103 protein-coding genes and 5 tRNA genes are annotated in these 106,875 nt (G+C 60.3%); 36 read left to right on the forward strand and 72 right to left on the reverse strand.

The window, feature by feature from the left end:
- The first annotated feature begins 101 nt into the window (after positions 1-101).
- The 4 genes from PMX70_RS06940 (at position 102) to PMX70_RS06955 (ending at position 3,148) form a co-directional block, all read left to right on the forward strand.
- On the forward strand, positions 102-890 hold the full coding sequence (locus PMX70_RS06940) for a DUF3825 domain-containing protein (protein WP_070097101.1): 789 nt from the start codon (positions 102-104) through the stop codon (positions 888-890).
- 138 nt (positions 891-1,028) lie between these two features.
- Positions 1,029-1,103: transfer RNA gene (locus tag PMX70_RS06945), tRNA-Val, on the forward strand.
- A gap of 447 nt (positions 1,104-1,550) precedes the next feature.
- Complete coding sequence (locus PMX70_RS06950; RefSeq protein WP_117564779.1) at positions 1,551-2,708, forward strand: hypothetical protein; 1,158 nt, start codon at positions 1,551-1,553, stop codon at positions 2,706-2,708.
- 367 nt (positions 2,709-3,075) lie between these two features.
- Positions 3,076-3,148 (forward strand) — tRNA-Ala (locus tag PMX70_RS06955).
- A gap of 209 nt (positions 3,149-3,357) precedes the next feature.
- Here the strand turns inward: PMX70_RS06955 and PMX70_RS06960 are convergent.
- A tRNA-Ile gene (locus PMX70_RS06960) sits at positions 3,358-3,433 on the reverse strand.
- Between the two features lie 552 nt (positions 3,434-3,985).
- Between PMX70_RS06960 and PMX70_RS06965 the strand changes: the two genes are divergently transcribed.
- From PMX70_RS06965 to PMX70_RS07060, 20 genes are all read left to right on the forward strand, one after another.
- A tRNA-Ala gene (locus tag PMX70_RS06965) sits at positions 3,986-4,058 on the forward strand.
- Positions 4,059-4,133: 75 nt separating this feature from the next.
- Positions 4,134-6,167 carry an ABC-F family ATP-binding cassette domain-containing protein gene (locus PMX70_RS06970; RefSeq protein ID WP_117564780.1) on the forward strand — a complete coding sequence of 678 codons (2,034 nt, stop codon included), beginning with the start codon at positions 4,134-4,136 and terminating at the stop codon, positions 6,165-6,167.
- Positions 6,154-6,450 carry a hypothetical protein gene (locus PMX70_RS06975; RefSeq protein WP_164473297.1) on the forward strand — a complete coding sequence of 99 codons (297 nt, stop codon included), beginning with the start codon at positions 6,154-6,156 and terminating at the stop codon, positions 6,448-6,450. The genes PMX70_RS06970 and PMX70_RS06975 overlap by 14 nt, the downstream gene beginning before the upstream one ends.
- 9 nt (positions 6,451-6,459) lie before the next feature.
- Positions 6,460-7,143: a site-2 protease family protein gene (locus PMX70_RS06980; protein ID WP_117564781.1), complete on the forward strand. Its 684-nt coding sequence runs from the start codon at positions 6,460-6,462 to the stop codon at positions 7,141-7,143.
- 84 nt (positions 7,144-7,227) lie between these two features.
- The gene (locus PMX70_RS06985; protein ID WP_117564782.1) at positions 7,228-8,037 is read left to right on the forward strand and encodes a segregation and condensation protein A; all 810 of its coding nucleotides are present in this window, start codon (positions 7,228-7,230) and stop codon (positions 8,035-8,037) included.
- Between the two features lie 11 nt (positions 8,038-8,048).
- The gene (gene scpB, locus PMX70_RS06990) at positions 8,049-8,777 is read left to right on the forward strand and encodes an SMC-Scp complex subunit ScpB (RefSeq protein WP_117564783.1); all 729 of its coding nucleotides are present in this window, start codon (positions 8,049-8,051) and stop codon (positions 8,775-8,777) included.
- Complete coding sequence (locus PMX70_RS06995) at positions 8,764-9,726, forward strand: pseudouridine synthase (RefSeq protein ID WP_370448072.1); 963 nt, start codon at positions 8,764-8,766, stop codon at positions 9,724-9,726. The genes scpB and PMX70_RS06995 overlap by 14 nt, the downstream gene beginning before the upstream one ends.
- 65 nt (positions 9,727-9,791) lie before the next feature.
- On the forward strand, positions 9,792-10,478 hold the full coding sequence (gene cmk, locus PMX70_RS07000; RefSeq protein WP_117840618.1) for a (d)CMP kinase: 687 nt from the start codon (positions 9,792-9,794) through the stop codon (positions 10,476-10,478).
- Positions 10,479-10,481: 3 nt separating this feature from the next.
- The gene (locus PMX70_RS07005) at positions 10,482-11,210 is read left to right on the forward strand and encodes a lysophospholipid acyltransferase family protein (protein ID WP_117840616.1); all 729 of its coding nucleotides are present in this window, start codon (positions 10,482-10,484) and stop codon (positions 11,208-11,210) included.
- Positions 11,211-11,212: 2 nt separating this feature from the next.
- The gene (locus PMX70_RS07010) at positions 11,213-12,112 is read left to right on the forward strand and encodes a 4-hydroxy-3-methylbut-2-enyl diphosphate reductase (protein ID WP_233505669.1); all 900 of its coding nucleotides are present in this window, start codon (positions 11,213-11,215) and stop codon (positions 12,110-12,112) included.
- Positions 12,113-12,114: 2 nt separating this feature from the next.
- A complete protein-coding gene (locus PMX70_RS07015; protein ID WP_271743220.1) occupies positions 12,115-13,557 on the forward strand; it encodes a DUF512 domain-containing protein in 1,443 nt (480 codons plus the stop codon).
- Positions 13,558-13,567: 10 nt separating this feature from the next.
- Complete coding sequence (gene der / locus PMX70_RS07020; RefSeq protein ID WP_271743221.1) at positions 13,568-14,902, forward strand: ribosome biogenesis GTPase Der; 1,335 nt, start codon at positions 13,568-13,570, stop codon at positions 14,900-14,902.
- Complete coding sequence (gene plsY, locus PMX70_RS07025) at positions 14,895-15,578, forward strand: glycerol-3-phosphate 1-O-acyltransferase PlsY (RefSeq protein WP_117803193.1); 684 nt, start codon at positions 14,895-14,897, stop codon at positions 15,576-15,578. The genes der and plsY overlap by 8 nt, the downstream gene beginning before the upstream one ends.
- A gap of 9 nt (positions 15,579-15,587) precedes the next feature.
- Positions 15,588-16,595, forward strand: a complete 1,008-nt coding sequence (locus PMX70_RS07030) for an NAD(P)H-dependent glycerol-3-phosphate dehydrogenase (RefSeq protein ID WP_055250142.1) — start codon at positions 15,588-15,590, stop codon at positions 16,593-16,595.
- 18 nt (positions 16,596-16,613) lie between these two features.
- Positions 16,614-17,285: a ribulose-phosphate 3-epimerase gene (rpe, locus tag PMX70_RS07035; RefSeq protein ID WP_055250140.1), complete on the forward strand. Its 672-nt coding sequence runs from the start codon at positions 16,614-16,616 to the stop codon at positions 17,283-17,285.
- A 6-nt stretch (positions 17,286-17,291) separates the two neighbouring features.
- Complete coding sequence (locus tag PMX70_RS07040) at positions 17,292-18,470, forward strand: cysteine desulfurase family protein (protein WP_055250138.1); 1,179 nt, start codon at positions 17,292-17,294, stop codon at positions 18,468-18,470.
- Complete coding sequence (locus tag PMX70_RS07045) at positions 18,467-19,276, forward strand: Nif3-like dinuclear metal center hexameric protein (RefSeq protein ID WP_055250137.1); 810 nt, start codon at positions 18,467-18,469, stop codon at positions 19,274-19,276. The genes PMX70_RS07040 and PMX70_RS07045 overlap by 4 nt, the downstream gene beginning before the upstream one ends.
- On the forward strand, positions 19,273-19,992 hold the full coding sequence (locus PMX70_RS07050; RefSeq protein WP_055250135.1) for a zinc ribbon domain-containing protein: 720 nt from the start codon (positions 19,273-19,275) through the stop codon (positions 19,990-19,992). The genes PMX70_RS07045 and PMX70_RS07050 overlap by 4 nt, the downstream gene beginning before the upstream one ends.
- 2 nt (positions 19,993-19,994) lie before the next feature.
- On the forward strand, positions 19,995-21,209 hold the full coding sequence (coaBC, locus tag PMX70_RS07055; protein ID WP_240139041.1) for a bifunctional phosphopantothenoylcysteine decarboxylase/phosphopantothenate--cysteine ligase CoaBC: 1,215 nt from the start codon (positions 19,995-19,997) through the stop codon (positions 21,207-21,209).
- 80 nt (positions 21,210-21,289) lie between these two features.
- A tRNA-Pro gene (locus tag PMX70_RS07060) sits at positions 21,290-21,366 on the forward strand.
- Between the two features lie 607 nt (positions 21,367-21,973).
- Here PMX70_RS07060 and PMX70_RS07065 read toward each other — a convergent pair.
- The 6 genes from PMX70_RS07065 to PMX70_RS07090 all read right to left on the reverse strand — a co-directional run bounded on the left by PMX70_RS07065 (position 21,974) and on the right by PMX70_RS07090 (position 26,595).
- Positions 21,974-23,281 carry a sensor histidine kinase gene (locus PMX70_RS07065; RefSeq protein ID WP_271743222.1) on the reverse strand — a complete coding sequence of 436 codons (1,308 nt, stop codon included), beginning with the start codon at positions 23,279-23,281 and terminating at the stop codon, positions 21,974-21,976.
- A gap of 114 nt (positions 23,282-23,395) precedes the next feature.
- Positions 23,396-24,058 carry a response regulator transcription factor gene (locus tag PMX70_RS07070; protein WP_055250129.1) on the reverse strand — a complete coding sequence of 221 codons (663 nt, stop codon included), beginning with the start codon at positions 24,056-24,058 and terminating at the stop codon, positions 23,396-23,398.
- Positions 24,059-24,103: 45 nt separating this feature from the next.
- Entirely contained in the window at positions 24,104-24,268 is a 165-nt protein-coding gene (locus PMX70_RS07075; RefSeq protein ID WP_271743223.1) for a hypothetical protein, read from the reverse strand.
- 16 nt (positions 24,269-24,284) lie between these two features.
- A complete protein-coding gene (locus PMX70_RS07080; protein ID WP_271743224.1) occupies positions 24,285-25,100 on the reverse strand; it encodes an ABC-2 family transporter permease in 816 nt (271 codons plus the stop codon).
- Complete coding sequence (locus PMX70_RS07085) at positions 25,100-25,870, reverse strand: ABC-2 family transporter permease (protein WP_271743225.1); 771 nt, start codon at positions 25,868-25,870, stop codon at positions 25,100-25,102. Before PMX70_RS07085 ends, PMX70_RS07080 begins: the two co-directional genes overlap by 1 nt.
- Positions 25,867-26,595, reverse strand: coding sequence for a lantibiotic protection ABC transporter ATP-binding protein (locus tag PMX70_RS07090; protein ID WP_055250122.1), 729 nt, complete (start codon positions 26,593-26,595; stop codon positions 25,867-25,869). Before PMX70_RS07090 ends, PMX70_RS07085 begins: the two co-directional genes overlap by 4 nt.
- Positions 26,596-26,991: 396 nt before the next feature.
- Between PMX70_RS07090 and PMX70_RS07095 the strand changes: the two genes are divergently transcribed.
- The 6 genes from PMX70_RS07095 to PMX70_RS07120 all read left to right on the forward strand — a co-directional run bounded on the left by PMX70_RS07095 (position 26,992) and on the right by PMX70_RS07120 (position 31,827).
- Positions 26,992-27,696 carry a CDP-alcohol phosphatidyltransferase family protein gene (locus tag PMX70_RS07095; RefSeq protein WP_089573364.1) on the forward strand — a complete coding sequence of 235 codons (705 nt, stop codon included), beginning with the start codon at positions 26,992-26,994 and terminating at the stop codon, positions 27,694-27,696.
- Between the two features lie 66 nt (positions 27,697-27,762).
- On the forward strand, positions 27,763-28,197 hold the full coding sequence (locus PMX70_RS07100) for an FHA domain-containing protein (protein WP_006236002.1): 435 nt from the start codon (positions 27,763-27,765) through the stop codon (positions 28,195-28,197).
- Between the two features lie 3 nt (positions 28,198-28,200).
- Positions 28,201-29,079, forward strand: coding sequence for a transcriptional regulator FtsR (ftsR, locus tag PMX70_RS07105; RefSeq protein ID WP_117790394.1), 879 nt, complete (start codon positions 28,201-28,203; stop codon positions 29,077-29,079).
- 40 nt (positions 29,080-29,119) lie between these two features.
- The gene (locus PMX70_RS07110; RefSeq protein WP_117790395.1) at positions 29,120-29,650 is read left to right on the forward strand and encodes an adenine phosphoribosyltransferase; all 531 of its coding nucleotides are present in this window, start codon (positions 29,120-29,122) and stop codon (positions 29,648-29,650) included.
- Between the two features lie 32 nt (positions 29,651-29,682).
- Entirely contained in the window at positions 29,683-30,795 is a 1,113-nt protein-coding gene (locus tag PMX70_RS07115) for a C40 family peptidase (RefSeq protein ID WP_199577032.1), read from the forward strand.
- Positions 30,796-30,960: 165 nt separating this feature from the next.
- On the forward strand, positions 30,961-31,827 hold the full coding sequence (locus tag PMX70_RS07120) for a DegV family protein (protein ID WP_117790396.1): 867 nt from the start codon (positions 30,961-30,963) through the stop codon (positions 31,825-31,827).
- 73 nt (positions 31,828-31,900) lie between these two features.
- On the opposite strand, the gene PMX70_RS07125 is transcribed toward PMX70_RS07120, so the two are convergent.
- Together PMX70_RS07125 and PMX70_RS07130 are read right to left on the reverse strand one after the other, a co-directional pair.
- Positions 31,901-32,512 (reverse strand): DUF1836 domain-containing protein, encoded by a 612-nt coding sequence (locus PMX70_RS07125; RefSeq protein ID WP_199577033.1) that lies wholly within the window; start codon positions 32,510-32,512, stop codon positions 31,901-31,903.
- Positions 32,513-32,666: 154 nt separating this feature from the next.
- Complete coding sequence (locus PMX70_RS07130; protein ID WP_271743226.1) at positions 32,667-33,605, reverse strand: NAD(P)/FAD-dependent oxidoreductase; 939 nt, start codon at positions 33,603-33,605, stop codon at positions 32,667-32,669.
- Positions 33,606-33,723: 118 nt separating this feature from the next.
- On the opposite strand from PMX70_RS07130, the gene PMX70_RS07135 reads away from it, so the two are divergent.
- Complete coding sequence (locus PMX70_RS07135) at positions 33,724-35,025, forward strand: MGDG synthase family glycosyltransferase (protein WP_117637272.1); 1,302 nt, start codon at positions 33,724-33,726, stop codon at positions 35,023-35,025.
- Between the two features lie 393 nt (positions 35,026-35,418).
- On the opposite strand, the gene dut is transcribed toward PMX70_RS07135, so the two are convergent.
- The 3 genes from dut to PMX70_RS07150 are packed head-to-tail and all read right to left on the reverse strand — an operon-like array spanning position 35,419 to position 36,811.
- The gene (dut, locus tag PMX70_RS07140; RefSeq protein WP_271739214.1) at positions 35,419-35,862 is read right to left on the reverse strand and encodes a dUTP diphosphatase; all 444 of its coding nucleotides are present in this window, start codon (positions 35,860-35,862) and stop codon (positions 35,419-35,421) included.
- A gap of 4 nt (positions 35,863-35,866) precedes the next feature.
- Positions 35,867-36,310, reverse strand: a complete 444-nt coding sequence (gene nrdR, locus PMX70_RS07145; RefSeq protein WP_022093781.1) for a transcriptional regulator NrdR — start codon at positions 36,308-36,310, stop codon at positions 35,867-35,869.
- Positions 36,311-36,361: 51 nt separating this feature from the next.
- On the reverse strand, positions 36,362-36,811 hold the full coding sequence (locus PMX70_RS07150) for a LysM peptidoglycan-binding domain-containing protein (RefSeq protein ID WP_271743227.1): 450 nt from the start codon (positions 36,809-36,811) through the stop codon (positions 36,362-36,364).
- 163 nt (positions 36,812-36,974) lie between these two features.
- Between PMX70_RS07150 and lexA the strand changes: the two genes are divergently transcribed.
- Positions 36,975-37,619 (forward strand): transcriptional repressor LexA, encoded by a 645-nt coding sequence (lexA, locus tag PMX70_RS07155; protein ID WP_040359862.1) that lies wholly within the window; start codon positions 36,975-36,977, stop codon positions 37,617-37,619.
- The gene (locus PMX70_RS07160) at positions 37,619-38,323 is read left to right on the forward strand and encodes a heparan-alpha-glucosaminide N-acetyltransferase (protein ID WP_271739217.1); all 705 of its coding nucleotides are present in this window, start codon (positions 37,619-37,621) and stop codon (positions 38,321-38,323) included. The genes lexA and PMX70_RS07160 overlap by 1 nt, the downstream gene beginning before the upstream one ends.
- Here the strand turns inward: PMX70_RS07160 and hflX are convergent.
- From hflX to pyrR, 42 genes are all read right to left on the reverse strand, one after another.
- Positions 38,308-39,597 carry a GTPase HflX gene (gene hflX, locus PMX70_RS07165; protein WP_195535605.1) on the reverse strand — a complete coding sequence of 430 codons (1,290 nt, stop codon included), beginning with the start codon at positions 39,595-39,597 and terminating at the stop codon, positions 38,308-38,310. The two genes, PMX70_RS07160 and hflX, sit on opposite strands and share 16 nt — an antisense overlap.
- Positions 39,597-40,535, reverse strand: coding sequence for a tRNA (adenosine(37)-N6)-dimethylallyltransferase MiaA (miaA, locus tag PMX70_RS07170; protein ID WP_271743228.1), 939 nt, complete (start codon positions 40,533-40,535; stop codon positions 39,597-39,599). Before miaA ends, hflX begins: the two co-directional genes overlap by 1 nt.
- Complete coding sequence (gene miaB / locus PMX70_RS07175; protein ID WP_271743229.1) at positions 40,535-41,905, reverse strand: tRNA (N6-isopentenyl adenosine(37)-C2)-methylthiotransferase MiaB; 1,371 nt, start codon at positions 41,903-41,905, stop codon at positions 40,535-40,537. The genes miaA and miaB overlap by 1 nt, the downstream gene beginning before the upstream one ends.
- 45 nt (positions 41,906-41,950) lie before the next feature.
- Complete coding sequence (locus PMX70_RS07180) at positions 41,951-42,268, reverse strand: stage V sporulation protein S (protein WP_006235982.1); 318 nt, start codon at positions 42,266-42,268, stop codon at positions 41,951-41,953.
- A gap of 74 nt (positions 42,269-42,342) precedes the next feature.
- Complete coding sequence (locus PMX70_RS07185) at positions 42,343-43,428, reverse strand: ATP-binding protein (protein WP_195535608.1); 1,086 nt, start codon at positions 43,426-43,428, stop codon at positions 42,343-42,345.
- 1 nt (position 43,429) lies between these two features.
- Positions 43,430-44,980 carry a ribonuclease Y gene (rny, locus tag PMX70_RS07190; protein ID WP_089573375.1) on the reverse strand — a complete coding sequence of 517 codons (1,551 nt, stop codon included), beginning with the start codon at positions 44,978-44,980 and terminating at the stop codon, positions 43,430-43,432.
- A gap of 257 nt (positions 44,981-45,237) precedes the next feature.
- A complete protein-coding gene (locus PMX70_RS07195; RefSeq protein ID WP_117773512.1) occupies positions 45,238-45,930 on the reverse strand; it encodes a regulatory protein RecX in 693 nt (230 codons plus the stop codon).
- Between the two features lie 11 nt (positions 45,931-45,941).
- A complete protein-coding gene (gene recA / locus PMX70_RS07200) occupies positions 45,942-47,090 on the reverse strand; it encodes a recombinase RecA (RefSeq protein WP_022094695.1) in 1,149 nt (382 codons plus the stop codon).
- 257 nt (positions 47,091-47,347) lie between these two features.
- Complete coding sequence (locus PMX70_RS07205; RefSeq protein ID WP_117773513.1) at positions 47,348-47,878, reverse strand: CinA family protein; 531 nt, start codon at positions 47,876-47,878, stop codon at positions 47,348-47,350.
- 12 nt (positions 47,879-47,890) lie between these two features.
- Complete coding sequence (pgsA, locus tag PMX70_RS07210; protein ID WP_231500751.1) at positions 47,891-48,439, reverse strand: CDP-diacylglycerol--glycerol-3-phosphate 3-phosphatidyltransferase; 549 nt, start codon at positions 48,437-48,439, stop codon at positions 47,891-47,893.
- Positions 48,440-48,538: 99 nt separating this feature from the next.
- Entirely contained in the window at positions 48,539-49,888 is a 1,350-nt protein-coding gene (rimO, locus tag PMX70_RS07215) for a 30S ribosomal protein S12 methylthiotransferase RimO (RefSeq protein ID WP_117773514.1), read from the reverse strand.
- Positions 49,889-49,915: 27 nt separating this feature from the next.
- On the reverse strand, positions 49,916-50,413 hold the full coding sequence (locus PMX70_RS07220; RefSeq protein WP_117758513.1) for a YajQ family cyclic di-GMP-binding protein: 498 nt from the start codon (positions 50,411-50,413) through the stop codon (positions 49,916-49,918).
- Between the two features lie 26 nt (positions 50,414-50,439).
- Positions 50,440-51,951, reverse strand: a complete 1,512-nt coding sequence (locus PMX70_RS07225) for a helix-turn-helix domain-containing protein (protein WP_117773515.1) — start codon at positions 51,949-51,951, stop codon at positions 50,440-50,442.
- A complete protein-coding gene (locus tag PMX70_RS07230; RefSeq protein WP_231501558.1) occupies positions 51,951-54,728 on the reverse strand; it encodes an FtsK/SpoIIIE family DNA translocase in 2,778 nt (925 codons plus the stop codon). The genes PMX70_RS07225 and PMX70_RS07230 overlap by 1 nt, the downstream gene beginning before the upstream one ends.
- A gap of 1 nt (position 54,729) precedes the next feature.
- Positions 54,730-56,400: a ribonuclease J gene (locus PMX70_RS07235; protein ID WP_117654800.1), complete on the reverse strand. Its 1,671-nt coding sequence runs from the start codon at positions 56,398-56,400 to the stop codon at positions 54,730-54,732.
- 640 nt (positions 56,401-57,040) lie between these two features.
- Positions 57,041-59,287 carry a polyribonucleotide nucleotidyltransferase gene (locus PMX70_RS07240; RefSeq protein WP_117773517.1) on the reverse strand — a complete coding sequence of 749 codons (2,247 nt, stop codon included), beginning with the start codon at positions 59,285-59,287 and terminating at the stop codon, positions 57,041-57,043.
- A 150-nt stretch (positions 59,288-59,437) separates the two neighbouring features.
- On the reverse strand, positions 59,438-59,716 hold the full coding sequence (gene rpsO, locus PMX70_RS07245; protein ID WP_035138510.1) for a 30S ribosomal protein S15: 279 nt from the start codon (positions 59,714-59,716) through the stop codon (positions 59,438-59,440).
- A gap of 138 nt (positions 59,717-59,854) precedes the next feature.
- Positions 59,855-60,604, reverse strand: coding sequence for a DNA repair protein RecO (gene recO / locus PMX70_RS07250; RefSeq protein ID WP_117839853.1), 750 nt, complete (start codon positions 60,602-60,604; stop codon positions 59,855-59,857).
- A gap of 15 nt (positions 60,605-60,619) precedes the next feature.
- Positions 60,620-61,687 carry a GTPase Era gene (gene era, locus PMX70_RS07255; protein WP_197032771.1) on the reverse strand — a complete coding sequence of 356 codons (1,068 nt, stop codon included), beginning with the start codon at positions 61,685-61,687 and terminating at the stop codon, positions 60,620-60,622.
- Between the two features lie 12 nt (positions 61,688-61,699).
- Positions 61,700-62,077, reverse strand: coding sequence for a diacylglycerol kinase family protein (locus tag PMX70_RS07260; protein WP_117639888.1), 378 nt, complete (start codon positions 62,075-62,077; stop codon positions 61,700-61,702).
- A 9-nt stretch (positions 62,078-62,086) separates the two neighbouring features.
- Positions 62,087-62,596 (reverse strand): rRNA maturation RNase YbeY, encoded by a 510-nt coding sequence (gene ybeY / locus PMX70_RS07265; RefSeq protein WP_271743230.1) that lies wholly within the window; start codon positions 62,594-62,596, stop codon positions 62,087-62,089.
- Positions 62,593-63,579: a PhoH family protein gene (locus PMX70_RS07270; RefSeq protein ID WP_117773519.1), complete on the reverse strand. Its 987-nt coding sequence runs from the start codon at positions 63,577-63,579 to the stop codon at positions 62,593-62,595. Before PMX70_RS07270 ends, ybeY begins: the two co-directional genes overlap by 4 nt.
- A complete protein-coding gene (locus tag PMX70_RS07275) occupies positions 63,560-64,852 on the reverse strand; it encodes a MiaB/RimO family radical SAM methylthiotransferase (protein ID WP_117773520.1) in 1,293 nt (430 codons plus the stop codon). The genes PMX70_RS07270 and PMX70_RS07275 overlap by 20 nt, the downstream gene beginning before the upstream one ends.
- A 9-nt stretch (positions 64,853-64,861) precedes the next feature.
- On the reverse strand, positions 64,862-66,010 hold the full coding sequence (gene dnaJ, locus PMX70_RS07280; protein WP_117773521.1) for a molecular chaperone DnaJ: 1,149 nt from the start codon (positions 66,008-66,010) through the stop codon (positions 64,862-64,864).
- A gap of 81 nt (positions 66,011-66,091) precedes the next feature.
- A complete protein-coding gene (locus PMX70_RS07285) occupies positions 66,092-67,195 on the reverse strand; it encodes a DnaJ domain-containing protein (protein WP_187362361.1) in 1,104 nt (367 codons plus the stop codon).
- 58 nt (positions 67,196-67,253) lie between these two features.
- A complete protein-coding gene (hemW, locus tag PMX70_RS07290; RefSeq protein WP_271743231.1) occupies positions 67,254-68,486 on the reverse strand; it encodes a radical SAM family heme chaperone HemW in 1,233 nt (410 codons plus the stop codon).
- 2 nt (positions 68,487-68,488) lie between these two features.
- Complete coding sequence (dusB, locus tag PMX70_RS07295) at positions 68,489-69,532, reverse strand: tRNA dihydrouridine synthase DusB (RefSeq protein WP_271743232.1); 1,044 nt, start codon at positions 69,530-69,532, stop codon at positions 68,489-68,491.
- 4 nt (positions 69,533-69,536) lie between these two features.
- On the reverse strand, positions 69,537-71,348 hold the full coding sequence (lepA, locus tag PMX70_RS07300; protein WP_117776228.1) for a translation elongation factor 4: 1,812 nt from the start codon (positions 71,346-71,348) through the stop codon (positions 69,537-69,539).
- Between the two features lie 96 nt (positions 71,349-71,444).
- Positions 71,445-71,711, reverse strand: coding sequence for a 30S ribosomal protein S20 (gene rpsT, locus PMX70_RS07305; RefSeq protein WP_022094714.1), 267 nt, complete (start codon positions 71,709-71,711; stop codon positions 71,445-71,447).
- A 133-nt stretch (positions 71,712-71,844) separates the two neighbouring features.
- Positions 71,845-72,807, reverse strand: a complete 963-nt coding sequence (gene holA / locus PMX70_RS07310) for a DNA polymerase III subunit delta (RefSeq protein ID WP_271743233.1) — start codon at positions 72,805-72,807, stop codon at positions 71,845-71,847.
- 78 nt (positions 72,808-72,885) lie between these two features.
- Positions 72,886-75,189, reverse strand: coding sequence for a DNA internalization-related competence protein ComEC/Rec2 (locus PMX70_RS07315; protein WP_271743234.1), 2,304 nt, complete (start codon positions 75,187-75,189; stop codon positions 72,886-72,888).
- On the reverse strand, positions 75,186-75,899 hold the full coding sequence (locus PMX70_RS07320) for a ComEA family DNA-binding protein (protein WP_117564273.1): 714 nt from the start codon (positions 75,897-75,899) through the stop codon (positions 75,186-75,188). Before PMX70_RS07320 ends, PMX70_RS07315 begins: the two co-directional genes overlap by 4 nt.
- A 213-nt stretch (positions 75,900-76,112) precedes the next feature.
- Entirely contained in the window at positions 76,113-77,357 is a 1,245-nt protein-coding gene (thiI, locus tag PMX70_RS07325) for a tRNA uracil 4-sulfurtransferase ThiI (RefSeq protein WP_271743235.1), read from the reverse strand.
- Entirely contained in the window at positions 77,358-77,639 is a 282-nt protein-coding gene (locus tag PMX70_RS07330) for a DNA-directed RNA polymerase subunit omega (protein ID WP_035138532.1), read from the reverse strand.
- Between the two features lie 5 nt (positions 77,640-77,644).
- Positions 77,645-78,214, reverse strand: a complete 570-nt coding sequence (gene gmk, locus PMX70_RS07335) for a guanylate kinase (protein ID WP_099431806.1) — start codon at positions 78,212-78,214, stop codon at positions 77,645-77,647.
- Positions 78,215-78,523: an integration host factor, actinobacterial type gene (gene mihF / locus PMX70_RS07340; protein ID WP_006236130.1), complete on the reverse strand. Its 309-nt coding sequence runs from the start codon at positions 78,521-78,523 to the stop codon at positions 78,215-78,217.
- A 239-nt stretch (positions 78,524-78,762) separates the two neighbouring features.
- Positions 78,763-79,479: an orotidine-5'-phosphate decarboxylase gene (gene pyrF, locus PMX70_RS07345; protein ID WP_117564271.1), complete on the reverse strand. Its 717-nt coding sequence runs from the start codon at positions 79,477-79,479 to the stop codon at positions 78,763-78,765.
- On the reverse strand, positions 79,473-80,381 hold the full coding sequence (locus PMX70_RS07350; protein WP_006236128.1) for a dihydroorotate dehydrogenase: 909 nt from the start codon (positions 80,379-80,381) through the stop codon (positions 79,473-79,475). The genes pyrF and PMX70_RS07350 overlap by 7 nt, the downstream gene beginning before the upstream one ends.
- Before the next feature lie 14 nt (positions 80,382-80,395).
- The gene (locus PMX70_RS07355; RefSeq protein ID WP_117854723.1) at positions 80,396-81,163 is read right to left on the reverse strand and encodes a dihydroorotate dehydrogenase electron transfer subunit; all 768 of its coding nucleotides are present in this window, start codon (positions 81,161-81,163) and stop codon (positions 80,396-80,398) included.
- A gap of 116 nt (positions 81,164-81,279) precedes the next feature.
- Positions 81,280-82,569, reverse strand: coding sequence for a dihydroorotase (locus tag PMX70_RS07360; RefSeq protein WP_117564269.1), 1,290 nt, complete (start codon positions 82,567-82,569; stop codon positions 81,280-81,282).
- On the reverse strand, positions 82,553-83,497 hold the full coding sequence (locus PMX70_RS07365; RefSeq protein ID WP_035138537.1) for an aspartate carbamoyltransferase catalytic subunit: 945 nt from the start codon (positions 83,495-83,497) through the stop codon (positions 82,553-82,555). The genes PMX70_RS07360 and PMX70_RS07365 overlap by 17 nt, the downstream gene beginning before the upstream one ends.
- 4 nt (positions 83,498-83,501) lie before the next feature.
- On the reverse strand, positions 83,502-84,086 hold the full coding sequence (gene pyrR / locus PMX70_RS07370; RefSeq protein ID WP_006236123.1) for a bifunctional pyr operon transcriptional regulator/uracil phosphoribosyltransferase PyrR: 585 nt from the start codon (positions 84,084-84,086) through the stop codon (positions 83,502-83,504).
- A gap of 451 nt (positions 84,087-84,537) precedes the next feature.
- Here pyrR and rpmB point away from each other — a divergent pair, with 451 nt between their 5' ends.
- Positions 84,538-84,726 (forward strand): 50S ribosomal protein L28, encoded by a 189-nt coding sequence (gene rpmB, locus PMX70_RS07375; RefSeq protein WP_022094725.1) that lies wholly within the window; start codon positions 84,538-84,540, stop codon positions 84,724-84,726.
- A gap of 186 nt (positions 84,727-84,912) precedes the next feature.
- On the opposite strand, the gene PMX70_RS07380 is transcribed toward rpmB, so the two are convergent.
- A complete protein-coding gene (locus PMX70_RS07380) occupies positions 84,913-85,689 on the reverse strand; it encodes a transposase (RefSeq protein WP_117637246.1) in 777 nt (258 codons plus the stop codon).
- Between the two features lie 332 nt (positions 85,690-86,021).
- On the opposite strand from PMX70_RS07380, the gene adhE reads away from it, so the two are divergent.
- Positions 86,022-88,670, forward strand: a complete 2,649-nt coding sequence (adhE, locus tag PMX70_RS07385; RefSeq protein WP_055250041.1) for a bifunctional acetaldehyde-CoA/alcohol dehydrogenase — start codon at positions 86,022-86,024, stop codon at positions 88,668-88,670.
- Between the two features lie 88 nt (positions 88,671-88,758).
- Positions 88,759-89,523 carry an aminoglycoside phosphotransferase family protein gene (locus tag PMX70_RS07390; RefSeq protein ID WP_006236119.1) on the forward strand — a complete coding sequence of 255 codons (765 nt, stop codon included), beginning with the start codon at positions 88,759-88,761 and terminating at the stop codon, positions 89,521-89,523.
- 176 nt (positions 89,524-89,699) lie between these two features.
- Here PMX70_RS07390 and PMX70_RS07395 read toward each other — a convergent pair whose 3' ends face one another.
- From PMX70_RS07395 to rplS, 17 genes are all read right to left on the reverse strand, one after another.
- The gene (locus PMX70_RS07395) at positions 89,700-91,421 is read right to left on the reverse strand and encodes a proline--tRNA ligase (RefSeq protein WP_271743236.1); all 1,722 of its coding nucleotides are present in this window, start codon (positions 91,419-91,421) and stop codon (positions 89,700-89,702) included.
- Entirely contained in the window at positions 91,422-92,504 is a 1,083-nt protein-coding gene (gene ispG / locus PMX70_RS07400; RefSeq protein ID WP_271743237.1) for a flavodoxin-dependent (E)-4-hydroxy-3-methylbut-2-enyl-diphosphate synthase, read from the reverse strand.
- Positions 92,505-92,517: 13 nt separating this feature from the next.
- The gene (locus tag PMX70_RS07405; protein ID WP_117786051.1) at positions 92,518-93,879 is read right to left on the reverse strand and encodes a M50 family metallopeptidase; all 1,362 of its coding nucleotides are present in this window, start codon (positions 93,877-93,879) and stop codon (positions 92,518-92,520) included.
- A 25-nt stretch (positions 93,880-93,904) separates the two neighbouring features.
- A complete protein-coding gene (dxr, locus tag PMX70_RS07410; protein ID WP_271743238.1) occupies positions 93,905-95,092 on the reverse strand; it encodes a 1-deoxy-D-xylulose-5-phosphate reductoisomerase in 1,188 nt (395 codons plus the stop codon).
- On the reverse strand, positions 95,092-95,991 hold the full coding sequence (locus PMX70_RS07415; RefSeq protein ID WP_271743239.1) for a phosphatidate cytidylyltransferase: 900 nt from the start codon (positions 95,989-95,991) through the stop codon (positions 95,092-95,094). The genes dxr and PMX70_RS07415 overlap by 1 nt, the downstream gene beginning before the upstream one ends.
- A gap of 2 nt (positions 95,992-95,993) precedes the next feature.
- Positions 95,994-96,788: an isoprenyl transferase gene (locus PMX70_RS07420; RefSeq protein WP_117735162.1), complete on the reverse strand. Its 795-nt coding sequence runs from the start codon at positions 96,786-96,788 to the stop codon at positions 95,994-95,996.
- A gap of 1 nt (position 96,789) precedes the next feature.
- Positions 96,790-97,326, reverse strand: coding sequence for a ribosome recycling factor (gene frr, locus PMX70_RS07425; RefSeq protein WP_006236112.1), 537 nt, complete (start codon positions 97,324-97,326; stop codon positions 96,790-96,792).
- 2 nt (positions 97,327-97,328) lie between these two features.
- Positions 97,329-98,051 (reverse strand): UMP kinase, encoded by a 723-nt coding sequence (pyrH, locus tag PMX70_RS07430; protein ID WP_040359955.1) that lies wholly within the window; start codon positions 98,049-98,051, stop codon positions 97,329-97,331.
- 117 nt (positions 98,052-98,168) lie between these two features.
- Positions 98,169-99,038, reverse strand: coding sequence for a translation elongation factor Ts (tsf, locus tag PMX70_RS07435; protein ID WP_022094736.1), 870 nt, complete (start codon positions 99,036-99,038; stop codon positions 98,169-98,171).
- Between the two features lie 45 nt (positions 99,039-99,083).
- Positions 99,084-99,812 (reverse strand): 30S ribosomal protein S2, encoded by a 729-nt coding sequence (gene rpsB, locus PMX70_RS07440; protein WP_006236109.1) that lies wholly within the window; start codon positions 99,810-99,812, stop codon positions 99,084-99,086.
- A gap of 219 nt (positions 99,813-100,031) precedes the next feature.
- The gene (locus PMX70_RS07445) at positions 100,032-100,958 is read right to left on the reverse strand and encodes a tyrosine recombinase (RefSeq protein WP_271743243.1); all 927 of its coding nucleotides are present in this window, start codon (positions 100,956-100,958) and stop codon (positions 100,032-100,034) included.
- Positions 100,949-102,286 (reverse strand): methylenetetrahydrofolate--tRNA-(uracil(54)-C(5))-methyltransferase (FADH(2)-oxidizing) TrmFO, encoded by a 1,338-nt coding sequence (gene trmFO, locus PMX70_RS07450; protein WP_271743240.1) that lies wholly within the window; start codon positions 102,284-102,286, stop codon positions 100,949-100,951. Before trmFO ends, PMX70_RS07445 begins: the two co-directional genes overlap by 10 nt.
- 14 nt (positions 102,287-102,300) lie before the next feature.
- The gene (locus PMX70_RS07455; protein ID WP_117637281.1) at positions 102,301-103,233 is read right to left on the reverse strand and encodes a DNA-processing protein DprA; all 933 of its coding nucleotides are present in this window, start codon (positions 103,231-103,233) and stop codon (positions 102,301-102,303) included.
- On the reverse strand, positions 103,233-104,756 hold the full coding sequence (locus tag PMX70_RS07460) for a YifB family Mg chelatase-like AAA ATPase (protein WP_271743241.1): 1,524 nt from the start codon (positions 104,754-104,756) through the stop codon (positions 103,233-103,235). The genes PMX70_RS07455 and PMX70_RS07460 overlap by 1 nt, the downstream gene beginning before the upstream one ends.
- Positions 104,756-105,241, reverse strand: a complete 486-nt coding sequence (locus tag PMX70_RS07465; RefSeq protein WP_271743242.1) for a YraN family protein — start codon at positions 105,239-105,241, stop codon at positions 104,756-104,758. The genes PMX70_RS07460 and PMX70_RS07465 overlap by 1 nt, the downstream gene beginning before the upstream one ends.
- A 189-nt stretch (positions 105,242-105,430) precedes the next feature.
- Positions 105,431-106,219 carry a ribonuclease HII gene (locus tag PMX70_RS07470; RefSeq protein WP_089573411.1) on the reverse strand — a complete coding sequence of 263 codons (789 nt, stop codon included), beginning with the start codon at positions 106,217-106,219 and terminating at the stop codon, positions 105,431-105,433.
- Positions 106,220-106,312: 93 nt separating this feature from the next.
- Entirely contained in the window at positions 106,313-106,654 is a 342-nt protein-coding gene (gene rplS / locus PMX70_RS07475; protein WP_006236098.1) for a 50S ribosomal protein L19, read from the reverse strand.
- Positions 106,655-106,875: the final 221 nt, after the last annotated feature.

Raw genomic sequence — 106,875 nt, forward strand, 5'->3', positions numbered from 1 at the left:
GCTAGAAATCATATGACGGGGCGCGGGCCGTGTTCCGCTATGCGGTTGTCAATTTGCGAAAGAAATTATGCGTCACCGCTATGAAATGGAATGGACGCCACATGGAAATCCCCAGCACCCTGTGCAGCAATGTGTACGACTTCGCGTTTTGCCCCGAGCCCTGCTACGAACGCCTGGCCGACCTCGCCGACCCCGAGGACTGGGGTCCCGGCAACCGCATCCTCAAAAACTACCTGTCGTTTTCGTTTAGCCGTGCGGTGTTCCTGACCGAGCGCGACGTGGACCAGACCGCGCCGTCCAACCTGCCTTTGGTGTTCGACAACGACCAATGCCTGTTCAACACCGGCCTGTACACGCGTCGCTACGAGACCATCTACGGCCTGTTTGAGCCCAACACCAAGCCCGACGCGCGCCAGCGCTGGTTTTTGAAGGGCTTCTTTAAGGAGAGCGACCCCATGCTGGTCTCGTTTGAGTACCTGCCGTGCCGCGTGCGCTTTGCCGAGGACCCCTCCGAGCTGGTCTTTGACTACCGCTTGCCCATCCGCTCCAACATCGACCACATTCTGGGCGATGAGGAGAACCTTACGCGTATTCCCGCTAGCCTGATGGGGGAGGGCAACTCGCTGCTGCTGCGCCGTGCCTTTGAGGGCGCCGTCGTCGAGGCCGCCCGCCGCGCCGCCGCCAACTACACGCTCGCCGTGCCGCAGTTCTACGGCGGTCGGATCCAACTGCTGCTGCCGCTGTGCCTAACCGGCGACAAGCCCGAACTGGCGCTGACCATCCAGCGCGAGGACGGTTTCTACGCCGCGCGCACCTGCCTCACGCTCGACATGGCATACAACAATGCGCGACTAATCTGTCGCCCCGAGACCTCGTGGATAAAGCGGTAAATGGTGGTTAAGCTGCTGTTTTACCTATTGCTTTGGTTGCTTTGGCTTAGCTAGCATCCACGAATTTAAAATCGGGGGCAAAAAGTTCTTGGTAAACCAGGCGCGGCTATGATAGTATCTCTTTTGCCGAAAGGCGACGGGCGATTGGCTCAGGGGTAGAGCATATCCTTCACACGGATGGGGTCACAAGTTCGAATCTTGTATCGCCCACCATCAAAAGCGCAGGTCAGAGGTGTTAAGCCTCTGGCCTTTTTCTATTTGATACCAAGGGTGACACCAAAAGTGACACCAAATTTTCGATTTTTATTAGCATGGGGTCCTATTTTTTATTGATCGCAAACCCTTCATAGTTCCTACATATTGAATATTATTTTCGTTCGTTGACCAACTATAGAGTGACGTCGTCGAACATTTTGAAAATAGTTCACGCGATCTTTCAATGAATTCTTTGCATGATTCATACGCAATTGTGGAGAAAAAGACCACTGGCTCACAGCTCGTACCAGCACATTCACGCCTCGTGACAACCTTTCAACACATCCCATCCATTTTTTGGTCAGCGTTTGGTCAGCTTCCGGTACTTACCCGCATGATGCCCCAGTAGATAATCGTCCACGACCACAACCGCATGGCCTACGGCCGATACCAAGGGAGGCGCAAATGGACGAAATCGTCTGCGCAAACACCGCATTCCGCTATTGGCGCTGCCCACCGCAGGTGCGCGACCTCTACCCGCGCCTACCCAACTCCGAAGAAGGCTGGCGAGCTCTATCCCAAGCCCCATTCGTAACCGACGTCCTCAAGACCCCGATTATCGCTGTTGCTTCGCCAGGTTATTGCAATCACCATTCGGGATTGCGCTCCACTATTCGCTGGGAAGGGACATCGGATGTCAGCACAACAATCGACACTAATTTAGGCTTTAGTGTTACCAATCCGCTTAACACATTATTTACTATGACACGCTTTGTGTCCCAAATAGATCTCGTACTGGCTATGTACGAACTTTGCGGTTGCTTTTCCGTTTTCGAGCTTGCTCCCGCTGCCGAAATGCAGTTAAAAATGGCGGTAGAGGAGAATCGCAATTCCAGCACGCAGGATCTGTTCGAACTTGGAGAAGGCGAAGACGAGGTTCCTTGGAAACGAGTTTACGCCCGCGCAACCGTAAAGGCCACAGATAAAGAAGGCCAAACGAACAAGCGTGAGGATGGAAGAGAGGTTACGAAACTCAAAGGCACTTCTCTTTGGATGAGAAAGCCGCTCATCGAGCTAAGCGATCTACATCGATTCGCCGACAAGGTCAAAAGTCAAATGTGGGGAAAGCAGTTTTATGATGCCGCTCAGCAGGTTATCGGCATTGCTGCGTCTCCGCTCGAGGTCGCGGGGGTACTGCTTCTAAGTCGTTCTCGACGTCTAGGTGGTTCAGGATTCAGATACGTGTACCTCAACGATTTAACCCCTCTATCCGTGGCAGCCCAAAGCATCGCAGGCCAAAAGGTCTGCTACGGCGACATCGTGATCGTAAACCCAATCCTAATGAAGGCAGTTATTATCGAGATCCAAGGTGAGGTCATTCATGGCTCAGGTGCAATACTTGACCACGATGCGGAGCGCATGACTGCGTTGCAGAGCATGGGATTCGATGTATTCCTGGTGACTCACGATATGCTCAACGATTCAAAGCTGCTAGACACCATAGTCAGAAGTGTCTGCGACCGTTTAGGGATTCGCTATAAAGCCAAAACTGAGGCAATGAAGTGCGCCGAGACGAGACTGCGAGCAAATGTTTTGTGCAACTGGTTGGAAATCGGAAATTAGTCGGCGACAAGGCGCTAGAACTACCTAGTTTGCCTGTTAGTGAAATAATGTCATTTCAAAACTATGCCGGATTACGGGGCTGGACCCGGACTGGCCGTCCATACCCTGCATTTCACGGAATACGCAAGCCGTCTACCTGCGGTTTTGATTTTACCGATTACGGCATGCTCGGGGGTTCCCGGCCTGGCCCCGTAAACCGGCATAGTTTTGAAATCGCCGGGTCGGCGGGAGCGCGATTGGCCCCGGTAATGGGCCTGGCGCCGGCAAGACGGCCGTTGGGCGGATGGCGGCCCGCGCCGCGACTGCGAAATTTTCCAAAAATGTCCTTGCATCGCCGTCCGAGTTCCCGTATAGTACTTTTTCGCACGGGGGCGTAGCTCAGCTGGGAGAGCGCTTGACTGGCAGTCAAGAGGTCAGGGGTTCGATCCCCCTCGTCTCCACCCGAGCATTGAATGAGGCTCCAACGCAAGTTGGGGTCTTTTTTCTTATCTAACGATTGAAGCCATGTGTTGGTTGGGTAGCATCTTGGCGACATTCCCATTGTTAATTACGAATATGAATGTTAATAACTTTACGTCTCTGGATGGCAAAGCTAGTTTGCAGCGCTAACAACAAAGAGGCCGGGCGTAATGCCCGGCCTAAAATACTCTGGTGGGCCCTCCGGGATTCGAACCCAGAACCCAGGGATTATGAGTCCCCTGCGCTAACCGTTGCGCCAAGAGCCCTTATGAACGGTGAATGCAATTCTAATAAAGGCATCTAAGGCCTAATTTCTTCGCTTCACGTCGTGAAATACTACCATGCACGAGCAAGTCGCACAACGCAAGATCAAGTCCAATGCTAAACAACAACCAATCTAGGCGCGTCGCAGAAAAGACGTGTTTTAGAAAAAGTTAAGGCCATTAATTCAGGGCTCAAACACATTTAACCGCGAAATCAAGCTGATGCCATTTCAAAACACCGCCAGTTTACTACGACTGATCGGCGACTCCCGAGCACCGCGTGTTCCCCGTTTGCAAAACCGCAGGTAGGGAGCCCGACGGTTGCGTGAAAAGGCGTGCGTGGTCGAACATTCCTGATTCATCGTAGTAAACCGGCATAGTTCTGAGGCGCAGAGGAGGGGCGGTTCGCAATCGGGTCCGATAATGGGACTGGCGGAGCACGGGAAACCCGGTTGAGCGGGCGGGTCGTGTTTCGCCCGTGCCGGCACGGGCGAAAGTTTTTCCAAAATTGCCCTTGCATCGCCGTCGGAGTTCCCGTATAGTACTTCTTCGCACGGGGGCGTAGCTCAGCTGGGAGAGCGCTTGACTGGCAGTCAAGAGGTCAGGGGTTCGATCCCCCTCGTCTCCACCCGAGCATTGAATGAGGCTCCAACGCAAGTTGGGGCCTTTTTTCATATTGGCACACAAGGTCAAAGGCGGCACCATGATCCTCCTGGTCGACAAGATCGAAAAAAGCTTCGGCGCACGCGTCCTCTTTAGCGGCGCGTCCTTCCAGATCAACCCCGGCGAGCGCTTCGCGCTCGTGGGCCCCAACGGCGCTGGCAAAACCACCATGCTCAAAATCATCATGGGCATCGACAGTCCCGACTCCGGCCAGGTCCAGTACGCAAAGGACTGCCAGGTGGGCTACCTAGAGCAGGAAACTAATCTGGAACAAAAGGACACCACCATCCTCGCCGAGGTCATGGCCGCCGCCAAGGAAATCCGCCGCATGGGCGAGCGCGCTAACGAGCTGCAGGCCCAAATCACCGAGCTCTCCGAGCAGGGCAAGGACGTCGACGCACTCCTCAACGAGTACGGCCAGGTCCAGGACCGCTTTGAGCACCTGGGCGGCTACGAGCTCGAGAGCAACGCCCGCAAGATCCTGTCCGGCCTGGGCTTTAAGGTCACCGACTTTGAGCGCCCGTGCTCCGAGTTCTCGGGCGGCTGGCAGATGCGCATCGCGCTCGCCAAGCTCTTCCTGCGCCATCCCGACCTGCTGCTTCTGGACGAGCCCACCAACCACCTGGACCTCGAAAGCGTCCAGTGGCTGCGTGGCTTTATCGCCAACTACGACGGCGCCGTCCTCATCGTCAGCCACGACCGCGCCTTTATGGACGCCTGCGTCGACCACGTCGCCGCGCTCGAAAACCGTCGCGTGACCACTTACACCGGCAACTACAGCAGCTACCTCAAGCAGCGCGAGGACAACCTTGAGCAGATGCGCGCCAAGCGCGCCGCCCAGGAGCGCGACATCGCCCACATGCAGGTCTTCGTCGACAAGTTCCGCTACAAGCCCACCAAGGCCGCCCAGGCCCAGGAGCGCATCCGCAAGATCGAGCAGATCAAAAAGGAGCTTGTCATCCTACCCGAGGGCCACAAGCACATCGACTTTAAGTTCCCCGACCCGCCGCGCTCCGGCGACATGGTCGTGGGCCTGGAGGGCGTCTCCAAGTCCTACGGCAACAAGCACATCTACAGCGACATCGACCTCAAGCTCTACCGCGGCGAGCACGTGGCGCTCGTCGGCCCCAACGGCGCCGGCAAGTCCACGCTCATGAAGATCATCGCCGGACTGGAGCCGCCCACCACCGGCACCCGCGACCTGGGCACCAACGTGGGCGTGGCCTATTACGCCCAGCACGCGCTCGAGGGCATGACCGAGTCCAACACCGTCCTGCAAGAGATCGACACCGTCACGCCCAAGTGGACCGTGCCGCAGCAGCGCAGCCTACTGGGCGCCTTCCTGTTTAGCGACAACGATTCCATCGAAAAGCAGGTGCGCGTCCTTTCCGGCGGTGAAAAGGCGCGCTTGGCCCTGGCTAAGATGCTCGTGGCCCCCGAGGCACTTCTGTGCCTGGACGAGCCCACCAACCACCTAGACATCGACTCGGTGGACATGCTCGAGAACGCCCTGCAAAACTTCCCCGGCACCATCGTGCTGATCAGCCACGACGAGCACCTGGTGCGCGCCGTGGCCAACCGCGTCATCGACATCCGCGACGGACAAGTCACGGTCTACGACGGCGACTACGACTACTACCTCTACAAGCGCGAGGACCTCGCAGCCCGCGCCGCCGCCGAGGCGTCCACGGAGAGCGCGCCGGCCACGACCAAGTCCGCCAAGGCCAGCGCCGCCCAGGCCGACACCCCCGTCGCCGCCCCCAAGCCTGCCGAGGGCAAAAAGACCAAGGAGCAAAAGCGCGCCGAGGCCCAAGCCCGCGCTGCGCTCAACAAAAAGCTCAAGGGCGTGCGTAACCAGCTCAAGAAGATCGAGACGGAGCTCGACAAAAAGCGCGCCCGCTATGACGAGCTTATGGAATTGATGGCGAGCGAAGAGCTTTATGCCGATCAAGACAAGTTCAACGCCGCGCTGGGGGAATATAACGGCCTTAAGCAAGAGCTACCCAAGCTCGAGGACGAATGGCTGGAGCTTTCCACCCAGATCGAAGAGGAGACCGCGCGTGAACTCTCGTAAGGCCGCTGCCGTGGCGATGAGCATCATCGCCATCGCCTGTCGCATCTGCGGCATCTTTATGAGCGCGATGACCGTGCTGCTGTGCTTTAGCGGCCTCACCGCCAAGTTGCAGATTGTGGGCTTCGTCGTCGAGCTTTCGCGCGCACTGCCGAGCGCCATCGCCGGCTACGGCGTCATCACATCGCCCTTTGGCGGCGTGTTCCGCTTGGATTACGCCATCGTGGCCGTCATCCTGTTTGTGGCCGACTACCTGCTCACGCGCGCCTCGCGTCGCGTCCGCTAGGGGAGCGCCATGTCCAGCAGCTACCTCATGAACCTGCTAGCCAGCGCCGTCGCCGTCATCGTGGGCATCGTGATCCACGAGAGCGCACACGCCGCCGCGGCCTGGGCACTCGGCGATAAGACGGCCCGTTCGCGCGGACGCGTCTCACTCAACCCGCTCAACCATATCGACCCGTTTGGCACCATCATCCTGCCGCTGCTCATGCTTGCCGCCGGCGGCCCGGTGTTCGCCTTCGCCAAACCCGTGCCCGTGTACCTCAACAACCTCAAACACCCCAAGCGTGATGAGGTCCTGGTGAGCGCAGCCGGCCCCGCATCGAATATCGCGCTCGCATGCCTGGCCGCAGCCCTCATGCACGCTGCATACGGCAACCTCTACGCCAGCATGTCCTTTGCCGTGGCGACGCAAATCATGAACTTCGGCGCCACCTTTATCGTGGTCAACCTGTCGCTTGCGTTCTTTAACCTCATTCCGATTCCGCCGCTTGACGGCTCGTCGATTATCGTGCCGTTCCTCAAAGGCAAGGCGCTCTCCACCTACTACCAGCTGCAGCGATACGCCATGCCCATACTCATCATTGTGCTGTATCTGCTGCCCATGTGGACTGGCATCGACGTGATCGGCCGCTATTTCGACGTTACCGTGTATCCGTTGGCCGAGTGGCTGCTCAACTTCGCAATCGCCGGCATCTAAGGTAAACTTACAGGTCGACCGTGCAAAACGGTCGCAACATGCACCCAAACCGCGCCGCGAAGGCGCCGTCAAAGGAGGTCGAAGATGTCGTATCGCGTGTCGACGCAGGTCTACAGCGGACCGTTCGACCTGCTGCTGCAGCTGGTAACCCGCCAAAAAGTTGATATCGGCGCCATCTCGATCAGCGAGGTGGCCGAGCAATACCTGGCCGAGGCCGAGCGTATCGAGGCGCTGGACCTGGACGTGGCGAGCGACTTTTTGCTGGTCGCGGCAACTCTTTTGGACATTAAGGCAGCCTCGCTGGTACCCCAGGAGGCACCGCGCAAGACAGGCGACGGTGACGAGGACGACGAAGACCTCGAGGAACTCAGTGCGCTCGACGGCGACGCCCTGCGCGAAGTCCTGATCCAGCGCCTGATTGCCTACAAGCAGTTTAAAGGCGCGGCGGCAGCCCTTGGCGCGCGGATGCAGGCCGAGAGCCGCATGCATCCGCGCGTGGCCGGCCCCGACCCCGAATTCCTTGGCCTTATGCCCGACTACCTGGCCGGCATTACCCTGCGCGGCCTCGCCGTCATCTGCGCCGACCTGGACGGCAAGCGCCAGACTTTCCTGCTGGAAGCCGAGCACGTGGCACCGCATCGCGTGCCGCTCGACCTGACGGTGGCCTCGGTCGATCGCTTTACCATGGCTCACCAAACCTGCACCTTCCGCGAGCTGTTGGACGGCGATGCCACCACCGAACAGCTTGTCGTCACCTTCCTGGCCATGCTCGAGCTCGCCAAGCGCGGCTCGCTTACCCTGAGCCAGGACGAAATCTTTGGAACCATTCAAATCAATCGCGTCGAGGGCGCCGAGGCATACGTGCCCGGCGAGGGCCCCGAGCTCACCGAATAGGAGCGGCAACCATGTCAACCCTTTCCACGCTGGAGGCAAACAGCCTCAAAGGCGCCTTGGAGGCGCTGCTGCTGGTGTCGAGCGACCCCGTGAGTGCGCCCGCGCTGGCAAGTGCACTGGATATCGCCCCGGGCGAGTGCGCATCGCTGCTCGCCGAGCTCAAAGTTGAGTACGAGGAGGCTAACCGCGGTTTTCAGCTGCGCGAGGTCGCCGGTGGTTGGCGCTTGTTTACGCACCCCGCCTACCACGATGTGGTAGAGGCCTATGTGCTGAGCTGGGACACGCAAAAGCTGTCGCAGGCGGCGCTCGAGACCTTGGCCGTTATCGCCTACCACCAGCCAGTCACGCGCGAGGTGGTCAAGGGCATCCGCGGCGTCAACTCCGACGGCGTCATTGCGTCGCTCGTGGACAAGGGCCTGGTGCGCGAGCTCGGCCGCGACCCCGAGCGCGGTCAGGCCATCATCTACGGCACGACCAACGCCTTCTTGGAAAAGTTCGGTCTGCGCTCCACCCGCGACCTGCCCGATCTGGAGCAGTTTGCCCCCGACGAGCAGTCGCGCCGGTTTATCCGCGAGCGCCTGAGCGGTCGTAGCATTCAGTCCACGCTCGAGGAGCAGGCCGATGACCTGGACGAAGAGCGCGAACTGCTCGATACCGATGTTGAAGATGTTGAGGCAGTCGAGGACTTGGAAACCCTGGTCGTCGACGAGACCTCGGAGGATTTACATGACGAGGACTAACGAAGTAGGGGAGACGCGTGCCATGGGCAACGCAGTACCCGCAACCGACGCCCAGCCCGTCTACCCGCATACCATGCGCCTGCAGCGCTTTTTGGCGCGCGCGGGCGTGGCGAGCCGCCGCGGATCGGAGGACCTGATGACCGCCGGCCGCGTGACCGTCAACGGCCAGATCGCGACCGAACTGGGCACCAAGGTCGACGTCGACCACGACCATATCGAGGTCGACGGCATGCCCGTCAAGCTCAACCAGGGCTCCGTGTACCTGATGCTCTACAAGCCGACCGGCTACCTCACCACCATGAGCGATCCGCAGGAGCGCCCTTGCGTGGCCGACCTGGTCCCGCGCGACCGCTTTCCGGGCCTGTTCCCTGTGGGCCGCCTGGACCGCGACACCACGGGCCTTTTGCTCTTTACCACCGACGGCGACCTGTCGCAGGATCTGCTGCACCCCAGCAAGCATGTTTACAAGACCTACCAGGCGCTCGTGGACGGCAACCTGACCGATCGCGACTTAGAACCACTCCGCCGCGGCATCGAGCTCGATGACGGCCTGTGCCAGCCGGCGATCTGCCGCGTCATTAACGCGCGCGAGGCCGAGGCCGTAGCTCCGCAAGGCGTTAAGCCCGGCACCACCGCCGTGGAGGTCATCATCCGCGAAGGCCGCAAGAACCAGGTCAAGCGCATGCTGAGCAAGATTCACCACCCGGTGATCCGCCTGCACCGCTGCAACTTTGCCGGCCTGGAGCTCAAGGATGTGGCCAAGGGCTCGTGGCGCGAGCTCACCGACCGCGAGGTGCAGATCCTCAAAGACGGCGGTATCCCGCCCAAGCAGGCCAGCTCCAAGCGCAGCGCCGCGCCGGCGACCAACACCGCGAGTCGCACGCGTCACCACGGTAGCCACGGCTCCGCGCCCAAGCGCAACACCTACCGCGAGCGCTACACGAGCTAGGCAATCGCAAAGCCCCAGCGCCCGCGTCCCATACCAGCACGTCAACCACCGAAAGGAAGCATTGCATGATCGTCGCCATCGACGGCCCCGCCGGTTCCGGCAAGTCCACCATCGCCAAGGAGATTGCCCGCCAGCTGGGCTTTAACAAGCTCGACACGGGCGCCATGTATCGCGCCGTCACCTTCGCCGCGCTCGACCGCGGCATCGACCTGGACGACGAGGCGGCCATTGACACCCTCGCCGAGCAAATCGAGATCCGCTTTACCAACGGCACCGGCGAGGACACGCGCCTGACCATCGACGGCAAGGACGCATCGGCCGCCATTCGCACCCCGCAGGTCGACGCCAACGTGTCCAAGGTCTCGGCCTACCCGGGCGTGCGCGCCGCCATGCTCATCCACCAGCGCCGCGCCGCCGAGGACCGCGATATCGTCGCCGAGGGTCGCGACATCGGAACCGTCGTGTTCCCCAACGCACAGGTCAAGGTCTTCCTGACCGCCGACCCGCGCGAGCGTGCCCGTCGCCGTGTGCTGCAGCGCCACCAAAACGACGCCCAGCCGCTCACCGAAGAGCAGCTTGAGGCCGAGGTCGACGAGACCCTCGACGCCCTCAAGCAGCGCGATAAGCTCGACAGCAGCCGCGAGGTCGCGCCGCTCGTTCCCGCCGAGGACGCGGTACATGTCGACTCCACCGCCCACACCATCGACGAGGTCGTCTCGATCATCGAGGACCTCATCAACCAAAGGAGGTAGCCCATGCGCCTGTTTAAGCAGACGCCCGAGGATTACTACAACGCCCCCTACGCCGAGTTCCCGGCGCTCATCCGCGGCACCGTCGCCGTGGTCATGGGCATCCTGTGGGTCTTCTCCAAGCTCATGTGGCGTTGGAAGGTCGAGGACAGCGACCTGCTGTTTGAGCGCCAGGAAGGCCGCGGCAGCGTGGTCATCTGCAACCACACATCGATGGCCGAGCTCCTAGCTGTGGAGACGGCGCTGTTCTTTGGCGGCCGCCGCATTCGCCCCATTTTTAAGTCCGAGTTTGCGAAGAGCAAGATCGTGCGCTGGGCCTTTAGCCGCGTGGGCGGCATTCCCGTCGAGCGCGGCACCGCCGACATGAAGTGCCTGCGTGCCGCCCAGCATGCGCTGCAGCGCGGTGAGGACGTCCTGATCTTCCCCGAGGGTACGCGCATCCGCTCGCGCGAGATCAAGCCCGAAGTCCACGGCGGCTTTGCGCTCATCGCCCAGATGGGTAAGGCACCCGTCAACCCGCTCGCCATCTGCGGCTGGTCCGATATTACGCCTGCGGGCAAAAAGATCATGCGCCCCAAAAAGTGCTGGATCCGCGCCGGCAAGTTAATTTCGCTTTCCGACGCGCCTGTCGAGCTCAAGCGCAAGGAGCGCCTAGCCTGGTTTGAGTCCGAAGCCATGAGTCGCGTCTACGCCATGCGTGATGACCTGTGCGCCGAGCACCCGGGCAGGTTCTAGCCATGGACGAGGAAGTCATGAACACCGCCGAGGCTGTGCCCGGCAAGGCAGACGCCCCCACTATCGAAATCGCTGCCCACGCCGGCACCTGCTACGGCGTACAGCGTGCGCTCGATATGGCGCTGGCCGCTGCGCCGCAGGCAGGGGAGTGCACTCAGGTCCATACCTTGGGTCCGCTCATCCATAACCCGATCGTGGTACGCGAGCTCGCCGAGGCAGGCGTCGGTCTGGCCGACACCTTGGACGACGCCACGTCGGGCACTGTGATCATCCGCGCCCACGGCGTGGTGCCGCAGGTCATTGATGCCGCTCGCGAGCGTGGCCTTAACGTCGTCGACGCCACCTGCCCCTACGTGAAGAAGGTCCACGTGGCGGCCGAGCGCCTGGTGCGCGAGGGCTACCGCGTGATCGTCGTGGGCGAGCCGGGCCACCCCGAAGTCGAGGGCATCCTGGGCCACGCCGGCGATGACGCGCAGGTCGTGAGCTGCGCTGCCGATGCGGACGCGCTGTCGCTCAAGGGTAAAGTGGGCTTGGTTGTGCAGACCACCCAGACTGCGCAGAACTTGGCCGAGGTCGTGGCTGCTATCACCCCGCGCGTGCAGGAGCTGCGCGTGATCAACACCATCTGCGCCGCCACGAGTGAGCGTCAACAGGCAGCAGCCACACTTGCCAACCGCTGCGACTGCATGGTCATCGTGGGCGGCAAGAACTCGGGCAACACCCGCCGCCTGGCGCAGATTTGCGCAGACGCCTGCGAGCGCACGTATCACATCGAGGAAGCTTCTGAGCTCCAAGCCGCGTGGTTTACCGACGCTCACCACATCGGCATCACCGCCGGAGCCTCCACCCCGCAAGAACACATCGAGCGCGCCGTCGAGCGCATCAAGGAGCTTTGCCGCTAACCATGGACCAGACCGTACCCGCATACGCCGCCGAGGTGGCCGATTACGGGCGCAGCCGCGACCCCGAGCCGGGTGAGGGCGCGCTCGTAAAGAACGTGCGTCCCGAATCGCCCGCGTGGGATGTGGGTATCGAGCCGGGCATGCGCGTGCTCACGGTCAACGGTGAGGCGCTCACCGACATGATCGTGTGGCTCTGGGAGGCCGACGATGATACCGTCGACCTCGAGGTTTTCGACCCGCGCGACGGCACCGTCACCCCCGTCGAGATCGACCGCTTTCCCGGCGAGGATTGGGGTTTGGAGTTCGATGGCCCCATCTTCGACGGCATGCGTACCTGCGTCAACGCCTGCGTGTTCTGCTTTATGACCATGCTCCCCAAGGGCGGCCGCTCCACGCTCTATATTCGCGACGACGACTATCGCCTAAGCTTTTTGCAAGGCAACTTTGTCACGCTTACGAACCTCACCGACGAGGACGTGCAAAACGTCATCCAGCGCAACATGAGTCCCATGAACGTGTCGGTCCACGCTGTGAGCCCCGACGTCCGCCGTCGTATGATGGGCCGTAACGCCCAGCGAGGCATGGACGTACTCGAGACCATCATGGCCGCCGGCATCGAGATTCACGCGCAGATCGTGTTGTGCCCCGGCATGAACGACGGCGAGGAGCTGGAAAAGACCCTGCGCTTTTGCGAGGAGCACGAGCAAATCACAAGCCTGGGCATTGTGCCGCTCGGTTTTACCAAACACCAAAACCGCTTTAGCTGGTCATACAGCGACAAGCCCGAACTGGCGCGCGAGACCATTGCCATGATCCGACCGTTCCAGGACCGCGCCTATGAGCGCTTTGGCCGCCACACCTTCCAGATGAGCGACGAGTTCTATCTGGACGCCGGCATCGATCCTCCAGAGGCAGACTTTTACGACGGTTACCCGCAGTACTACGACGGCATCGGCATGATCCGCTCGTATCTAGACGAGACCGACGACGTGCTTGCCGCCTATACCGAGCGTCTGGCCCGCGTCCGCGAGGCCATCGCCGCCCGCAGCCAGCATCTGCTGTGCCTCTCGGGCGCCAGCGCACGCGACACGGTGGCCCGCTTTGTGGAGTCGCCCCAGGGACTCGCCGGCACTGTCACGGCCATCAAGAACCGCTACTTTGGCGGCAACGTGGACGTGACCGGCCTCATCGTCGCGTGTGACATCTTGGAGCAGCTGCCCCAAGATCTGTCGGGGGTTATGCTCTTTGTGCCTAAGCTCATGTTCAACGCTGACGGCATGACGCTTGACGAGTATCATCGTGACGATTTACTCGCAAGCCTTACCAGTCGCGGCGCCGAGGTTCATGTGGTGTCAACCATGCCGCATGAGCTGCTCGATACCCTGGAGCATATCCTTGGCATTGTGCCTGCCGACTCTAACACTTCCACTGAACCTACCCATTAAAGGAGAGCAGATGAAACCTATCGTCGCCGTCGTCGGACGCCCCAACGTGGGCAAATCCACGCTCGTTAACCGCCTGGCCCAGACCTCGGACGCCATCGTCCACGAGTCTCGCGGCGTCACGCGCGACCGCTCGTATCACACGGCCGATTGGAACGGCCGCGAGTTCACCATCGTCGACACGGGCGGTATCGAGCCGCTCAAGAGCGACGACGTCTTTGCCACGTCCATCCGCGACCAGGCGCTCGCCGCCGCCGAGGAAGCCGCAGTCATCCTGTTTGTAGTCGATGGCCGCACCGGCGTCACCGAAGAGGACGAGTCGGTCGCCCGCATGCTCAAGCGCTGCGACAAGCCGGTCTTTCTGCTGGTGAACAAGCTCGACAACCCCGATCGCGAAAACGACAGCATCTGGGAGTTCTATTCGCTCGGTATCGGCGAGCCCACGCCGCTCTCGGCCCTGCATGGCCATGGCACGGGCGACCTGCTCGACGATATCGTGGCCCTGCTTCCCGAGGAAGAAGACGAGGTCGCCGATGAGTTCCCCGACGCGCTGAACGTGGCCATCATCGGCCGCCCCAACGCCGGCAAGTCGTCGCTGTTCAACCGCATCCTGGGCGCCGACCGTTCTATCGTGTCCAACATTGCCGGCACGACGCGCGACGCCATCGACACTGTCGTCGAGCGTAACGGCAAGCACTACCGCATGGTCGACACCGCGGGCATTCGCAAGAAGAGCACCGTGTACGAGAACATCGAGTACTACTCCATGGTCCGCGGCCTGCGCGCCATCGACCGCGCCGACGTGGCGCTGCTCGTCGTCGACGCCTCCGTGGGCGTTACCGAGCAGGACCAGAAGGTCATGGGTCTTGCCATCGAGCGCGGCTGCGCCATCGTTGTGCTGCTCAACAAGTGGGATCTGCTCGACGACGACCGTAAGCGCGAGGCCTGCATGGAGACCATCGACCGCCGTCTGGGCGTCATGGCTCCCTGGGCCCAGTACCTGCGCATCTCTGCTCTCACCGGCCGCAGCGTCGAGAAGATCTGGGCGATGGTAGACGCCGCCGAAAAGACGCGCTCGCAGAGGATTAGCACCTCGCGCCTCAACGCGTTCCTCACCGACCTGCGCGAGTTCGGTCATACCGTGGTGGACGGCAAGCGCCGCCTGCGCATGCACTACGTGACCCAGACGGGCGTCAACCCGCCGACGTTCACGTTCTTCGTCAACCACAGTGACCTGGTCAACGACACCTACCAGCGCTACGTGGAGAACCGCATGCGCTCGACCTTCGACTTCGCCGGCACACCCATCCGACTCTTCTTTAGGAAGAAGGAACAGAAGGATGCATAATCCGATTCTGCTGACCGCCATCTGCGCCGTGGTCTCGTTCTTTATCGGGGCGATTCCGTTTGGCCTGATCTTGGGCCGTGTGTTCAACCACACGGACATTCGCAAGGCGGGCTCCGGCAACATCGGCACCACCAACGCGCTGCGCGTGGCCGGCCCCAAGGTGGCCGCACTCACGCTGCTGCTCGACTGCCTTAAGGGCGCCATCTGCGTCCTTATCGCCCGTCCGCTCATCGCCGACTTGGGCTATGGTTTTCCGCCGAACATCATGGCGCCTGGAGCCCCCGGCGACTGGATGCTCGGCGTCATTTGCCTGGCAGCTGTATGGGGCCATATCTTCTCGCCCTACCTCAACTTCCATGGCGGCAAGGGTATCGCAGTTGGTCTGGGTGTCATCCTCGCCTGGTACTGGCCTATTGGCCTGTCGCTGCTGGGCATGTTTATCGTAGCCGTCGCCATCACCAAGTATGTGTCAGTGGGTTCGCTTGCCGCGGCCATCGGACTTCCTATCGCTGCTTGCGCGGTCTTTCCGTACAGCAGCCTGGGCCTCAAGTTCTGCATGGCGATGATCGGCATCACCGTGGTGTGGGCCCATCGCTCGAATATCCAAAAGCTCATGGCCGGTAAGGAGTCCAAGCTCTCGTTTACCAAGCGCGTCACCGAGCCCGACGATAAGTAGGAGAGAGTCATGAATGTTGCGCTGATTGGCTCCGGCTCCTGGGGAACCGCCGTCGCCGGCCTCGCCGCCGAGCGAGCCGAGCGCGTGACCATGTGGGCCCATAGCGAGCAGACGGCCACCGGCATCAATGCCGAGCACCGCAATCCCCGGTATCTGGTGGACTACGAGCTGCCCGGCAACGTTGTCGCCGCCACGGACCTGTCGCAGGCGCTCGACGGCGCCGAGGCCATCATCTTTGCCGTGCCCTCCACGCACCTGCGCAGCGTATGCCATCAGGCAGCACCCTTCATCGCCGCCGACACCCCGGCACTCTGCCTCACCAAGGGTATTGAGCCCGAATCCGGCCTGCTTATGAGTGAGGTAATCGCCAGTGAGATCGGCAACGAGTCGCGTGTCGCGGCGCTCTCGGGCCCCAACCATGCCGAGGAGATCTGCCGCGGCGGGCTTTCTGCCGCCGTCATCGCCAGCAATGATCCACAGGTAGGGGAGACCTTTAAGGACCTGCTCCTATCCACGGCCTTCCGCATCTACCTGTCGCAGGACATGACCGGCGTCGAGGTTTGCGGCGCCATGAAAAATGTCATCGCCATCGTGTGCGGCATTTCCGCCGGTTCTGGTGCGGGCGACAACACGCTTGCCCTTATCATGACGCGCGGCCTGGCCGAGATCAGCCGTCTGGTGCACGCCCGCGGCGGTCAAGCCATGACCTGCATGGGTCTTGCCGGCATGGGTGACCTCATTGCCACCTGCACCTCCGAGCATTCGCGCAACCGCACCTTTGGCTACGAGTTTGCCCACGGCATCTCGCTCGACGAGTACCAGGCACGTACGCATATGGTGGTCGAGGGCGCCGTCGCGGCCCGCAGCGTCAGTGAGCTTGCCCGTTCACTGGGCGTAGACATTCCGCTCACCTTTGCCGTGGAGCAAACGCTCTACAACGGTGTTACTTTGGATAGGGCGCTCGAGATTCTCACAGATCGCGTCCCTTCTCAAGAGTTCTACGGACTCACCGACTAGCGCAGAAAGGCTTCTACCATGGGTTCCATCAAAATCGCTCCGTCTGTCCTTTCGGCCGACATGGCCAACCTCAAGGGCGAACTCGACAAGATCGCCGGTGCCGACTACGTGCACTTCGACGTTATGGACGGTCACTTTACCGGCAACCTCACCTTTGGCGTTGACATCCTTAAGGCCGTCAAGCGCTCCACCGATGTACCGGTCGACGCGCACCTCATGGTGACGAACCCCGACGAGACGGTCGATTGGTACGCCGACGCCGGTGCCGACATGATCACCGTGCACTACGAGGCTTCCACGCACCTGCACCGCACGCTCACGCATCTGCAGCAGCGCGGCGTCAAGGCCGGCGTGGTGCTCAACCCCGCCACCCCCGTGTGCGTGCTCGAGAGCATCATCGACGTCGTCGATATGGTGCTGCTCATGAGCGTGAACCCGGGCTTTGGCGGCCAGAGCTTTATCCCGGGCACCATCGCAAAGCTTCACGAGCTCAAGGCCATGTGCGAGCGCCACGGCGTGTCGCCCCTGATCGAGGTCGACGGCGGTATCTCTTCCAAGAACATCGCCGAGGTCGTCAAGGCCGGCGCCAACGTGCTCGTGGCCGGCTCCGCCGTATTTAAGTCCGAAGATCCCGCTGCCGAGGTTGCGCTGCTGCAGAAGCTGGGCAACGAGGCCGCACAGGAGGCATAAACCCTTATGACCGCAGGTCAAAACCGCATACCCGTGAATCTTGACTATGCCGCCTCGACGCCAATGCGCGCCGAGGCGCTCCTTGCGCAGCGCGAGTACGACGACAGCGAGCTTGCCGGCGTCAACCCCAACTCGCTGCATTCGCTCGGCCGCAAGGCTGCCGCGCGTCTGGAGGTTGCACGTCGCGAGATCGCCCGCAGCTTTGGCGCGCACGTCCGCCCGTCCGAGATTGTACTGACCAACGGCGGCACCGAAGCCAACCAGCTGGCGCTGCTCGGTCTTGCCGAGGGCGCTCGTCAGCGCGATCGCAAGCGCGGTCGCGTAATCGTTTCGGCCATCGAGCACGATTCGATTCTGGACAACCTGCCGCTGCTGCGTGCCGCCGGCTTTACCGTCGACCTGGTGCAGCCCTGCCGCGCGGGCTACGTTGAGCCTGCCACGCTTGTCGAGCTGCTAGGCGACGACGTGGCGCTCGTGAGCATTATGGTCGCCAACAACGAAACCGGCGTGGTGCAGCCCATCCGCGAGCTTGCCGCAGCTGCGCACACCGCAGGTGCCCTGTTCCACACCGATGCCATCCAGGGCTACTTGCATATTCCACTCGATGTCACCGAGCTGGGCGTCGACGCCATGTCCGTCGCAGCCCACAAGATTGGCGGTCCCGTGGCATCTGGCGCACTCTACCTTAAGAGCCGCACGCCGCTGCGCCCGCGCATCTTCGGCGGCGGACAGGAGGCCGGTCGTCGTGCCGGCACGCAAGACCTGCGCACGCAGCTCGCCTTTGCCGCTGCCGCCTCGTCTCTGACGCCCCATGTGGCTCAGGAGCGCGCGAAGCTGCAAGCCCTTTCCGACAAGCTCTACGCCACGCTTACGGCCCATCCGCGCATTCACGCCACCATGGGTGACTACGCGCAAGCCGACCGTCTGCCCGGCATGTTATCGATCTACATTGACGGCATGGACTCAGAGGAACTCATCATCAAGCTCGACGCCGCCGGCTTTGAGGTTTCGGCCGGCTCGGCGTGCTCGAGCGGCAGCATGGACCCGAGCCATGTGCTCAGCGCCATGGGCATTGGTCGCGAGCAGGCACTAGGTGCACTGCGCATTTCCTTTGACGACCGCGTGAATCCGGACGATCTGGACGAGTTTGCCCAGACGCTGCTCTCGATCGCAGGTGCCGCATGATCGTCGCCGAGCTCGAGCGCGCGCTACTGGCACGCTATCCCAAGACGGACACCGAGCCCTGGGACCACGTAGGACTCTCCGTTGGCGATCCGGCCGCGGAGATCACCGGCGTTGCCTGCGCACTCGATGCGACTGAGGCTAATGTTCGCCGCGCCCAAGAAGCAAGCGCCAACGTGCTGCTGACGCATCATCCCATATACATCAAGGCACCCGAGGCCTTTTGTCCGGCGGATGCCACACGACCCCAGTGCAGTGCGGCCCTCTACGAGGCTGCCCGCTGCGGGGTGAGCATTATCTCGCTCCACACCAACCTGGACCGCTCGCACGAAGCCCGTGTCTGCCTGAGCAAGCTGCTGGGTGCCGCACCCGTGAGCTCACTGGAGCACGTGGACGACCCCGAGGCCACCGGCCTGGGCGCACTTGCAACGCTCAACGACCCGTGCACGCTGCGCGATCTTGCCACCCGTGCTGCCACGGCCTTTGGCAGCGACCCGCGTGTGTGGGGCAAAGCTGATCGCCCGTGCCGCACCGTCGCCATTTTGGGCGGCTCCCTGGGCGACTTCGGAGAGCTCGCCATCGCCGCGGGCGCAGATGTTGTCGTGACGGGCGAGGCGGGCTACCACGTGGCGCAAGACCTTGCCTTGCGCGGGCTGTCGGTGATCTTGCTCGGCCACGACCGCTCCGAGGAGCCGTTCGTTGATATATTGATGAACTCTGCAGTTGACGCCGGGGTCGACCCCCGTCATGCGATTAAAATACTGAACCCTTGCCAATGGTGGACTGTGACAAAAGGAGAGAACTTATGAGCGCCGGCGCTACGCTACTCAAGCTGCAACAGATCGATTTGGAGCTCGCCCGCAACAAGAGCGAACTTGCCAATATGCCGGAGCTCAAGGAGCTCGCTTCCAAGCGCAAGACCTATGTAAAGCTCAAGGCCGAAATGACCAAGCTCTACGCTCAGCGCAAGGACCTGGATATTGAGCTCGACGATCTCAACACCACCGAGATCCAGACCAATAACGCCATTGAGGCCGCTAAGAAGCGCCACGTCGACGGCTCTGACTATCGCGAGGTTCAGGACCTGGAGAACGAGCTCGCCACCCTGGCCAAGCGCCTGGACAAGATCGAGCACACCCGCAAGGACGTCGTAGTCGCCCACAAGGAGGCGCTCGACCGCGAGGCTCGCGCACAGGCAATCATCGCCAAGTTCGAGGAGGGCGTGAAGGCCGACACCAAGGCCGCCCGCGCCAAGGCAGCCGACCTCCAGGCCCAGATCGATGCCGCCACCAAGGAGCGCACCGCGCTGGCCGCTACGCTGCCCACCGACGTGCTCAGCGACTACGAGCGTCTGCTCAAGCAGTTCCGCGGCTTGGCCGTCGAGACCATCCAGGGCAACATCCCCACGGTCTGCCACACCGCGCTGCAGGCATCGTCCATGAGCGACCTCAACCACGACGGTAGCGAGATTACGCACTGTCCGTACTGCCACCGCCTCCTGGTGCTCCCGAGTAAGGAAGCCTAGCGATGACGGCGGCATCCAACAATTCAATGCAACTTGAGGGAAAAACGATCCTGCTGGGCATTACCGGCGGGATCGCCGCCTATAAGTCGTGCAATATCGTGCGCCTGCTGCAAAAGCGCGGCGCACGTGTCAAAGTCGTTATGAGCGAGCATGCCACGGAGTTTGTGGGGCCGCTTACCTTCCGCGCGCTCACCAACGAGCCGGTCGCGGTTGGGCTATTCGACGATCCTTCCGACCCCATCCACCACATTTCGCTGGCGCAGGAGCCCGATCTGGTGGTCGTGGCGCCCGCGACGGCCAATATCATCGCCAAGATGGCCAACGGCATTGCCGATGACCTGATTTCTACGACGCTACTCGCCACGCCGCGACCCATTGTGATCGCGCCGGCCATGAACAATGGCATGTGGAAGGCGCCGGCAACCCAGGCCAATATGGCCACGCTGCGCGACCGCGGGGTGCACGTGGTTGGGCCCGGTAGTGGCTACCTTGCTTGCGGCGACGTGGACACGGGGCGCATGAGCGAGCCCGAGGACATCGTCGAAGCCATCTGCGAGGTGCTCAATCCCGTGCCGCAAGACCTGGCGGGCAAGCGCATCGTCATCACTGCCGGTCCTACGCACGAACCGATCGACCCCGTGCGTTTTATTGGAAACCGATCGTCGGGCAAGATGGGCATCGCCCTGGCGGGGAAGGCCGCTCGCCGCGGTGCCGAGGTCACGCTCGTGCTGGGACCGACATCGCTCGATGTTCCCCGCGGCGTGGCGTGCGTAAGCGTGCAGACCGCCGCAGAGATGCTGCAGGCGGCGCTGAGCGCCTTCCAGACGGCCGACGCTGCCATTTGCGCCGCCGCCGTCGCCGACTACACGCCGGCGGCCCCGGCGGACCATAAGCTCAAAAAGGCCAACGAGCGCCTGGATCGAATCGAGCTCGTCGAGACCGTTGACATCTTGGCCGAACTCTCACGCCAAAAGGGCGATCGCCTCGTAATCGGATTTGCTGCCGAGACCGATAACGTCGTCAAGTACGCCGAGCGCAAATTGGCACGCAAAGGCTGCGATGCCATTATCGCCAACGATGTCTCACGCGCCGATTCGGGCTTTGGAACCGATACCAACAAGGCCTGGATTGTGAGCACAACGGGTACGAAAGAACTTCCCGTTCTAACAAAACCCCAGCTCGCAGATACAATTTTGGACTTGCTTCAAAATTTATAAAAAAGTTCTTGCACAAGTCTAAAGTTTCGGGTTAATATACTCCCTGTTGCGAGCGAGAGCAGAGCAACAAACAAAAGCTTCGGGACGTGGCGCAGCTTGGTAGCGCACTTGACTGGGGGTCAAGGGGTCGCTGGTTCGAATCCAGTCGTCCCGACCAGAAGTTTGCAGGTCAGGCATCTAGTGCCTGACCTTTTTTGTTTTAAGCAATTGCTTAATTTTGATTAAGCAACGGGGTGCCAAAAATCTACCTGAGCGATAATCGCCTTTTGCGGTTACTTGCGCGTTTTGCACACGCTTGAGCCGATTTATTAACGCGATATGAATCTACATACGCGTAGTTGGTATACAGCCGAGTACAGGCTGTATTTATCGCGGCGATTTACACAGATATAGCGACTGTAACGGACAAGCGTGTCGCTGTATTTATTCCAGTAGTTCACTTGACCGGTGGACAAGTGGGCGATTGCAACGATATGCCAAACGGTATGGGCTCTATACGAGGACGCCGCAGAGGTAATGGCGGGGGAGTGCGGCAAGCGCTCTGAGAGCTGCTGTATGACCCCATTTCTCCTTAACTCGATAATTTGCGTTTCAAGCCACGAATCGGTCGAGCAATTGCCAAAAGTAAGGCCCATGCAGGATTGCACGGGCCTTACATCAGATCAAATTTGAGCTAGAAGCACCAAACGGGGCAGACGCAACACCATCTCGTCGCGGCCTCGGCGAGCGACATATCGCAGTCGAGGTAGACATCGAGGAAATCGTCAGATCCCGCACAGGGGGACCGCGATGGTGGCCACCGCACCGCCCGAGGGGCCGTTGGCGAGCGAGACGGATCCCCCGTGGGCGCTCGCGGCCTCGGAGGCGACGTGGAGGCCGAGCCCGTAGTGGCGGCCTTCGTCACGCGAGGAGCGGGAGGAGTCGTCTGTGAAGAGGCGCTCGCAGCCGCGTTCGAGGGCGGCGGGAGAAAAGCCCGGTCCGTCGTCGGCAACCTCGATGACGAGGTGCCCGCCCGCGACGTCGCAGGAGACAGCCACGCGCGAGCGTGCGTGCTCGGCGGCGTTGGCCACGAGGTTCGCGGCGGCTCGCGCCAGGGCGGTTCGGTCGAGCGCGGCCTCGGGCGCGCCCGCGACAGCGGGGCCCGTGGCCGCGTCGAGCGTCACGCCTCGCGCCCGGGCGATCTGGGCGGCCTCGGCGAGGACCTGCTCGCAAAGCTCGGCCGGCCGCATGGGGGCCCTCTCCGCCCCGCCGGACCCGCGCGAGGCCTCGATGAGCAGGCGCACGTAGCCGTCGAGCCTTTCGACACTGCCGGCTATGTCGCGCGCGGCGGCCGCGAGGTCGGCGTCTTTCTCGTCTTCCAGCTCCTCCGCTACGAAGTCGGCGTTGGCGCGCAGCACGGTGAGCGGCGTCTTGAGGTCGTGGGCGAGCGACGTCATCTGCTCGCGCTGCCCCCGCTCCGCGGCCCAGCGGGCCTCGAGCGACTCGGCGAGGGAGGCCCGCATGGCGTCCATCGCGGCGAGGACGTCGTTCACCTCGCGCACGTTGGTGCTGCCGACCGCGAAGTCGAGCTCCCCCGCGCCGACGCGCCCCGCCGCCTCCGCGAGCGGCGCCATCTTGCGCGAGATCACGCGGCTCGCGCGGCGCGCGACGAGCGCAAGCGCAAGTGCGCTTCCCGCCGTGGCGCCGACGAGCATGAGGTTCTGCGGGTTGGGAAGCAGGCCGGCGAGGTCGCGCGAGACCCACTGCGGCAGATACTCGCTGACGAGCGCGCAGGCCCCGCCACCTTTGAGCGGGAACGCGGCGTAGGTAACGCCCGAACCCCCGCCCTCGATCTCCACTGTGCCCGGATCCGCGGCGAGTGCCGTACGAGCCATTTCCTTCGCGTCCTCGAGCCGCGTGCTCTCGAGGTCTGTCATCAGCACGTTTCCGTCCTTGTTCAGGATGAGGTAGCGGTACGCCGTCGGCACGTCCTGCTGCCCGCAGACGCCGTCGCGTGCCAGGCCCTCCGCGACCTCGCGCGCATTGGCCGGCCCCCAGCTTGCCTCGTAGACGAAGCCCGCGTTGATCGCCACAGAGAGCATCATGAACGAGGCGAGCCACGCCGTGGCGACTGCCGCGAACGCGTAGGCGAAGTAGCGCGATGACGAAGGAGAGCGGCATGCCCCCGCGACCTCGCGCCCCGATCCTCAGAGCTGCCACTTGTACCCCATCCCCCAGACGGTCGCGATCGGATCGGCGCCGGCCTCGGAGAGTTTCCTCCGGGCGCGACTGACCTGCATGGATATGGCCGCGTCGTCGGCGTCGCTCTCCCAGCCGAGCACCGCCTCGCGTATCTGCGCGCGGCTCATGACCTGCCCGGGGTGGCGGGCGAGGTACTCGCAGATGGCGTACTCGGTGGGCGTGAGCGGCACGGCCTCGCCGCCCACGGCGAGGCCGCGCGCCCTGAGGTCGATCCGCACCTCCCCGAAGGAGAGGGCGTGCGAGCGCGGCCGGCGCTCACGGCGTAGATGGGCCGCGACCTTGGCGCGCAGCTCCGCGGCCCCGAAGGGCTTGCGGACGTAGTCGTCGGCGCCCAGGCCGTAGGCGGCCACGGCATCCTCCTCGGCCACGCGAGCGGTCAGGAAGACGATGGGGCCGTCGAAGTCCGGGCGGATCTGCCGCACGAGCTCGAAGCCGTCGAGCCCCGGCATCATGACGTCGCAGAGCACGAGGTCGAAGCGCGAGAGGTCCATCCCCGGGACCGCCGTCGGGTCCTCCGCCTTGACGACCTCATGGCCGTCGCGGCCGAGGACGCGCGCAAGCGCGTCGAGGATCGCCCGTTCATCATCCACTGCCAGTATCCTCGCCATGTTCGACCTCCTGAAACTCCCGTCGGCATTGTACTTGCGCCGCGCTCAGCGGTCCAGAGCCCCGCGCGCAGCCGCGGGCGCGGGCGCCCACATGGCAATCTCAGGGTTGGGCAGCACGCGGTCGGCGATCGAGCGCAGCGCCGACCCCCAGCCGGCGTCGAGCAGGGCATTCCCGCCCAGGACGAGCGCTGCGGAGAGGAGGGCGAGCACGGCGGCGAGCGGCCTCCTACGCATCTGCCCTCCCGTCCTCGAAGCGGCAGAACCAGGCGAGAAGGACGGCGTCGGCTGCCAGGGTGAGCACGAGGCTGGCGAGCGTAGTCGTGAGGAGAGGGCCCGCCGCGCGTGCGGCGTCGATGAAGGCCTCTACCCCGAGCGACCCCAGGCGCGCGGGCCAGGCGAGCGGCACCCAGCTCAGGGGCGTCGCCAGGGCACCGGTGAGCTCGCCGGTCATGAGGCCGTGCGCAAGTCCGCCCACTGAGAAGAACGCGAGGAGCATCCCCGCCGCGCCGGCGCCGATGGCGGCGTTGCGGCCGAGGCGCAGGGCCACGCCGAGCCCCAGCGCGTAGAGGGGCAGGCTGCCCAGCACGATGCCCGCCCAGGCGGCCGCAAGCGGAGCGGGCCCGAGCGGCAGGCGCCCGGCGACGGCGAGCACGGCCCCGAACACGCCGAGCGCCACGGCCAGCGCGCCCGCGCCGAGCGCCGCAAGGGCGAGTAGCTTCGCCGCGACGGCGCGCCCGCGCGAGGGGACCGCCGTGAGGTTGGCGAGACGTCCGGCAGCGCGCTCGTCGTCCACGGCGAGCCCGCAGACGATGGCGGACATGAGCGGCATGAGGGCGCCGAGGAACTGGGCGTAGGCGTCCGCGCCCAGCGCCGGGTCCCATCGGGTTACGGAGAAGTACTCGCCGCAGGCAAGACCGGCTGCCAGGCCGCAGACGAGGTGCACCGCCGTGAGCGGGGAGCGCGCCAGGCGCAGGGCCTCGGAGAGCAGGGCCCGCGGGAGAGTCATGCGCGGCGTCGGGTCGGAGAGTCGTGTCATGGCCATCACCTCTCCTCGGAGCGCGCGAACCAGGCCGCGCCCGCCGCCGTGAGCGCGGCGAACGCGAGCGCGCTGACCGCAAGGCCCGCTAGCGTGAGCATGCCGTCCGCCGCGAGCGCCCCGCCGAGCGCCATGTCCGCCGCGAGTGGCTCGCCGCTCGGCAGCACGGGGATGAAGCTCGTGGGGATGACCATGCTCGCCGACGGCGGAAAGAGCTGCGGCAGCGGCACCAGCGACCAGGCGAACCCGCCCACGAGCTGCGCGGCGAGCGGGCAGAAGACGCCCGCGAGCATGCCGAGCCGCGCCGTGAGGAAGAGCCCTGCGGGGATCATCCACGCCGCGGTCACCGTGTTGGCGAGCGCGCAGAGGAGCATCGTGAGCGTGCCCGCGGCCGTGAGACCCTGCGAGGAGAACGCCGATCCCGCGAGGTAGATGCCGAAGACCACGAGGTTCGAGAGCGTGCAAAGAGCAAGGCACCAGAGCGCCTTGGCCCACCAGGCGCGCCCGAGCGGGAAGCCCAGGCCCAGAAGCCCCCGCATCCGCGTGCGAGCGTCCGCCCGTGCGACGCACGCCACCACGAGCGATAGAGACACGGGCAGGAAGAGCGCGTACCAGTAGTTCCACGCACTAAAGATCTGCACGCCCCGGTAGGGCATCGCGCCGAGCAGCGGCATCGGCAGCGCCATGAGCACGGCCAGGCGAACCGGTGCCGCGTGGCGCGACTTCAGGGCCTCGGCGCGCAGGCCCGCGAGCAGGCCGCCTTTCTCGCCCGTCATGCCGCCACCTCCCCGCGTGCTCGTCGCCCTTCCCGACAGAAGCTCATGAAGAGTTCCTCGAGGTCCTGCCCGGGCCGAAGCGCATCCTCGTAGGCGAGGCGCCCCCCGCAGATGATGCCGATGGTGTCCGCCATCTGCTGCACCTCGGAGAGGATGTGGCTCGAAACGATCACCGTCGTACCCGCCGCCGCGAAGCCGCGGATCTGGTCGCGCAGCTCCTCGATGCCGATGGGGTCGAGGCCGTTGGTGGGCTCGTCGAGCACGAGCAGGCGTGGCCGGGCGATCAGCGCCAGCGCGAGCCCCAGGCGCTGCCGCATGCCCATCGAGAAGCGCCCGGCGCGCTTCTTCCCGGTGTCCGCGAGGTCCACGGCGGCGAGCACCTCATCTATGCGGCTCTCGGGAAGGCCCAGCAGCGTGGTGCGCACGCGCAGGTTCTCGCGCGCGGTGAGGTTGGGGTAGAGCGGCGCCTCCTCGATGAGGCTGCCGATTGCGTAGAGGTCCTCGCGGCGCCAGGCGTGCCCGGCAAAGAGGATCTCCCCGGCCGTCGGCCGCAGCATCCCGCAGATCATCTTGAGCGTTGTCGACTTGCCGGCGCCGTTGGGACCGAGCAGCCCGTACACCTCGCCCTCGCGGATATGAAGGCTCACGTCGGCCACGGCGTCCTGCGCCTGGTCGCCGCGGCCGAAGCGCTTGGTGAGCCCGCGCGTCTCGAGCATGTAACCCATGGGTTTATCCTTTCTCTTCCGGGCGCGCGGGCCGAGCCACCGTGCCCGCACGCTTTACCTTTCGGGTTCACCATCCATGGTGGGGCGCGTTTCTAACGAAGCCGTAACGGCCGTTGGGTTCTTTTAGCGCCAACCCTTCTCGACCCGCACATCATGATTAATTCGCTTAAGGCAACAACTTTCCCGATCGATGTAATCACCGAATCAAAACGTGTACATCAGCCATCAAAGATGCCGAAAAATGTCATATTTGGAGGCTGATGTACACAAATGCAGAATCCCGCACAACCCAGTAGCATCCTCCATATGTCTGGACTCTCTATGCTTACGCTGGATAGACATCGCCGGAACGGGTATAGTATCGAAAGTTTTGTCGTTAACCAGCGGGGGAGTCCTGTGGGCATCAAAAAGAAGATCAAAAAGGAGCTTATCGGCACTTCCGATTACCCGTCGAATAAGATCTTTACGATCTCCAATTTCATCACCTTTACGCGCCTGATCCTCACCCTGGTATTTCTGTACCTGTTTGTGACGGATAACAACCGCGTCATCGCCATCGTTATCTACGCCGTTGCCGCCTCTACCGACTGGATGGACGGTCAGATCGCCCGCATGACCAAGACGGTCTCGTGGCTCGGCAAGGTCATGGATCCCATCTGCGACCGAGCGCTGCTGTTCACCGGCGTACTTGGGCTGGTGGTTCGCGGAGAGCTGCCAATCTGGGTCTGCGTGCTCATTATTGGCCGCGACATCTATCTGGGCATCGGCACGCTTATCGTTCGTCATTATCACCGTCGCCCCATCGATGTCGTCTTTCCCGGAAAGATTGCCACTGCACTGCTCATGACCGGCTTCTCGCTCATGCTGCTCGGGTTCCCCGTTATTGACGGCCTGCATCTTTTACCTTCAACCCTTACGGCCTTCCCGGGCCTCAACGGAAGCTCGGTGCCCCTCGGCATCTTCTTTGTGTACGGCGGCGTGATCTTCTCCATGCTCACGGCTGTCATCTATTCCATTAAGGGCGGAGTGGCCATTAAACAGGCTCTCGCGCATCCCGAGGACGAGGACATCGACTTTCTGAACCCTGAAATCGAAGACTGATTCGTTGGGGTATGATTACGTACGGTTCATTATTTGCGGCACGTCCGCGATAAGTTAGGGGTTGTCATGGACAACATGGTTAATAATATGCCTCAGAATGATAAGACTGCTGACGCTACCTGCGTATTCCGCGTGCCTTCAAGCGACGTCACCGTTCCCGACCTCATGGCCAACGTGCGCATCACCGCCCCCGTTCTGTCCATCGTCAAGGGTCCGCAGACTGGTGCCGCCTTTGAGCTCGAGGACGACGTGACCACCATCGGCCGCGATCCTGCAAACGGCATCTTCCTCAATGACATGACCGTTTCGCGTAGCCACGCGCGCATTATTCGCGAGGGCCTCGGCGCTCGCATTGAGGACCTGGGCTCGCTCAATGGCACCTGGGTCGACGGCGCCATTGTCAACGCGGCCCCGCTGCACGATGGTTCTTCCGTCCAGATCGGTACGTTTACGCTCATCTACCACGAGAGCACGCCGGAGCGCATCGAAACCGGTGAGTAGGGCATGGCCGAACGCAACTATCTGAGTATCGGCCAAGTCGTCAACCTTCTTCGAGGCGCATACCCCGATCTTTCGAACTCAAAAATTAGATTTCTAGAAGATGAGGGGCTCATTACCCCTCATCGTACGCCTAAGGGATACCGTCAGTACTCTAAGGAGGACGTTGATCGCCTGGAGGTCATCCTGCATTTGCAGAAGACCCGCTACATGCCTCTCAACGTGATTAAGCAGCGCTTGGAAAACGCCACGGACCTGTCAACGCTCGCTTACGAGGTGGGCTTGCTGTCCGATGTTCCGCTCAAGACGGAGCCCAAGGAGACTAAGCAAAAGCTGCATCCCATTGAGACCATTCCCGATATGCTGGGCGTCGAGATTTCGTTTATCCGCTCGCTCGCCGAGAACGACCTCATTCGCATCATCAAGAGTCCGCAGAATCGTGAGCTCGTCGATGGTCGCGATTTTCCAATCATCCGCTACTGCTCCGAGCTGTCACGCTTCCATATCGAGCCCCGCAACCTGCGTCAGTACGTGTCTTCCGCCAACCGCGAGTCCTCGATGTTTGAGCAGGTGCTCGTGAGCATGCTCGGAATGGATACCTCCGATGACGAGCGCGACGCCAAGCTCGAGCGTGCGTTTAAGAAGCTTCATGACCTGACCGAGGGTGTGCACACTGCGTTGCTCAAGAACCGCGTTTTTGAGTCGCTCAATGCCGTGGTCGAGGACGCCGACATCGATGCACTCGATGAGGAAATCACTCGCTCCGAGTCCACCAAAGCCAAAAACGAAGAGATAGCCACGCCGGCTTCGCACGAGGATTCTCTCGTAAAGCCGCTCAAGGTCGTCGCCCCTTCGCACTCCGGCACCGCCACGGAGGGCAAATAACCGCTGCCGCTTATCCGGCAACCCATTGAAAGGTCATGCAATGTACGACTTCGAATCTCAAATCGTCGACATCCCCGACTATCCCGAGCCCGGAGTCATCTTTAAAGACATCACGCCGCTCTTTGGCAATCCCGAGGCGCTCAAAGCCATGACCGATACCCTCGCCGAGCACTTTGCCGGCATGGGAATCACCAAGGTCGTGGGTCCCGAGGCTCGCGGCTTTATGGTTGGCGTACCGGTGGCTGTAGCCCTTGGCGCCGGCTTTGTTCCCGCACGTAAACCGGGCAAGCTGCCGCGCGAGACCGTAAGCCAGAGCTACGAGCTCGAGTACGGCACCGATTCAATTGAGATCCATGCCGACGCTATCAGCTCTAAAGATACCGTGTTGATTCTGGACGACTTGGTCGCGACGGGCGGAACCGTCGAGGCAACAGGTAAACTGGTGCGAGATATGGGCGCAAAGCTTATCGGTTACGGTTGTATACTTGAGCTTGCGTTTCTCAACCCGCGCGAGAAGCTCACGCCGTCTGATGACGATGTGGAGCTCTTTAGCCTGGTGACGGTAGGCTAGCCGTTACCCTTAGTTACTGGAAAGGAAGCTACATGCGCACAGCAAACACGCACAAAAATATGGCACGCTGCGCTGCTACGGCAACCCTCGCTTGTGTTTTGGGCTTGGGCCTCGCGGCTCCTGCCTACGCCGATACCGCATCCGACCTTGCCGCTGCTCGTACGAAACTCGAGCAGATCGGCACCCAAACCCAGCAGATTTACGATGAGCTTGCCACGCAGACGCAGGCGCTCGATCAGACTGCCGGCGAGATCACGCAAAAGCAGCAGGAGATCGCCGATGGTCAGGCCAAGCTCTCGACCTATGTCGCCGGCGAGTACAAAACCGGCGGTCTGAGCCTGCTTCAGGTTTTGACGGGTGTCGATGATCTGAGCGATATGCTCAACCGTCTGTTCTACTACGGCAAAGTTTCCGATAAGCAAGCTCAGACCATTCAAGAGGTCAAGGAGCTTAAGCAGCAGCTCACCGATAAGCAGGCCGAGCAGGAGAAGAACGTCGCCGCGACGCAAAAGAAGGTCGACGAGCTCAATGCCCAGCAGGCTGAGGCTCAGAGTGTCGTGAACTCCCTGGATTCGCAGCTGCAGGCCGAGCTCGCTGCCGAGGCCGAGGCCAACGCTGCGCTGCAGGCTGGCATTAATGCTAGCACCGCCGAAAAGGCCACGGTGAGCAACGACACCGCCGGTACGACCGAGAACACCAACAATGGCGGCCAGACCAACAATAACAACAACCAGGGCGGCAACACGCCGGCTCCCGCACCGCAGCCTGCCCCCACGCCCGCTCCGGCTCCCACGCCTTCGGCACCGAGTCAGTCTGTTGATGGTGGCTCCGTTGTTTCGCGCGCCTACAGCAAGCTCGGCTATGCGTATTCTTGGGGCGGCATTGGACCGAACAGCTTTGACTGCTCCGGTTTTGTAAGCTATTGCCTCACGGGACGCTACTGCCGTCTGGGCACCACGGTCGACTTCATGGGTTGGACCCGTGTGTCCGATCCGCAACCCGGCGATGTTGTGGTTAACTCCTACCATACCGGCATTTATATCGGTAATGGTCAGATGATCCATGCTTCCGACTACAAAACGGGCGTCATCATCAGCTCCGTTGCCGCCGGCATGAACAACAACTATATCTTCGTGCGCTACTAAGTCATCTTACACAGCGTGTGAATGTGGACCTCGTGGCTTAAAGTCGCGAGGTCTATTCTTTTGTCTCTAATCTTGTACGGCTATCTAGTATTCAAAACTAGATAGCCGTACATTCGGTTTGCAAGAAGGCTATAATTGTTGAGGAACAATTAGAAAGGACCCTCTATGAGCTGGGCACTTATCTCAGATTCAAGCTGTAACCTCCGCGATTGGCAACCGACCGCGCCCCATACCACCTTTGCATTTGCGCCCCTCAAAATTCGAGTGGGGGAGCGTGAATTCGTCGATGACCTTTCGCTTGATGTACATGAGCTCAACTGCGCTGTTCAGGCGGAGACGAACGCTTCTTCGAGCGCTTGTCCCAGCGTAGGGGAGTGGGCCGAGCTCTTCAAATTGGCCGACAAGACCATCTGCATGCCGATCTCTGAGGGCGTGTCGGGCAGCTACAACGCGGCAGCCACGGCTCGCGATATGGTTCTTGCCGAGGAGCCCGACCGACAGATTCATCTAGTCAATTCACGCGCAGCTGGCGGCAAAATGGATCTCATTTTCTTGCTGTTCGACCGCTATCTTGTAAGCAACCCGGATGTCTCATTCGAGGATGCTTGCGCATACTTCGATAGCCTTGAACAGAACAGCAAAATCCTCTTCAGTTTGTGCAATTACGAAAACCTCGCCAAAGCCGGACGTATCCCTAAGGCAGCCGGCGTCATTGCCAACAAGCTCAATATCCGCATTTTGGGCACGGCGAGCGAGGCCGGTAAAATCGAACTCGTCGGGCACACGCGTGGCGAAAAGAAGATGCTCAACAAGATCATCGACACCATGGAAGCCGAGGGTTTTACGGGCGGCGAGGTCATCATCGATCACGTTGAGAACGAAGCTGGAGCCCAGGCGCTTACTGACCGCATAGTCGAGCATTGGCCCGGCTCCAAGACCATCATCATGCCCTGCAACGGCCTGGATTCCTATTACGCCGAGATGCACGGCCTCATCATCGGCTACGGCATGGGCGTAGCTTCGGGCAAGTAAAGTCCAACCAAGCAAAAATATGGGCGGGACAAAGCGACAGATGGCTCTTTGCCCCGCCCGTTTTACACGTCGGCTAGCTATTAAACCCATTAAACTTTAGATAGCTCATCAGGTACGCCTTCGAAACGAAGGATGAAACTGCACTGCGCACAAGCAGCGACTCACGCGTTACCTGATGCGCCGTATCGGGAACCGGCGTCTGCTCAACGGAAAACGCCGAACGAATCGATGCCTCGAGCTGATCGACCACATAATCGAAGGCGGTCGGGGCATCGTAGCTCAAACGCTGAATGTTGAAGAGTGCCTGCACCGCAGCAATAGGTAGCACCTGTTTAAAGAGGCAGATAGCGATCAGGCGGGCAATCTGCTCGCGGCCATATTGCTTTTTGACCGGAGCAGGCACCAGGCCGACCTTAACGTAGTTATTGATCATCGATGGCGTAATGACAGGGTGCTCAACGCAAATGGACAGCGGCTCCATCCACAGCGCAACATACTCAATGACCTGGTCGCGGTAGAGCGTCACATTGGGCAACTGGTCATAGCGCGACAGACTCAACGTATTGAGTTTGCACACGATTTCGGACTGAATAAATGCATCGGGCAGCACAGTGGGCTGAATATCCTCAGGCTTAATACTGACCGACGAATCGGACATCGGAATAACGTGTTTAACGTGGTTCATAAAGGTCCTCCGTTCATTTTCTATATTGTATTCTAGGTTATCTAGTTTTGCATACCACATAGCCGGCAAGTAAAAGTGGTTGGACAACACATTGATGCATCGTCCAACCACTTTCTTTGAATATAGCAACCTAACATAAGATATATTATCGTACTTATCCGCGTAGAAAAGCGTATGCGCCGGTTGCCGCTATGGCTCCGTCAGAAACGGCAGTCACAACCTGGCGTAAACGCTTGGAACGGATATCGCCAGCTGCGAATAAGCCGGGCGTACGGGTGGCCATCGAATCATCGGTAACAATACCGCCGTCGGGAGCCAGATCGACTAGATGCTCAACAAGCTCGGTATGTGGCTGCGTCCCCGTAAAGACAAAGATGCCAAACGAGCCGGGCTCAAATGACTCGGCATGAGTTTCCCCAGATGCATTGTCCTTAAAGGTAATCGTCGTTGGCATGGCTTCGCCCGATAGCTCCACAATACTAGTTTGGTACCTAACTGTAATATTGTCCTTTGCGAGTACTTTCTGAACAACACCATCGGGCGCACGGAACTGGTCGCGGCGCAGCACGATGGTCACACTGCTGGCAATGTCGGACAGGAACAGCGCCTCTTCGCATGCCGAATTGCCACCACCGATTACAAAAACCTGCTTGCCGCGGAAAAACATGCCGTCACATGTTGCGCAATATGAAACGCCACGACCGCGATACGTATCCTCGCCTGCGAAACCTGCCGGACGCGGCGTGGCACCCATGCAAGCGATAACGCTCGAGGCCAGCGTATCGCCCATATCGTGATGCACCGTAAACAACGCTGCATCGGCATCGTAATCGATACCCGTAACCATGCTCCATGTAACCTGTGCTCCCAGGCCCTCTGCATGCTGCTGAAAACGCTCGCCGAGTTCGGCGCCACTCAGGAGCGGGAAACCCGGATAGTTCTCGACCTCATTGGTTGTGGCGATCTGCCCTCCCGACATGCCCTGCTCAATCACGGTCGTCGTCAGGTTGGCACGCGCAGCATAAATGGCGGCAGCATAGCCCGCGGGGCCGCCACCGATAATCGCAACATCGATCGGCTTATCGGTAGTCATGAAGCGTCCTTTCGTCGAAACGTTGTCGTTCTTTGCGCTCGTACCCAAATTTACGTGAACGTGACACTCATGCACTACAATGATAAATCCGTATTACAAAGCTGAAGGGGAGTTATCGATGGACCAGGCGCAGACGAGTGACGACGCTCCCCTGCTCACGCACAGCACTCCCCAATCGGAGCAAACCACGCTCCTGGCTCAGCAAAAACCTCTCGTGACCATCGTGCATGCCTCCGTTGGCTCGGGCCACAAGGCCGCCGCAAATGCGATAGCGCAGGCATTCGACCTCATCCGCGGCACCAATGGCATCCCCGAGGATATTGAGATTGAAGTGCTCGATATCCTTGATTTTGGACGTATTAAATTCGACGGCAATAAGACCGCGGCTTCTTTTACGGGAGCCACGCGCCCCATTTACGACCTGACCTGGCGATATACGCTTACGGGACATCTTCTCTGGGGTGGCGGAACGGCATGGTCGCGAATTATGTTCCCCGCCTTCAACGAATATATTCGTAGCCGCAGGCCCATAGCCGTGGTTGCAACGCACATCACAGCAGCCAATGTTGCCGTGGGCGCCCGCGTAATTACGGGTATCGATTATCCGGTCATCTGCGTACCGACCGACTACGAAGTCGAGGGATGGTGGCCCCACAAGGACACCGATTTATTCTGTGTTGCCAACGAATTTATGGCCGAAACGCTGCGTCCGCGCAAGGTGCTCGAGACAAAGATTCGCATTACCGGCATTCCTATTCGCGCCGGATTCGACACGGATTACGATCGCGAGGAAGAGCTAGCTAAGTTCAACCTCCCCACCGAGAAGACCGTCGTGCTGGTAATGGCCGGTGCCAGTTTGCCTCAACCGTACGTTCGCTTTCGCGCGGAGATGGACCGCACCCTCCCCTTCCTACGCAGCTTCGAAGACATGCACTTTGTCTTTTTGCCGGGCAAAGACACCGAATATGCCACCCGCCTCAAAACGCTCTTCGACGCCATGAAGCTCGAAAACGTCACGGTTCTGGACTATGTCGATGATATGGCAGCGCTTATGCACGGCTGCGACCTGGCAATTCTCAAATCGGGCGGACTCACGGTCACCGAGTGCCTATGCGCACATCTGCCGATGATTCTGCTGGGCAAGTCCTATGGCCAGGAAAAGGCCAACACCACCATGCTCACCGGCATGGGCGCCAGCATGCATGTCACCACCGCACGAGAGCTCATCGTTACCCTACGTCACTTGCACGACCATCCCGAATCACTCAAAGCCCTACTCATCAACGGCGAAGTACTACGCCGCCCCCACGCAGCCGAAGACATAGCCATCGCAACCATGGAGCTCGTAGGCAAACCCCAAAAGCGCAAACGAGCCTTCTGCCGCTTCTACTGGGGCGGAAAACCCGCGCATATCCGCTAGCGTCTTTATGTCCGCTTACCTGCGGGAGGCCCCTATATATCATCCCATGCTCAAACATTCTCGCTTCGCTGCGAAACTGCGCGTGGGACGATATATAGGGGCCTCCCGCAGGTAAGCTGCGTTTACGTACTAGCAGCTATACCAGATTCCCCTCCAGTAGAATCTGCAAAGGGGAACCAGAAAATATAAATACAGTAAGTCGATGCGACAAAGGAGGCGTCCTTTTATCGCATCGACTTACTAGAAAAGTAAATATTGTTTCAAGCGAGTAACCGCCCGCCTGCCTCTCACACATATCGTTCCACGCGCAGTTTCGCAGCGAGCGAAGCGACGCGAGAATGTTTGAGCATGGAATGATATAGGTAAGCCCCGGGCGGGAGGGATACGAGCGCCCTAGGCGATGCCGCTGGAGCCGAAGCCTCCTTTGCCTCGGTCGGTTTCGTCTAGTTCGTCTACCTCTATGAGGTTGACCGTGGGGACTTCTTGGATGACGAGTTGGGCTATGCGGTCGCCTTTTTTGATTTGGATGTTGTTCGTGGGGTCTAGGTTAATGAGGATGACCTTGAGTTCTCCTCGGTAGTGGGCGTCGATGAGGCCAGGCGTGTTGACTATAGAAAGTCCCTGCTTAATAGCTAGGCCGCTGCGAGGCTGGACGAAGCCGGCGTAGCCATCGGGCAGGGCGATGGCCAGCCCCGTAGAGACCAGACAGCGTTCGAAGGGCTTCAGGACGCAGTCCTCGTTGGAGCATAGATCCAAGCCGGCATCGGAGGGATGGGCGTATTTGGGAAGCTCGACGGTGGGGTCGAGACGCTTTATGTTGACGGTAATGTTAGACATGGAATCACCTCAGCTTGTCGAGCTCTTGCAGAAACTCATCGACGTCTTTGAAATCGCGGTAGACCGAGGCAAAGCGAATGTAGGCCACCTTGTCGATCTTGGCCAAGCGCTTGAGCACCATGTCACCCAACTCATGGGACGTGACGGCCGTCAGTGTGCGAGAGCGCAGCTCGACCTCGATGTCGTCGATAATCTCATTGAGCTTCTTAGTGTCGATATCGCGCTTGATGGTGGCGCGCATCAAGCCGACGAGCAGTTTATTGCGATCGAACCGCTGCTTGGTTCCGTCTGACTTAATGACCTCGATTGGGTCTTCACATCGCTCAAACGTTGTAAAGCGGTAGTTACACGAGCAACATTCGCGACGACGCTTAATGGTGTTATTTGACTCCTGCATACGGGAATCAACGACGCGGGTATGTGCCTTGCCGCATTTGGGACAGCGCATGGTACCTCCTCTTAAACGATAACAAGGGTACCATGCGCAGCGCGATAATGATTACGAACGAGCGGGAACCTTAAGATGCGCACCGGCGGCGAGCGAACCATGCTCCAGATGATTGACGTTACGGATCATATCGGAAGTCTCTTGCGTGGAAAGGCCTTCGATTGGATATTCCTCGGCAAGCGACCAAAGAGAATCGCCAGGCTGAACGCGAATAGTCTCGTAGGTAATGTTGGAAACGGACTCGGCATACGCAGCGTGACGAGCGTTAAAGACCGACGTAGCGAGGACAAAGAAGAGCGTAAACGCAACGGCAACGGCGACAATCGTCGAAACCTTCAGGGCAGCGCGGGCCGGCGCGACTACAGCCTGCTGATTGCGAGCAGGCTTTACGGTCAAAGGCTGAATACCGGAGCGGCCACCCTGAACAACCGTAAATGTGGGTTCTGCAGGCGTCTCGAGCTTAAGGGCGAGGTTACCCTGGACCATATTCGTTGCGTTCATCATGTTCTCCTCTCGCGTGTTTTGCTGAGAACAGTTTTATCAAGCCGCGCGGACAAAAATATCTAGCGCGAGAACGAATGTTCGGTTATTATTATCTTCGAACAGTTGTTCCTGTCAAGCAAAATTCGAACATTTGTTTGGCATGGGTAGAGAGGATGCCCTGATGGCTCGCAAAATTACCAAGCGTCAGCAGCAAATTTACGACTTCATCAAGGAATATCAGCAGGAGAAGGGTTATCCGCCCAGCGTGCGCGAAATGGCTTCTGCCGTGGGCCTTTCCTCCCCCAGCACCGTGCACGCCCATCTCTCTGCCCTGGAGGCGCGCGGGCTACTCAAGCGCGATGCCACCAAACCGCGCGCCCTGGAACTCTTTAACGAAGACGGTTCCTCTGTCTCAATTTCTAAATCTGACGAGCCCACCGCACCTCGCGGAACGGTCTCGCTACCGCTCGTTGGTCGCGTCGCGGCTGGGATTCCCATTCTGGCCGAGCAGAATATCGAAGACACGTTTACTATCCCGACCGAAATCGCCACTGATCAGGGTTCCTTTATCCTTGAGGTGCATGGGAGCTCAATGATCAATGTCGGCATCTTCAATGGCGATTACATCATCGTCCGTGAACAAAAGAGTGCCATGAACGGCGAAATTGTCGTGGCCATGATTGATGGTTCGGCGACCGTCAAGACGTTCTACAAGGAGCAGGGGCGTGTGCGCTTGCAGCCCGAGAACGACACCATGGAACCTATCTATGCAACGAATCCCGTTATCCTGGGCAAAGTCGTCGGCTTGATGCGCCGGTTCTCGTAATGCAAAAACGCATAACCATATTTGATACCGTCCGCGGGTTTACGATGATTTCTATGGCAGGTTTTCACGCTTGCTATGATCTCGCCTACCTGTACGGCTGGGATATGCCCTGGTTTACCCAGTCAGTCTTTCAAGACATCTGGCGCGCCAGCATCAGCTGGGTATTTTTGTTTATCGCCGGTTGGATGTGCACCCTTTCGCGCAACAATATCAAACGTGCCGCCAAATACGCCTTAGCAGCACTCGTTGTCTGGTTGGCAACAACACTTGTCTCAGTCGACGATTCGGTTAATTTTGGCATCATCTACTGCATGGCCGCATGCACCGGCATCGTAGCGTTGACCGATCCCGTCCTTAAGAAGATAACGGCGAGATGGGGCATGCCCCTATGCCTTATGTTGTTCGCAATCACCTGGAGCATCCCCAAAACGATCTACCCTGTCCCCTACCTGGCGTGGCTGGGATTTCCGAGCCCTGGGTTTATCTCAGGTGATTACTACCCCATCATCCCGTTTATCTTTATGTATCTTGCAGGATACTTCGCCGCACACATAGCGCAGGGAATCGATAAGACCGTCCCTAGCTGGGCCTACGCCAACCCCCTGCCGGCGCTCGCCAGCCTTGGACGCCATGCACTCCCCTTTTATCTACTGCATCAGCCCATCATTCTGGGCATTTTGAAGCTCATCTACTCGGTACGATAACGCTCAAGCCGCGGTGCAATACGAGCCGGCAGTTTCGCCACAATGCGAACGCCGTCCTCGAGATATTCCTCATGCAGAAGGGTTCCCTGCTCATGCACCAGCGTGATGAGAGCGCCCTCGCGATACGGAATATCAGCGGAGAGCAACACATCGGTGGCAGCTGCCTCGCGAGCAATACGGTCGACGAGATCGTCGAGTCCCTCACCCGTCTGGGCCGAGAACAGAACGGCTTCGGGATAACGACGACGGAAACTCAATCGATCGACGCTATCGAGAAGATCGATTTTATTGAATACGGTCAGCGTTAAACGCTCTCCGGCGCCGATCTCATCAAGCACGCGGTCGACAGCCTCCAGCTGCCGCTCATAGTCCTCGTCAGACGCATCTACGACTTTGAGAATTAGATCGGCACCCAACACCTCGGACAGCGTCGATTTAAAGGCATCGACCAGACCATGCGGCAGCTTTTGAATAAAGCCGACGGTATCGGTAATCGTCATGCCGCGACCGCCGGGCAGGCGATACGAACGCGTCGTAGGGTCGAGCGTAGCAAACAGCTTGTCCTGCGAAAGTACCGTAGAGCCGGTCAGACGATTAAGCAACGTCGATTTACCGGCATTGGTATAACCGGCTAACGCGACGCGAAACGCCGGTGACTCAATGCGGCTCTTGGATTGAACATCGCGACGCTGTTCAACCTGCTTGAGCTCACGACGAAGCGCAGCGATCTTATTACGAATGAGGCGACGGTCGACCTCGAGCTGACTTTCGCCCTGACCAAAACGTGAGCCGATGCCGCCGCGCGTCTGCTCCTTGGCGAGATGGCTCCACATGCCACGCAAGCGAGGCAACAAATATTGAAGCTGTGCCAGCTGTACCTGCAGGCGTCCCTCACGCGTCTGAGCATGCAGGCCAAAGATATCCAGGATCAGTGCTGTACGATCGATAATCTTTACCGGCTCGCCCACGGCTTTCTCCAAATAGGATTGCTGCGAGGGGGTCAGGTCGTCGTCAAAAATAACGACATCGGCATCCATGCGATGCACCAGGCCGCACAGCTCTTCAACCTTACCGGAACCGATAAACGATTTAGGATACGGCTTTACCAAACGCTGCGACAAGCGTGCCACGCTCTGGGCACCAGCTGTGTGGGCAAGACGCTCCAGCTCATCAAGCGAGCGATCGAGCGGCCATGCATTGTCGCGCCACTCAACACCAACTAAAATGGCACACTCGGGCTCGGGTGCCGTGGGAACAAGGGGGAAACGGGCCATTAGGCAGCCTCAATACGATGCAGGATATCCTCAACGACCTCATCGATCGTACATTCATCCATATCAAACCACACGATACGGTCATCGCGCTTAAACCACGAAAGCTGACGCTTGGCATAACGACGCGAACGCATCTTAATGAGTTCGCGAGCCTCATCCATGCTCATCACGCCATTGAAAGCATCGATGATCTCTTTATAGCCAATTGCCTGCATCGACGTCAGGGCATCACCCAGCCCCTGGTCCATAAGACCGCGGACCTCATCGACAAGACCCTGCTCAAACATCAGATCGACGCGCAGATTAATGCGCTCGTAGAGCACCTCGCGATTACGCGTCAGACCAAACCATAGGGCATGATAATGCTCGCGCGGAACACTAAACTGCGACTTTTGCTGCGCATAGGAGACGCCATCATCATGCATCTCGAGCGCACGAATCACACGGCGCACGTTATGGGGATGAATAACAGCAGCCGATTCTGGATCGCGCTCGGCAAGCAAGGCATGCAGTTCTTCCTCGCCAATACGCTCGGCAAGCTCCTGATAGCCCGCACGGCGATCGTCCTCAAGTTCACCCGAGGGAAAGTCCATCTCATCGAGGGCGGCCTTGAGATACAGCCCCGTACCTCCGCAAAAAACCGGCAGGCAACCCGAACCAAGGAGACGTTCAACATGCGCGCGAGCGTCAGCCTGATAAAGCGCAGCAGAATATGCCACACCCGGCTCTACAATGTCGACGAGACGCAGCGGCGCCGTGCACTCATCGGGCGTCATCTTTGCGGTACCGATGTCCATGCCACGATAGATTTGCATCGCATCGCACGACAGCACTTCGGACGAAAGACGAACTGCCAAACGGTCGGCAACATCACTCTTACCAACCGCCGTCGGACCGACAATCGCAACGGCGGAAAGACCTGCCCCGGGAGAAACCATTAGCGCGGCTCGCCCACAACGGAGCCGGACAAATACCAGGTCTTGGCAACGTCAACGTCAACATCAAGGATCTTACCAACAAGCTGATCGATGCTGTAACCCTCGGGGATAGGCGCATGCACGGTCTGATTCTTGGGACTCTTGCCCAGCAGGACCGCGTCGTTCTTTTTACTCGTTCCCTCAATGAGCGCCGGAACCACAGTATGAAGCTCACCCTGGTTATACTCGTGTGCCGTGGTCTCGATAACCTTAACCAGACGGTTGAAACGCTCGAGAATAACCTCATGCGGCGTAGGATCGTCAATCTCGGCGGCCGGGGTACCGGCGCGCTTGGAATAGATGAAGGTATAGGCCTGAGCATAGCGGACCGTCTCGGCAAGTGAGAGCGTCTGCTCAAAGTCTTCTTCAGTCTCACCCGGGAAGCCAACGATAATGTCGGTCGAGAGCGCGATATCGGGCATGCGGTTGCGAATGCGATCGACAAGGCCCAGATAGTACTCGCGTGTATAACGGCGATTCATCTCTTTGAGAATCCGCGTCGAACCTGACTGGACGGCCAAGTGCAGCTGCGGCATAACGGCAGGCGTCTCGGCCATGGCGTCGATGGTCTCGGGCAACAGGTCCTTGGGATGCGAAGACGTAAAGAAGATGCGCTCCACGCCCGTATCGCCCACGGCACGCAGCAGATCGGCAAAACGCGGCTTGCCAAACAGATCGCGACCATATGAGTTAACGTTTTGGCCCAGCAGCGTAATCTCACGCACGCCCTGGCGCACCAAACCGGTCACCTCGTCGACAATCTCCTCGAAGGGGCGGCTCTTTTCGCGACCGCGCACGTACGGCACGATGCAATAGGTGCAGAAATTATTGCAGCCCGTCATGATGGGCACCCAGGCGTGATACTGAGTCTCGCGATGCCACGGCATGCTCATGGCATCCGTATCCTCATGCTCATTGGTGCGGATATGACGCTTACCATCAAGAAACGCCTCGGCAATGAGCTCGGCCACATGTGCAATGGAATGCGTGCCAAAGATGACATTGACGTTATCGACGTTGGTGAGCAGGCCCTCGCCATCGCGCTGCGCGATGCAACCGCCAACGGCAACCACGCGCTTGCCCGAAGGCGAAGGCGGCAGGCTTTTGCAGGAATTGCACTGACCGTACAGGCGAGTATCGGCGGCCTCGCGCACGCAGCACGTCATGAAGACAACGATATCGGCATGCGCGGGATCGAGCGCCATGAGGCAGCCATACGAATCAAGCAGACCGCTCACACGCTCGGAGTCGTGCTGATTCATCTGGCAGCCAAATGTGCGGATAAAGTAGGTTTTACCGGCAAGAATATCGCGTACGGAACGCTGGTCCATGTGCATAAGTCCTAACGATGGGGAGCGAAACAAGGCAAGCAGAAGCTATGCCACAGGCTTAACATCATCCATGACGACGTTATCCATAGCAGCTCGATTGATCTGGTGAACGTAGATAGAAAGGCGGATGGCCGTGCGCGACTCCCCGTTAATGAGGATGTCGGAGAACACGGGCGCGCAGGAAATATCAAAACCGGTTGGAATCAAAAAACCGCGCGCGATAGCAACGGCCTTAATAGCCTGGTTGACGGCACCGGCGCCGACACACTGGATGTTGACGGGTACACCATCCTTGACCATGCCGGCGATGGCGCCGGCAACGGACGCGGGCGATGATTTGCTTGATACCTTCAGGCAATCCATGAAGAAACTCCTGCATTTAAAAGTACGTTTTAACTGCAATAACTGTATCGTACCGAGTGGACTCGGTAAAGGCACTATTCCTCTTTGGCAAGATCAAAGGTCACGGTGATTCGATCACGCGAAACACGGATCTTTGGGTCGCCGCAAAGGTTGAAATAGTACCGGGTGGCAAGGTCATTAAAGTCGCGTTCCACAGCGCGCGAAAACTGTGCCATGTCATCCTTGGCAATACGTAGCCCGCGACGATCCTTCGCGAGATCGACAGGAGCCGGCGCATGCGAGGACGAATCACGCTCGCGCAGCAGACGCGCGGTCACACCGCGAACGGGCTTAATCTGCCCTGCCAAAATGCGATGGGCCGTGCGCTCGGACATCTCAAGACCCAAACCCGAACAAATACGGATAAAGTCCTCGGCATCAGAAGCAAGGCCTAAACGATCGACAACCGGAAGCTCGCTCTCGTCATCAATGAACAGGAGACGAGACGTATCGAGCCGACTTGACGCTTGAGCATAAAGGGTCGCGGCAATCTCAGACGGAGAACCGAGATAGACATCGCAACCACGCAACTCCTCGAGCGCAAACTCACAAGCAGCGCGAATAATATTATGTGGACCGCGAGCGCAGACATAACGTCCGTCCTCATCCTTGACGGCCTGGGGCCAGCTGGACTGATCGGCACGCTCACTGAGGCGGTCGGCCGCAACGCTCACCTTGAAGGCTGAACCAAGATCGACGCCGGACGTGACCACACGGGCCTCGTCGGTGTTCTGCTTAATCGAAAACAATGCCATGCCACGACCGTGAACGCCCCAACGGTCCATCTTCATGCTCTCGAGCTTGGAGGTAACGCGGGCATCAAAGATTCGCTCTTGCATATCCTGCGGAACGCCAGAACCGTTATCCAGAAAGACAAGCGTGCGGACGCCATCTTCCTTGGTCGTGGCGAGATAGACCTTGTCGGCGCCGGCATCGCGAGCATTACGGAGCATTTCGATGACGATGTCCTCGACATGCTGAATGTCGTGCTTAGCCTGGCGCCGCTCGGCCTCCGAAACGCGGAGGCGGACATACCCCTCGCCAAGGTTCTCCTCGACGCGAAGGTTGCCCTCCCCCGACATCGACGCGATAAATGAGATGAGCTCGTTCGCGTCGCTCATGTTATTTAGCGATATCGACAGCGCGGCTCTCGCGAATCACGACGACGCGCACCTGACCGGGATACTCCATCTCTTCCTCGATCTGATGGGCGATATCGTGAGCCAGGACCGTGGACTGGGCATCGGAGATCTTGTCCGGCTGGACCATGACGTGGACCTCGCGACCGGCCTGCATGGCATAGGTACGTTCGACGCCGTCATGGGAGTTGGCGATCTCCTCGAGCTTCTCAAGACGCTTGATGTAGTTCTCGGCAGACTCGCGACGGGCACCGGGGCGAGAGGCAGAGACAGCATCGGCGGCCTGCACCAGGACATCGAGCACCGTGTTGGGGTCGACATCGGCATGGTGAGCCTCAATAGCGTGGACGATAACGGGCTTCTCGCCATAACGGCGGGCAAGCTCGGCGCCGATGACGGCATGCGGGCCCTCGACGTCGTGGTCGATTGCCTTGCCCAGGTCATGAAGCAGGCCGGCGCGCTTGGCGGTCACAACGTCCAGGCCAAGCTCGGAAGCCATCACGCCGCACAGATCAGAGACCTCGAGGGAATGCTGAAGCACGTTCTGACCAAACGAGGTACGGTAGCGCAGGGCACCAAGGGTCTTGACGATCTCGGGGTGCAGATCGTGGATGCCGGTATCGAAGGCAGCCTGCTCGCCAGCCTCGCGCACGCGCTGCTGAACCAGGTCGGCGGCCTTGTGATACATCTCCTCGATACGGGCAGGGTGAATGCGGCCGTCGGCGATGAGGTTCTCGAGGGCGACACGGGCGGTCTCACGACGGACCGGGTCGAAGCTCGAAAGAACGACGGTCTCGGGCGTGTCGTCGATCACGAGGTTGACGCCGGAAACCTGCTCGAAGGTCCGGATGTTGCGACCCTCGCGACCGATGATACGGCCCTTGAGGTCATCAGAGGGAATGTGCACGGAGGTAACGGTGACCTCGGCAGTGTGGTCGGCAGCGCAGCGCTGAATCGCCAGAGACAGAATCTCCTGGGCGGTCTTGTGGCACTCGGCGCGAACCTGCTGCTCGGACTCGCGAATGATCGTGGCGGCCTCGTGGGTGACCTCGCCGCGAACCTTATCGAGGAGCTCCTTGTGGGCGTCCTCGCGGGTAAGGTCGGCGATACGCTCGAGCTCGGAGGTCTGCTTTGCGCAGAGCTCCTCGAGCTCACGGGAGCGCTTCTCGACCTGACCGGCCTGGCTGGACAGCTGATGCTCGCGCTTGTCGAGAGCGTCGTTGCGGCGATCAAGGGATTCCTCGCGCTGCATCACGCGGTTCTCGAGCGTACGAATCTCGTTCTTACGCTGCTTGTCCTCGGCCTCGGCGGCCTGCTTGTTCTTGATGATCTCCTCTTTAGCCTCGAGCAGAGCCTCTTTTTTGAGGGTCTCGGCCTGACGCTTGGCATCACCGATCAGGGACTCAGCCTGTGCGTGTGCCGACTGGATTTTTTCGTCGGCCTCGTGAAGACTACCCTGCTTGGCGGTGCGCATGTAGGCAATGGCGGCGATGGCACCCAAAACGATGCCAACGAGCGCTGCGATGATAGGCATGCTCACTCCTTTTTATGGATTCGTTACACAACAAAGCGAACCGTCCTTACGAACGGCTCGCGACATTTGAGTAATATGGGCGCAGCTTATGCGGGTCGGATACAGATAAACATATAAACAAACTCATCACAGATGAGCACATATCACAAAGCAAATGACAGTGTTTATCGTACGTTGAACCACAACAACTGTCAAATAAATGGCCCCAGCACGGCGGCTAAAACGCGGTGAACGGCAGGGCCACAAAACGCATACGCCTAAACCGCACATTCCTCACGTTCGGCATCGAGACGTGCCTTAACGGCATCGGCGGCGATGTGATACGAGAAGCCCTTGCCCATCAAAAACCGAACCAGTTTTTCGAATCCGCGCGTCTCTGGAACACGCCGCTTGGCGAGCAGGGCTGACGCACGCGCCAAATCGTCTTCGACGGCAAAATAGTCCTCGGGATAACCGGGAATGTCATCGAGCACGACATGACGGCGCTTGAGCTCGGTCTCGATTTTACGCTGTCCCCAACCGCGCCGCTTGCGTTCCTCGATAAAGTACGAGCAAAAGCGGTTCTCGTCTAAAAAGCGATACTCGGTGGCGCGCTCGACGGCGAAATCGATCGCGGTCTGGTGAAAGCCGTAGCGAGCCAGCTTGTCACGGACCTCGCCCGTCGCATGGTCGCGTCGCGATAGCATCTCGGTCACCATGGTAAGTGCACATTTACGCTCGACGAGCTGCACCGCCTCACGAAAGTTGTCCCAATCACAGGGAAGATCGGGGCGGTTTTTGACATACAGGCGCGCGACCCGCGCGGGAATCCAAATGGACCGCTCAAAACCGCCCTCAAGCTCACAATCGATATGTGCGCAAGGCTTTTTGGACGCATACCCGCTCGAGAACGAGGAGGCCGCCTTCTTATCGGGAAAGACGACCGTGGCCTCGGTCACCGTATACGACATGAGCGTAACCGCTACTCGTCGTCATCATCGAGCATGGCGGAACCATCGATGGCGTAAAGCTCGTCAAACTCCTCAGGCGCAGGCTGATCGGTCAGCTCGACCTCGGATGGAGCATCGTCGTCAAACTCAAGCCCGCAGGCAAGGCGGACCTTATGCTCAATCTCGTCGGCGCAATCGGGGTGTTCGCGCAGGAACGCCTTGGCGGCCTCGCGACCGTTGCCGAGCTTGTCCTCGCCATAGGCAAACCAGGAGCCCATCTTCTTGCAGATGCCGCACTCGACAGCCATGTCCAGAATCGAGCCCTCCTTAGAGATGCCCGTACCGTACATGATGTCAAACTCAGCAGAACGGAACGGAGCTGCCACCTTGTTCTTAACGACCTTGGCGCGCACGCGGTTACCGATAACCTCATCCTTAAGCTTAATGCTGTCGATGCGGCGAATGTCGATACGCACCGAAGAGAAAAACTTAAGGGCGCGGCCGCCCGTCGTGGTCTCGGGGTTGCCGAACATGACGCCGATCTTCTCACGCAGTTGGTTAATGAAGATGCACGTCGTGTTGGACTTGGACAGCGAGCCGGCAAGCTTGCGGAGCGCCTGGCTCATCAGGCGAGCTTGCAAGCCGACCGTGGTATCGCCGATCTCTCCCTCGATCTCGGCACGCGGGGTCAGCGCGGCGACGGAGTCGACGACGATGGCATCGATGGCGCCGGAACGCACGAGCATGTCAACAATCTCGAGCGCCTGCTCACCCGTATCGGGCTGGGAAATCAGTACCTCGTCGATATCCACGCCAATGCGCGCGGCATACGTGGGATCGAGCGCGTGCTCGGCATCGATAAATGCCACCACGCCACCCATTGCCTGGGCCTCGGCCAGGATCTCGAGCGAAAGCGTCGTCTTACCGGAGGACTCAGGACCGTAAATCTCGACGATACGGCCGCGCGGCACACCGCCGATACCCAGAGCGGCATCGAGTGCCAGAGCGCCCGTGGGGATGGCCTCAACCTCAAGCTCGGGGCCGCCGTCACCATACCTCATGATGGAACCCTGGCCGAATTTCTTCTCGATCTCGGCCTTGGTGGTGGCGATCATCTCATCGCGCTCTTTACCCGTCGTGCGAGCATGAACGGTACGTACGGGACCTGAATTCTTGGCCATGAAAAGCCCTCCTCTTAACAACCTGCATCGATAATAAACGAACGGCTGTTCGTGGTCAACCGTTCAGATAAATCATATGCAGGCAGTCTTTCCAAAACCCAACCAAACGCCGACCAAATACTGACCAAATGCTTGACCACATAGGGCCAAATATAAGCAAGGAAGGCGAAAATAAACCTATGACCAGCAAAAACGCTGAATTTGTCAGAGGTCCCTATCTCCACAATTAAGGGGCCCTAAGGCCCCTTAAAACACGTCTATTCCATAGAGTTGAGCAAAAGGGCAATGCGTCCCAATGCCTCCGCGACCGCATGGGCACGAACACACGAACGGTCGCCCTCATAGTGGCAGCGCACAGAGTCCACGACCGGCACTTCCCCATCAGCCGCGCGATACGCCCAGCCAATATAGAAAGTGCCAGCCGGATCGTCCTCAGTGCCGCCGCCGGGGCCGGCATAACCCGTTGCGCTCACTGCAATATCGCTCTGGTACAGCTCCAGCGAACCCGCCGCCATCTCGCGCGCGGTCTGATGCGACACCGCGGTATAGCGGTCGAGCGTCTCCTGATCAACGCCCAAAACGCGATGCTTGATCTCATCGCAGTAGGTCACCGCACCGCCACGCAGCACCGCCGAGGCGCCCGGGATATCGGCAATCGTCGAGGCAATCATACCTGCTGTCAGCGACTCAGCCGTCGAAACCGTCACGCCCCGAGCGCTCGCGCGCTCGACAATATGACGCGCCAGCTCCTCGTTATGTGCGGAAATCTGCTCAAAAGAGTCCGTCATACCCACCAGGACCTAGACCGAAAAGACGATCTTGCGGCAGTTCCAGAAGTACTGGGCGCCCGAGATAACGGTCAGGACAACGGCAACGGCGTACAGGAAGCGCGACACCGAGTAGATGCCGAGCGTCAGCGCCAGCGGGCCAAGGTGCAAGCCGGCCATCGCAAAGACGCACAGGTAACCGCAGATGGAGACCATCGTGGTCGCCGTCTTGTACTTGCCAAGCTTATCGGCGGCAACGACCACGCCGGCGGCACTCGCGACCATGCGAAGGGCGCTCACCAGAAGCTCACGGAACAGGATAATGAACACGGACCACACGGTCACAGCGCCAAAATCCAAGAACAGCAGCAGAGCCGAGAACACCAGCAGCTTATCGGCGATGGGGTCCAAGAACTTACCGAAATCGGTAATCTCGTTGCGCGAGCGCGCCAGATAACCGTCGACCTTATCGGTGCACGACAGGATCACATACAGAATGAAGGCAGCGGCGGCGAGCGGGCCGTCGAAGGTGCTCCAATCTGTACCGGCAACACTCGTGTGAGAAAGCGCCGACACGATCATGAACACCGGGATAAAGACGATGCGAACGCACGTCACGATGTTGGCGGGCGTCCAAACACTCGTCAGTTCCTTATTGCTCTCGTTTGCCACGATGCTCTCCTACTCCACAACATGGCCGATAAGCTCATAGCAGAAGCTATCGGTAAACTCGACCGTCAGAATATCGCCCACGGACGCCTCGCTGGCGTCCAAGTGCACCGCGCCATCGGAATCGGGCGCCTGGAACCAAGCGTGGCCGATCAGCTCGGCGCCGTCCTCGGTCTCCTCGATGCCGTCGACAATCACCTGGGCGCGCTCGCCCACATGTGCGGCGGTGGCGGCAAAACCGAGCGACTCGGCCAGGTCCATGGCCTCCTGGGCGCGCTCGAGCTTGACCTCCTCATCGACCTGACCCTCCATCTTAGCGGCCAGGCTGCCCTCCTCCTGCGAGTAGGCAAAGACGCTCGTGTAGTCAAAGCCGACGGTGTCCATAAAGTCGATAAGGTCGCGGAACTCATCGTCGGTCTCGGTCGGGAAGCCGACCATGGCCGTGGAACGGATCACAATGCCGGGGATACGCTCACGCAGATCACGGAACAGGTCCTCGAGCTCCTGGCGCGAACCAGAACGGCGCATAGCCTTGAGGATGCGCGCGTCGCAGTGCTGCACGGGGATATCGATATAAGGCAGTACCTCGGGCGTATCGCGAATCGTATCGATAAGCTCGTCGGTCATGCCCTCGGGCTGCAGGTAGAGCACGCGGACCCAGACGTTGTGCGGGCGCACGGCCTCGGCGACGGCATGCAGCAGCTGCGCCAGATTGCGCGGCGAGCCATCGGTGACGTCTTCGTCGGCAAAGTCGGTGCCCCAAATACCCGTGTCCTGGCCGATCAGCACGATCTCTCGCACGCCACCGGCAACCAAGTCGCGCACCTCGGAAATAATGCTCTCGGCATTGCGCGAGTGATAACGACCGCGGATATACGGGATCATGCAGAAGCTACAGAAGCGGTTGCAGCCATCGGAGATCTTGACGTAGGCGACAGCGCCCTCGACGGTGCGCTTGACCTGCGGAATATAGGCGGCAATCTCACGCTCGACACCCAGCACGCCATCGATGACCGTCACAATGCCATCCTCCTCGTCGGCCTTCACAAAGGCAGCGACCTCGGGCAGCTCGTCAGGCAGGTCGTCGCCATAGCGCGACGGCACACAGCCGCACATGACGATGGGACAAGAACGAACGCCGTCCTGAACCTCGTTGGCGAGCTCGAGCGTGGTCTCGATGCTCTCGGACGTTGCGGAGGCGAGGAACGAGCATGTATTGACGATGGCGATATCGGCATCCTGTGGGTCGAATGCCTCCTCGTAGCCCGCGGCGGTCAAAAGAGAACGCATGCGGTCGGTGTCAACCTCGTTCTTAGCGCACCCGAGGGTGATGTAGAGCACGGAGCCCAACGGTGTATCCATGTTGGAGAGCAGTCCTTTCGAATGATATTAGCGGTAGTTGGTGAACTGCAGCGGCTGGCCGTAGTCCTGGTCGCGCAGGAACTGGATCACGGTCTGCAACGCGTCCTTCGAAGCAGAGGAAACACGCAGCTTGTCGGCCTCGATAGTCACCTTGACCTTGAGCTTTTGGTCCTTGATGTCCTTGTTGATCTTCTTGGCGGTCGTCTGGTCGATACCCTCGACGATATGGCCGAGCACGCGCACGGTGCCGCCCGATGCCGCCTGCGGAGCATCCCACGAGACAGCCTTGAGGTCGATGCCGCGCTTGATGAGCTTGGAGCTCAGCACGTCGATAATCTGCTTGGAGACAAAGTCGGCCGGGGCGTTGATCGTAAAGAGCTTGTCGCCCTTCGAAAGCTCGATCGTGGCGCCGGAATCCTTCAGGTCATAGCGCTGGGAAATCTCACGCGTGGTTTGCTGGAAGGCGTTGTCGACCTCTTGCATGTTGACCTCGGACACGACGTCGAAGCTGGAATCTTTAGCCATGATGTTTCCTTTCGCGTACGAGCGGCTTAGTAGCTATCGTACGAATAGTCGGTAGAATCGGTGGGCGTCTGGCCGTCAGTTGCGGTATCGGCGCCATCCGTGGATTGGGCATCGGTGCCGTCGGTGGTGTCGGCACCATCGGTGGTGTCGGTACCATCAGAACTTTCACCATTCTCGGAACCAGTCGTCTCCTTCTTGGGAACGGTGATCGTCACACGCGCCACGCCCGAGGTCTTGGTATCGTAACGGACCTTTTCGCCGTTCTTGGTAACGGTGACATCGGAAGGCTTGGACGTGGTGATCTCGATCGAGGACTCAGGCGTGTACTCCTGCTCAAAGGGGCCAGTCGCCTGGGCGCCATAGACCGACTTGCCATCGACCTTGACCTCAATCCAGGCGGTCTTTCCCTTGGCAACGGAGACCTTGACCTTCGTTACCTCGTTTTCTTCCTTTTTAGCCGTCGTCTTGGTGGCGTCCGAATCGGTCGACTCATCCGTCGCCTCATCGGTGTCCTCATCCTCGTCGACCGTTTCGGTCTTCTTAGAGGACTTCTTGGGCGTCGTCTTGGTAGCAGTGGGCGTCTCGGGCGTGGTCTCGGGCGTCGAAGATGCGCAGCCGCGCAGAAGTACCACGATGAGCACGATCAGCAGCAACGCCACGGCACCGATGCCGGCGTAGACGATACGCGGATCGAGACCGTTGTTTTGAGGAGTACGGGAACCGCCGCGTCCACGACTGGAACTGCTGCGGCCGCCTCCCTGAGGCATACGACCACGATTGCTGTCGGAACGGCCGCGATAGCCACCCTGGCCCTGAAGGCTGCGCTGACCCGAGCGGGGCGCAAGTTCACCGCGGCCTTGATAGCCACGCTGGCACGCACGTGGAGCCGAAGAGCGCTGGCCATACGGCTGTGATTGAGAGCGAAGACGCGGCGTCACCTGCGTGGCATCGGCGTCCGCATAGCCACTGCGAGAACGTCCGGTGGAGATACCACGGTGACCGCGATCGGAATAGCCGCCGTCGCCGTAGCCGGCACGAGGGTCACGCGCCACGCCGCGGGCAGCGGGAAGTGCACGGTCCTCGGGCATCGGCGTACTGCGGAACCGGTCACGCTGTGAGCGAATCTCCTCGCCCGAACCCGTCTCGGTAATATAGCCAGCCTGCTGCGGACGCTGACCATAACGCGTTGAGCGACCACCCTGAACCATCAAGAAGCGCCCATTATCCACCGAGGAACGTGAATTGACATAGCCGGCGGCGTCCTGAAAACGACCGCCCTGCTGCGACGTCTCGCGCTCGTATGCCATCAGCTCGTCAAAGTAGGCATTGACGACCTCGCGCGGATTGAGGCCCAAAAAGCGAGCATAGCTCGAAATCATGCCCTGCGCATAGCCGCGCGGCGGCATCGAAGCAAAGTTACCGGTCTCGAAAAACTCGATGATCTGCGGCCTGATTTTGATGGTGTTGGCGACCTGCTGAATGGAAAGGCCCATTCGGCGACGCTGCTCGAGCAGCATGTCACCAAAGCGTGCAGCCATCAGAATCCTCCAAACTCACGATCTTCACGTGCCATCTCGGCGTCGACAGATTCCAGCGCGGCAAGCCCCTCCTCGTCCAACAGGACCTCGCGCGGCTTGGAACCGTCGGGCGGGCCGACGACACCCTTTTCTTCCAGCATGTCCATAATACGCCCGGCACGCGCATAGCCAACCTTCAGACGACGTTGCAGGCCAGATGTGGAGCCAAGCTGCGATTCCACCACAATATGGGCGGCTTCCCAAATGAGCGGATCATCGTCTTGCGGCTCGGCTACTCCGGTGCGGACAATGCCGCCGCCACCAGCCATGGACATGGAAGCGGGCGCCACGGCGGACAGAATCTCCTCGTGGTAGTCGGGCTCACTCTGCGACTTGACGAACTCGACAATCTCGTTGATCTCATCATCCGAGACAAAGCAGCCCTGGATACGGCGGGGCTTGCCCCAGTCGACCTTGGAGAACAACATGTCGCCCAAACCGGTGAGCTTCTCGGCGCCCATCTGGTCGATGATGACGCGCGAGTCGATGCCCGTGGCGACGTTAAAGGCGATACGGTTGGTGATGTTGGCCTTAATGAGGCCCGTCACCACGTTGGAGCTGGGGCGCTGCGTGGCAACGATAAGGTGAATACCGGCGGCACGGCCCAGCTGTGCAATACGCACGATCGAGGCCTCGACATCCTTACCGGCGACCATCATCAGGTCAGAGAGCTCGTCAATGATAATGACAAGGTAGGGCATCTTTTGCGGCGGATTGTCGTAATGCTCAAACTCGCCAGCAGCCTGCTTTTCGTTGTAGGTCGAGATCTTACGCACGTTGAGACGCTCGAAGACCTTCAGGCGACGCTCCATCTCGGACACAGCCCATTGCAGAGCGCTCGCGGCCTGCTTGGGCTCGGTCACCACGGGCACATAGAGATGCGGCAGACCGTTATAGCCCGCAAGCTCGACGCGCTTGGGGTCGACCATGATCAGGCGAACGTCCTCGGGAAGGGCGCGCATGAGCAAGGTCGTGATGATGGAGTTGATCATCACCGACTTACCAGAACCGGTCGTACCGGCAATCAACAGGTGAGGCATCTTGGCGAGGTCGGCGACAACCGGCGTGCCCTCGGCGTCGCGGCCGATGGCGAGCTCGAGCGGACCGCCCTTCACATAGGGCAGCACGTCGCCCAGATTGACGTTCTGGCGCTTGCGGTTGGGAATCTCGATACCAACGAGAGAGGTGCCGGGGATCGGGGCAAAGATACGAACCGACTGGGCGGCGAGCGAAAGCGCAATATCGTCCTCGAGGCTCGAAATCTTGCTCACGCGCTCGCCCTCGCCAGGTTGCAGCTTAAAGGTCGTCACCGTGGGGCCGGCGATCCAGCCGACCACGCGGGCACTGCGGCCAAACTCAAGCAAGGTGGATTGCAGTGACTCAGCGGTCTGCTCCAGCTCCTTATCCGAAGACGCGGCAGAAGCCGACTGCGGGTTGGCATGTAGGATTTCGAGCGGCGGAAGCTTGAGGCCGTCCTCTTCTTCGCCCTCGTTATCTGCGGCGCCGCCGTCCGCTCCCCCATCACGAGCCGCAGCCGATTCGACAGCACTCGTGGCAGGCGCATCGGCAACCTTGGGATGCTTTAAGAAGTCGGGAATCTGAGGTGCGGCCGAAACAGGGTTCACGGCAAACGGCGGCTCGGACTCGTCAACCTTGTCCGGATCGTCCTCCATCGAAAGCTGTCCGGTGACCTGGCCGCGCTTTGCATGGCGACGCGGCAGCAAAGTTGTCTTTGCGGTCTCAATCGGAGCCTCGTCGTCCTCGTCATCGCCCTCGGTGAGCTCAATCTCGCTATCGGACCAAGACGGGTCGGGCTCACTCGTATTGAGCTTGGGAACCGTCTTGCCCTTCTTGGCATGACGGCGCGGCAGCAGCGTGGTCTTGGCCCGCTCGGCTTCAACCGACTCGGATACGTCGACAAACGGGTCATCGTCCTCGTCGTCATCCAAAACCGGGTCGACATCGCCACCCATGACCGTGGTCACCGCGGCGTCAGTCCCCTTCTGGCGCAAAATGCTCAGGTGCGGACGAGCGACGCCGGGAACAGACAGGGCCTCTTCATCGCCCCACGGGCTCGCATTGACATCGGCACGTCGACGCTCGGCAAAATCGGCAGCGCGATCGCGTGCGGAGCGCAAAACGCCACCCACCGAAAAGCCGATAATGACCAAACCAACGACGACAAGCCCCAGCAAGACAACCATGGCGATAGGTTTACCCAAGGCGTTTTGCAAGGCACTTGCGATAAAGGCGCCAATGTAGCCGCCCGACACGGAAAGGTTCTGCGGCGTAAACATAAGGTCGCACGAATCGCTCGTGCCCGGCACCATCAGCGAAAGAATGGAGACGACGGCGATAAAGACCAAGGCGCCGCCCGCAACAGAGCGCACGTTGAGCGGCGAGTCCTCACCCAAAAAGAGCGTGGCGGCAAACAGCAAGATGACGATCGGCAGCACATAGGCGCCCAGACCAAAGCCCAGGTGGTAGAAACCGGCAACCGCAGCCGTCACGGGCGCTGTTGCCGGAGAGATCACGGCAATGAAGGACGCGATCGCCAAAACGGCGATGACCACACCGGCGATATCGCGATTGGCCGAAGGCTCGACCAGGGGCTCAAACTCATCAAACTCGGACTCGTGGCCCTTATTGGCACGCAGATGGGAACCGGCACCCTTAGCAGATGCCGGTTGGTTATTGGCCTTATTGCCTTTGGCGTTTTGTGCAGATCCGCGCGCCAAACTAAACCTCCATGACGACCGGGATGATCATCGGACGGGTGCGCGTACGGCTCCAGATAAAGTTAGAGAGCGAATCGCGCACGGCCTTGCGAATGGCATCGGAACCGCTGCTGGTAAAGCTAAACTTACCCTTCTCGATCGTCTTCATAATGGACGCGGAGGCATCCTCGGAGAACTGGTCGTCGATGGCAAACGAGACGCCGCGGCCCGAGAACTCGATGGCCTCGATCTTCTTGTGTTTGAGGGAGACGATGGCAACGGCCGTGACCATACCGTCGTTGGCGAGCTTCTGGCGATCGCGCAGGACGATGGGGTCGGTATCGCCGATACGCAGGCCGTCGACGTAAACGACACCGGACTCGACGGGCGTACCGCGCTTGACGATACCACCGCGCATCTCGAGCGTGTCGCCGTTATCGAGGATAAAGATATGATCGTCCTTGATGCCCATCTTGCGGGCCAGCTGCGCATGGGCGCGCAGATGCACGGCCTCACCGTGAACCGGCATAAAGTACGTGGGCTTGGCCATGGCCATCAGGAGCTTGAGCTCCTCCTGGCTACCGTGACCCGAGACGTGGACGAGAGCGCGGTTCTTATCCCACACGTCGCAGCCGAGCTTGGCCAGGCTGTTGACGACCTGCTGGACGGCCTTCTCGTTGCCAGGAACAGGAGTTGCCGAAAGGATAACGGTATCGCCCTCGTGGATGGAGAGCGTCTTGTGCTCGCCATTGGCCATGCGGGACAGGGCCGACAGCGGCTCGCCCTGCGAACCGGTGCACATGACGACAATCTTATCGTCGGGCAGGTTATCGATATCGAAGGCATCGATGATATCGGCGTCATCGATGTTGAGGTAGCCCAGCTCACGCGCCACGCGGGTGTTCGTGAGCATGGAGCGACCGGTCACAACGACCTTACGGCCGCACTTGCGGGCGGCATCGCAGATCTGCTGCAGACGATGGATGTGGCTCGAGAACGACGCGACGAACACGCGACCCGGGGCGTTCTTGATGGCGTGCAACAGGTTGGGACCAACCTCGGCCTCGGACTTGGTAAAGCCGGGAACCGTGGCATTGGTGGAGTCGGAAAGCAGCAGGTCGATGCCCTGCTTGGCAAAGCGGCTGATAGCGGCATAGTCGGGCGTAACGCCATCGATGGGCGTCTGGTCGAGCTTAAAGTCGCCGGTGTGCATAACGGTGCCCTGATTGGTGCGGATGAACACGCCCAGAGCGCCGGGGATGGAGTGCGTCATCGAGAAGAAGTCGAGCGAGATGCCGCCGAGGTTGACATGGCTGCCGCCCTTGACCTCGCGGAACTTGGGTGCGCGGATGCGGAACTCAGAAAGCTTGCCCTCGATAAAGCCAAGCGTCAGCTTGCTCGAGAAGATGGGCACCTTGTTGTTGAGGTCCTGCAGCAGGTACGGAAGCGAACCGGTGTGGTCCTCGTGGCCGTGAGTAACGATGATACCGCGGAGCTTCTCCTCGTTCTCCAGAACATAGGTGTAGTCGGGAAGCACCAGGTCGATACCGGGTTGGGAGTCATCCGGGAACATAAGACCGGCGTCGACGAGCACCATGTCGTCGCCGCACTCGAAGACCGTCATGTTCTTGCCGATGCCATCAAGGCCGCCGAGCGGGATGATCTTCAAGGGAGATGATTTTTTAGCTGCCATAGGTTAGTGTGGTTTCCTTTCTTCGAAACGGGTCTGGAACAACCGACGGGGCGCTTCTGGCAAACCGACCGTCGGGAACGTACAAACATGCATCGCAGAGTCGATGCAATAACTACAGTATGATACCCATTTGCACAACAACAGACCACCCATGCATCAAAGCCCCATCTGAACTGGTCTATCCCGCCGGTTTCCCGTGGGGCGGGCACTGATGAAGTTTCCTGCTCTACAGTCCTGCTCACGACGGAGGCCACATTAAGTGGCCTCCTGTTCGTGCGGAACTCGCGATAAACTTCATCAGTGCCCGCCCCACGGGAAACCGGCCAATAAGGGACAGGTTAATTTTGGTCGATTTTATCTGGGGAAATGCTGCAGCGTCTATCTACAAATCCGAAATCTGACTACTGAATAGACTGTCTAACTAAATTGCGAGCGGCACTAACCAGTCCTTTTGCTTGCGCCCGGGAGGGCCGCATATGAAGTTTATCGCGAGTTCCGCACGCAAAGGAAAGCACTTAATGTGCTTTCCGTCTTGCGCAGGACTGTAGAGCAGGAAATTTCATATGCGGCCCTCCCGGGCGCAAGCAAAAGGGCGACCCCTGTCCGGAGTCGCCCTTGCGGTGCTGCTTATGTACGGCTGTTACTCGGCGTCGTGGTGACGGCGGGGCTTGCGGCCTCCGTTGTCGCCGGGACGGCGCGGACGGTCGCTGCGCTCGGAGCGCTCGCGACGCGGACGCTCACGACGCTGGAAGTGCTCGCCGTCGCCCTCGGAGGTACCCTCGGCGCGAGCCGGAGCCTCGGGCTTGTCAAGACGATCGAGCGAGATCTTGCCGCGATCGTCGACCTCAATGACGACGACCTTGACCTCGTCGCCCACGTTAAGGACATCCTCGACCTTCTCCACGCGGCCCTTGGCGACGCGGGAGATGTGCAGCAGGCCGTCCTTGCCGGGCAGCAGGTTGACGAAGGCACCGAAGGGCTGGATGGAGACCACACGACCGGTGTACTCCTCGCCCGGCTCGGGAACCTTGATGATGAGCTTGATACGCTCGACAGCCTGATCGACGGACTCGCCGGTGCCGCCGACAAAGACGGTGCCGTCCTCCTGGATGTCGACCGAAGCGCCGGTCTCGTCCTGGATGCCGCGGATGACCTTACCGCCGGAACCGATGACGTCGCGAATCTTGTCAGTCGGAACCTGGATGGAGACGATACGCGGAGCGGTGCTGCGCGTGGTGTGGCGCGGCTCGGGGATCACATCGAGCATCTTCTGCAGGATGAAGGCGCGACCCTCCTTGGCCTGCTGCAGGGCGCGGGCCAAGATGTCAAAGGTAAGACCAGTGGCCTTGTTGTCCATCTGCAGAGCGGTAATGCCCTCGGTGGTGCCGGTGACCTTAAAGTCCATGTCGCCAAGGAAGTCCTCGAGACCCTGGATGTCGGACAGGACCACGGTCTTGCCCTCCTCCTGGATCAGGCCCATGGCGATACCGGAGACCGGGCGCTTAATGGGCACGCCGCCGTCCATAAGGGCGAGCGTGGAGCCGCAGGTCGAAGCCATCGAAGAGGAGCCGTTGGACTCCATGACCTCGGAGACGACGCGGATGGCGTAGGGGAACTCGTTCTCGTCGGGGAGCACCGGAAGCAAAGCGCGCTCAGCCAGGTTGCCGTGGCCGATCTCGCGGCGCTTGGGGCTGCCCATGCGGCCGGTCTCGCCGGTGCAGAACGGCGGGAAGTTGTAGTGGTGCATGTAGCGCTTGCCCTCGGTGGGCTCGATGGTATCCAGACGCTGGCCCTCGTTGAGCATACCGAGCGACAGGACGGAAAGCACCTGGGTCTGGCCACGCTGGAACAGACCGGAGCCGTGAACGAGCGGCAGGTAGTTATCCTTCACCATGATGGGGCGAATCTCATCGGCGGCACGGCCGTCGACGCGCTCGCCGGTCTCGACGACCATGGTACGCATAGCCTTCTTCTCGAGCTTCTTGAGCGCCACGGGAATCTCGCGCTCCCAAGCGGACTGCTCCTCCTCGGTGAACTCGGCACGGATGGACTCCTTCAGAGCCTCGACCTTACCGATACGGGAGAGCTTGTCGGCGTCGCGAAGGGCGGCTGCCATCTCGTCGTAGTGGGCGAAGATGCGCTCCTGGACCTCCTCGACGGGCTGGTCGAGCGGGTACTCCTTCTTGACGATGGCGCCGTTGACCTGCTCCCACTCGGCGACAAACTCGTCCTGAGCCTGGCAGAAGGCAGCAAGGGCCTCCTGGCCAAACTTCATGGCGGCGAGCATGTCGTCCTCGGAGATCTCCTCGGCGCCGGCCTCGACCATCGAGATGAAGTCGGCGGAGCCACCCAGCTCCAGGTCCAGATCGGAGTTCTCGCGCTCCTCATAGGTGGGGTTGACGATAAACTCGCCGGTCTCCACGTTGCGGCCGATGCGCACGCAGGCAAGCGGACCCTCGAAGGGCACGCCGCCGAGCGTCATGGCCAGGGAGGCACCCATGACGTTGATGACGTCGAAGGGGTTGACCTGGTCGGCGACGAGCGAGGTGGCGACAATGTGCACCTCGTTGCGGAAGCCGTCCGGGAAGCTCGGGCGAATCGGACGGTCAATCATGCGCGCGGTGAGCGTGGCCTTCTCGCTGGGACGGCCCTCACGCTTGAGGTAACCACCCGGGATGCGGCCGGCTGCGTACATCTTCTCGTTGAAGTCGACGGTCAGCGGGAAGAAGTCGTAGTTCTTGCGCTCCTTGGAGACAACCACGGTGTCGAGCATCGTGGTGTCGCCCTGCTTGACCAGGCAGGCGCCGGTGGCCTGCTTGGCAAGCTCGCCGGACTCAAAGGTGTAGGTCTTGCCGTACAGCTCAAAGGTCTTGGATACGAGTGTCATTGTTCTCCTTTACCCCACAGGCCCCTTGCCTGTGGGCTTCTCATGTGACGCGGGCCCCCTGCCCCCGCCACGCTTCAGAGCGTGATTGTTCGCGCCCTTACACAAAAAGAGCGCCCCGCTGCGCAGGACGCTCTTAGCATGTACAAATCCTTACTGGATGTTGTCGCGGATGCCCAGAGCCTTGATGAGCTCACGGTACTCGACGATGTCGTTCTTCTTGATGTAGGAGAGAAGACGACGACGACGGCCGACGAGCATGAGCAGGCCACGACGGGTGTGGAAGTCCTTCTGGTGGGACTTCATGTGCTCGGTCAGCTCCTTGATGCGCTCGGACAGGATGGCGACCTGAACCTTGGGGTTGCCGGTGTCGACCGGGGTGTTACCGAACTGGGCAGTCAGCTCAGCCTTGCGCTCTTTGGAAACAGTCATTGTTTCACCTTTCGTTTCTTGTCGCCCGCGGGCGACACTATTCGCCTCGGACTGGGAAGCCGTCGGTGGAGCGAGCATCCAAGGTCGAGGTACCAACAGGTCGGTATGTTACCACAAGCAGACCGCCCATGCGCATCATCACCGACCCAACATGAATTCCATCGCACGGAGGCGCTGGTCGGTGTGCGTCGCAGCCCACACATGCGAAAGCCCGAGCAAGAACGCCGCCGTATGCGGGTCGATTCGCTCGACCATGAGTGCATCGAAGGTCATGGACATGAGGGCGCGCAGCCACTCGACCTCACCGGTCGAAACCAGCTCGGCACCCGGAACGCTCGACGCGCACGAACCGCACATGAGCCCGCCCGCCTGGGGCGAAAAGTACGACAGCATGGGGTCTCCGCACAGCACGCAGGCCGAAAAATCGGGTCGATAGCCCACGTGCGACAGAAGTTTAAAGACAAAGGCCGCCACGAGCAGGTCCATATGTGCCGAGTCGAGCCCACAGCCGACAAGCGTGAGCGCCCGCTGCGTGATGGCAAAGGTAAACGGGTCCTCGGCGTCCTCGAATGAGCACACGCGCGCGACCTCGGCAATCGCGCTTGCGGCGCAGGTCGTCTCGTAATCGGGCGCGGCGCCAACCGGCGCTTCCAAAAGCTCGGCCTGAGAAACAACGTCGAGCGAGCGTCCATGTGCGAGCAGCATATCGACGGTACAGAATAATTCGCAGCGCGCCGCCAAGCGCCCACCGGGTTTGCGGGCCCCCTTTGCCACGGCACGAACCTGACGACCCCGCTCGTCAAGCATCGTCAGAATCAGATCGGTCTCTTTGAGCTTGGTCTTGTCGAGCACGAGCACCTTCGTGCGATATGTCCGGGAGCCTGCCATGCGCGCTGCGCGTCCTTAGTCCTCGGCGTTGTAGCCAAAGCGGCGAATCTGGGCCTCGTCGTCACGCCAGCCGGCCTTGACCTTCACGTCCAGCTCCAAAAAGACCTGCGTGCCAAAAATGCGCTCAAGATCGCGACGGGCGTCGATACCGATATGCTTGATCATCTCGCCGCCCTTGCCGATGATGATGCCCTTTTGGCCCTCGCGCTCGACGTAAATAGTGGCGTGCACGCGCAGCACCTTCTTGGTCTGCTCGAGCGCGTCGCAGATTACGCCAACGGAGTGAGGGATCTCATCACGGGTGCGGCGCAAGACCTTCTCGCGCACAAACTCGGCAACGAGCGTCTCGTCAGAAGCGTCGGTACCCATGTCCTCGGGGAACCAACGCGGGCCCTCGGGCAAAAAGTGCGCAACGGTCTCGATAAAGGCATCGACGTTGAAGTTCTTGACCGACGACGTCACGATCTCGTCGTCAAAGTCCATAAGCTCGTGGGCTGCCTTAAGCTGCTCCATGACCTGTGCGGGGTCGGCCTCATCGGCCTTGGTGAGCACCAGGACCTTCTTGGAACGGGCATTCTTGACACGCTCGGCAACCCAGGCGTCTCCCCTGCCGATCGGTTTGGTGGCATCAATCAAAAACGCGACAACATCGACATCGTTCAGCTCGAACAGCGCGCTCTTGTTCAGCTCGGACCCTAGACCGTCCTTGGGCTTGTGGATACCCGGGGTATCGACAAAGACCAGCTGGTAGCCGGGGCGGTTGACGACGGCGCGCATGCGGCGGCGGGTCGTCTGGGCCACCGGCGAGGTGATGGCGACCTTTTTGCCATAGCAGGCGTTGAGCAGCGTTGACTTACCGGCGTTGGGGCGGCCGACCAAGGCCACGAAGCCACTGCGGAAACCGGGCTCAACGTCGCCAAAGCCCGCGAGGCTGTCGTCCTCATCGCACAGGGCGTCGAGCTCCTCGTCGCTCATGCCCTCAAACGGGTCGAACTCCTCGACTTCCTCATAGGCCTCGGTCGCCTTAGCATCCGGGGACTCGTCGTCCAAAATCTCATCGGTAGACTGCATATTGTCGGACATGGGAATCCCTTTCTAAATAAAGCCGAGCGCGTGGGCAAATACCAGCACGCCCACAATCGCGGCGGTGATGGAAAGAACGTATACAGAGGCGGCGGCGATGTCCTTGGCGCGTTTTGCCAGCGGATGGAGCTCCTGGGTCGCCAGATCGACAATGGCCTCCATGGCGGTATTGCACAGCTCGCCGTGAATCACCAGGCCGCAGCAGATGATAATCGTGGCCCACTCGGCAATGTCGAGCCCCACGATGCAGCCGGCAATGACGGTGCACACGCCCGCCACGAGCATGACCTTAATGTTGCGCTCGGTCTTGACGGCGGTGACGAAGCCCTCCATGGCGTAGGAGAACGACTTTAAAAAGGACGGATGGTCCTTGTTCGATCCGGGAATCATAAACGGCTCCTAGTCGTGGGCATGATTGGTGATGGGGCCGACGTGAACCAGTTTGGGATCCTCGCCGCGCTCGAGCGCCAGATCGCGCAGGATAGCGTCCTCGCGGGCCTCCATAACCTCGGCCTCGTCGTCCTCGATGTGGTCATAGCCCAGCAGGTGCAGCATGCCGTGAACGAGCATCAGACGGCACTCGTCAGCGGGGCTATTGCCAAAACCGGGGGCCTGACGGGCAATAACCTGCGGGGCCAAGATGATATCGCCGAGCTCGAGCGCCTCATCGGCGGGAATGTCATCGTCAAAGGCCGAATCGCACTCAAACGAGAGCACATCGGTGGTGCGGTCGATACCGCGCCACTCGTGGTTGAGCTCGTGCATCTCGTCCTCGTCGACATACGAAAGGGAAATCTCGACTTCACGCTCAACGCCCTCGGCGGCAAGCACGACCTCGCAGATGTGCTCCACCTCCTGAGCATCGAGCAGCGTATCGAGCTCGGCATCGTTGCTGATCAATACACTCAACGGGACTCCTTTCGGTCGCGTGAGCGTTGCTCACGCACGTCATCATAAGCATCATATGCCTCAACGATACAACCCACTAGGGCATGACGCACCACGTCGGCACGCTCGAGGTGAGAAAATGCCACATCGTCGACACGGCCCAAAATCTTCTCGACATCCGCCAAGCCACCACGACGACCCACCAGGTCGCGCTGGCTGAGGTCGCCGGTAATCACGAACTTGGAGTTGAATCCAAGGCGTGTCAGGAACATCTTCATCTGCTCGGGCGTGGTATTTTGCGCCTCGTCGAGCACCACGAAAGCATCGCTCAGCGTACGACCGCGCATGTAGGCGAGCGGGGCGATCTCGATCACGCCGCGCTCCATAAGCTCATCGGTGCGCTCACGATCCATCATGTCAAAAAGGGCATCGTAGAGCGGGCGCATGTACGGATCGATCTTTTCCTCGAGGGTGCCGGGCAAAAAGCCCAGGTTCTCCCCTGCTTCGACAACCGGACGCGTCAAGATCAAACGGCCCACCTCATGGCGCTTGAGCGCGGCAACGGCGAGCGCCATGGCCAGATAGGTCTTACCGGTACCGGCAGGACCCAAGCCAAAGGTGATGGTATGCGAGCGAATGGCATCCACATAGCGCTTTTGCCCAAGCGTCTTGGGACGAATGACGCGACCGCGATACGAAAGCAGCACGTCATCGCGAAGCGATGTGGCCTCATGCTCGCCGTCGCGCAAGACGGCCAGGCAACGCGAGACATCGTCGGCAGACAGGGTACGACCGGCCGCCGCCTCGCGAAAAGCATGTTCGAAAAAGCGAGCCACGAGCTCGACCTCGTCCGGGTCGCCGCTCACGGAGATCCTATCGCCACGGGCGACCACGTGAGCGCGAACCAAGCTCTCGAGCGCACGAAGGACGCCGTCGCCGGCGCCCAAAACACGCGAGGGATCAACTCCCTCGGGAACGGTAAGTCTAATCTTCGAGGCTTCCATGGACCTCCCTGCGCGCATGGACCAAGCCGGAATCATCGACTCCGATGATAGCAACATCGAGCAGGCACGGGGCTGTAAGTCCACAGGTATCGTCAAGACGGGCATGATGGAACGAACCGAGCGTCAGGTTGTCACCATACTCGAGCACGGCGCGCTCAACGGTGCCCACGCGACGACGAGCGTCGGCGATAGCGAGCTCCTGCGCCGCGTCTCGCATACGGCGGCTGCGCTCGGCCATAACCTCGGGCGGCACCTGGTCGGGCATGTCGGCAGCAAGGGTACCGGGACGCTTACTGTAGCGGAACACGTGCATACGCGAGAACCCCACGCGGCGGCACAGCGCCAGCGACTCCTCGAACTCCTCGTCCGTCTCACCAGGAAAACCGACGATGACGTCGCACGAAAGAGACGCCTGCGGCAGGATGGCGCGAATCATGCGCACCGTGTCCTCAAAGGCCTCGGCACTATAGGGACGACCCATGCGATGCAGCGTCGCCGTACAGCCGGACTGTACGGGCAGGTGCAAAAACGGGGCAATACGCTGCGGATAGCGCGCCATAACCTTAAGCAGGCGCTCAGAGATATCCATGGGTTCGACCGAGGAAATGCGCACATGCGCAATAGTCGTGCGCTCCATGATGGCCTCGAGCAGCTCATCGATTTCGACATGCTCGTCGGTCGCGCTCTTGCCATCGTAGGCACCCAGGTTCACACCGGTCAGCACCACCTCGGGCACGCCGGCCTCCTGGGCCTCGCGAACTTGCTCAAGCACGGACTCGACGGGCACGGAACGCTCGGGACCGCGGGCCTTCCACACGATGCAATAGGTGCAACGGTGGTTGCAGCCATCCTGGATCTTCACACCCAGACGCGAGCGACCCAGAGCGTCGACCACATCGCTGTCGCTGCAGGCGGCCACACTATCGGATTCGACACCCAGCACATCGCAGACACGTTCGGCGACATCGATCTTAGACGGCTCGGCAATCACGCGATCCGAAAGCTCCAACAGCTCCTCGGGATGCAAATTGACCACGCATCCGGTCACGACTACATAGGGCTCATTTGGATGGGCCAGCGCATGACGGACGGCCTTACGGGTCTTGGCCTCGGCCTCGCCCGTAACGGCACAGGTGTTAATGACGATCAGGTCGGCATCCTGGGGCTCCACCATAGCAAAACCCAGGCGCATAAGATCGGCAGTGATACGGTCAGACTCAACCCGGTTGACACGGCAGCCGAGGTTGACGACGGAAATATGGGGTGCGAGCACGCGGGCTCCTTAATCGAGGATATCGTCGAGGGCACTCTTGATACGGTCGGTCACCGACTTCTTACCGGAAGCGACGTCATCGCCCATCTCGTCGGCAAAAGCACGGAGCAGCTCGCGCTGCTTATTGGAAAGATTGGTGGGAACGACCACGCGCAGTTGCACGATCAAGCGGCCACGCGAACCGCCACCGCCAATGCGCGGCATGCCGTAATTATTGACGCTCACGGTGTCGCCGTACTGGGCGCCGGCGGGGACGCACACCTTAACGACCTCGTCGGGCATAATGCCCTCGACATCGATCTCGCAGCCGAGCGCAGCCTGCGCAATCGAGATATCGCTCACCAGGTACAGGTCGTCACCGTTGCGCTTAAAGCGCTCATGGTCGGCAACGCGCACGTTGACAATCAAGTCGCCCGAAGGCTCGCCGCGAAGACCGGCCTCGCCAAAGCCGCTCACACGCAGCTGTCGACCGGTCGAAACGCCGGCGGGAATATCGATGTCAATCTTTTCATGCGAAGGCGTGCGGCCCTGACCATCGCAGGTCTCGCAGGGATGGTCGATAACCGTGCCCTCGCCATGGCAGTCGGGGCAAGGCGAGGAAGACTGAACCTGGCCCAAAAACGATCGCTGAACCGTCGTGACATAGCCCGTGCCGTGGCAGCGGCCGCACTGCTTTTCCTGTGCGCCCTCTGCCCTACCGGTGCCATTGCAGTCCTCGCAAGGAGCAAAGCGGTCATAGCTGATTGTCTTTTTGCAGCCGAGCGCCGCCTCCTCGAGCGTCACCGAAAGCGAGATGGCCATGTCACGACCGCGACGACGCTCGCGACGGCTGCGGGCGCCACCGCCGGCACCGCCGCCAAAAAACGACGAGAACAAGTCGTCCATGCCCATACCACCAAAGATATCGTTGATATCGACGTAGCCCGAACCACCAGGGCCGTCGGCAGTGCCGTAACGGTCGTAGTTAGCACGCTTCTGCTCATCGGAAAGAACGGAATAGGCCTCGTTGAGCTCCTTGAACTTGGCCTCGGCCTCGGGGTCGTCCGAAACGTCCGGGTGTACGGTACGGGCCTTCTTTAGAAACGCGCGCTTAATCGTCCGCGCGTCGGCATCCTTGTCGACGCCAAGTACCTCGTAGTAATCCCTATTTTCCGACACGACCGAATCCTTCCGACTTTCATTATTGTCACAGTGCGTCCTATACCCAAGCTGGGCCAACCGCAAACAGAGGGTTTGATGTTATTGCATTCCGTAAGGCGAAAGCATGGCCCGTTGCGAGCAGCTCGCGAACCAAACCGACACGAGCGCGAACATGAAGCCATTGGCAAAACCGTTGGCAAACTGCATCGCACCGCGCTTCCACCACAGCAGGCTGCGATGAAGCACGCCGTCCGAAAGCACCATGAACAGGCCCATGGTAAACGGAATAAAGCACATCACAGCAAAGGCCGAGAACACGCCCGAGATGGCCGAGAGTACCAAAAACGGCGCCACGATGCCCATCAGGTAAAAACCGGTACGAGCTTTGCCTTCCAAGCGCTCGGACTCGACATGGGCACGGCCGACTAGATCACCGCCAGCGGCACCGTTAGTGCCGGCGTGACCCATGCCGCTAATGCGGACCTCGTCGCCATCGTGCGTGCCGGCAGGAAACTCAATCGTCTGCTCGGAGGTTACGCGAGTACGACCGCTGCCACCGCAATCGGGGCAGGGGTCGGCCACGACCTTACCGGAACCGCCGCACTCGGGGCAGACCGACTGGAACGTGCCCGCACCAAACAGGAAGGACAAGTCGACGTCGATGTGCCCGCGGCCACCGCAGCTCGGGCAGGTATGGGCATGCTCGGAGGAGACAGAACCCGAGCCGCCGCAGTGACCACAGGTATCGAAGCGCGTATAGCGGACGGTCTTGCGGGCACCGTCCTTGGCCTCCTTGGCGTCCAGTTTGATATCGACGACCACGTTGGCGCCGTTCTCGGGATTGTAGGCAGCCTGGCCGCGACGCTGCTGGCCCCAGGCACCGCCAAAAGGAAAGCCGCCCTCAAAGGGATTGCCATAGCCCGTGTTGCCGGCATAGCCGCCACCATAGGGCGAAGCCGTAGGGGCACCGGCAAAGGGATTGCCAGAACGCATGGCATCGTAGCGCGCACGTTTTTGCTCATCCGAAAGCACGGCGTAGGCCTCGGAAACCTCTTTAAACTTTTCCTCGGCATCCGGCTCTTTGTTGACGTCCGGATGGAGCTTACGGGCCTTTTGCTGGAAGGCCTTTTGAATATCACGCGAGGTGGCGTCCTTGGAGACACCTAGAATCTCGTAGTAATCTTTTTCGTTCATCGTCGCCATGCGCGGCAACCTCCTGCTCACAGCAGCGTATATATTCCGGTAATTCTACCCGAGCGGCCTAAGCTAGATCCCAAAACAGCTCGAACAGAACATTTCCATCGAGCCAGCCCAGGTGTGTCGGTGCTAAACGAGCTCGAACATGGCCCGCGACGACATCTGCCGAAGTAAAGGGTCCCTCATGGACCCCGAGCGTCTCGGGCACCCAAGTGGCAAGACCCAATTCGAGCGCGCGATCACAAGCGGCTGTCAGCTCATCGGCCGGGATGACACGAGCCGCGCGAACCAACAGGTCGGACGCAATACCGCGCGTCATGCGACAAGCGAGCATCAGGTCTTCGGCCGCAGCCTCTCGCTGCGACAGGTATTCGGCCTCAAACGACGTCGCGTCATCGTCGCGCTGAACCAAACGCACACGGTACGCGTCGCCTCGAGCAGACACGCCGGGGAACAAACCTGCAAGACGGTCGAAATCCCCAGTATCAAGCATACCGGCGGCAGAACGGCCCAGGCCCAGGTAGCCCCGTCCGGTCCAGTAGGCAATGTTATGGGCGCACTCATGGCCGTCGAGCGCGTAGCTCGCCACCTCATACGGATGGTAGCCGGCCGCACCCAGGCGCTCACGCGCCGCGTCCATGCACGAAGCCTGAAAATCCTCATCGGGCTCGAGCGACTCGTCACGGCACGCCATGCGGTAAAGGGGCGTCCCCTCCTCGAGCGTGAGCGGGTAGACCGACACATGATGAGGCGCCGCCGCCAACACGCCATCGAGCGTGCTCCGCCAGTTTGCGGCCGTCTGCCCGGGAAGGCCGCACATCAGGTCGCACGACACATCGAGGCCAGCGTCCTTCACCGTCGCGATAGCCGCAAGTGCGCGATTAGCATCGTGAATGCGGCCAATAGCAGCCAGCTCGGTATTGTCGAGGGTTTGCACGCCCAGAGAGATGCGCGTGACACCCGCCTCGGCAAGCGCGGTGGCGAGCTCAGCGGTCAGGGACTCAGGATTGGCTTCGCAAGTAAATTCAAAGGGTTTGCACCACATGGAGATACGCCGGGCAAGTTCCACCAGGCGCTCCCCTGCCAGCGATGGCGTGCCGCCGCCAGTATAGACCGTGCAGACCTGCGCAAGCGCCCCGGCGTCGCCAAAGGAATCGAGGCGCGCATACAACTGCTCAAAATAGGAATCGAGCGCGGCATCCAAATCACACGAAGCAAAGCTGCGCGAGTCGAAGTCGCAGTAGCGGCACTTTTGGGCACAGAACGGCACGTGCACGTACAGCGCGGTAACGGCCACCCTTAAGCCTCCAGCGGATGAGGGGGCACCGATTCGCCGGCGGCAAGGGCAGCCTCGCAGGCCACCACATCATGCTCGATCTCATCGACCAGCGCCATAAACTCCTCATACGTGGAGCAGCGCACCACATGGGCACGCCAAGCGGCGGCATGGGGCATGCCTTTTAAGTACCAGCTTGCGTACGTACGGGCACGCGACATGAGCGGCAGGAGCTCATGCGTCAGCGTTAGGTGCTCACGCAGGGCGTCCAGGCGCTCGACAGAGCTGCGCGCCGGCACCGGTGTGCCATCGAGCGCAAGAGCGCGAGCATCGCCAAACACCCACGGGTTCCCGTAGATGCCGCGCGCGATAAACACCGCGCTGGCACCCGAGTTTCGCAGATGCACCGCGGCATCCTCGGCGGTGAACACATCACCCGAACCGATCACGGGAATCTCAACGGCATCTGCGACCTCATCGACGACCGACCAATCGGCCTGGCCGGTGTAGAGCTGCGTGGCGCAACGACCATGCACGGCGACTGCGGCAGCCCCTGCGCCCTCAAGCATCTGGGCAAATGTCGCGGCATTGCGGTCCTCGGCATAAAAGCCCTTGCGGATCTTGACGGTCACGGGCACATGCGCCGCGCCCACCGTGGCCTCGACGATCTTCTCCGCCAGGTCGGGCGTGCGCATGAGCGCCGAACCCTCGCCCTTGGTGACAACCTTGCGAGCCGGGCAGGCCATGTTGATATCGATCAGCGACAGGCGATCGCCAACGCGCTCCTCGACGGCGGCGACGGCGCTCGCAAACTGATCGGGCTTGGAGCCAAAGAGCTGCACGCAAATCTGCTGCTCCTCGTCGGCCGGCAGCACCAGGCGCCACGTTTTGTTGCTGGCATAGGCAAGGCCTGCCACGCTCACCATCTCGCTGTAGGCAAGGTTGGCACCACGGCGGCGACACATGATGCGATAGGCGGGGTCGGTAACGCCCGCCATGGGAGCCATAAGGAACGGCTGCTCGGCATAGGCGCCCAGCAGCCGCTTGCTGTAATCAGAAAGCGCCATGGACCTACTCGTCCACCTTGAGGATCGCCATAAAGGCCTCCTGCGGGACCTCGACCGATCCGATGGCCTTCATACGCTTCTTGCCCTCTTTCTGCTTCTCGAGCAGCTTGCGCTTACGCGAGATATCGCCGCCGTAGCACTTAGCAAGAACGTCCTTGCGACGCGCCTTGACGGTGGAACGGGCGATGATCTTGTTGCCGATAGCACCCTGGATGGGAACCTCGAACAGCTGACGCGGGATGATTTCCTTGAGCTTGTCGCACAGGCCACGGGCCAGGCCATATGCCTTGTCCTTATGGACTATAAACGAAAGCGCGTCCACCTCGTCGCCCGAAAGCAAAATATCGAGCTTCACGAGCTCGGAGGGACGGTACTCGTTGAACTCGTAGTCGAGCGAGGCATAGCCCTTGGTGCGGCTCTTGAGCTGATCGAAGAAGTCCAAGATGAGCTCGGCGAGCGGCATATCGAAGCGCATCTCGACCGATTTGCTCGTCAGGTGGATCATATCGGTTGTGACGCCGCGGTGCTCAATGGCGAGCTGCATGACGGCACCCGTGTACTCAGGCGGGCAGATGATCTTTGCCTTGAGGTAGGGTTCCTCGATACGATCGATGCGTGTGGCCTCGGGAAGGTCCTGCGGACTGCGGACATCGATCATTTCGCCGTCGGTCTTGTAGACGTGATAGTCGACCGAGGGACTCGTGGCAATGAGGTCCAGGTTGAACTCGCGCTCCAGGCGTTCCTTGACGACTTCCATGTGCAGCAGGCCCAGGAAGCCCACGCGGAAGCCAAAGCCGAGCGCCACCGAGGTCTCGGGCTCCCACACCAACGACGGGTCGTTGACGTGCAGCTTATCGAGGGCGTCGCGCAGATTCTCGTAGTCCTTGTTGTCGATCGGGAACAGGCCCGTGTAGACCATGGGCTTGGCCTCGCGGTAGCCCGGAAGCGGCTCGGGGCAGGGGTTCGACGCCCACGTAAGGGTATCGCCCACGCGAACGGCCTCGGGGTCCTTCAAGCCCGTGACCACATATCCGACCTCGCCGACCGTCAGCGCGTCGACCGGGGTCTCGGCAGGACGCTTGACGCCCACGCCGTCGACCAAAAAGTCGCCCTTGGCCTGCATCATAAGCAGGGTATCGCCCTTTTTGATGGAACCATCGAAGACGCGCACCGTAGCCACCACACCGCGATACTCGTCAAAGTACGAATCCAAAATGAGCGCTTTGAGCGGAGCGTTTGCATCGCCCTTTGGCGGCGAAATCAAAAAGACGATGGACTCCAGCAAATCGTGAATGCCCTCGCCGGTCTTGCCCGAGACGCACACGGCATCATCGGCAGGGATCGCCAGGTCATCCTCGATCTCGGTCTTAACCTCGTCGGGATGGGCCGAGGGAAGGTCGATCTTGTTGATGGCCGGCACAATGTCCAGATTGGCGTTCATGGCGAGCGTCGCGTTGGAGACGGTCTGCGCCTCGACGCCCTGCGTGGCGTCGACGACGAGCACCGCGCCTTCGCAGGCGGCCAGCGAGCGCGAGACCTCATAGGTAAAGTCCACGTGGCCCGGCGTATCGATCAGATTGAACTGATACGTCTCACCATCGTCGGCGTCATAGGAAACGCGGACGGCATTGGACTTGATCGTGATGCCGCGCTCGCGCTCGATATCCATGGTGTCGAGCAGCTGCGACTCCATGTCGCGTTCGTCAACGGTATGGGTGAGCTCGAGGATACGGTCACTGATCGTAGACTTGCCATGGTCGATGTGCGCAACGATTGAGAAGTTGCGGATGTGGGAAATGTCAATTGAAGTATTCATGCGGACTATCTTACCCGAGCGGTACAAAAAATGGAGCCTGTTCCATAAAACAGGCTCCATTTATGCGCGTAATCTGTGTGGTGTGAAATTTACAACTTAGGCGTTGATGCTGTTCACGAGCTTGGCAAGACCGGACTTGCGGTTGGAAGCCTGGTTCTTGTGGATAACATGCTTGGCAGCAGCCATGTCGAGACGCTTCGTGACGGTCTTGAGGGCAGCCTGGGCCTTCTCGGCGTCGCCCTCGGCGACGGCGGACTGGACGTGCTTGGTCAGCGTCTTGAGCTCGGACTTGACAGCCTTGTTACGCATGCGAGCTGCCTCATTGGTGCGGATACGCTTCTTCTGAGACTTGATGTTTGCCACTTCTGGAGTTCCTTTCGAGTTCCTTGCAAAAAATGTATGACACCTCTGAGACACGGTGAGGTCATGCAAGCGCCTACTATAGCACGCTCCCTCTCAAAGGGATAGAACGAATTTGTCAAATAGGCAGGTATCATCACGATTTTCTCAAGATGTTCGTAATCCAGAGCAAAAGCGCGGTCTCAGAATCGGCAGAGCCCTTGAGCGCGAGCTCCACATCGACCGCACCCTCGAGCGCTGCGACGAGCTCGGTCATCGAAAAACGACGCGCCCAGGTAAGGTGATTCTTGACCTGCCAGGACTGGAGCTTGAGCGTTGCGGCCAGCTCGCGACCCTGCCCACGCGCGTCGAGCGCCTTGGCGACGATAAGCTCGCGAATGCGACCGCACAGCAATGTGTAAGTCCACACGTAGCTCTTGGAGGGCAGGAGCTTAAAGAGCTCGAGCGAACGCCGCATATCGCGAGCCGAGACGGCGTTGAGGAAGTCCCAGGGTTGGATCTCGGCCGTACGTACAATCCAGCGCTCAACATCGGCAAGTTCAATCTGGGGCGACTCGACCATCTGGGCAAGCTTAGCCAAGTCGTTATCGAGCATGCGCGTGTTTTCGCCCGAACGCGAGACGAGCTCCTCGGCGGCCGCCGTCGAAATCGACTTACCGCGCTGCGTCGCCATCTGCTGAACACGGCGCGGCAGTTCCCAGCGCTTGGTACCCGAGCAATCGACGATAGCCTTCTTGTCGATCTTGGCGATTGCCTTATACAGGCGCGTATTCTTGGCAAGTGAGTCGGCGATGATGAGGCAGACCGTTGTTGGGCTGGGACTCGCCAGATACCCAACGAGCGGCTCCGAGACCGCCTTGGCGAGCTTTGAGCAGCCATCGAGGATTACCAGACGAAACTCGCTGCCCATCGGAAAGGTGTTAAGCGATCCGATAATGGACTCGATATCGGGGTCCTTGGTCATGTCTCGCTCGTCGAGGTTGAACTCGACCATACCCGATTTTTCCAGACGCGCTTTCATACGCGAGACGGCGTGGTCGCGCTTAACTCCGTCGGTACCGACAATCAGATATGCCGGCAGCAAACCGGTTTCGGACATTGCGCTCCCCTCCCGCAGGCCTTCGTATTCGTTCCGTGCCATTCTAGCCCAGGGGCCCACCACACGCCAACGACGTCGTCACGGTCGCTGGCATCGCATCGCAAAGCCATTCGCAGTCGGTGTGACGGTAATGTCGCCGTGTTCGATAGTACACGCGAAAACACCACCCGCTTCCTTAACGGCATCGATGCAGGCATCGGACGGATGGCCGTATCGATTCCCCTCACCGGCGCTTGCGAGGGAAAGCTCGGGCTTCAGGACGTCCAGCAACTCGCCATCGACTGAAACCTTGGAGCCGTGATGCCCAAGTTTAAGGACATCGATATCCCCCACTTCCTGCACGAATTCCCGTTCTTGGTCGAGCTCGGCATCACCGGTGAGGAGCATACGCAGGCCCTTGCCTTCCTGAACATAAGAGAGCAGAAGGACAAGCGAGTCCTCATTTCCCTCGCCATCCACGGACTCGAATGGCCACATCACGCGGGCGCAAAATGAGCCGATGTCGACCATATCCCCACGGCGCACCTGCCGATACTCCACGCCAGGTCGGTTCAATACCTCGGCAGGAGCATCCTCCAGCGCATCCGCGGCCACGGCAATCGTTCCGACCGAAAACTGTTCGAGCACGGCAGGCAGACCACCCCAGTGGTCCTCATCCCAATGCGTCACAAAGACGGCGTCGATATGGTGCACGTTATTGCGAACCAACGCCGCCACCACGCGCTCGTCGAGTCCGCAGTCGACGAGTGCAACTGCGCCGCCCTGGCGGATAAGAATCGCATCGGCCTGGCCCACATCGAGCACCGTCACCGAAGGCGGAGCGAATCGATCCCAGTAGACGTACGGAATCGCAGCCAAAAGCACCAGGCATACAAGCCCCACCGCCATAGGACGTGCACGAGGACGCGGCCACCAGACCAGCAGAACCATCAGAAAACACGGCACTAAGTAAATCCACATGCTATCGGGCGGCACATTCACGGATGCACCCGGCACGGCGGCAAACAGCTGCTCGAAGAACAGCGCGCAACGGGCGGCAATCATGGGCACAACGAGCGCCCAAGTCCGAAACGGTGCCACGAACGAAAAGGGAACCAACACGATCGACACAGCGAGCAGTACGCTCACCACCGGACCGAGGACCGCATTTGCCAGCGGAGCAATGAGCGAGAACGTACCGAAGGCAGGAACGGTAATGGGAAGTGTCGCCAGTTGCGAGCACAGCGTGACGGAAAGCACGCTGGCAACGCCCGATGGCACACCTAGCTCACCCAACGCGTAGGTCGCATAGGGACAAAAGCACAGAATGGCTAAGACGCTGGCGCATGAAAGCTGAAAGCCCATCTCGAACAGCACCGTCGGCCGCAGTAGCACAAAGATGGACATGGTTACGAAGAGTGCCGATGCGCCATGCCGACGACGCCCCGCGCCGTTTACGACAAGCGTCACGAACACCATGCAGCACGCGCGCACGGCCGAGGGAGACGCGCCCGTAAAGGCAGCGTAGCCCACAAGCGTTATCGCCAATATCGCCCGCTGAAGACCACGTGAGCACCGAGTCTTTTGCAATACACCCTCGATTACAAACCCCACGATAGCCAAATGGCTGCCCGAGACGGCGATAAGATGCGCCGTTCCCGTCACCGAAAACCAGTCGCCCGCCGGCTGGGCGCGCAGCTCGGCCGAACGACCGCAGACGACACCGGCTATGAGCGCACGCGCCGGGTCGGTCGCAGGCGCGATGGACGCAAGCAGCCCATTTCGCAGCCGAAGCAGCGGCCTCGGAGAACCCTCATCGACCGACACAATCCGAACGGCTTTAACCTTGCGTACCTCGCCTCGAAGCACGCGCGATCGTCCATACGCATCGTTCTCAAAACGTGACACGCGACCGATAACACGCACGTGCGCCCCGACCTTGAACTCACGGTCACACGATAGGCGAACCGTTGCCAAGTTCTTACCGTCCGAGCGTGCCCCGCAGGTATAGGAATACACGTCGTCATTTATGGATGGGTCACCCTGCACGACAAACTCGAGACTGCTTGCCGCTCGACCGTCGAGCGCCTTCGAGGCGTTGAGCGCACCCACGGCCCACCACGCCGAAACGACCGTACCCGCTATGAGACCGACGGACGCGGCATACTGCCACCGCTTCAAAGGGGCAAGCCGCGCACAAGAGTGAGCCAGCACAACGAAAACCGCTGCCGCAACGGGAATGGCCCATAGCGGCCCGACCGCCGTCGCCCGCTCCCTCAGCAGCGCATCAGCGGCTATGCTGAGCACCAAGGCGCAGCTCACGCACATGCCGGCACACAGGGCCATCGTCCACGGAATCAGGGGTCGCGGAGGCATCACGTGCTCGCGCTCGGTCGCGCTCATACGCAGATGCAATCTTTGATTTTGGCAAGCTTCTTCTCGCCGATTCCCGACACACGCATCAGATCGTCAACCGAGGCGAAAGCACCGTTCTTTGTCCGCTCATCGATAATCGACTGGGCCATGGAGGGGCCGATGCCCGAAAGCGTCTGCAGCTCTTCTGCGCTTGCCGTATTGATGTTTACTAGGCCTGTTGCGCCACTAACGCCCGACGATGCGGAAGTCCCACCATCAACACCGGCTTCCGCAATGGACGCCTGCTGCTCCCCTACCGTTGGAACGTGAATTTTTTGTCCATCAGTGACCTTGGATGCACGATTAAGCCCCGTAACGTCTGCTTCGGGCGCCAGCCCGCCGGCGGCATCAATCGCCTGAGCCACCCGCGCCCCGTCTTTGAGGCGATATACACCGGGTGACACCACGGCGCCATCAACATCGACATAGACCTCTGCCGCGGCAGACGCCTTAGGCGAAGAGCCTTCGGATGTCTTTCCGCTCGAAGCATCGCCGGATCCCGGCTCCACTAACGTGCCCGAACCATCAGTGCGCTCAAACGACACACCGCCGGCACCGCCGCCAAGGTTCGCCATCGCCAGCCCACTCGCCATCGCAATGACGACCAGTATCGCCATCACCACTGCCTTATGACCGAGCAGTTTGCCCGCCCAGCGGTCCATCTTTTTGACTCGTTCGTGTTGTTCGCGCTGCGCCATAGCAAAACCTCCCAACACCATCGTGTCAGGAAAACGCAGCCGAACGAACCGCATGGACAAACCAGTTTTGACGGTCAAACCAAATACCGACCAAAACCTTGCGCGAACATGTCCATTTATTCAGTCACACGTCAGCGAATGAGCATCTTGGCATCATTTGCCCAGATAGCAAAAGGCCGACGATGCAAAAACATCGCCGGCCTATGCAACAAATTACTCGTGCTCTTGGTATATCTCACGCGGAGCGAGCTCCGAATGTTTGCGTTTTAAGGTCTTAGGGGCCTTATACGTGTTGCTCTCGAAGTCGATGTACTCGGTCTGCTTGAGCAGGCGCTCGATCATCTCCTCATGATCGAACAACTCCCAGGCCTCATGCACGGCATCGAGTTTAGCGTGCGTCTCGGGTCGGCGCGGCATAAACAGCGTGCAGCAGTCGGGAGCGGCCTCAGTCGAGATATCGAACGTACCGATCTCCTCAGCACGCGCGATGATCTCCTGCTTGTCCGAACCGATGAGAGGACGGAACACGGGGATCTTCACGGCCTCGTTGACGGCCATGATGTTCTCAAGCGTTTGGGAGGCAACCTGCCCAAGCGATTCGCCCGTAACGATGGCCTTGGCGCCCTCGATGTGCGCAATGCGCTCGGCAACCGAATACATAATGCGACGATACATGATCACACGCAGGTTGCTGGGGCAGGTGACCGAAATCTCACGCTGGCAGTCGCCAAACGGCACCACGTACAGGCGGCCGATCTGGACACCCGGCTCAAGCGCACGGATGATGTCCTGCACCAAATACTCGCTCGTATCAGGCGTCTGCGGACGACCGGAGAAATGCACCGGCACGCACACCGCGCCGCGACGCGCGAGCATCCAGGTCGCCACCGGAGAATCGATACCCGACGACAGCAGCGTCACGACCTTGCCGGCAGAACCCACCGGCAGACCGCCCACGCCGCGCTCGGAGCGCGCGTACACATAAACGCTACCCTGGACCACCAGTACGTGCACCATCGCATCGGGGTCGTGCATTTGAACCTTTTTATCGGGGAAGGCCTCACACAGTACCTCGCCCACCTGACGATTAATATCGATCGAGGTGAGCTCATAGTCGGTATTGGAGCGCTTGGCGTGCACCTTAAACGAATCGAAGGAACCAAACTCGCGCAGTGCCTTCACGGCGGCGGCGCAGTACTCCTGCGGGTCGCGGTTGGTGTGATACGCCATAGACACACGGGCAACACCGGGGACGGTGCGAATGACACGCGCCGCCTCGTCGGCCTGATGCTCGTTAAAGGTCACGAGGATATAACCGGAAATTCGAGACACGGCGTTCACGGAAAAGGCGGCCAAGGCCGCCTTGATGTTATCCATGAGGATATGCTCAAAATGTGCGCGGTTCTTGCCCTTCAGTCCAACCTCGTGATAGTGGACCAGGCAGACGCGAGCCGCCATTTAGGCTTCAGCAACCTTGTGGCCAAGCGCCTTCTCGTAACGGGCCTCGTCGTAAGAGATGTCACCGTCGACAATCTCGTCCATAGCCATCGAGATGGTATCGGCACCGGAAAGCCCGATGGTGATGTCATCGACATCCTGGACGGCAAGCACGCGGTTGTGCTGGCCACGCAGCATGCTATTGATGTCGCAGGCGCGCTTGGAGGCAAGCGAAGCGAGCAGGAAGCGGTTGTGATCGGTCTTCTCCAGAAGATCGTCAATGCAAGGCTTTACAACGGACACGGACCTCAGATCCTTTCATGCATATCGAGAACGCGAACGAGCTCATCGGTCGCGCGGTCGAGATCGTCATTCACCACGACGTCGTCGTAGCGGTCGGCAAGGGCAAGCTCATCGGCGGCGTTTGCCATACGCAGCTCAATCGTCTCGGGCGTCTCGGTACCGCGACCGACCAGACGCTCGCGGAGTACCTCAAGCGAAGGCGGCTTGATAAAGATCAGCACGGCCTCGGGGAAACGCTCCTTCACCTGCAGGGCGCCCTGGACATCGATCTCCAAAATCAGAGACGAGCCCGAGGCGAGCTTGGATGTGACCTCGCTCACCAACGTGCCGTAGCAGTTACCGTGGACCTCGGCCCACTCAACAAACTCACCGTTTGCCACGCGGCGGTCGAACTCCTCGCGCGTCAGAAAAAAGTAGTTGACGCCGTCGACCTCACCTTTGCGTGGTGCTCGCGTGGTAGCCGAAACCGTCAGACCCAGGTTCGAGCGGCGCTCGCGCACACGAGTGACGAGCGTACCCTTGCCTGCGCCTGACGGTCCAGAAATCACAAAGAGCTTGGAATCCTGAGCGCTCACTTATTTGGTCAGCTGCTCGAGGAGCTGCTCGCGCTGACGGACGCCGAGGCCCTGGACGCGACGAGTAGCGGAGATACCGAGCTCCTCCATGATCTTGGCGGCCTTGGCCTTGCCATAACCGGGGAGAGACTCGATGAGGGTGGAAACCTTCATGCGGGAAGCGATGGGGTCATCGGAGTTGAGCACGGACTCGAGGGACTTCTCGCCCTTCTTGATCTGCTCGCGAAGCTCAGCGCGGGCGTGACGTGCGGCGGCAGCCTTCTCAAGAGCCTGCTTGCGCTGCTCGTCGGTAAGCTGAGGGAGTGCCATTCGTACCTCCAAATAGTTGGGTTATATCTGATTCAATAATTGGCATTTTAGCACGTAGAACGTACAAAATGCCTAATCGCGGCTCCATAGGTTAGACGATACCCGCAAAAAGTGCAATATACTGCGCCCAAAGTTAAGCCCCTGACCTGCGATTCCACACAAAGGATGGGAAAGTTTACGCAGGCACAGGGGCTATTTTGTGCTAATGAGACCCAAAAGTGGTGACTTAGGGGAATCTTTTACGCGACGTTTTCGACCAGCTCGGCGACGATGGCGTCAAAGGCGGCAACCGGATCGTCGGCACCGGTGATGGGACGGCCCACCACAATGTGGCTTGCGCCACGCTCGATAGCCTGGGAAGGCGTCGCCACGCGGGACTGGTCACCAAGGGCGGCACCCACCGGACGCACACCCGGAGTCACGATCAGGGCATCAGGACCCAGCAGCTCACGCATGTCGTGAGCCTCCATCGGCGAGCACACGATGCCGTCGATGCCATTGGCCTGAGCAAGCTTTGCCAAGCGGGCGGCCTCCTCGGCCACGGGAGACTCGACGCCGATCTCGCTCAAGGCATCCTGATTCATGCTCGTGAGCACGGTGATGGCGACGAGCTTGGCGCGGTCCTCACGCGCCTCCTCGGCACCCTCGCGGCAGGCAGCGAGCATAGCACCCGAGCCCAGGCCGTGGACCGAAAGCAGGTCGGCACCGGCAAGCGAGGCCGAGCGGGCAGCGCCGCGCACCTGATGCGGAATGTCATGGAACTTAAGGTCGAGGAAGACCTTAAAGCCAAGGTCCTTAAAGGTCTTGACGATCTGGGGACCCTCAGCGTAATAGAGCGTCATGCCGACCTTGAGCCAGGCGGCATGGCCCGAAAGCTCGTGGGCGAGCTCGAGCGCGCGCTCACGGTCGCAGTCGAGGGCGACGATAACACGGTCGCGGGCATCATTCTCTAGCATTCGAAAGCACCCACCAGCTCGTTGATGTCCTTTACGCCCTGGGACTCGGCCCAGGCCTCGAGCTCATGCGCGATCTTAAGCGAAGCGCACGGATCGACGAAGTTGGCCATGCCGACCGACACGCAGGTGGCGCCGGCCAGGATAAACTCAGCCGCATCCTCGCCAGTCATGACACCGCCGACACCGTTGATGGGGATATCGACGGCCTGGGCAACCTCCCAGACCATGCGCACGGCGATGTGGTGGCACAGCGGGCCCGAAAGGCCGCCCTTGGGCTTGGCCACGCGGGACTTGCGAGTATGGACGTCGATGGCCATGCCCTGGATGGAGTTGATGACCGAAAGGCCGTCGGCGCCGGCAGCCTCGAGGGCCTTGGCGATCTCGGCGACGTTGACCGGCGCCATCTTCACGAACAGCGGCTTATCGGTCACCTTGCGGCAGGCAGCCATAACGGAAGAGGCGCCCTCGGGCGTGGAGCCCATGGCGGCACCGCCGGCGGCGATATTAGGGCAGCTCACGTTGATCTCGTAGCCGGCAGCCCAGGGGCACAGCTCGACATACATCTCGAGTGCGCGGACAAACTCGTCAACGGAGTGACCGGCAACCTGACAGATGACCTGGCAGCCGTCCTTGGACAGCTGTTCGAGCCACGGACCGGACTCGCGGGCAAAGGCGGCCACGCCGGGGTTCTGAAGACCCACGGAGTTGATCATACCGCCGGGAATCTCGGCCATGCGGGGCGCGGGATTGCCGGGCCAGGGCTCGGCAGCGCAACCCTTGGTGGTGATGGCGCCCAGCTGGGAAACATCAAAGAAGTTCTGGAACTGCCAACCGTAGCCAAAGGTACCGGCTGCGGTGTTAATGGGGTTCTGCATCTTGACGCCGCCGAAATCGACGGCCATGTTCACGGTACCCACTAGAAGACCACCACCTTGGAAGCATCGAACACGGGGCCGCACATACAAGCACCCTTCATACCGTCGACCGTCTCGACATTGCAGGTGTTGCAGGCGCCAAAGCCACAGCTCATCATGCGTTCGAGCGACACCTCGCAGTACACACCGGCCTCGGCGGCAGCGGCGGCGACCTTCTTCATCATGACGGCGGGGCCGCAGCTGGCGACGTAGTCGTAGCCGCCCTCTCCAAGCAGCTCGGCTGCCGGATCGGTGCAAAAACCGTGCGTGCCGAGCGAACCGTCGTCGGTGCACACGTTAACCGTGGCGCCCAGCGCACGGAACTCATCGACACCCACGGCCTTGGAAGCGGTGCCAAAGCCCAGGCACACGTCCATATCAACACCCTGCTCGGCAAGCATGCCGGCAAGACACAGCACAGGCGGAACGCCGATGCCACCGGCGACGAGCAGTGCCTTCCTGGTGCCCTCGGGTACCATCCAGCCACGGCCACCGGGGCCCAACAGGTTAGAGGTGGAGCCAGGGCCCATCTGGGACAAACGGCGGGTATCGTCGCCCACGACGGCGTACCACAGCTCGACGGTGCCGGCCTCGGCGTCGGCGCGGTAGAAACTCAAGGGCACACGAAGCAGAGAAGACGCATCGCCGGGGACGGCGATGTTCACAAACTGACCGGGCTTGAGCGCACTTGCAAGCTTGGGGGCCGAGATAACGAGCGAGAAGATGCCGTCGGCGATCTCCCGGTTCGAGACGACCTCGAAGTCGTGCATGCGTGCAGTGGAAGGTGTGGGCATAGACGCTCCAATCCCCCATGCGGTTGCATGGTCTAAACGAACAGAAAGCGCGGCACCGCAAGGGCGCCGCGCACAAAAGCGATAAGGCTATGCTAGCAGATGCAGCCGTCGGCAAGCGTCTGTTTACCGCCGACAAATACATCGGTGGCACGACCGGTGAGCGTGCGGCCGGCAAAACCGGAGTTCTCGGCGCGCGACTCGTAACCGTCCTCGCCAACCGTCCAGGTTGCGGAGGGGTCGAACACGGTCAGGTCGGCGACAGAGCCCGCCTTGACCTGAACCTGATCGAGGCCCAGAATCTCACGCGGCTTGATGGCCATGAGCTCGACCATGCGGCTCACGCTCATCTTGCCCGTGTTGACCAGCTCAGTGAGCACGAGCGACAGCGAAGTCTCGAGGCCAATCATTCCAAAGGGCGCGAGCTCGAACTCGCGGGCCTTCTCCCACGGGGTGTGGGGAGCGTGGTCGGTAACGATAGCGTCGACGGTACCGTCGATGACACCCTGACGGATGGCCTCGGCATCCTCGTCAGTGCGCAGCGGCGGATTGACCTTGAGCGAGGTGTTGTAGGTCTCGTCCAGGTCGTTCTCGGTCAGGAACATGTGGTGCGGGGTGGCCTCGCAGGTCACCTGGACACCGGCAGCCTTACCGGCACGCACGAGCTCCAGGCCATGAGCGGTGGAGATGTGCTGGATGTGCAGCTTGGCACCGGTCAGCTTGGCAATCTCGATGTCGCGGGCAATCTGAAGCTCCTCGCCGGCGGCCGGCCAACCCTCGAGGGCCAGACGGGTCGAGACCTTGCCCTCGTTGATCTGGCCGTGGCCGACCAGATCCTCGTCCTGGCAGTGGCTCATAAAGACCTTGCCGAACATCTTGCCGTAGTCCATGCAGCGACGGAGCATGCCCGCGCCCTGCACGCCGCGACCGTCGTCGGTGAAGGCGACGGCGCCGTGGGCGACCATATCGCCCATCTCGGACATGGCCTCGCCCTTAAGACCGCGGGTCATGGCGCCCGACGGATAGACGCGGCAGTGGCCGACCTCGGCAGCGCGGGACTTGACGAACTCCACGACGGTGCCGTTATCGGTGACAGGATCGGTGTTGGGCATGGCGCACACGCCGGTGAAGCCGCCCTTGGCAGCAGCGCGGGTGCCGCTCTCGATGTCCTCTTTGACCTCGTAGCCAGGCTCGCGCAGATGCACGTGCATATCCACCAGGCCGGGGACGAGATACTTGCCGGAAAGGTCGCGGACCTCGGCTCCCTCGGCGGCGAGGTTCTCGCCGACCTCGGCGATCTTGTCACCGTCGATCAGGACGTCGACGACACCGTCAAGCTCGACGGACGGATCGACGACGTGGGCATTCTTAAGAAGCAAGGCCATTATCGGCACCTCCAAGCAGCAGATACAGGATAGCCATACGCACGCAGATACCGGCGTAGACCTGCTCCAGGATGACGGAGCGTTGCGGGTGGTCGGCCATATAGGAGTCGAACTCAACGCCGCGGTTGATGGGGCCCGGGTGGCAGATAATCGCATCGGGCTTCATGAGCTTCTCGCGGTCCTTGGTCAGACCGAAGAGCTTGTGGTACTCACGAATCGTGGGGAACGGTGCGCCCTCGAGGCGCTCCTGCTGCACGCGCAACATGTAGACGACGTCCAGCTCGGGCAGGACGGAATCGAGGTCGCTCGTCACGTGGTCGCAACCCAGAACCTCGGGCGCCGGCGGCAGCAGCGTGCCGGGGGCGACAGCGTAGGTCTCGCAGCCCATGATCTTAAGGGCGGGGATCAGCGAGCCGCACACGCGGGAGTGCGCGATATCGCCGACGACGGCGACCTTCAGACCGTGGAAGTCACCCTTGTGCTCCCAGATGGTGTACAGGTCGAGCAGGGCCTGCGTGGGGTGGTTGTGCTTGCCGTCGCCGGCGCAGATGACGCTCGCGGGCGAGTTCTGCGTGACGATGTAGGGAGCACCGGCGTGCTTATCGCGAACGACGATGCAATCAATCTTGTAGGCGTTGAGGGTCTCGACGGTGTCGACGAGGCTCTCGCCCTTGACCGTGGAGGTCGAGGAGCCGCCAAAGTTGAGGCTGTCGGCCGAAAGGCGCTTCTCGGCGAGCTCGAAGGAGCTGCGGGTGCGCGTCGAGGGCTCGTTGAACATGTTGACGATGGTCTTGCCCTTGAGCGTGGGGACCTTCTTGATCGCACGCTCGTTGACCTCAGAGAACGCCTTGGCGGTCTCGAGGATGAGCTTGATGTCCTCTTCGGAGTACTCGGTAATGTCGATCAGGTGCTTATGGTTGAACGCCACGGTACTACTCACCTCCCAGCGGCGCGGAGCCCACGTGGGAACCCGGCGCGACGTCGTTAATCTCGACGGCGGTGTGGCCGTCGACTTCCTTCATATATAGGTGCACGTTCTCCTCATGCGACGAGGGAACGTTCTTGCCGACAAAGTCCGGCGAGATGGGGAGCTCACGGTGACCGCGGTCAACGAGAACTGCCAGCTCGATGCGGCTCGGACGGCCCAGGTCCATGACGGCATCCAGAGCGGCGCGGATAGTACGGCCCGTATACAGGATGTCGTCCACCAGCACGACGCGCTTGCCGTCGACGCTGAAGGGAATGTTGGTAGCGTGGATCGCGGGAGCGAAATTGGTCGCATAGTCATCGCGGTAGAAGCTGATGTCCAGGCTGCCGAGCGGAACGTCGACGCCCTCGATCTCCTTGATCTCCTCGGCGAGCTTCTTTGCCAGAAGGTCGCCGCGCGTGACGATGCCGACCAGAGCGAGGTCTTCACAGCCCTCGTTGCGCTCGAGAATCTCGTGCGCGATGCGGGTCATCGCTCGATTAACGGCGGTCTCGTCCATGATGACCGCCTTGGGGGAAGTCGTGCCCATCGATCTCCTTCCTCACATGTCTTGACTGCTGACACAGTCAAAAAAATAGATGCCCGACCGCTTAAAGCGGACCAGACACCCACAGGAAGGGCTGCTCTTTGGCAGCTATGTAATTCCATGTGGGTATCTCGTACCCCTTTAATGGTCAAGGGATAGTGTAGCCAACCTCGAGCTTAATTGCGAGCATAAATACAGAACAATCCGTAAACGGGCGCAGGTGCTCCATAAACCTATATATATTTGTGGGACGAGCTTGAAAACGCACGCACGAGCTGGCATAATCCCCTCTGCTGCACGCAAATCGGATCTACGTCCAGGGCCGTGGCGTGAGCACTATCGCCAAAAGAGGAATATCTCTGTGTAGATTGCGCACAGGGAGCGCCTTCTGTGCTATAGTTCAGGCTTGTTTGTTAACGCGACATGTTCGTTTGTCGCCCAAGGAGGGTCAGTTATGTCCAAAGTTTGCGAAGTTTGCGGTAAGCACCCCGTTGCCGGTCGCTCCATCAGCCACTCTCACCGCGTCACCAACCGTAAGTTCCGCCCCAACATCCAGCGCGTCTACGTCGTCGTCGATGGTCACCGTCGCAAGATGAACGTTTGCTCCACCTGCCTCAAGTCCGGCAAGGTTGCGCGCTCCTAAATAAGGTCTTACCAACAAGTACCTCGGACTCTCCGGGTCAAAGACCTCGCGTTCACGTAGAACTAACCAAAGGCGTCCTCCCCCACGGAGGGCGCCTTTTTGCACTCATTGGGGACAGACTTACATGAGTGTTTTCACGCATTGGGGACAGACGTAACGCATGCCGACTGCGGTTCGGCCCCTACCTCACGCTGCCTCCTTCCAGCCTACAGTGGCCTTGGTCACGCTTGTAGCGCCGATACCGGTGATACGGGCAATTTGCTTGACCGTGAGATGTGCCCGCCTGAGCCTCAGCAGACAGGCATCACGTTCGGAGCGTGGCAGGGCCTTGAGCAGCGCAGGATCCATGCTCGGCAAAACTTCGCGCGCAACGGAAAGGGCGTCCTCATCGGGGATCCGTCGGCGCGGAAGAATCTCCACTGACCAGATGCGCCCGGCAACTTCCTCGAGATGCTCGCAATAGCAACGAGAGCCTCCGACAATATCGAGCATAGGGGCCGCGTCACAGATATCAAAGGGATCGTATCCCAGCTGGTATGCCTTGTAGCTTGACCAGCGGTAGGCATCGAGCGAGTCGAGCACACCTTTCACAGGATTGAGATGGATATAATCGAGCAACTGCACCGCCTGCGTGTCCGACTCGACCGCGATCCGCGAATAGCGATTATCAAACAGGTGACCCGTTCTTCCCGTTTTTCCATTGAAATACTTGGCATAGGCCGTCAGCGCGCACTGCATTGCCTTTGAAAGGTTGTCATATGGGTCATCAACCATCAAATGGAAGTGATTATCCATAAGGCACCAGGCCAACACCGCCACGTCATGGCACGCAAACCTGTCCGATATGTCCGATAAGAAACGATAGCGGTCGGAATCATCTTCAAAAATGATCTGTTTGGAGTTGCCGCGGTCAAAGACGTGGTAATAGCCGGTGAGCGATATTTCGCGGGCGCATCGGGGCATGGTCTCTCCTTTCAAAGCCGTACAGGCAACACCTAAAAGGAGAGAAGGAACGCGAAATGCTGAGCCTGTGACCTATTTATATCCAATCTGCGCCAAAAACAGGCCCAGAACGGCAAAATGACAAATCCATGTCTGTCACAAATGAGTGAAAGCACTCATGTAAGTCTGTCCCCAATGAGCGGGGCAATGCAATAGGCAGATAGTTATAGTTGAAACGTTTCAGTTGATTGAAACGTTTTAGTATGCCTTTTACGGGAATCTTACCGTTTACCGAATTATTTCTTGCTATCATGCAAGACGTAGGGTAAATCTCCGATCGCAAGGAGACACAAATGGTGAAAAAGTCACCGGAAAACACTACTCCCGCAATTGTGGACAACGTAGAGGCGCTTGAGGCTAAGCTCGCTCAGATGCGAGAGGCCCAGGCGCTTTTTGCTACGTACACGCAGGAGCAGGTCGACAAGATCTTCTATGAGGCCGCCATGGCCGCCAACAAGGCTCGTATCCCGTTGGCGAAGATGGCCATCGAGGAGACCGGCCGCGGCGTTCTTGAGGACAAGGTCATCAAGAACCACTACGCCGCAGAGTACATCTACAACGCTTACAAGAACACCAAGACCTGTGGTGTCCTGGAGCGCGACGAGGCTTATGGCATCACCAAGATCGCCGAGCCCATCGGTATCGTGGGCGCCGTCATCCCGACGACCAACCCCACCTCCACTGCGATCTTCAAGACGCTGATCAGCCTGAAGACCCGCAACGCCATCATCATCTCCCCGCACCCGGCTGCCGCCAAGTGCACCATCGCCGCCGCCAAGCTCGTGCTTGACGCCGCCGTCAAGGCCGGCGCCCCCGAGGGTATCATCGGCTGGGTCGATGTCCCCTCCATCGAGCTGACCAACATGGTCATGCGCGACGTCGACATCATCCTCGCCACCGGTGGCCCGGGCATGGTCAAGGCCGCCTACTCCTCGGGCAAGCCCGCCCTGGGCGTTGGCGCCGGTAACACCCCGGTCGTCATCGACGACACCGCCGACGTGCTGCTCGCCGTCAACTCCATCATCCACTCCAAGACCTTCGACAACGGCATGATCTGCGCTTCCGAGCAGTCCGTGACCGTCATCGACACCATCTATGACCAGGTTAAGGCCGAGTTCCAGAAGCGCGGCTGCTATTTCGTCAAGCAGGGTGCCGAGATGGAGGCCCTGCGTGCCGCCATGTTCAAGAACGGCGCCCTCGATCACCGCATTCCCGGCATGGCTGCCGCCAAGATCGCCGAGCTCGCCGGCATCGAGGTTCCCGCCAAGACCAAGATCCTGATCGCCGAGGTCACCTCCACCGACCCCGCCAAGGAAGAGTTCTCCCACGAGAAGCTCTCCCCGGTCCTGGCCATGTATCACGCCAAGGACTTCCAGGAGGCCGTCGACAAGGCCGAGCACCTGGTGCTCGCCGGTGGCCCGGGCCACACCGCCTCTCTGTACGTGCACCCCGCCCAGGCCGAGAAGATCAGTCTGTTCGAGCACGTCATGAAGGCCTGCCGTATCGTCATCAACACCCCGTCCTCGCACGGCGGCATCGGTGATCTGTACAACTTTGGCATGAAGCCGTCTCTGACCCTGGGCTGCGGCTCCTGGGGCGGCAACTCCGTCTCCGAGAACGTTGGGGTGAAGCACTTGATCAACGTTAAGACTGTGGCCGAGCGCCGTGAGAACATGCTGTGGTTCCGCGCTCCCGAGAAGGTCTACTTCAAGAAGGGTTCCACGCCCGTCGCTCTCGACGAGCTCGGTACCGTCATGGGCAAGAAGCGCGCCTTCATCGTCACCGACCAGTTCCTCTTCAAGAATGGCAACACCCGCGCCATCGAGGCCAAGCTCGACGAGATGGGCATCGCCCACGACTGCTTCTACGACGTCGAGCCCGATCCGTCGCTGCAGTGCGCACGTCGCGGCGCCAAGCAGATGGCTCTCTTTGAGCCGGACGTCATCATCGCCGTCGGCGGTGGCTCCGCTATGGACGCCGGCAAGATCATGTGGATGATGTACGAGCACCCCGAGTGCAAGTTTGAGGACATGGCCATGGACTTCATGGACATCCGCAAGCGTATCTTCACTTTCCCCGAGATGGGCAAGAAGGCCTACTTCGTCGCCGTCCCGACCTCTTCGGGTACCGGCTCCGAGTGCACGCCGTTCGCCATCATCACCGACAAGGAGACCGGCATCAAGTGGCCGCTCGCCGACTACGCGCTGCTCCCCAACATGGCTATCGTCGACGCCGACAACTGTATGACCGCCCCGCGCGGCCTGACCGCTGCCTCCGGCATCGACGTCATGACCCACGCCATCGAGTCCTACGTCTCCATCATGGCTTCCGACTACACCAAGGGCCTCTCCGAGCGCGCTGCTAAGCTCGTCTTCGAGAACCTGCCCTCCAGCTTCACGAACGGCGCCAAGGACCCGCACGCCCGCGAGGAGATGCACAACGCCTCCTGCATGGCCGGCATGGCCTTCGCCAACGCCTTCCTGGGCCTCAACCACTCCATGGCTCACAAGCTCGGCGCCTTCCATCACCTGCCCCACGGCCTCGCCAACGCCGTCATCCTGACCCGCGTTATGCGCTACAACGCCGCTGAGGCTCCCGTCAAGATGGGCACGTTCTCCCAGTATCCTTACCCCAACGCGCTGCACAACTACGCCGAGATGGCCAAGTACTGCGGCATCGAGGGCAAGGACGACAAGGAGGTCTTCGAGAACTTCATCACGAAGCTCGAGGAGCTCAAGGACTTCATCGGTGTCAAGAAGACCATCGCCGACTACGGTGTTGACGAGCAGTACTTCCTCGACACCCTCGACGAGATGACCGAGCAGGCATTCAACGACCAGTGCACCGGCGCTAACCCGCGCTACCCGCTCATGAGCGAGATCAAGGAGCTCTACCTGGACGCCTACTACGGCCGCGAGCCTCAGGACTACGCCGTCTGCTAGTTTTAGCACGGTTTTTAACGGCGGGGGTGCACGGGTGTTTCACACACCCCCGCCGTCGCTTCTATCGCATCGTTGAAAGGATGCAACCATGCTGCTACCCGATTCCAAGACCGAGCTCGTCCGCCGTGGCAACAAGGTCGTTTACGACCTGGGCGACAAGATTGTCAAGGTCTTTAACGAGACCAAGCCTGTCTCCGACGTGTTCAACGAGGCTTTGAATCTTGCCCGCATCAATGAGTGCGGCATCCGCAGCCCCAAGGCTCTCGAGGTTTCCCAGCTCGAGAACGCCAACGGCTGGGCGCTCGTGACCGAGAAGGTTCCGGGCACCACCCTTGCCGAGAAGATGACTGCCGAGCCCCAGCGCTTTGGTGAGTATCTCGAGATGTTCGTCGACCTCCAAATCGAGATCCACGGCTACACCTCCCCGCTGCTCAACCGTCAGCGCGACAAGTTCGCCCGCATGATCGACAGCCTTGATCAGCTCAATGCCACCACGCGCTACAACCTTCAGGAGCGTCTGGACGGCATGACCAAGGAGTTCAAGGTCTGCCACGGCGACTTCAACCCCTCCAACGTCATCGTCGGCGACGACGGCCAGCTCTATGTGTGCGACTGGGCACACGCCACTCAGGGCTCCCCTGCTGCCGACGTTGCCACCACCTACCTGCTCTTCGCCCTCAACAGCAAGGATCAGGCCGAGGCCTACCTGGAGCTCTACTGCGACCGCGCCGACATGCCCATGCAGGTCGTGCGTCAGTGGACGAGCATCGTCGCCGCTTCCGAGCTCGCTCGTAAGCGCAACGTGAACGATGAGTTCCTGAAGAACTGGATCGACGTCGTCGATTATCAGTAATATCTGAGCGATTTATTTCGCATCGGAGGCACAAGAAAACCCCGCAGCTCATATGGGCTGTGGGGTTTTCCTTTACCCATCGAGTTTATTCACGCAACAAAATAGACTGCTCCGCATCTCTTCCTAAGAGAGATACGGAGCAGTCCCGCAATTACATCTAATAGCAGAAACGTCGATTAACGGCGGGCCGCCTTAACAAGCTCGGCAACCTTGGCGACGACCTCGTCAATCGCCACGTCCTCGCGCTCGCCCGTGGCACGGTCCTTGAGCTCAACGGTGCCATTCTTAAGGCCACGCTTGCCAAGCACCACCTGATACGGGAATCCCATAAGGTCGTTATCGGCAAACTTAAAGCCGGGACGCTCGTCACGGTCGTCGACGACGACCTCGATACCCTCGGCGCACAAGCCCTCGACGATTTGGTCGCAGACGGTTGCGCACTCCTCCTTCTTGGGATCGAGCGGAATCACAGCGACCTCGTACGGGGCAACGGAAACCGGCCAGACGATACCGTGCTCGTCGTTGTGCTGCTCCACGACGGCAGCAAGCGAGCGGGACACGCCCACGCCGTAGCAACCCATGATAAGCGGCTTCTCCTTGCCGTCCTCGTCCATAAAGGTGGCGCCCATGGCCTCGGAATACTTGGTACCCAGCTGGAAGACCTGCGAGACCTCGATGCCGCGAGCAGCAGAGAGCGGCTTGCCGCAGTGCGGGCAGGGATCGCCGGCAACGACGGTGACCAGATCTGCCCACTCATCGACGGTAAAGTCGCGCTCGGGGCAGGCACCGGTAAAGTGATAATCGACCTCGTTGGCACCGCAGGCCCACTGCTTGGACTCGCGCAGGCTCTCGTCGCACACCAGACGGATGCCCTCGGGCAAGTTAACCGGTCCGATAAAGCCCTTGTGCAGACCGTAGGTCTGAAGCTCCTCGTCCGTCATCATGCGATAACCCTTGCCAAAGACATGCTCGGCCTTGCAGTCGTTGAGCTCATGATCGCCCGGGACGATGGCCACGACGGGCTTGCCCTCGGCATCGATGAGCGCCAGGGACTTGCGCGTGCCGTTCTCGGGGAACCCAAAGAACTTAGCAACGGCCTCAATGGTGCCCATGCCCGGAGTCTCGACCTTGGTAAGCGTACCGTCACCGGGACCCTCAGTCACGACGACCTTGGTGTTTGCAGCCTCATCATCGGCGGCAAAACCGCAGTCATCGCAATAGACGAGAGAAGCCTCGCCGGCGTCGGCCAAAGCCATGTACTCGACGGAGGTATCGCCACCGATCTCGCCGGAGTCGGCAACGACGGGCAAGGCCTTGATGTAGCAGCGCTCGCAAATGTTAGCGTAGGCCTGCTTCATCTTGTCATACTCCTCCTGCAAGCTCTCCTGCGTGGCGGAGAAGCTGTAGGCATCCTTCATGATGAACTCGCGACCGCGCATCAGGCCAAAACGGGGACGGAACTCGTCGCGGAACTTATCCTGGATGTGATAGAGGTTCACTGGCAGCTGCTTATAGGAGCGCAGCTCGTTGCGCACCAGGGCCGTGACGGTCTCCTCGTGCGTGGGGCCCAGCACGAACTCGCGACCATGACGGTCGTCAAAGCGCACAAGCTCCTTGCCATAGGCATCGATACGGCCGGACTCACGCCACAACTCGGCGTCGACCATAATGGGCATCATAAGCTCCTGGGCGCCGGCAGCGTCCATCTCGTCGCGCACGATGTTCTCAATCTTGCGGATCGAGCGCCAAGCAAGCGGCAGGTAGGAATACAGACCGGCGGCCTCCTTGCGGATCATGCCGGCACGGAGCAGCAGGCGGTGGCTGGCGAGCTCAGCGTCCGCCGGATCCTCTTTAAGCGTCGGCGCATAGAGCTTAGACATATACATTGCTCGGGTCATTTATTTCTCCTCAATAAGCTTGTCGACCTCTGCCATAAGCGCGTCGACAATTTGGTCCTCAGCTACTTTACCAATGATCTGGCCATGCGAAAAGAGCAAGGCCTGACCACGTCCGCAAGCAACGCCCAGGTCGGCATCAGAAGCCTCACCGGGGCCATTAACGGCACATCCCATGACGGCAATCGAAAGCGGCGCGGAATAGTTCTTAAGCCGCTCGGTGACCTCCTCGGCGATGGGAATGAGGTTAACCTGGCAGCGGGCGCACGTGGGGCACGAGACAATCTCGGGACCACGGCGACGCAGGCCCAGCGACTGTAGAATTCCCCAGGCGACCGGCGGCTCCTCAACCGGATCGGCCGTGAGCGACACACGCATGGTGTCGCCGATGCCTTCGGAAAGCAAGATACCCAAGCCTACAGAGCTCTTGATGGTGCCCTGAAGCTTGGTCCCCGCCTCCGTCACGCCCAGGTGAAGCGGAACGTGGGGAATCTCACGTGACAGGGCTCGATAGGTATCGAGCGTCGTTTGCACGCTATGGGCCTTGGCCGAAAGCACAATGCTCGTAAAGCCGCGATCCTCAAAGTGCTTGACGAAGCGCTCGCTCGACATCACGAGCTTTTCGGGCTGCGTGAGGTCGTCGCGCTCGGCAATATCTTGCTCAAGCGAGCCCGCGTTCACGCCAATGCGAATCGCACAGCCCGCGGCACCCGCAGCATCGATCACCGCGTCAACCTTGGCCCAATCGCCGATATTGCCGGGATTGATGCGCAGCTTGGCGGCACCGGCCTCAACGGCACCAATGGCGAGCTTATGGTTAAAGTGGATATCGGCGACAATCGGCACCGGAGACTCGGCACAGATGGTGCGGAAGCCCTCAAGCGCGGCCTCGGAGGGCACGCTCACGCGCACGATATCGCAGCCAGCCTGCGCCAACGCGCACACTTGCGCAAGCGTTGCCTGGGCATCAGCGGTATCGGTGCAGGTCATAGATTGGACCACCACCGGCGCGCCGCCACCGATCTGCACGCCGCCCACATGCACGGGGCGCGTCAGCTCGCGAGGCAAAGGATGGGATAAAGACAATCCAAACACTCCCCTACAAAATAAATCGAAGGATGTCGGAACGAAGCATATAGACAAACAGCAGCGCAAAGAGCGCGATGCCCACATAGCTCACAATCGTCTGGACCTTGAGCGGAAGCTCGCGGCCCGCAATCTTCTGAATGATCTCGATGACTAGCTTGCCGCCATCGAGTGGCGGGATGGGCAGCAGGTTCATAAAGCCAAGCGAGAATGAAATGAGGGCGGCAAACGAAAGGAACGTGGCAGGGCCGGCAGCAGCAGCCTGTGAGGACATAACGCTAATACCCACGATCGAAGAGGACTGATCGAGAATCTCCATCGTATGCTGCGGCTGGAGCAGGCGCATCACGCCCTCCGCTGTCTGCACGACATAGGAGAACGACAGGCGAGCCGACGTGATGGGGTCTAAACGGACCACCTGCGTAGAGGCATACACACCTAGGCGATCGTCCTCTTTGAGCGCAACCGTGGTCGAATGCTGCTTGCCGTCACGCTCGTACTCAATGGCGATATCGTCCTTACCGGCAGCCTTGCCGATGGCATCGTAAACGTCCATCCAGGTAGAGCACGATACTCCGTCGACCGAAAGAATCGCGTCGCCGCCCTCGATTCCCGCCGAGGCGGCAATCGAGCCTTCGTCAACCTGGCCAATCACATTGGTATCCACCGGCACGGTGACACCTGCGATGGAATAGATGCTCATAAGGAGCAAAAAACCCGTCAGGATATTGACGATAATGCCCGCAAGCAGCATAAAGGCACGCTTGACAAAGCCCTGGCCCAAATAGGTGTGCGAGCGCTCGCGCGCAAGGAATTCGGCCTCGTCGCACGGCAGTTCCCATACATCGCCCTCGGCAGTCGCATGCCCGCGATCGAACCGACGGCCGTCAAAGGTGGTATAACCCGCCGCGTCACGCGGCAGAGTCTGGTACTTGGTGGGATAGTAGCTGGGCGAAGGCTTTTCCCCTTCTTCATACCAGGGAGCGATAGAGCCCCAGCCCAACAGCAAAGCACAGGCCTCGAGCACATCCTCCTCGGACAGCTCGAGCTCGACGGCAAGATCGGCCACCGTCACCCGGCCGTGGCGATAGATGGCCGCGAGCACGCGATCGGCACACGAGACGTCGGTCGGATCCATACCGCAGATGGCAGCGTAGCCACCCAGCAGCAGCGGGGTCACGCCAAACTTGGTTCCAATGCGACGCGACGTGTAATGGATGTCAAAGCGGCACGGCAGACCCAAAAAGAACTCGGTCACACGGACGCCGCAGGCACGCGCCGCCAAAAAGTGGCCGCCCTCGTGCAAAAACACGAGGACGGAAAGCATCAGCAGGCCCCAAAAGACCGATGAGAGAACGCTCAGAACAGTATCCATAAAACGAAAAAGCAATCCTTATGGGTTAGGAACGGGTTGCGGCGAGCACCTGCGCAGCCTTTTCACGCGCCCACGCATCGGTGTCGCGAAGCTGCTCAAACGAATCGACCACCTGCATATCGTGGGCGTCCATGCAGGATTCCACAATGCGATCGATATCGGTAAAGCTGCAGCCATCGTGCAGGAAGGCATCGACGGCGACCTCGTTGGCGGAATTGAGCACGCACGGCATGGTGCCACCCGTCTTGCCGGCACGCTCGGCCAGTGCCAGACAGCGGAAGGTATCCATGTCGGCAGCATCAAACGTGAGCTGCCCCAGCTCGCGGAAATCGATACGAGGCGCCGGAGTATCCCAACGCTCGGGATACGAGAACGCGAACTGGATGGGAATACGCATGTCGGATGCACCGAGATGCGCCATCACGGAGCCGTCGGCGAACTCGACCATAGAGTGAATCTTGGACTGACGCTGCACGACCACGTTAATGAAATCGAGGTCGCAGTTAAACAGATGCATGGCCTCAATGCGCTCCAGGCCCTTGTTCATGAGGGTGGCGGAGTCAATGGTAATCTTGGCACCCATGGCCCACGTGGGATGCGCGAGGGCATCGGCACGCGTCACGCGATCGAGCTCGTCGCGCGTGCGGCCAAAGAACGGACCGCCCGAGCAGGTGAGCCAAATGCAGTGGGCCTCGCGCGGGTTCTCCCCCAGATAGCACTGGTAGATGGCGGAATGCTCAGAGTCGACCGGAATAAGCTGGCCCGGTTGTGCCAACGGCATAAGCAAGTCGCCACCGACGACGAGGGACTCCTTGTTGGCAAGGGCAAGGCGCTTATTCGAGGTCAAGGCCGCATGGCTCGCCTCGAGACCGGCGGCGCCCACAATAGCGACAAGCACGCAGTCGACATCGTCGCGACGCGCGAGCTCGCAAACCGCCTGCGCGCCAACGCCGAGCTTCGTTCCCTCGGGCAACTCCTGCAGCACAGCGTCATCGCCATGATCGACATCGGCCACGGCAACCGCCGGAACCGAGAACTCGCGGGCAGCGGCAACGAGCTCGGAGGTACTGGAGTTAACGGACAGCGCCGTCACCTGCAGGCGATCGGCATGCTGGCGGCACACATCGAGCGCCTGGGTGCCGATAGAGCCTGTACAGCCCAGGATGGCAACGCGAAGGCGTCCATCGGGGCCATACGTCGTCTGGAAGGACATTACAGCACGCCTCCGATCATCAGCAACAGCTGCGCGGTGATGCAGCCGAAGATAAGCGAGTCGCTACGATCGAGCATGCCGCCGTGGCCCGGGATAAGGTTGCCGGAATCCTTGACGCCCACACCGCGCTTGATGCGCGACTCGATAAGGTCGCCGATAACGCCCAGAATGGACACGACCACGCCGCACAGCAGCGCATAGGGCAGGCTGAGCTTGTAGAAGTGCGTCGCCCACAGGATGAGCCAAATCAAAACCGAGCCCAAGATGCCGCCGGCAAACCCCTCCCAGCTCTTTTTGGGAGAGATCTTGGGAACCATCTTGTGCTTGCCGATACGGCTGCCCACGATGTAGGCAAACGAATCGGAGACCCAAAGGGACGCGCAAACGCCCACTGAAAGCAGGGCGCCGGCAAAACCGGGCACGGCATCGCGCAGCAGCACGATAGCCGACAGCATAAAGCCAGTGTAGATGGGACCCATGAGCGTCACGGCCACATCAGAGATGCGGGTACGCGGCGACCAGACATACCAAATGCCCACAGTGAGCATCAAGGCAAAAAGCAGGGCATTCAGCAACATCGAATCGCCCAACGCCGACAGCGGAAAGAGTACGGCGGCAGCGATACCCATGCGCTCGTTAGCCATCTTGCCATCGAGCCTTGTCATACGGAAAAACTCATAGCAGCACAGACCGCTCATGACAGAAACAAAGATGGCCGTGGGCACGATACCCAAAACCAGGCACAGGATAAAGACAACGGCGTAGACGATACCGGCGGCGGCACGGGTAATAAAGCCCGCCAGCCACGAACCGGTGCCGCTCTTCGCTGCAGGCGCTCCCGCAGTGGCAGCTTTGCGCACAGGCGTCTTGGGAGCAGATGCCTTGGGACGATCGGACACGATTAAGCCTCCTCGGTCTTGCTCAGTCCACCAAACCTACGGTCACGGCCCTGATAGGCCAAAATGGCGTCGACAAGGCCCCAACGATCAAAGTCGGGCCAATAGGTATCGGTGACGTAGAATTCGGAATAAGCCACCTGCCACAACAGATAGTTCGAAAGGCGCAGCTCACCAGAGGTGCGAATCACAAGCTCAGGATCGGGAAGGCCGGCGGTATAGAGGTGGGAAGCCACCATGTCGTCATCAATTGCGGCAGGATCGATCTTACCGGCGGCAGCGTCGAGTGCAATCTGACGGACAGCGCGGGTGATCTCGGCACGGGCGCCGTAGTTGACGGCAAGCGCCAGCGTCATGCCGGTGTGGTCGGCACACTCGGCTAGACCGCGCTCAAAGACATCGCGGGTCTTCTTGGGCAGTGCGGAAATGTCGCCCAAAAAAACAACGCGCACGTTTTCGCGCTTCAGAAGAGGCAGCTCGTCGATAAACGTCTTGGCAAACAGATGCATCAAGACGTTGACCTCATGCTGCGGACGGTTCCAGTTTTCGGTAGAAAACGCATAGGCAGAAAGCACGTCGACGCCCAGACGCACGCAGGCGGTAATGATCTCGCGCAGCGAGACGATACCTGCCTTATGACCCTCGGTGCGTGCAAGACCGCGCGACGTGGCCCAACGACCGTTGCCGTCCATGATGCACGAGATATGGTGCGGAATGTTATTGAGGTCAAGGTCGGAAAAACCGACGCCCGCAGGGGCGTCGGCAAAGTACTCGACCAGTTTATGCTCGTCGTATTGCACCTTAGATCTCCATGACCTCGGCTTCTTTTTCCTTCAGAAGCTCCTCGACCTTGGCGACATACTCATCGGTATGCTTCTGGACCTTGGCCTGCTCGCGACGGACATCGTCCTCGGTGAGCTCCTCATCGCGCTCGAGCTTGTTGTTGAAGTCGCGACGGATGTTACGGATAGACACCTTGGCCTGCTCGGCGTACTCGCGGCACTCCTTGACGAGCTCGCGACGGCGCTCCTCAGTGGGAGCCGGGAACGGAAGACGAACGACGGTGCCATCGGAGTTGGGGGTAATGCCCAGATCGGAAGCGCCGATGGCCTTGACGATAGCGTTGATGAGGGCCTTGTCCCACGGCTCGATGAGCAGCATGTGAGCCTCGGGGGTCTTGACGGCGGCAACCTGCGTGACCGGCGTGGGGACACCGTAATAATCGACGGTGATGTCGGACAGAATGTTGGCGTTGGCGCGACCGGTACGGACCTTGGAGAAGTTATGCTTGAGGGACTCGAGCGACTTGTCCATATGGGCGGTGATGTTCTCTGCCATGCTTAATCCTCCTGATAGACGAGCGTGCCGACGGGTTCACCCGCGAGCGCGCGTTTGACGGTGTCCTCGCCATCGATGTTGAGGACCAAAATAGGCATACGGTTATCCTGGCACAGGGCCGTAGCTGTGGAATCCATAACCTGCAGGCCGCGAACGAGAACCTCGTGATAAGTAATCTTGTCAAAACGGACGGCATCGGCGCACTTGACGGGATCCTTGTCGTAGATGCCGTCAACCTTGGTGGCTTTAATCAGAATCTCGGCGCCGATCTCGCACGCACGAAGAGCCGCGGCGGTGTCGGTCGTAAAGTACGGATTACCCGAACCGGCGGCAAAAATAACAACGTTGCCCTTGGAAAGGTGGTTGATAGCGCGACGGCGAATATAGGGCTCGCAGATCTCGTTCATCTGGATAGCGCTCATCACGCGGCAGGGAACATCGTTATGCTCGAAGGCATCCTGCAGGGCGAGCGCGTTCATAACGGTTGCCAGCATGCCCATGTAGTCGGCCTGAGCACGCTCCATGCCACCGGCAGCGCCGGCCATGCCACGGAAAATATTGCCGCCGCCGACAACGACGCCGACCTCATGGCCAACGGCGAGCAGCTCCTTGACCTGCTTGGCAAGATGATCGGTAACCTTGGGGTCGATGCCATATTGGCCGTCGCCCATCAGCGCTTCGCCGGAAAGCTTAAGAAGCACTCGTTTATATCGGATGTCGGACAAAGCGATCCTCCTTTAATTAGACTCTCAATATGATATCAAAGGCTCTGATAAGAGCCATGAAAAAGCAGGCTGTGAGTAAAACCCACAGCCTGCTCATTACCAGCTACAAGAGCTTATTTACTCGCCACGGACCAGACGGTCAAAGGCAACGACGGTAATGGTGTCGCCGAGCTCCTTGGAGACCTGCTCAGCGTACTTCTTGATGGTGAGGGAGCTGTCCTTGATGAACTCCTGCTCGGTGAGCACGGACTGCTTGTAGAACTTCTCCAGACGGCCAACAGCCATCTTCTCCTGGATAGCCTCGGGCTTGCCGGACTCGGCAGCCTGGGCCATGTAGATCTGCTTCTCGTGCTCGACGGTCTCGGCCGGAACCTGATCGCGGGTAGCGCAGATCGGGGCGACGGCGGCAACCTGAAGGGCAACGTCGTGAGCGAAGGTCTTGAAGGACTCAGCCTGAGCGGTCTCGGCCTTCTCGAAGGCGAACTCGACGAGGACGCCGATCTTACCACCCATGTGGATGTAAGAAGCGAGCGCGCCGTTCTCGGCCTTGCGGGCAGCGAAGCGGGAGATCTTCATGTTCTCGCCCATGATGTGAATCATCTCGGTGAGCTCGGAGGAAACGGTCTCCTCGCCCATCGGCTTCTCGAGCAGAGCGTCGACGTCAGCAGGCTCGGTGGTAGCGACAACCTCAGCGACCTTAGAAGCAAAGCCGGTGAACTTGGCGTTGGAGCCAACGAAGTCGGTCTCGCAGGAGAGCTCGAGCAGAGCGCCGGTCTTGCCATCCTCGGAGACGAACGCGGCGACAGCGCCCTCGTTGGTCTCACGGCCAGCCTTCTTGGCAGCCTTGGCAAGACCGTTCTTACGCAGAACGTCAACAGCGGCGTCCATGTCGCCGTCAGCCTCGACGAGAGCCTTCTTGCACTCCATCATCGGGGAGTCGGTCATCTCGCGGAGCTGCTTGACCATAGCGGCGGTAATCTGGGCCATTGTGGTTCCTTTCAAAGAGATGAAAAAGAATTAACTAAGACTGATCTACTCGGCCTTGGGCTCAGCGGCCATCTCGGCCTCGGAGACCTGCTCCTTACCGGAGCCAGCGAGGCAGGCGTCAGCCATGAGCTCGCACATAAGGGTGACAGCGGAGATAGCGTCATCGTTGCAGGGGATGCCGTACTCGACCTCGTCGGGATCGGAGTTGGTGTCGATCAGAGCGACGACGGGGATGTTCAGGCGCTGAGCCTCCTTGATGGCGTTCTCCTCGCGCTTAGTGTCGATGACGAAGAGAGCCTGGGGCAGACCCTTCATGTCGCGGGCACCACCGAGGTTGGTCTGGAGCTTGGTGAGCTCCTTGCCGAGAACAGCCTGCTCCTTCTTGGGGAGCACTGCCATGCGGCCGTCCTCGACCATGGCCTCGAGCTCCTCCATGCGGTTGATGCGGGAGCGGATGGTGACGAAGTTGGTCAGCATACCGCCGAGCCAACGCTGGTTGATGTAAGGCATGTTGGCGCGCTCAGCAGCGTTCTTGACGGCCTCCTGAGCCTGCTTCTTGGTGCCGACGAACAGCACATTGCCGCCCTTGGCGACGTTCTTGACGAAGGTGTAGGCCTGATCGGCGTCGAGGATGGTCTGCTTGAGGTCGAGGATGTAGATGCCGTTGCGCTCACCGAAGATGAACGGCTTCATCTTGGGGTTCCAGCGACGGGTCTGGTGACCGAAGTGGCAGCCGGCCTCGAGCAGGGTGCGGATATTAATCTTGGTAGCCATGTTAAACCTCCTGTGGTTTGCCTCCGCGCGGGGTCATCCTCCAAAACCAACCCGGACATGTGCTACCAAAGCCCGGGCACCACGGTATGAAGTAGCCGCGCGTGCGTGATAAAAACATGTTGCCGTGAAGCAACCCGATGAATGATAGCAGGAATGCTTCTTCCTGCCAACCCGCAATCAAAACCACACACCTGAGTGCGGCGCGGGACGTCCCAGCCACTATTCGCCTCGGGGATGGGCTTGAGCCACGGCACGTTTGAGCCGATCGGGCGTGAGATGCGTGTAGATCTGCGTCGTGGACAGGCTCGCATGACCCAGCAGCTCTTGAACCGAGCGCAGGTCCGCGCCGCCCTCGAGCAAGTCGGTCGCAAAGGTATGGCGCATCGCATGCGGGGCGATGTCGGCCGGAATGCCGGCGAGCGTCGCCAGCATATGAAACCGCCGCCTGAGCATGGCGGCACTCATGCGATTACCGCGCGCCGATATAAGCAGCGGATGCGGCCCGGTAGCGGGGTCACGACGCTTTGCCTGAGCGAGCAACTCCGGCCTCCCCTCCTCAATATAGAGACGCGTCGCCTCGAGCGCACGACGATACAGAGGGACGATACGTTCTTTGCTCCCCTTGCCCCACAGGCGCAGCGTGCGTTCGGACCACGCAATGGACTCCACATTGAGTGCTGCGAGCTCAGAGATACGGGCGCCCGAGGCATAGAGCAGCTCGAGCATCGCCGCATCGCGCAGTCCCGCGGGTGTTGAGGTATCAGGCGTCTTGAGCAGCGCCTCCACCTGTTGGGTCGTCAGCACACCGGGTAGATCGCGCGGAAGCTTGGGCGAGGAAATTGCCGAGACCACATCGCCCTCCACGACCCCCTCGGCAGCCATCCATCGATAGAGCGATCGGATAGCCGACAGATGCGCCGCAAGCGTTCGGGGAGCCACCTGCTCACGCGAAAGCTCGGCAAGATAGCGACGAATGGTGCGCACGTCGGCAGCGAAAGCATCGATATCCTCGCGCTCGCACCAGGCAGCAAAGCGCTCCAGCCTCGAGCCATAGGCCGTCACCGTATTGGGAGAAAGTCCCTCGACACGTGCGATATAGGCGATAAACGAGTCGACGGTGTCGTACAGGTCAAAGGCTATGACCAGTCGCCTCCAAACAGATCGGGGCGAGTGGCCAGATAGGCATCAAGGGCCTCGAGCGCACGGTCCGCATAGGCCTGGTAGCGGTCGCGCTTGCTGCGGCGCTTACCATCCTCGAGTGGCGGCACCAGGCCAAAGTTGACATGCATAGGCTGATAGCCCACCGTGGCCGGATCGGCAGCATAGCCCACGAGCGCGCCCAAAGCACCCACGCGCGGCAGCTCGACGGGAGCGGCCCCGACAGCCTCGGCATAGGTGTTGAGTGCCGCGAGCAGACCTGTCGCCACGGCTTCCATGTACCCCTCGGTGCCGGTGATCTGACCGGCCAGGCGCACGCCGGTACCAGGCACGGCAAAGGTGCCATCGAGCACGTGCGGCGCATCGACAAAGGTATTGCGGTGCATGACACCGTAGCGGAAGAACTCAGCGTTCTCCAGGCCCGGCACCATATGGAAGACGCGCTTCTGTTCGCCAAAGGTCAGGTTGGTCTGGAAGCCCACCAGGTTATAGGCGGTCTTCTCCTTGTTCTCGGCACGCAGCTGAATCGCCGCCCAGGGACGACGACCGGTTCGCGGGTCGGTGAGGCCGACGGGCTTCATGGCGCCAAAGCGAATGGCGTCCTTGCCGGTGCGCGCAACTTCCTCGGCAGGCTGGCAGGCCTGGAACAGATCGCCGCCCTCAAAGTCCTTGAGCACCACGCGGTCGGCCGTGGTAAGCGCCTCGATAAAGGCCTCGTACTCTTCCTTGTTGAGCGGAGCGTTAAGATAGTCGCCGCTCCCCTGCTCCTCGTAGCGCGACTGCGAGAACAGCACGTCCATATCGAGCGTGGAGGCATCGACGATCGGCGCCGCGGCATCGAAGAACGCAAGGGCGTCGCCACCGACGAGCTTCACGACCTCTTCGCTCAACGCCGGCGAGCACAAGGGGCCGGCGGCAATGACCACGTGACCTTCGGGAATCTGCGTGACCTCGCCGTGAACGATCTCGATATTGGGACGGGCGGCAACCTCGTCCTCGACAAGCTCGGAAAACTTGACGCGGTCGACCGCCAAGGCGCCACCGGCGGGAACAGCCGCGCGATGGGCGCAATCGAGCAGGACCGAACCCATGCGCTCAAGCTCGGCCTTCAGCAAACCAGCCGCGGAATCCGGACGGGTCGACTTAAACGAATTGGAACAGACGAGCTCTGCCAGGTGATCGGTATGGTGGGCCGGGGAGCTCACCTGGGGGCGCATCTCGCACAGCTTTACGGCGAACCCGCGATCTGCCAGCTGAATCGCGCACTCCGAACCCGCCAGACCGCCACCGATAACCGTCACCTGATCAAACAGCATCTGCAAACACCTTTCTAATTGACATGTTTTCCATTGTGACCGAAGGGTGTCTGAGCGTGAAGGGCAAACTTGGAGGGCGCATACCTTCCATCCATCATGCGCTCGATAAGACCCTCGAGCTCAAGCGAACCCAGGAGTTTGAGTACGCCGACGGCATCGAGCGAGACGAGCGCCGCGATGTCGTCGACCTTGAGCGGAGAGGCGATGAGCGCATGCATCACGGTCTGCTGTGTTTGATCCAGGTCGGCAATGCCGGGAGCATCGGGGCGCGAGTAGCGCAGGGTGCCGTAGATGCGTGAAATAGCCATCTCGATAGATTCCTCGTCGATGATGCAGCAGGCACCGTTCGCAATGAGGTAATTCGTGCCACGCGACTCGGGCGATAGGATCGACCCCGGCACGGCAAGAAGTTCTCGCCCCAAATCCATAGCAGCCTCGGCTGTAGAAAACGTCCCGGAAGGCATACCCGCCTCGGATACAAAGAGGGCTTGCGACAAGGCCGCGATTACGCGATTGCGGCGCGGAAAGGCAAACTTGCGCGGACCCATGCCCCACGGAGAGATCGACACGACCGCGCCACCCGTATCGAGCGTGCGCGTAATAAGCCCCGCGCTCGAACGCGGGTAGACCACGTCGGCGCCCGTCCCCAGCACCACGACGTGTTTACCGCCAGCGTTGACCGCAGCCCAACCCGAGGCCTGGTCACAACCGACCGCGCCGCCCGAGACTACCGTCACGCCCGCCTCGACCGCCACCTTTGACGCAAGCTCTGCCACGGCAAGACCATACGGCGAGGCCTTGCGCGCGCCGATGATGGAGAGCGCGGGCGTCGAAAGCACCTCGGGGTTGCCGCGCACATAGAGCGTCTGGGGTACATCAGAAAGCTCCAAAACGGTCTCGGGATACAACGTATCACCTGGATGCAGCTCAAAGGTCCCCTCGGCCATCATTGGTCCCTCCTTCCCTGGTACATCGCCGCCTCGAGCACGTGGTCCTGCGTCACATGCTCGCTCTCGGCGACGTCGGCGATTGTACGAGCGATACGCACCAGGCGCACGATACCGCGACCCGTGAGATGTGTGCGCTTCGACAGGCCGAGTACACACTTCTCCGCCGCATCATCGAGCTCAAAGGTCGAAACGACGCCGTCAATGGACCGCGTCTCGTCATCCTCGACCTCGGCACCCGCATCGTCCATACGGGATTCGCGCCAAGCGCGAAAAGCGCGACCGCGCACAACGTAGTCACGTAACTCGGCAGACGACATACCCTCCGCACCCTCGATAATCACTTGGGGGTCGGGACGGGTCACATCGATCATCATGTCGATACGGTCGGCCAAAGGACCGCGCAGCTTTGACCGATAGCGCTCGACCATCGCCGCCGAGCAGCGGCATGGCACCTCACGGTCGCCCAAAAAGCCGCAGGGACAGGGATTGCTCGCAGCCAGCAGCTGAAAGCGCGACGGGAAGGTAAAGGCCCCGTCGACGCGCACGATCCTCACATAGCCGCGCTCGATGGGCTGACGCAGCGTCTGCAGCACACTCGTGGGAAACTCGGCAAGCTCGTCCAAAAAGAGCACGCCGCCATGAGCCAGGCTGATCTCACCCGGATGCACCGGGCGCCCTCCGCCAATGAGGCCAGCCGTTGATATGCTGTGATGGGGACTTCGAAATGGCCGATGACCTGCCAATAAGCCATCGATGTTCTCGCCCAAGACCGAATGGATGCACAGCGCCTCCTGCTGGTCCTCAACGGAAAGCTCGGGCAGGATGCCGGTCATACGACGGGCGAGCATCGTCTTGCCCGATCCCGGGGACCCGACCATAAGCAAACCGAGCTCACCCGCTGCCGCCAGCGCCATGCCGCGTTTGGCGACTTCCTGCCCCAGTACGTCGGCATAGTCGAGTTCGGGCTCAAAGGTCGCCTCGAGCACTTCAGAATCCAAGTAGTGCCGCGCGGCATCGCCCATGCCATGGGCAAGCTGAGACAAATGATCGATGAATCCACAATCCACGCCCGCGAGTGGCACATGCTGGTCTGACCTGCCGGCGATAAAAGACAGCCCCATATCACGCGCCAATAGCTGAAACGCCACCTCGCCCTTGACAGGAAGCACCGTACCGTCCAAGCCAAGCTCACCTGCGATAAGACAACGATCGAGGTTGTCGCGGGGAATCTGACCATCGGCCGCCAATACCGCGATGGCGATGGGCAGATCAAAGCCGCTACCGGTCTTGCGAATATCGCCAGGCGCCAGATTGACCGTAATGCCCGAGCGCGGGATTTCAAACCCGGCGGAGCGCATCGCGCAGCGAATACGACCGCGTGACTCCATCACCTCCATACTCGGAATGCCGAGCATCTGAATGCCCGGAACGCCGCCGGCAAGCGAGACCTCGACCGTGACGTGAATCGCCTCGACGCCACGGATGCAGGCCGCGTGAACGGCAAACGTCTCGAACGCCATCACGACACCTGCCAATCGAACGCGTTGTACTGATGCTCGATCTCGGCGATATGCCCGCCGCGAATGGTGACACCCACGGCATCGAAGCGAATCGCCTTGAGCGGATAATGTTCCATGAGATAGCAACTTGCGATGCGGCGATAGCGGCGTTGCTTTCGGGCGTCCACAGCCTCCTCGGGAAAGACCCGCATGCTGCAATCCAGCGCAACGCGTCTGGTCTTGACCTCGGCCATCACCACGACATCGTCGAGCTCATCGAGCAGCACCAGATCGGCCTCGCCCTCGGAGCAACGATAACCCTGCTCCAGCAAGGTGTAGCCGCGCTCGTTAAAGTAGTCGATGGTGATCAGCTCGCCCAGCATGCCCAGCTCGCGGGGACTGAGCCCCTTGATAAACTCAGGCGTCATCGCCCCGCAGTCGAGCTCGCCATTTTCCCAACGCTCCTTGAGCTGCTGCGTCTTGCTCTTTTTGCTTGCGGCACTCATGGGGTCTCCTTTCCCGCACGCTGCATTGCCCCGATGATGAGGGCACCTTTCATGCGGGTAAGTACCGGAAGCAAACCAAAAGCTGACCAAATGCCGTCAAAAAACGGGCCGTACGCAGCAATGGTGTTGCATACGGCCCGTTACCAGCAAGTTTATAAAACCCCAGAGGTCCCTGTCTCCACAATTGACCTAGAAAAGGCGCTCAGTCTGCAGAAAGTTTCCGCAAAAGCTCACGCGGTGCAGTGGACAAAGTCCATGTTTGCGAATGGCCTCGATATGCTCGGGGCTTGCATAGCCCTTCGACTCGGCCAGATGGTACTCGGGATACTCGGCGTCGTACTCGACCATCATCTCGTCACGCGTGACCTTGGCCATGATGGACGCCGCGGCGATGCAGGCGATTTTGGCATCGCCCTTCACCACATCGCGCTCGTTAGGAACGGCGCCCAAGGGGTTACCATCCATGAGGACGCAGTCGGGCTCAAGTCCCGTATCGGCCACGGCGCCCGCAACGGCAGTACGGATAGCACGGGCCATGCCCATTTCATCGATATCCTTCGGCGCGATATGGCAAAAACCGATTGCCGTCGCCACCTCGGCAATCTTCACTGAGAGCAACTCGCGGCGCGCGGGCGTGAGCTTTTTGGAATCGTTGATACCCCAGACGCGCGGCTCCATAGGAAGACAGACGGCGCATACCGTCAAAGGACCGGCCACCGATCCGCGGCCCACCTCGTCGACACCAACGACCACCCCATCGCCGCCAAGCTCATGCATAAGCTCGTACATGTCATTAACGCGCTCGCGCTCGGCAAGCTCTTTGTCATGGCGTTTGAGGGCGCGTTCACAAGCCTTGATCACCTGCTGGCGCGGGTCCTCGCGATAATGCTCCACGAGGGCGGGAATCTCCTCAAACGTAGCGCTCGCCAACTCACCAGCAACCTGCGATGCCGAAACCGAGCTCGTCATGTTGGCCATACCAGACCCTCCTTGCATGCAAATCAGATAAAAAGAAGGGCCACCCGAAGGTGACCCTTGTGTCCAAACGAGCGGACAGACGCTGCGATCTTCTTAGCGCTTCTCGGGGATGCGAGCAGCCTTGCCCACCTTGTCGCGGAGGTAGTACAGCTTGGCGCGACGGACGCGACCATGACGAACGACCTCGAGCTTGGCGATCTTGGGGCTGTGAAGCGGGAAGGTACGCTCAACACCGACACCGAAGGACATCTTGCGGACGGTGAAGGTCTCGCGGGCACCGGCGCCGGCCATGCGGATGACGTCGCCCTGGAAAACCTGGATGCGCTCGCGGTCGCCTTCCTTAATGCGGTAGTGAACCTTGACGTTGTCGGCGACGCGAACCTGAGGAATGTCCTCGCGGATCTGCTGACGCTCGATTGCGCGGATGTAATCCATGTGCAATTCCTTACTCTTCTAGAGGTGCCGTACCACCTTGGCCGGCACGTAGTTGAACAAACGTATTCGAGTATACACGCGCGGGTTTCTGCTGCAAGAACAATTTTTTACGCAAACAAAAAGACTAAACCCGCACATGATAACCCTTGATTATCATTTTCATTGCAACAGCCTCAGGACTCAGCGCAACGCGTTGCGCTGAGTCCTGAGGCGCGAATCCG

The organism is Collinsella aerofaciens (genome assembly GCF_028206795.1).
GTDB lineage: Bacteria > Actinomycetota > Coriobacteriia > Coriobacteriales > Coriobacteriaceae > Collinsella > Collinsella aerofaciens_AX.

Excerpts from the sequence above, each read along its gene's own strand:
- PMX70_RS06940 (WP_070097101.1), top strand. The coding sequence starts at position 102 with ATGGAAATCCCCAGCACCCTGTGCAGCAATGTGTACGACTTCGCGTTT.
- PMX70_RS06950 (WP_117564779.1), top strand. The coding sequence starts at position 1,551 with ATGGACGAAATCGTCTGCGCAAACACCGCATTCCGCTATTGGCGCTGC.
- PMX70_RS06970 (WP_117564780.1), top strand. The coding sequence starts at position 4,134 with ATGATCCTCCTGGTCGACAAGATCGAAAAAAGCTTCGGCGCACGCGTC.
- PMX70_RS06980 (WP_117564781.1), top strand. The coding sequence starts at position 6,460 with ATGTCCAGCAGCTACCTCATGAACCTGCTAGCCAGCGCCGTCGCCGTC.
- PMX70_RS06985 (WP_117564782.1), top strand. The coding sequence starts at position 7,228 with ATGTCGTATCGCGTGTCGACGCAGGTCTACAGCGGACCGTTCGACCTG.
- scpB (WP_117564783.1), top strand. The coding sequence starts at position 8,049 with ATGTCAACCCTTTCCACGCTGGAGGCAAACAGCCTCAAAGGCGCCTTG.
- PMX70_RS06995 (WP_370448072.1), top strand. The coding sequence starts at position 8,764 with ATGACGAGGACTAACGAAGTAGGGGAGACGCGTGCCATGGGCAACGCA.
- cmk (WP_117840618.1), top strand. The coding sequence starts at position 9,792 with ATGATCGTCGCCATCGACGGCCCCGCCGGTTCCGGCAAGTCCACCATC.
- PMX70_RS07005 (WP_117840616.1), top strand. The coding sequence starts at position 10,482 with ATGCGCCTGTTTAAGCAGACGCCCGAGGATTACTACAACGCCCCCTAC.
- PMX70_RS07010 (WP_233505669.1), top strand. The coding sequence starts at position 11,213 with ATGGACGAGGAAGTCATGAACACCGCCGAGGCTGTGCCCGGCAAGGCA.
- PMX70_RS07015 (WP_271743220.1), top strand. The coding sequence starts at position 12,115 with ATGGACCAGACCGTACCCGCATACGCCGCCGAGGTGGCCGATTACGGG.
- der (WP_271743221.1), top strand. The coding sequence starts at position 13,568 with ATGAAACCTATCGTCGCCGTCGTCGGACGCCCCAACGTGGGCAAATCC.
- plsY (WP_117803193.1), top strand. The coding sequence starts at position 14,895 with ATGCATAATCCGATTCTGCTGACCGCCATCTGCGCCGTGGTCTCGTTC.
- PMX70_RS07030 (WP_055250142.1), top strand. The coding sequence starts at position 15,588 with ATGAATGTTGCGCTGATTGGCTCCGGCTCCTGGGGAACCGCCGTCGCC.
- rpe (WP_055250140.1), top strand. The coding sequence starts at position 16,614 with ATGGGTTCCATCAAAATCGCTCCGTCTGTCCTTTCGGCCGACATGGCC.
- PMX70_RS07040 (WP_055250138.1), top strand. The coding sequence starts at position 17,292 with ATGACCGCAGGTCAAAACCGCATACCCGTGAATCTTGACTATGCCGCC.
- PMX70_RS07045 (WP_055250137.1), top strand. The coding sequence starts at position 18,467 with ATGATCGTCGCCGAGCTCGAGCGCGCGCTACTGGCACGCTATCCCAAG.
- PMX70_RS07050 (WP_055250135.1), top strand. The coding sequence starts at position 19,273 with ATGAGCGCCGGCGCTACGCTACTCAAGCTGCAACAGATCGATTTGGAG.
- coaBC (WP_240139041.1), top strand. The coding sequence starts at position 19,995 with ATGACGGCGGCATCCAACAATTCAATGCAACTTGAGGGAAAAACGATC.
- PMX70_RS07070 (WP_055250129.1), bottom strand. The coding sequence starts at position 24,058 with ATGGCGAGGATACTGGCAGTGGATGATGAACGGGCGATCCTCGACGCG.
- PMX70_RS07080 (WP_271743224.1), bottom strand. The coding sequence starts at position 25,100 with ATGGCCATGACACGACTCTCCGACCCGACGCCGCGCATGACTCTCCCG.
- PMX70_RS07085 (WP_271743225.1), bottom strand. The coding sequence starts at position 25,870 with ATGACGGGCGAGAAAGGCGGCCTGCTCGCGGGCCTGCGCGCCGAGGCC.
- PMX70_RS07090 (WP_055250122.1), bottom strand. The coding sequence starts at position 26,595 with ATGGGTTACATGCTCGAGACGCGCGGGCTCACCAAGCGCTTCGGCCGC.
- PMX70_RS07100 (WP_006236002.1), top strand. The coding sequence starts at position 27,763 with ATGGACAACATGGTTAATAATATGCCTCAGAATGATAAGACTGCTGAC.
- ftsR (WP_117790394.1), top strand. The coding sequence starts at position 28,201 with ATGGCCGAACGCAACTATCTGAGTATCGGCCAAGTCGTCAACCTTCTT.
- PMX70_RS07110 (WP_117790395.1), top strand. The coding sequence starts at position 29,120 with ATGTACGACTTCGAATCTCAAATCGTCGACATCCCCGACTATCCCGAG.
- PMX70_RS07115 (WP_199577032.1), top strand. The coding sequence starts at position 29,683 with ATGCGCACAGCAAACACGCACAAAAATATGGCACGCTGCGCTGCTACG.
- PMX70_RS07120 (WP_117790396.1), top strand. The coding sequence starts at position 30,961 with ATGAGCTGGGCACTTATCTCAGATTCAAGCTGTAACCTCCGCGATTGG.
- PMX70_RS07125 (WP_199577033.1), bottom strand. The coding sequence starts at position 32,512 with ATGAACCACGTTAAACACGTTATTCCGATGTCCGATTCGTCGGTCAGT.
- PMX70_RS07130 (WP_271743226.1), bottom strand. The coding sequence starts at position 33,605 with ATGACTACCGATAAGCCGATCGATGTTGCGATTATCGGTGGCGGCCCC.
- PMX70_RS07135 (WP_117637272.1), top strand. The coding sequence starts at position 33,724 with ATGGACCAGGCGCAGACGAGTGACGACGCTCCCCTGCTCACGCACAGC.
- dut (WP_271739214.1), bottom strand. The coding sequence starts at position 35,862 with ATGTCTAACATTACCGTCAACATAAAGCGTCTCGACCCCACCGTCGAG.
- nrdR (WP_022093781.1), bottom strand. The coding sequence starts at position 36,310 with ATGCGCTGTCCCAAATGCGGCAAGGCACATACCCGCGTCGTTGATTCC.
- PMX70_RS07150 (WP_271743227.1), bottom strand. The coding sequence starts at position 36,811 with ATGAACGCAACGAATATGGTCCAGGGTAACCTCGCCCTTAAGCTCGAG.
- lexA (WP_040359862.1), top strand. The coding sequence starts at position 36,975 with ATGGCTCGCAAAATTACCAAGCGTCAGCAGCAAATTTACGACTTCATC.
- PMX70_RS07160 (WP_271739217.1), top strand. The coding sequence starts at position 37,619 with ATGCAAAAACGCATAACCATATTTGATACCGTCCGCGGGTTTACGATG.
- hflX (WP_195535605.1), bottom strand. The coding sequence starts at position 39,597 with ATGGCCCGTTTCCCCCTTGTTCCCACGGCACCCGAGCCCGAGTGTGCC.
- miaA (WP_271743228.1), bottom strand. The coding sequence starts at position 40,535 with ATGGTTTCTCCCGGGGCAGGTCTTTCCGCCGTTGCGATTGTCGGTCCG.
- miaB (WP_271743229.1), bottom strand. The coding sequence starts at position 41,905 with ATGGACCAGCGTTCCGTACGCGATATTCTTGCCGGTAAAACCTACTTT.
- PMX70_RS07180 (WP_006235982.1), bottom strand. The coding sequence starts at position 42,268 with ATGGATTGCCTGAAGGTATCAAGCAAATCATCGCCCGCGTCCGTTGCC.
- PMX70_RS07185 (WP_195535608.1), bottom strand. The coding sequence starts at position 43,428 with ATGAGCGACGCGAACGAGCTCATCTCATTTATCGCGTCGATGTCGGGG.
- rny (WP_089573375.1), bottom strand. The coding sequence starts at position 44,980 with ATGCCTATCATCGCAGCGCTCGTTGGCATCGTTTTGGGTGCCATCGCC.
- PMX70_RS07195 (WP_117773512.1), bottom strand. The coding sequence starts at position 45,930 with ATGTCGTATACGGTGACCGAGGCCACGGTCGTCTTTCCCGATAAGAAG.
- recA (WP_022094695.1), bottom strand. The coding sequence starts at position 47,090 with ATGGCCAAGAATTCAGGTCCCGTACGTACCGTTCATGCTCGCACGACG.
- PMX70_RS07205 (WP_117773513.1), bottom strand. The coding sequence starts at position 47,878 with ATGACGGACTCTTTTGAGCAGATTTCCGCACATAACGAGGAGCTGGCG.
- pgsA (WP_231500751.1), bottom strand. The coding sequence starts at position 48,439 with ATGATCGTGTCGGCGCTTTCTCACACGAGTGTTGCCGGTACAGATTGG.
- rimO (WP_117773514.1), bottom strand. The coding sequence starts at position 49,888 with ATGGATACACCGTTGGGCTCCGTGCTCTACATCACCCTCGGGTGCGCT.
- PMX70_RS07220 (WP_117758513.1), bottom strand. The coding sequence starts at position 50,413 with ATGGCTAAAGATTCCAGCTTCGACGTCGTGTCCGAGGTCAACATGCAA.
- PMX70_RS07225 (WP_117773515.1), bottom strand. The coding sequence starts at position 51,951 with ATGGCTGCACGCTTTGGTGACATGCTGCTCGAGCAGCGTCGCCGAATG.
- PMX70_RS07235 (WP_117654800.1), bottom strand. The coding sequence starts at position 56,400 with ATGGCAGCTAAAAAATCATCTCCCTTGAAGATCATCCCGCTCGGCGGC.
- PMX70_RS07240 (WP_117773517.1), bottom strand. The coding sequence starts at position 59,287 with ATGACACTCGTATCCAAGACCTTTGAGCTGTACGGCAAGACCTACACC.
- rpsO (WP_035138510.1), bottom strand. The coding sequence starts at position 59,716 with ATGACTGTTTCCAAAGAGCGCAAGGCTGAGCTGACTGCCCAGTTCGGT.
- recO (WP_117839853.1), bottom strand. The coding sequence starts at position 60,604 with ATGGCAGGCTCCCGGACATATCGCACGAAGGTGCTCGTGCTCGACAAG.
- era (WP_197032771.1), bottom strand. The coding sequence starts at position 61,687 with ATGTCCGACAATATGCAGTCTACCGATGAGATTTTGGACGACGAGTCC.
- PMX70_RS07260 (WP_117639888.1), bottom strand. The coding sequence starts at position 62,077 with ATGATTCCCGGATCGAACAAGGACCATCCGTCCTTTTTAAAGTCGTTC.
- PMX70_RS07270 (WP_117773519.1), bottom strand. The coding sequence starts at position 63,579 with ATGGAAGCCTCGAAGATTAGACTTACCGTTCCCGAGGGAGTTGATCCC.
- PMX70_RS07285 (WP_187362361.1), bottom strand. The coding sequence starts at position 67,195 with ATGGCGACGATGAACGAAAAAGATTACTACGAGATTCTAGGTGTCTCC.
- dusB (WP_271743232.1), bottom strand. The coding sequence starts at position 69,532 with ATGGCGCTTTCTGATTACAGCAAGCGGCTGCTGGGCGCCTATGCCGAG.
- lepA (WP_117776228.1), bottom strand. The coding sequence starts at position 71,348 with ATGAATACTTCAATTGACATTTCCCACATCCGCAACTTCTCAATCGTT.
- holA (WP_271743233.1), bottom strand. The coding sequence starts at position 72,807 with ATGTCCGAAACCGGTTTGCTGCCGGCATATCTGATTGTCGGTACCGAC.
- PMX70_RS07315 (WP_271743234.1), bottom strand. The coding sequence starts at position 75,189 with ATGAGCGCGACCGAGCGCGAGCACGTGATGCCTCCGCGACCCCTGATT.
- PMX70_RS07320 (WP_117564273.1), bottom strand. The coding sequence starts at position 75,899 with ATGGCGCAGCGCGAACAACACGAACGAGTCAAAAAGATGGACCGCTGG.
- thiI (WP_271743235.1), bottom strand. The coding sequence starts at position 77,357 with ATGGCGGCTCGCGTCTGCCTGGTCCACTATCACGAGGTTGGACTGAAG.
- mihF (WP_006236130.1), bottom strand. The coding sequence starts at position 78,523 with ATGGCACTCCCTCAGCTTACCGACGAGCAGCGCAAGCAGGCTCTTGAG.
- pyrF (WP_117564271.1), bottom strand. The coding sequence starts at position 79,479 with ATGCTAGAGAATGATGCCCGCGACCGTGTTATCGTCGCCCTCGACTGC.
- PMX70_RS07350 (WP_006236128.1), bottom strand. The coding sequence starts at position 80,381 with ATGGCCGTCGATTTCGGCGGCGTCAAGATGCAGAACCCCATTAACACC.
- PMX70_RS07355 (WP_117854723.1), bottom strand. The coding sequence starts at position 81,163 with ATGCACGACTTCGAGGTCGTCTCGAACCGGGAGATCGCCGACGGCATC.
- PMX70_RS07360 (WP_117564269.1), bottom strand. The coding sequence starts at position 82,569 with ATGGCCTTGCTTCTTAAGAATGCCCACGTCGTCGATCCGTCCGTCGAG.
- pyrR (WP_006236123.1), bottom strand. The coding sequence starts at position 84,086 with ATGGGCACGACTTCCCCCAAGGCGGTCATCATGGACGAGACCGCCGTT.
- rpmB (WP_022094725.1), top strand. The coding sequence starts at position 84,538 with ATGTCCAAAGTTTGCGAAGTTTGCGGTAAGCACCCCGTTGCCGGTCGC.
- PMX70_RS07380 (WP_117637246.1), bottom strand. The coding sequence starts at position 85,689 with ATGCCCCGATGCGCCCGCGAAATATCGCTCACCGGCTATTACCACGTC.
- adhE (WP_055250041.1), top strand. The coding sequence starts at position 86,022 with ATGGTGAAAAAGTCACCGGAAAACACTACTCCCGCAATTGTGGACAAC.
- PMX70_RS07390 (WP_006236119.1), top strand. The coding sequence starts at position 88,759 with ATGCTGCTACCCGATTCCAAGACCGAGCTCGTCCGCCGTGGCAACAAG.
- PMX70_RS07395 (WP_271743236.1), bottom strand. The coding sequence starts at position 91,421 with ATGACCCGAGCAATGTATATGTCTAAGCTCTATGCGCCGACGCTTAAA.
- PMX70_RS07405 (WP_117786051.1), bottom strand. The coding sequence starts at position 93,879 with ATGGATACTGTTCTGAGCGTTCTCTCATCGGTCTTTTGGGGCCTGCTG.
- dxr (WP_271743238.1), bottom strand. The coding sequence starts at position 95,092 with ATGTCCTTCCAGACGACGTATGGCCCCGATGGACGCCTTCGCGTTGCC.
- frr (WP_006236112.1), bottom strand. The coding sequence starts at position 97,326 with ATGGCAGAGAACATCACCGCCCATATGGACAAGTCGCTCGAGTCCCTC.
- tsf (WP_022094736.1), bottom strand. The coding sequence starts at position 99,038 with ATGGCCCAGATTACCGCCGCTATGGTCAAGCAGCTCCGCGAGATGACC.
- rpsB (WP_006236109.1), bottom strand. The coding sequence starts at position 99,812 with ATGGCTACCAAGATTAATATCCGCACCCTGCTCGAGGCCGGCTGCCAC.
- trmFO (WP_271743240.1), bottom strand. The coding sequence starts at position 102,286 with ATGCTGTTTGATCAGGTGACGGTTATCGGTGGCGGTCTGGCGGGTTCG.
- PMX70_RS07455 (WP_117637281.1), bottom strand. The coding sequence starts at position 103,233 with ATGGCCGAGGGGACCTTTGAGCTGCATCCAGGTGATACGTTGTATCCC.
- PMX70_RS07460 (WP_271743241.1), bottom strand. The coding sequence starts at position 104,756 with ATGGCGTTCGAGACGTTTGCCGTTCACGCGGCCTGCATCCGTGGCGTC.
- PMX70_RS07465 (WP_271743242.1), bottom strand. The coding sequence starts at position 105,241 with ATGAGTGCCGCAAGCAAAAAGAGCAAGACGCAGCAGCTCAAGGAGCGT.
- PMX70_RS07470 (WP_089573411.1), bottom strand. The coding sequence starts at position 106,219 with ATGGCCAACATGACGAGCTCGGTTTCGGCATCGCAGGTTGCTGGTGAG.
- rplS (WP_006236098.1), bottom strand. The coding sequence starts at position 106,654 with ATGGATTACATCCGCGCAATCGAGCGTCAGCAGATCCGCGAGGACATT.